The sequence below is a fragment of the Actinocorallia longicatena genome (assembly GCF_039534125.1).
In the GTDB taxonomy this organism is placed as follows: Bacteria; Actinomycetota; Actinomycetes; order Streptosporangiales; family Streptosporangiaceae; genus Actinocorallia; species Actinocorallia longicatena.
Map to the genome: position 1 here is coordinate 1 of NZ_BAAAUV010000018.1, position 113,606 is coordinate 113,606.

Annotated in this window: 101 protein-coding genes (1 of these 101 running past the window's edge); 45 read left to right on the top strand and 56 right to left on the bottom strand. The window is 72.8% G+C overall.

All coding sequences use genetic code 11. From position 1 onward, the window contains the following. On the bottom strand, positions 1-848 hold an 848-nt coding region (locus tag ABD785_RS28485; protein WP_344834347.1), incomplete at its 3' end, for an AAA family ATPase. Next, positions 845-2,020, bottom strand: coding sequence for an exonuclease SbcCD subunit D (locus ABD785_RS28490; protein ID WP_344834351.1), 1,176 nt, complete (start codon positions 2,018-2,020; stop codon positions 845-847). The genes ABD785_RS28485 and ABD785_RS28490, both read right to left, overlap by 4 nt. Positions 2,021-2,223: 203 nt before the next feature. Here ABD785_RS28490 and ABD785_RS28495 point away from each other — a divergent pair, with 203 nt between their 5' ends. The 5 genes from ABD785_RS28495 to ABD785_RS28515 all read left to right on the top strand — a co-directional run bounded on the left by ABD785_RS28495 (position 2,224) and on the right by ABD785_RS28515 (position 8,239). Beyond that, a complete protein-coding gene (locus tag ABD785_RS28495; RefSeq protein WP_344834353.1) occupies positions 2,224-4,755 on the top strand; it encodes a LuxR C-terminal-related transcriptional regulator in 2,532 nt (843 codons plus the stop codon). Between the two features lie 113 nt (positions 4,756-4,868). Next, complete coding sequence (locus ABD785_RS28500; protein ID WP_344834355.1) at positions 4,869-5,537, top strand: esterase/lipase family protein; 669 nt, start codon at positions 4,869-4,871, stop codon at positions 5,535-5,537. Positions 5,538-5,592: 55 nt separating this feature from the next. Then, complete coding sequence (locus ABD785_RS28505) at positions 5,593-6,279, top strand: RibD family protein (protein ID WP_344834358.1); 687 nt, start codon at positions 5,593-5,595, stop codon at positions 6,277-6,279. Further along, positions 6,272-6,715 (top strand): cytidine/deoxycytidylate deaminase family protein, encoded by a 444-nt coding sequence (locus ABD785_RS28510; RefSeq protein WP_344834361.1) that lies wholly within the window; start codon positions 6,272-6,274, stop codon positions 6,713-6,715. The genes ABD785_RS28505 and ABD785_RS28510 overlap by 8 nt, the downstream gene beginning before the upstream one ends. 87 nt (positions 6,716-6,802) lie before the next feature. Further along, positions 6,803-8,239, top strand: coding sequence for an aldehyde dehydrogenase (locus tag ABD785_RS28515; RefSeq protein ID WP_344834364.1), 1,437 nt, complete (start codon positions 6,803-6,805; stop codon positions 8,237-8,239). Between the two features lie 3 nt (positions 8,240-8,242). Here the strand turns inward: ABD785_RS28515 and ABD785_RS28520 are convergent, their stop codons facing one another. The 13 genes from ABD785_RS28520 to pcaH all read right to left on the bottom strand — a co-directional run bounded on the left by ABD785_RS28520 (position 8,243) and on the right by pcaH (position 22,488). Next, positions 8,243-9,124, bottom strand: coding sequence for an AMP-binding protein (locus tag ABD785_RS28520; RefSeq protein ID WP_344834367.1), 882 nt, complete (start codon positions 9,122-9,124; stop codon positions 8,243-8,245). A gap of 68 nt (positions 9,125-9,192) precedes the next feature. Then, positions 9,193-10,656, bottom strand: coding sequence for a class I adenylate-forming enzyme family protein (locus ABD785_RS28525; protein WP_344834369.1), 1,464 nt, complete (start codon positions 10,654-10,656; stop codon positions 9,193-9,195). 122 nt (positions 10,657-10,778) lie between these two features. Beyond that, positions 10,779-12,047, bottom strand: coding sequence for an ABC transporter substrate-binding protein (locus ABD785_RS28530; protein WP_344834372.1), 1,269 nt, complete (start codon positions 12,045-12,047; stop codon positions 10,779-10,781). A 51-nt stretch (positions 12,048-12,098) separates the two neighbouring features. Next, positions 12,099-13,193 (bottom strand): branched-chain amino acid ABC transporter permease, encoded by a 1,095-nt coding sequence (locus ABD785_RS28535; protein ID WP_344834375.1) that lies wholly within the window; start codon positions 13,191-13,193, stop codon positions 12,099-12,101. Further along, positions 13,190-14,077, bottom strand: coding sequence for a branched-chain amino acid ABC transporter permease (locus tag ABD785_RS28540; protein ID WP_344834680.1), 888 nt, complete (start codon positions 14,075-14,077; stop codon positions 13,190-13,192). The genes ABD785_RS28535 and ABD785_RS28540 overlap by 4 nt, the downstream gene beginning before the upstream one ends. Next, positions 14,074-15,903: an AMP-dependent synthetase/ligase gene (locus ABD785_RS28545; protein ID WP_344834378.1), complete on the bottom strand. Its 1,830-nt coding sequence runs from the start codon at positions 15,901-15,903 to the stop codon at positions 14,074-14,076. The genes ABD785_RS28540 and ABD785_RS28545 overlap by 4 nt, the downstream gene beginning before the upstream one ends. Next, on the bottom strand, positions 15,900-16,664 hold the full coding sequence (locus tag ABD785_RS28550; protein ID WP_344834381.1) for an ABC transporter ATP-binding protein: 765 nt from the start codon (positions 16,662-16,664) through the stop codon (positions 15,900-15,902). The genes ABD785_RS28545 and ABD785_RS28550 overlap by 4 nt, the downstream gene beginning before the upstream one ends. Beyond that, the gene (locus tag ABD785_RS28555; protein ID WP_344834383.1) at positions 16,661-17,446 is read right to left on the bottom strand and encodes an ABC transporter ATP-binding protein; all 786 of its coding nucleotides are present in this window, start codon (positions 17,444-17,446) and stop codon (positions 16,661-16,663) included. Before ABD785_RS28555 ends, ABD785_RS28550 begins: the two co-directional genes overlap by 4 nt. Before the next feature lie 95 nt (positions 17,447-17,541). Then, the gene (locus ABD785_RS28560) at positions 17,542-18,723 is read right to left on the bottom strand and encodes a 4-hydroxybenzoate 3-monooxygenase (RefSeq protein WP_344834385.1); all 1,182 of its coding nucleotides are present in this window, start codon (positions 18,721-18,723) and stop codon (positions 17,542-17,544) included. Beyond that, a complete protein-coding gene (gene pcaDC / locus ABD785_RS28565) occupies positions 18,723-19,856 on the bottom strand; it encodes a bifunctional 3-oxoadipate enol-lactonase/4-carboxymuconolactone decarboxylase PcaDC (RefSeq protein WP_344834387.1) in 1,134 nt (377 codons plus the stop codon). The genes ABD785_RS28560 and pcaDC overlap by 1 nt, the downstream gene beginning before the upstream one ends. Then, on the bottom strand, positions 19,853-21,214 hold the full coding sequence (gene pcaB, locus ABD785_RS28570) for a 3-carboxy-cis,cis-muconate cycloisomerase (RefSeq protein WP_344834390.1): 1,362 nt from the start codon (positions 21,212-21,214) through the stop codon (positions 19,853-19,855). Before pcaB ends, pcaDC begins: the two co-directional genes overlap by 4 nt. Then, on the bottom strand, positions 21,201-21,752 hold the full coding sequence (gene pcaG / locus ABD785_RS28575; protein WP_344834392.1) for a protocatechuate 3,4-dioxygenase subunit alpha: 552 nt from the start codon (positions 21,750-21,752) through the stop codon (positions 21,201-21,203). The genes pcaB and pcaG overlap by 14 nt, the downstream gene beginning before the upstream one ends. A gap of 1 nt (position 21,753) precedes the next feature. After that, entirely contained in the window at positions 21,754-22,488 is a 735-nt protein-coding gene (gene pcaH, locus ABD785_RS28580) for a protocatechuate 3,4-dioxygenase subunit beta (RefSeq protein ID WP_344834394.1), read from the bottom strand. A 95-nt stretch (positions 22,489-22,583) separates the two neighbouring features. Between pcaH and ABD785_RS28585 the strand changes: the two genes are divergently transcribed. Then, complete coding sequence (locus ABD785_RS28585) at positions 22,584-24,113, top strand: IclR family transcriptional regulator domain-containing protein (RefSeq protein WP_344834397.1); 1,530 nt, start codon at positions 22,584-22,586, stop codon at positions 24,111-24,113. Between the two features lie 26 nt (positions 24,114-24,139). On the opposite strand, the gene ABD785_RS28590 is transcribed toward ABD785_RS28585, so the two are convergent. The 8 genes from ABD785_RS28590 to ABD785_RS28625 all read right to left on the bottom strand — a co-directional run bounded on the left by ABD785_RS28590 (position 24,140) and on the right by ABD785_RS28625 (position 32,374). Beyond that, positions 24,140-24,601 (bottom strand): DUF3237 domain-containing protein, encoded by a 462-nt coding sequence (locus ABD785_RS28590; RefSeq protein WP_344834400.1) that lies wholly within the window; start codon positions 24,599-24,601, stop codon positions 24,140-24,142. Then, positions 24,598-26,265, bottom strand: coding sequence for a CocE/NonD family hydrolase (locus ABD785_RS28595; RefSeq protein ID WP_344834402.1), 1,668 nt, complete (start codon positions 26,263-26,265; stop codon positions 24,598-24,600). The genes ABD785_RS28590 and ABD785_RS28595 overlap by 4 nt, the downstream gene beginning before the upstream one ends. Before the next feature lie 30 nt (positions 26,266-26,295). Continuing rightward, complete coding sequence (locus ABD785_RS28600) at positions 26,296-27,099, bottom strand: ABC transporter ATP-binding protein (protein ID WP_344834405.1); 804 nt, start codon at positions 27,097-27,099, stop codon at positions 26,296-26,298. Further along, the gene (locus tag ABD785_RS28605; protein WP_344834407.1) at positions 27,096-28,079 is read right to left on the bottom strand and encodes an ABC transporter ATP-binding protein; all 984 of its coding nucleotides are present in this window, start codon (positions 28,077-28,079) and stop codon (positions 27,096-27,098) included. Before ABD785_RS28605 ends, ABD785_RS28600 begins: the two co-directional genes overlap by 4 nt. Beyond that, positions 28,076-28,939 (bottom strand): ABC transporter permease, encoded by an 864-nt coding sequence (locus ABD785_RS28610; protein ID WP_344834409.1) that lies wholly within the window; start codon positions 28,937-28,939, stop codon positions 28,076-28,078. The genes ABD785_RS28605 and ABD785_RS28610 overlap by 4 nt, the downstream gene beginning before the upstream one ends. Beyond that, a complete protein-coding gene (locus ABD785_RS28615; RefSeq protein ID WP_344834412.1) occupies positions 28,936-29,922 on the bottom strand; it encodes an ABC transporter permease in 987 nt (328 codons plus the stop codon). The genes ABD785_RS28610 and ABD785_RS28615 overlap by 4 nt, the downstream gene beginning before the upstream one ends. A gap of 3 nt (positions 29,923-29,925) precedes the next feature. Further along, positions 29,926-31,554 carry an ABC transporter substrate-binding protein gene (locus ABD785_RS28620; protein ID WP_344834415.1) on the bottom strand — a complete coding sequence of 543 codons (1,629 nt, stop codon included), beginning with the start codon at positions 31,552-31,554 and terminating at the stop codon, positions 29,926-29,928. Between the two features lie 235 nt (positions 31,555-31,789). After that, positions 31,790-32,374 carry a TetR/AcrR family transcriptional regulator gene (locus tag ABD785_RS28625; RefSeq protein WP_344834418.1) on the bottom strand — a complete coding sequence of 195 codons (585 nt, stop codon included), beginning with the start codon at positions 32,372-32,374 and terminating at the stop codon, positions 31,790-31,792. Positions 32,375-32,477: 103 nt separating this feature from the next. Between ABD785_RS28625 and ABD785_RS28630 the strand changes: the two genes are divergently transcribed. Next, on the top strand, positions 32,478-33,896 hold the full coding sequence (locus tag ABD785_RS28630; protein WP_344834420.1) for an amidase: 1,419 nt from the start codon (positions 32,478-32,480) through the stop codon (positions 33,894-33,896). A 3-nt stretch (positions 33,897-33,899) separates the two neighbouring features. Here ABD785_RS28630 and ABD785_RS28635 read toward each other — a convergent pair whose 3' ends face one another. Beyond that, positions 33,900-35,273, bottom strand: coding sequence for an NADP-dependent succinic semialdehyde dehydrogenase (locus tag ABD785_RS28635; protein WP_344834422.1), 1,374 nt, complete (start codon positions 35,271-35,273; stop codon positions 33,900-33,902). A gap of 143 nt (positions 35,274-35,416) precedes the next feature. On the opposite strand from ABD785_RS28635, the gene ABD785_RS28640 reads away from it, so the two are divergent. Then, positions 35,417-35,857: an SRPBCC family protein gene (locus ABD785_RS28640; protein WP_344834424.1), complete on the top strand. Its 441-nt coding sequence runs from the start codon at positions 35,417-35,419 to the stop codon at positions 35,855-35,857. A 3-nt stretch (positions 35,858-35,860) separates the two neighbouring features. Here the strand turns inward: ABD785_RS28640 and ABD785_RS28645 are convergent, their stop codons facing one another. Next, positions 35,861-36,886 carry a 1-acyl-sn-glycerol-3-phosphate acyltransferase gene (locus ABD785_RS28645; protein WP_344834681.1) on the bottom strand — a complete coding sequence of 342 codons (1,026 nt, stop codon included), beginning with the start codon at positions 36,884-36,886 and terminating at the stop codon, positions 35,861-35,863. Then, complete coding sequence (locus tag ABD785_RS28650) at positions 36,886-37,713, bottom strand: patatin-like phospholipase family protein (protein ID WP_344834427.1); 828 nt, start codon at positions 37,711-37,713, stop codon at positions 36,886-36,888. Before ABD785_RS28650 ends, ABD785_RS28645 begins: the two co-directional genes overlap by 1 nt. A 91-nt stretch (positions 37,714-37,804) precedes the next feature. Between ABD785_RS28650 and ABD785_RS28655 the strand changes: the two genes are divergently transcribed. Then, entirely contained in the window at positions 37,805-38,518 is a 714-nt protein-coding gene (locus ABD785_RS28655; RefSeq protein ID WP_344834429.1) for a hypothetical protein, read from the top strand. Here the strand turns inward: ABD785_RS28655 and ABD785_RS28660 are convergent. Continuing rightward, positions 38,500-39,039: an RICIN domain-containing protein gene (locus tag ABD785_RS28660; protein WP_344834432.1), complete on the bottom strand. Its 540-nt coding sequence runs from the start codon at positions 39,037-39,039 to the stop codon at positions 38,500-38,502. The genes ABD785_RS28655 and ABD785_RS28660 overlap by 19 nt on opposite strands. A 163-nt stretch (positions 39,040-39,202) precedes the next feature. On the opposite strand from ABD785_RS28660, the gene ABD785_RS28665 reads away from it, so the two are divergent. From ABD785_RS28665 to ABD785_RS28680, 4 genes are all read left to right on the top strand, one after another. Beyond that, the gene (locus tag ABD785_RS28665; RefSeq protein ID WP_344834434.1) at positions 39,203-41,896 is read left to right on the top strand and encodes an ATP-binding protein; all 2,694 of its coding nucleotides are present in this window, start codon (positions 39,203-39,205) and stop codon (positions 41,894-41,896) included. 38 nt (positions 41,897-41,934) lie between these two features. Next, positions 41,935-44,454: an ATP-binding protein gene (locus tag ABD785_RS28670; RefSeq protein ID WP_344834436.1), complete on the top strand. Its 2,520-nt coding sequence runs from the start codon at positions 41,935-41,937 to the stop codon at positions 44,452-44,454. Positions 44,455-44,456: 2 nt separating this feature from the next. Beyond that, the gene (locus tag ABD785_RS28675) at positions 44,457-47,243 is read left to right on the top strand and encodes an ATP-binding protein (protein ID WP_344834438.1); all 2,787 of its coding nucleotides are present in this window, start codon (positions 44,457-44,459) and stop codon (positions 47,241-47,243) included. Between the two features lie 184 nt (positions 47,244-47,427). Then, positions 47,428-48,204: an SDR family oxidoreductase gene (locus ABD785_RS28680; RefSeq protein WP_344834440.1), complete on the top strand. Its 777-nt coding sequence runs from the start codon at positions 47,428-47,430 to the stop codon at positions 48,202-48,204. Between the two features lie 61 nt (positions 48,205-48,265). Here ABD785_RS28680 and ABD785_RS28685 read toward each other — a convergent pair whose 3' ends face one another. The 3 genes from ABD785_RS28685 to ABD785_RS28695 all read right to left on the bottom strand — a co-directional run bounded on the left by ABD785_RS28685 (position 48,266) and on the right by ABD785_RS28695 (position 51,563). Then, the gene (locus ABD785_RS28685) at positions 48,266-49,060 is read right to left on the bottom strand and encodes an alpha/beta hydrolase (RefSeq protein ID WP_344834443.1); all 795 of its coding nucleotides are present in this window, start codon (positions 49,058-49,060) and stop codon (positions 48,266-48,268) included. A gap of 143 nt (positions 49,061-49,203) precedes the next feature. After that, the gene (locus ABD785_RS28690) at positions 49,204-50,538 is read right to left on the bottom strand and encodes a lipase family protein (protein ID WP_344834448.1); all 1,335 of its coding nucleotides are present in this window, start codon (positions 50,536-50,538) and stop codon (positions 49,204-49,206) included. 131 nt (positions 50,539-50,669) lie between these two features. After that, the gene (locus ABD785_RS28695) at positions 50,670-51,563 is read right to left on the bottom strand and encodes a DUF4437 domain-containing protein (protein ID WP_344834449.1); all 894 of its coding nucleotides are present in this window, start codon (positions 51,561-51,563) and stop codon (positions 50,670-50,672) included. Between the two features lie 78 nt (positions 51,564-51,641). Between ABD785_RS28695 and ABD785_RS28700 the strand changes: the two genes are divergently transcribed. The 4 genes from ABD785_RS28700 (at position 51,642) to ABD785_RS28715 (ending at position 53,917) form a co-directional block, all read left to right on the top strand. Then, complete coding sequence (locus tag ABD785_RS28700) at positions 51,642-52,202, top strand: TetR family transcriptional regulator (RefSeq protein WP_344834452.1); 561 nt, start codon at positions 51,642-51,644, stop codon at positions 52,200-52,202. Then, positions 52,199-52,942, top strand: a complete 744-nt coding sequence (locus tag ABD785_RS28705) for a maleate cis-trans isomerase family protein (protein ID WP_344834455.1) — start codon at positions 52,199-52,201, stop codon at positions 52,940-52,942. Before ABD785_RS28700 ends, ABD785_RS28705 begins: the two co-directional genes overlap by 4 nt. Before the next feature lie 99 nt (positions 52,943-53,041). Then, positions 53,042-53,602 (top strand): dihydrofolate reductase family protein, encoded by a 561-nt coding sequence (locus tag ABD785_RS28710; protein ID WP_344834458.1) that lies wholly within the window; start codon positions 53,042-53,044, stop codon positions 53,600-53,602. Between the two features lie 63 nt (positions 53,603-53,665). Next, positions 53,666-53,917, top strand: a complete 252-nt coding sequence (locus ABD785_RS28715) for a hypothetical protein (protein WP_344834460.1) — start codon at positions 53,666-53,668, stop codon at positions 53,915-53,917. A gap of 34 nt (positions 53,918-53,951) precedes the next feature. Here the strand turns inward: ABD785_RS28715 and ABD785_RS28720 are convergent, their stop codons facing one another. Next, positions 53,952-54,878, bottom strand: coding sequence for a GNAT family N-acetyltransferase (locus ABD785_RS28720; RefSeq protein ID WP_344834463.1), 927 nt, complete (start codon positions 54,876-54,878; stop codon positions 53,952-53,954). After that, the gene (locus tag ABD785_RS28725; protein ID WP_344834466.1) at positions 54,875-56,653 is read right to left on the bottom strand and encodes an ATP-binding protein; all 1,779 of its coding nucleotides are present in this window, start codon (positions 56,651-56,653) and stop codon (positions 54,875-54,877) included. The genes ABD785_RS28720 and ABD785_RS28725 overlap by 4 nt, the downstream gene beginning before the upstream one ends. Positions 56,654-56,815: 162 nt before the next feature. On the opposite strand from ABD785_RS28725, the gene ABD785_RS28730 reads away from it, so the two are divergent. After that, on the top strand, positions 56,816-57,223 hold the full coding sequence (locus ABD785_RS28730; protein WP_344834468.1) for a hypothetical protein: 408 nt from the start codon (positions 56,816-56,818) through the stop codon (positions 57,221-57,223). A 52-nt stretch (positions 57,224-57,275) separates the two neighbouring features. Here the strand turns inward: ABD785_RS28730 and ABD785_RS28735 are convergent, their stop codons facing one another. From ABD785_RS28735 to ABD785_RS28775, 9 genes are all read right to left on the bottom strand, one after another. Then, complete coding sequence (locus tag ABD785_RS28735; RefSeq protein WP_344834470.1) at positions 57,276-57,887, bottom strand: hypothetical protein; 612 nt, start codon at positions 57,885-57,887, stop codon at positions 57,276-57,278. Beyond that, on the bottom strand, positions 57,884-61,315 hold the full coding sequence (locus ABD785_RS28740) for an ATP-binding protein (RefSeq protein WP_344834472.1): 3,432 nt from the start codon (positions 61,313-61,315) through the stop codon (positions 57,884-57,886). The genes ABD785_RS28735 and ABD785_RS28740 overlap by 4 nt, the downstream gene beginning before the upstream one ends. Before the next feature lie 89 nt (positions 61,316-61,404). Continuing rightward, positions 61,405-61,638: a hypothetical protein gene (locus ABD785_RS28745; RefSeq protein ID WP_344834474.1), complete on the bottom strand. Its 234-nt coding sequence runs from the start codon at positions 61,636-61,638 to the stop codon at positions 61,405-61,407. Then, a complete protein-coding gene (locus ABD785_RS28750) occupies positions 61,638-61,886 on the bottom strand; it encodes a DUF4242 domain-containing protein (RefSeq protein WP_344834477.1) in 249 nt (82 codons plus the stop codon). The genes ABD785_RS28745 and ABD785_RS28750 overlap by 1 nt, the downstream gene beginning before the upstream one ends. Before the next feature lie 161 nt (positions 61,887-62,047). Beyond that, on the bottom strand, positions 62,048-62,365 hold the full coding sequence (locus ABD785_RS28755) for a GroES family chaperonin (protein WP_344834479.1): 318 nt from the start codon (positions 62,363-62,365) through the stop codon (positions 62,048-62,050). A 23-nt stretch (positions 62,366-62,388) separates the two neighbouring features. After that, positions 62,389-63,213, bottom strand: a complete 825-nt coding sequence (locus tag ABD785_RS28760) for a serine protease (protein WP_344834482.1) — start codon at positions 63,211-63,213, stop codon at positions 62,389-62,391. Positions 63,214-63,217: 4 nt separating this feature from the next. Beyond that, positions 63,218-63,976, bottom strand: a complete 759-nt coding sequence (locus ABD785_RS28765) for an SDR family NAD(P)-dependent oxidoreductase (RefSeq protein ID WP_344834485.1) — start codon at positions 63,974-63,976, stop codon at positions 63,218-63,220. 5 nt (positions 63,977-63,981) lie between these two features. Continuing rightward, the gene (locus tag ABD785_RS28770; RefSeq protein WP_344834486.1) at positions 63,982-65,466 is read right to left on the bottom strand and encodes a flavin-containing monooxygenase; all 1,485 of its coding nucleotides are present in this window, start codon (positions 65,464-65,466) and stop codon (positions 63,982-63,984) included. Positions 65,467-65,531: 65 nt separating this feature from the next. After that, a complete protein-coding gene (locus ABD785_RS28775) occupies positions 65,532-66,479 on the bottom strand; it encodes a diacylglycerol/lipid kinase family protein (RefSeq protein ID WP_344834488.1) in 948 nt (315 codons plus the stop codon). 92 nt (positions 66,480-66,571) lie between these two features. On the opposite strand from ABD785_RS28775, the gene ABD785_RS28780 reads away from it, so the two are divergent. Further along, entirely contained in the window at positions 66,572-67,567 is a 996-nt protein-coding gene (locus tag ABD785_RS28780) for an alpha/beta hydrolase (RefSeq protein ID WP_344834491.1), read from the top strand. Positions 67,568-67,724: 157 nt separating this feature from the next. Here ABD785_RS28780 and ABD785_RS28785 read toward each other — a convergent pair whose 3' ends face one another. The 5 genes from ABD785_RS28785 to ABD785_RS28805 all read right to left on the bottom strand — a co-directional run bounded on the left by ABD785_RS28785 (position 67,725) and on the right by ABD785_RS28805 (position 74,973). Next, positions 67,725-68,876 (bottom strand): VWA domain-containing protein, encoded by a 1,152-nt coding sequence (locus ABD785_RS28785; RefSeq protein ID WP_344834493.1) that lies wholly within the window; start codon positions 68,874-68,876, stop codon positions 67,725-67,727. Further along, complete coding sequence (locus ABD785_RS28790; RefSeq protein ID WP_344834496.1) at positions 68,873-71,200, bottom strand: DUF5682 family protein; 2,328 nt, start codon at positions 71,198-71,200, stop codon at positions 68,873-68,875. Before ABD785_RS28790 ends, ABD785_RS28785 begins: the two co-directional genes overlap by 4 nt. A gap of 28 nt (positions 71,201-71,228) precedes the next feature. After that, positions 71,229-72,308: an ATP-binding protein gene (locus ABD785_RS28795; protein WP_344834500.1), complete on the bottom strand. Its 1,080-nt coding sequence runs from the start codon at positions 72,306-72,308 to the stop codon at positions 71,229-71,231. A gap of 81 nt (positions 72,309-72,389) precedes the next feature. Then, positions 72,390-73,907 (bottom strand): DUF5691 domain-containing protein, encoded by a 1,518-nt coding sequence (locus tag ABD785_RS28800; RefSeq protein WP_344834503.1) that lies wholly within the window; start codon positions 73,905-73,907, stop codon positions 72,390-72,392. Positions 73,908-74,040: 133 nt separating this feature from the next. Further along, the gene (locus ABD785_RS28805; RefSeq protein ID WP_344834505.1) at positions 74,041-74,973 is read right to left on the bottom strand and encodes an SWIM zinc finger family protein; all 933 of its coding nucleotides are present in this window, start codon (positions 74,971-74,973) and stop codon (positions 74,041-74,043) included. Positions 74,974-75,041: 68 nt separating this feature from the next. Between ABD785_RS28805 and ABD785_RS28810 the strand changes: the two genes are divergently transcribed. Next, the gene (locus ABD785_RS28810) at positions 75,042-76,010 is read left to right on the top strand and encodes a cation diffusion facilitator family transporter (protein ID WP_344834508.1); all 969 of its coding nucleotides are present in this window, start codon (positions 75,042-75,044) and stop codon (positions 76,008-76,010) included. A gap of 35 nt (positions 76,011-76,045) precedes the next feature. Here ABD785_RS28810 and ABD785_RS28815 read toward each other — a convergent pair whose 3' ends face one another. Continuing rightward, entirely contained in the window at positions 76,046-77,743 is a 1,698-nt protein-coding gene (locus tag ABD785_RS28815) for a serine/threonine-protein kinase (protein ID WP_344834510.1), read from the bottom strand. A 183-nt stretch (positions 77,744-77,926) separates the two neighbouring features. Here ABD785_RS28815 and ABD785_RS28820 point away from each other — a divergent pair, with 183 nt between their 5' ends. Beyond that, positions 77,927-78,964, top strand: coding sequence for a DUF6777 domain-containing protein (locus ABD785_RS28820; RefSeq protein WP_344834683.1), 1,038 nt, complete (start codon positions 77,927-77,929; stop codon positions 78,962-78,964). 290 nt (positions 78,965-79,254) lie between these two features. Beyond that, on the top strand, positions 79,255-79,869 hold the full coding sequence (locus tag ABD785_RS28825) for an FMN-binding negative transcriptional regulator (RefSeq protein ID WP_344834513.1): 615 nt from the start codon (positions 79,255-79,257) through the stop codon (positions 79,867-79,869). A 13-nt stretch (positions 79,870-79,882) separates the two neighbouring features. Here ABD785_RS28825 and ABD785_RS28830 read toward each other — a convergent pair whose 3' ends face one another. From ABD785_RS28830 to ABD785_RS28845, 4 genes are all read right to left on the bottom strand, one after another. Further along, positions 79,883-80,605 carry a M50 family metallopeptidase gene (locus tag ABD785_RS28830; RefSeq protein WP_344834516.1) on the bottom strand — a complete coding sequence of 241 codons (723 nt, stop codon included), beginning with the start codon at positions 80,603-80,605 and terminating at the stop codon, positions 79,883-79,885. A 70-nt stretch (positions 80,606-80,675) separates the two neighbouring features. Continuing rightward, on the bottom strand, positions 80,676-81,581 hold the full coding sequence (locus tag ABD785_RS28835) for a phosphorothioated DNA-binding restriction endonuclease (RefSeq protein ID WP_344834519.1): 906 nt from the start codon (positions 81,579-81,581) through the stop codon (positions 80,676-80,678). A gap of 72 nt (positions 81,582-81,653) precedes the next feature. Beyond that, positions 81,654-83,159: an alpha/beta hydrolase gene (locus ABD785_RS28840; RefSeq protein ID WP_344834522.1), complete on the bottom strand. Its 1,506-nt coding sequence runs from the start codon at positions 83,157-83,159 to the stop codon at positions 81,654-81,656. A gap of 16 nt (positions 83,160-83,175) precedes the next feature. After that, positions 83,176-83,826: a response regulator gene (locus ABD785_RS28845; protein WP_344834525.1), complete on the bottom strand. Its 651-nt coding sequence runs from the start codon at positions 83,824-83,826 to the stop codon at positions 83,176-83,178. A 314-nt stretch (positions 83,827-84,140) separates the two neighbouring features. Between ABD785_RS28845 and ABD785_RS28850 the strand changes: the two genes are divergently transcribed. The 11 genes from ABD785_RS28850 to ABD785_RS28900 are packed head-to-tail and all read left to right on the top strand — an operon-like array spanning position 84,141 to position 94,021. Further along, a complete protein-coding gene (locus ABD785_RS28850) occupies positions 84,141-84,359 on the top strand; it encodes a Flp family type IVb pilin (RefSeq protein ID WP_344834528.1) in 219 nt (72 codons plus the stop codon). Between the two features lie 3 nt (positions 84,360-84,362). After that, on the top strand, positions 84,363-84,551 hold the full coding sequence (locus tag ABD785_RS28855) for a Flp family type IVb pilin (protein ID WP_344834531.1): 189 nt from the start codon (positions 84,363-84,365) through the stop codon (positions 84,549-84,551). Beyond that, positions 84,548-84,988, top strand: a complete 441-nt coding sequence (locus ABD785_RS28860) for a TadE/TadG family type IV pilus assembly protein (RefSeq protein ID WP_344834534.1) — start codon at positions 84,548-84,550, stop codon at positions 84,986-84,988. Before ABD785_RS28855 ends, ABD785_RS28860 begins: the two co-directional genes overlap by 4 nt. Further along, positions 84,976-86,151: a pilus assembly protein TadG-related protein gene (locus ABD785_RS28865; protein WP_344834536.1), complete on the top strand. Its 1,176-nt coding sequence runs from the start codon at positions 84,976-84,978 to the stop codon at positions 86,149-86,151. Before ABD785_RS28860 ends, ABD785_RS28865 begins: the two co-directional genes overlap by 13 nt. A 24-nt stretch (positions 86,152-86,175) precedes the next feature. Continuing rightward, positions 86,176-86,919, top strand: coding sequence for a Flp pilus assembly protein CpaB (gene cpaB, locus ABD785_RS28870; RefSeq protein ID WP_344834540.1), 744 nt, complete (start codon positions 86,176-86,178; stop codon positions 86,917-86,919). Positions 86,920-86,933: 14 nt separating this feature from the next. Beyond that, on the top strand, positions 86,934-88,109 hold the full coding sequence (locus ABD785_RS28875) for a CpaE/TadZ family protein (RefSeq protein ID WP_344834542.1): 1,176 nt from the start codon (positions 86,934-86,936) through the stop codon (positions 88,107-88,109). Further along, entirely contained in the window at positions 88,106-89,500 is a 1,395-nt protein-coding gene (locus tag ABD785_RS28880; RefSeq protein WP_344834544.1) for a TadA family conjugal transfer-associated ATPase, read from the top strand. Before ABD785_RS28875 ends, ABD785_RS28880 begins: the two co-directional genes overlap by 4 nt. Further along, positions 89,494-90,456, top strand: a complete 963-nt coding sequence (locus ABD785_RS28885) for a type II secretion system F family protein (protein WP_344834548.1) — start codon at positions 89,494-89,496, stop codon at positions 90,454-90,456. Before ABD785_RS28880 ends, ABD785_RS28885 begins: the two co-directional genes overlap by 7 nt. Position 90,457: 1 nt before the next feature. Next, a complete protein-coding gene (locus ABD785_RS28890) occupies positions 90,458-91,372 on the top strand; it encodes a type II secretion system F family protein (protein ID WP_344834550.1) in 915 nt (304 codons plus the stop codon). A 13-nt stretch (positions 91,373-91,385) separates the two neighbouring features. Next, the gene (locus ABD785_RS28895; RefSeq protein ID WP_344834552.1) at positions 91,386-92,768 is read left to right on the top strand and encodes a hypothetical protein; all 1,383 of its coding nucleotides are present in this window, start codon (positions 91,386-91,388) and stop codon (positions 92,766-92,768) included. Next, entirely contained in the window at positions 92,765-94,021 is a 1,257-nt protein-coding gene (locus ABD785_RS28900; RefSeq protein WP_344834555.1) for a hypothetical protein, read from the top strand. Before ABD785_RS28895 ends, ABD785_RS28900 begins: the two co-directional genes overlap by 4 nt. 22 nt (positions 94,022-94,043) lie before the next feature. On the opposite strand, the gene ABD785_RS28905 is transcribed toward ABD785_RS28900, so the two are convergent. After that, positions 94,044-94,400 (bottom strand): ACT domain-containing protein, encoded by a 357-nt coding sequence (locus ABD785_RS28905; RefSeq protein WP_344834558.1) that lies wholly within the window; start codon positions 94,398-94,400, stop codon positions 94,044-94,046. 23 nt (positions 94,401-94,423) lie between these two features. Then, positions 94,424-96,442, bottom strand: coding sequence for a spermine/spermidine synthase domain-containing protein (locus ABD785_RS28910; protein WP_344834561.1), 2,019 nt, complete (start codon positions 96,440-96,442; stop codon positions 94,424-94,426). 195 nt (positions 96,443-96,637) lie between these two features. Between ABD785_RS28910 and ABD785_RS28915 the strand changes: the two genes are divergently transcribed. The 5 genes from ABD785_RS28915 to ABD785_RS28935 all read left to right on the top strand — a co-directional run bounded on the left by ABD785_RS28915 (position 96,638) and on the right by ABD785_RS28935 (position 102,858). Then, the gene (locus tag ABD785_RS28915; protein WP_344834564.1) at positions 96,638-97,609 is read left to right on the top strand and encodes a hypothetical protein; all 972 of its coding nucleotides are present in this window, start codon (positions 96,638-96,640) and stop codon (positions 97,607-97,609) included. Positions 97,610-97,687: 78 nt separating this feature from the next. Continuing rightward, positions 97,688-98,824, top strand: coding sequence for a CaiB/BaiF CoA transferase family protein (locus tag ABD785_RS28920; protein ID WP_344834566.1), 1,137 nt, complete (start codon positions 97,688-97,690; stop codon positions 98,822-98,824). A 20-nt stretch (positions 98,825-98,844) separates the two neighbouring features. After that, entirely contained in the window at positions 98,845-99,993 is a 1,149-nt protein-coding gene (locus tag ABD785_RS28925) for a CoA transferase (RefSeq protein ID WP_344834568.1), read from the top strand. A gap of 90 nt (positions 99,994-100,083) precedes the next feature. Beyond that, positions 100,084-101,910, top strand: coding sequence for a substrate-binding and VWA domain-containing protein (locus tag ABD785_RS28930; protein WP_344834572.1), 1,827 nt, complete (start codon positions 100,084-100,086; stop codon positions 101,908-101,910). 81 nt (positions 101,911-101,991) lie between these two features. Further along, on the top strand, positions 101,992-102,858 hold the full coding sequence (locus ABD785_RS28935) for an expansin EXLX1 family cellulose-binding protein (RefSeq protein ID WP_344834574.1): 867 nt from the start codon (positions 101,992-101,994) through the stop codon (positions 102,856-102,858). 81 nt (positions 102,859-102,939) lie between these two features. Here the strand turns inward: ABD785_RS28935 and ABD785_RS28940 are convergent, their stop codons facing one another. After that, a complete protein-coding gene (locus ABD785_RS28940; RefSeq protein WP_344834577.1) occupies positions 102,940-103,449 on the bottom strand; it encodes a hypothetical protein in 510 nt (169 codons plus the stop codon). A 141-nt stretch (positions 103,450-103,590) separates the two neighbouring features. Between ABD785_RS28940 and ABD785_RS28945 the strand changes: the two genes are divergently transcribed. Then, positions 103,591-104,382, top strand: a complete 792-nt coding sequence (locus tag ABD785_RS28945) for a hypothetical protein (protein ID WP_344834579.1) — start codon at positions 103,591-103,593, stop codon at positions 104,380-104,382. A 64-nt stretch (positions 104,383-104,446) separates the two neighbouring features. On the opposite strand, the gene ABD785_RS28950 is transcribed toward ABD785_RS28945, so the two are convergent. Next, on the bottom strand, positions 104,447-106,270 hold the full coding sequence (locus ABD785_RS28950; protein ID WP_344834581.1) for a phosphoenolpyruvate carboxykinase (GTP): 1,824 nt from the start codon (positions 106,268-106,270) through the stop codon (positions 104,447-104,449). A 122-nt stretch (positions 106,271-106,392) separates the two neighbouring features. Then, on the bottom strand, positions 106,393-107,307 hold the full coding sequence (locus ABD785_RS28955) for a TIGR03621 family F420-dependent LLM class oxidoreductase (protein WP_344834583.1): 915 nt from the start codon (positions 107,305-107,307) through the stop codon (positions 106,393-106,395). A 70-nt stretch (positions 107,308-107,377) separates the two neighbouring features. Here ABD785_RS28955 and ABD785_RS28960 point away from each other — a divergent pair, with 70 nt between their 5' ends. From ABD785_RS28960 to ABD785_RS28985, 6 genes are all read left to right on the top strand, one after another. Continuing rightward, positions 107,378-108,148 carry a phytanoyl-CoA dioxygenase family protein gene (locus ABD785_RS28960; RefSeq protein WP_344834586.1) on the top strand — a complete coding sequence of 257 codons (771 nt, stop codon included), beginning with the start codon at positions 107,378-107,380 and terminating at the stop codon, positions 108,146-108,148. After that, on the top strand, positions 108,145-109,113 hold the full coding sequence (locus tag ABD785_RS28965) for a phosphotriesterase family protein (protein WP_344834588.1): 969 nt from the start codon (positions 108,145-108,147) through the stop codon (positions 109,111-109,113). The genes ABD785_RS28960 and ABD785_RS28965 overlap by 4 nt, the downstream gene beginning before the upstream one ends. An 8-nt stretch (positions 109,114-109,121) precedes the next feature. After that, on the top strand, positions 109,122-110,339 hold the full coding sequence (locus tag ABD785_RS28970; protein ID WP_344834591.1) for a cytochrome P450: 1,218 nt from the start codon (positions 109,122-109,124) through the stop codon (positions 110,337-110,339). Beyond that, positions 110,336-111,118: an SDR family NAD(P)-dependent oxidoreductase gene (locus ABD785_RS28975; RefSeq protein WP_344834593.1), complete on the top strand. Its 783-nt coding sequence runs from the start codon at positions 110,336-110,338 to the stop codon at positions 111,116-111,118. The genes ABD785_RS28970 and ABD785_RS28975 overlap by 4 nt, the downstream gene beginning before the upstream one ends. Positions 111,119-111,250: 132 nt before the next feature. Next, positions 111,251-113,410, top strand: coding sequence for a glycoside hydrolase family 3 protein (locus ABD785_RS28980; RefSeq protein WP_344834595.1), 2,160 nt, complete (start codon positions 111,251-111,253; stop codon positions 113,408-113,410). Between the two features lie 95 nt (positions 113,411-113,505). Then, positions 113,506-113,606 carry the beginning of an ROK family protein gene (locus ABD785_RS28985; RefSeq protein WP_344834597.1) on the top strand. Its footprint extends 1,108 nt past the window's final position, so the window shows 101 of its 1,209 coding nt (coding positions 1-101); it begins with the start codon at positions 113,506-113,508; the stop codon falls past the right edge of the window.

Below are 113,606 nucleotides of genomic sequence, written 5' to 3' on the forward strand. Positions count from 1 at the left end.
GCGAGTTCCCTGCCCTCGGCCCAGGCGGTCCGCACGGCCGCGAACGCCCGCTCGCTCTCGCCGAGCAGATCGGCGGCGACGGCCAGCACCGCGTCGAGGTCGCCGCGCAGCTCCTTGGCCCACGGCAGCAGCGCCCCGGCCGGCCGGACGGCCCCCGTCGCCTCGGAGATCTTGTCGGCGGTGCGCTCGACCAGCCCTTCGAGCTGCTCGGCGGCCAGCCGGGTCGCGGCGCGCCGGTCGGCCAGCCACTTCTCGACCGCGGCGTAGATCTCGGTGGCGAACAGCTTCTCCAGCACCCGGCGGCGCTCCTCGGCGGAGGCCCGCAGGAACGCCGCGAAGTCGCCCTGCGGCAGCATCGCGACCTGGCAGAACTGGGCGGCGTTCATGCCGAGCAGCCGGAGCACGAGGTCGCCCGCCTCGTCGAGCCGGTTGGTCAGGAAGGTCCACTCCCCACCGCTCCCGTCCCCGCCGGTCGGTTCCCCGCCGGTCAGTTCCTCGACGAGAACATGGGCCTGCTCCAGCTTGGTGCCGGACCCGCGCAGCTTGGGCCGCTCCCACTGCGGCGAGCGGGTGACGCGGAACCGGCGGCCCCTGATCGAGGTCTCCAGCTCGACCGAAGGGCCCTGGCCGGCCGCGGCGTGGTCGCTGCGCAGCTGCTTGGCGTTGTTGCGCGCCCCCGGCACCTGGCCGTAGAGGGCGAAGCAGACCGCGTCGAGGACGCTGGTCTTGCCCGCGCCCGTCGGCCCGTTGATGAGGAAGAGACCGGCCTCGCCGAGCGCGGTGAAGTCGATCTCCTCGCTGCCGGAGAAGGGACCGAAGGCGGTGACCTTCAGCCGGTGCAGTCTCACTTCACGGCCTCCGTGCGGGGGGCGGGAACCCGGACGGGCTCCTCCTGGCGGCAGTCGGTGAAGGCGTCCTCGAGCAGGCCGAGTTCGGCCGCGCTCGGTTCGGCGCCGGTCATGTCGTGGACGAAGTCGGTGGCCAGGGCGAGCCCGGACCGCTCCCGGATTCGCGAGGCGACCTCCCGTTCGGGACGGGCCGCGCCCTCCGGCTCGAATCCGAGCACCAGGGTGTGGGGGAACCGGGCCCGCAGCCGTTCCATGGCCCCGGCCGGACGCTGGAAGTCCGTCAGCGTGACCTGGAGCCAGTGCTCCCGGTGCTTCTCGAACGCCGCGTCGGTCAGCAGGGTGTCCAGCGTGCCCCGCAGCCGGGCGACGGGCCGCGGCACCGGCGCCTCGACGAACTCGGCCGCGAGGGATCCGGCCCCGGGGGATCCGGAGTCGAGGTCGACCAGCCACGACCCCTTGAGCTGGTGTTCCTCGGAGAAGGAGTAGGCGAGCGGCGATCCGGAGTAGCGGACCCGCTCGGTCAGGACGCGGCGGCCGTGCAGATGGCCGAGCGCGGTGTAGCCGATCCCGTCGAAGACGCTCGCCGGGACGAGCGACACCCCGCCGACCGAGATGTCCCGCTCCGACTCGCTCTCCTCCGCCGGGACGTCGCCGGAGGTGACGAAGGCGTGGGCCAGCACGACCCGCGGCCCGGGGTGCCCGCTTCCGGAGATCCGCCGCATCGCCTCGGTGAGGGCCGCGGCGTGGGAGCGTTCCGGCAGCGACCAGGCGGTGCGGACCACGTCGGGTTCGAGGTAGGGGATCGGGAAGATGGCGACGTCGTCGACCAGGACCGGGGTGCCGACCGTCGCGGGGGAGGTGCGGATGTGCACGCCCGCGACGTCCAGCAGCTCGGCGTTCACGCCGAGACGGATCGCGGAGTCGTGGTTGCCGGAGACGAGCACGACCCGGGTGCGGGAGGCGAGCCTGCGGACGGTGTCGTCGTAGAGGCGGACCGCGTCGACGGCGGGTAGGGCCCTGTCGTAGACGTCGCCGGAGACGAGGACGCAGTCGACCCCGGCGGAGTCGACGGTCTCGACCAGGTGGTCGGCGAACGCGGCCTGGGCGCCGAGGAGGTCCTCGCGGTGGAAGGAGCGGCCCAGATGCCAGTCGGAGGTGTGCAGCATTCTCATCGCTGACGACCCTAGGCACCCCCTCTGACACTTCCGGCGCAGAAACGCCGCACGGCCACAAAGTGACCTCTTCGGTATAGATCGTTTGGTCGTCCGCCCAAGGGCGGCCGGGCCCGGATGGGCGGGCTCCCCGGCTTCTGGCCCGCGGCTGGACCGCCCGGCCGTGCCGTGATGCCGTGACGGCGACTCGCGGGAGGTGCGGTGTGGCCATCCATGGGCGCGATCGTGAGATGGGCGTCCTGGACGACCTGATCGTCCGGGCGCGGACAGGCCGTGGCGGGGCGCTCGCCCTGCGTGCCGGTCCCGGGCTGGGCCGCAGTGCCCTCCTGCACTGGACGGCCCGCAGGGCGACCGGGTTCCGGGTGCTGAGCGTCCGGGGGGTGGCCGCCGAGACGGCCCTGCCCTACGCGGCGCTCGGCCGGCTGCTCCCGGCGGTCCCGGCCAGCCTGACCGATCTGCACGACCAGCTCGCCGAGGCCGCCAGGACCCGGCCGGTGCTGTGCGTGATCGACGACACGTCGCAGCTCGACGCGCCCTCGCTGGCCGCGCTCGCCTACGCGGCCCGCAGGTCGGCGGGGCAGCGGCTGGTCGTGCTGTTCGGCGCACCCGATGAGCCGGACGCCCTCACCGAGCTCCCCGAGCTGCCGTTGGGCCCGCTCGACGCCCAGGCCAGCCACCGGGTCCTCGCCGGGATCGCCGACGGCATCCCCGACGACCTGTCGGCCGCGCTCGTCGACCTGGCCTGCGGGGTCCCGCGCGCCCTGGTCGACCTCGGCGGGGCGCTGACCCCCGGCCAGCTGTCGGGCCGGGAGCCGCCGCCCGTCACGCTGCCCGAGCACAGCCTGCTGCGCTCGTTCTACCGGGGCCGTCTGCGCCGCCTCACCCCCGATGCCCGGCTGCTGCTGCTCCTGGCCGTCGCGGAGCCCCGGCTCGACACCGCGACCCTCACCCGCGCCGCCGCCCGGCGGGGCCTCGACCTCGGAGCCCTCGAGCACGCCCGCGCCCTCGGCCTGGTCGCCCTCGACGGCCCCCGCGTGACGATCCCCACGCCGCTGATCCGCGCCATCCTGACCGCGGAGACCACCCTCGCCGACCGGACGGCCGCCCACACCCTGCTCGCCGACCTCCTCGACCGCGACGACCAGCACCTGCGACGGCTGCGGCACCGCGCCGCCGCCGAGGGCCCGCCGGTCGCGCCCGCCGAGGTCAGGACGGCCGCGGCCGCCGCGTCCGACCCGCTGGAGGCGGCCGACGCCTGGGAGTGGGCGGCCGCTCTGTCGGGGGCCACCGCCGACCTGCCCTCCGCCGCGGCGGCCGCCTGGTACGGCGGGGCCACGGACCGGGCCAGGTCCCTCGCCCAGCGGGGGCTCGCCGCGCAGCCTCCGCCCGGCGGGATCGAGCCCCCGCCGGGCGGGACCGAGCTGCTGCTGGGCGCCATCGAGCTGTGCGACGGCCTGCCGGGACGGGCCGCGGAGCTGTTCGGCCGGGCCGCGGCGGCGCTTCCCGAGGGGGAGCGGCTGCGCGCCCTCGCCCTGGCGGGGGAGGCCCGCTGCCTGGCCGGAGACGTCCGCGGCTATGTCGGGCTGGCCCGGCAGGCGGCCGGGCTGCCCGGACCCGAGCTGTACTCCCTGCACTTCAAGGGGCACGCCGCCGCCTACCGGAACCGCGAGTTCGGCGACGCGCTGCGCAGGGTGGTCGAGCTGTCGGAGTCCGATCCCTGGTGGGGATGCCTGGCGGCCTCCCTGCTCGGCGCGGACGGCGATCTGCACCGGCTGGCGTCCTCGGTCCGCGGCCGCATGGGACGCCCCGCGGCCCTGCTCCAGCTCGCGCTCGCCGAGCTGTGGACAGGCCGGTTCGCCGAGGCGGTCGCGGCCTGTACCGAGGGGGTGACCGCGGCACGGGCCGCGGGCCAGCGCAACGTCGAGGCCGAGCACCTGGCCGTGCTGGCCCTGATCGCGGCGCTGCGCGGCGACCGGGAGAACGCGCTGCACCGGGCCGGGCTGGCCGCCCCGGTCATCGCCGGGCACGGGCTGTCACGGCCCGAGGCCTACCTGTCCTGGGCGTACGCCGCCCTCGACCTGCTGGCCGACCGGCCCGCCGAGGCCGTCGCCCGGCTGGGGACCGTGACCGTCCATCCGGTGATCCTGGTGGCCTCGACGCCGCTGCTGGTCGAGGCGGCCGTCCAGAGCAAGGGGCAGCGGGCCGCGGGCCGGGCGCTGGGCGTCTTCGACACCTGGGCGCACACGACCGGCAACCCGCTGCGGCTCGCGCTGGCCCGGCGCTGCCACGCCCTGCTGGCCGAACGCGACGCGGAGAACCACTTCGAGGTCGCCCTGGAGCTGCACCGGGGCGGGTCCGCGTTCGAGCTGGCCAGAACCGAGTTCCTGTACGGCCGGTGGTTGCGCAGGGCGCGGCGCCCAGGGGACGCCAGGGACCATCTGCGGCACGCCCTCTACCTGTTCCAGCACTACGAGGCCGGACCCTGGGCGGACAAGGCCAGGGCCGAGCTGCGCGCCGCTGGCGAGGGCTGCGGGACGGCCGCGGCCCCCGCGACGTCCGCCGAGCTGACGGCGCAGCAGGCCCAGATCGCCAGGCTCGCGGCCGACGGCGCCACCAACCGGGAGATCGCCGCCCATCTGGTGCTCAGCCACCGGACGGTCGAGCACCACCTGCGCAACGTGTTCGCCCGCCTGGGAGTGCGGTCACGGGTGGAACTGGCACGGCACTTCCGCTGATGGGCGGCCGATGGAACGTCCCATTCCGGCGGCGGGCGGGACCGGTGGTTCGACCGATGTGCGGTGCGTCACAGGGCAGCAGACTTCGGACAAATCCCCCCGAGGAGGAAGAAATGCTCCGAAGAGCATCCGTCGCACTGGCCGCCCTGGTGGCCGTGCTCGGCGCCGTGTTCGCCCCCACGGCCGCCCACGCCGCCAAGACCCCGGTGGTGTTCGTCCACGGCTACACCGGCAACGCCTCCAACTGGGCCACCGCGATGTCGGTGTTCCGGTCCGCCGGCTACGCCAGCAGTGAGCTCTACGCCTACGAGTACAACTCCTACGGCGACAACCGGACGAACGCCGCGGGCCTGCGGACCTTCGTCGACAACGTCCTGTCCCGCACCGGCGCCTCCCAGGTCGACATCGTCAACCACTCCATGGGCGGCCTGGTCAGCCAGTGGTACCTGAAGCAGCTCGGCGGCGCGGCCAAGACCCGCCATCTGGCGTCGATCGCCGGTGCCAACCACGGCACCACCTCGGCCGGAGCCTGCCTGATCTTCATCACGTGCCAGCAGATGTACCCGGGCTCCTCCTACATCGCCACCATCTCCGCCGGTGACGAGACGCCCGCGCCCACCCGCTACGCCACCTGGTACTCGGCCTGCGACGGGGTCATCCTCCCCTACACCAGCACCCGGCTGAGCGGTGCGACCAACAACCTGGTCGCCTGCCAGACCCACATCGGCTTCCTGGCGGACGTCCTGGTCATCGGCCAGATCCGAAGCTTCCTGGCCACATAGAGACGCTCAGAGCCCCGGTCCCGGGTCAGGGGGGCCGGGGTCCTACTCTTGTACGGTGAGTGATCGTCCCTTTGTCCTGCTCAGCTGTGCCACGTCGGTCGACGGCTACATCGACGACATGTCGCACGAACGGCTGCGGCTGTCCAACACCGCGGACCTGGACCGGCTCGACGCCGCCCGGGCGGGCGTCGACGCGATCCTCGTGGGGGCGAACACCGTGCGCCGCGACGATCCGTCACTGCTGATCAAGTCGGCGGCGCGCAGGGCCCAGCGGGTGGCGAGGGGGCTGCCCGAGGACCTCACCAAGGTGACCATGACCGCCGGCGGCGACATCGACCCCGGATCCCGGTTCTTCACCACGGGGACCGCCCCGAAGATCGTCTACGCGGCCGAGGACGCGGCGCCGGTCCTGGCCGGGCGGCTGGGGGAGCTGGCGACGGTCGTGGACATGGGGACGTCGGTCGAGCTGCCGACCCTCCTGGCCGACCTGGCGGCGCGCGGCGTCCGGCGGCTGATGGTCGAGGGCGGCGGCAGCGTCCACACCCGCTTCCTCACCGCCGGGCTCGTCGACGAGATCCACCTGGTCATCGCGCCGTTCTTCGTCGGAGACCCCGGCGCGCCCCGTTTCACCCACCCCGGAGTCTTCCCCCAGAGCCCCGGGCGGCCGATGCGGCTGGAGGAGGCGCGCAGGATCGGCGAGGTGGCCTTCCTGCGCTACACGATGGGAAACCGCCGTGGCTGACCGGGAGGCGCTGGATCTCGGCTGGCTCGATCTCGCCTGCGATCTCGCCGCGCTCTGCCCGCCCTCGCGGACGGCCTTCTCGGTCGGGGCGGTGATCGTCCGGGACGGCGCCGAGCTGGCCCGCGGCTTCTCCCGCGAGCTCGACGAGAAGAACCACGCGGAGGAGGCGGCCCTGGCCAAGCTGGCGGGCGCGGACCTGGCCGGGGCGACGGTCTACAGCTCGCTGGAGCCGTGCGCGCAGCGGGCGTCGCGGCCGAAGCCGTGCGCCCGCCTGATCATGGAGGCGGGGATCCGGCGGGTGGTGTTCGCCTGGCGCGAGCCGGTGCTGTTCGTCCCCGGCGAGGGGTTCGAGGTGCTCAGCGAGCACGGCGTCGAGGTCGTTGAGCTGCCGGTACTCCGGGAGAAGGCCAAGAAGCCCAACCTGCATCTTCTCTGAGATGAGACTCCAGTCTAGGATGGCCGGAAACCAAGCAAGCATTCGGTTTTCTAGAACCTCCGGAAACACCCGGTTGGAGGAACCTTCATGCAGGAGCACAAGCACTTCTTCATCGGCGGTCAGTGGGTCGAGCCCGCGGGCACCGGCGTCATCGACGTCATCAGCCCCCACACCGAAGAAGTGATCGGCCGGGTTCCCGACGGCACGAACGCCGACATCGACCGGGCGGTCGCCGCCGCCCGTCAGGCCTTCGACTCCGGGCCGTGGCCCCGGATGACCCCGGCCGAGCGCGCCGCCGCCGTGGGACGTCTCTCGGCGATCTACGCCGAGCGGCAGCAGACGATGGCCGACCTGGTGACCGCCGAGATGGGCTCGCCCGCCCTGTTCTCGGTGTTCGCCCAGGCCGCGATCCCGCAGATGGTCCTGCAGTACTACGTGGACCTCGCCGGCACCTACACCTGGGAGGACGAGCGTCCCGGGATGCTCGGCCCGGTGACCGTCACCCGCGAGCCCGTCGGCGTGGTCGCGGCGATCGTGCCGTGGAACGTCCCGCAGTTCACGCTCATGCTGAAGCTGGCCCCCGCCCTGATCGCGGGCTGCACGATCGTGGCCAAGCCGTCCCCCGAGACGCCGCTGGACACCTACCTCCTCGCTGAGTGGATCAAGGAGGCGGGCATCCCCGACGGTGTGGTCAACATCGTCCCCGCCGGCCGCGAGGTCGGTGCCCACCTGGTCGCCCACGCCGGGGTCGACAAGGTCTCCTTCACCGGCTCCACCGCCGCCGGGCGCGCCATCGGCGCGGTCTGCGGCCAGCAGCTCAAGCGCGTCACCCTGGAGCTCGGCGGCAAGTCCGCCGCGATCATCCTCGAGGACGCCGACCTGGCCACCACCATCGAGGGCTTCAAGCTCGCCTCACTGATGAACAACGGCCAGGCCTGCGCCGCCCAGACCCGCATCCTCGCCCCGCGCTCCCGCTACGACGAGGTCGCCGACGCCCTGGCCGCCATGGTCGGCGGCCTCGCCGTCGGTGATCCCGCCGACTGGGGCACCGAGGTCGGCCCGCTGGTCGCCAAGCGCCAGCAGGAACGCGTCGAGGGCTACATCCGCATCGGCCAGGACGAGGGCGCCAAGCTCCTCGTCGGGGGTCTCGACCGGCGTGGCCAGGACCGCGGCTGGTACGTCGCCCCCACCGTCTTCGGCGACGTCACCAACGACATGCGCATCGCCCGCGAGGAGATCTTCGGTCCCGTCCTGGCCCTCATCGCCTACGACGACGAGGCCGACGCCGTCAAGATCGCCAACGACTCCGAGTACGGCCTCGGCGGCTCCGTCTGGACCGCCGACGTGAACCACGGCATCGAGGTCGCCCGCCAGATCCGCACCGGATCCTGCGGCGTCAACCTTTACAGCCTCGACCCCAACACGCCCTTCGGCGGCTACAAGAACTCCGGCCTCGGCCGCGAACTCGGCCCCGAGGGCCTGGCCGCCTACCTCGAGCACAAGTCCATCCCCCGTCCCGCCTGAGCCTCAGGTCAGGACGGTCACCGTCACGCCCCGCCGTCCGAGCAGGGCGACGGCGTCCTCGGGAGGGTCGCCGGTCACCACGACGTGACCGGCGACCCAGGACACCCCCTGGCGGGGGACGGCCGACAGCAGCACCGGCAGCTCCTCGGCGCCGACGACGGCGACCGTCGCACGGTGCTCCTCGGCGACGACGGGCAGGTCGGAGGCCGCGCTGCCGACCAGGACCGCCCCGCACGTCAGGGCCAGATCGGTCAGGCCGATCCGCAGCTCGGGACGGCACAGCGGCGAGCAGAACACGACCACGTCCGCGGTCCTGATGCCTGTCAGCAGGCCGAGTTCGGCGATGTGGGCGAGCCGCTGGGCGTGGGTCATGTCCCCGCGCGCCGAGCGGAAGGCCCGGTCGTGCACCGGCAGCGCCCCGCCGAGCTGCGCAGGGATCGCCGAGACGAGCTCGCCGAACGGCGTCGTGCCGGGGACCTCGCCGAAGGCGAAGATCTGGCGGACCCTGGAGTATCCGGCGGCCTCCATCGCCAGCGCCGCGTGCCGCTCGTCGACCAGCAGGACCCGGGCACCGGCCAGGGCCGCGCCGAGCTCGTCCGGCGGGTCCGGCCGCAGCGGCATCGGGACCGCGCCCGCCGCGGTGAGGGCGTGGACGGCGATCGCGTGCTCGATGACGCCCGGTGCGAGGACCCCGCCGACGTCGCCCGGACGCACCCCGCGCCGGACCAGGCCGGCCGCCGCGGAACGCACCGTCGCCGCGAACTGCGTGTGTCCCAGCGTCGCCTCGCCGTCGCTGAGCACCGCCCCGCGCAGGGCTCCGAGCACCACGGCCGTCACCGTCCGCGCCGCACCCACCGGCACCTGCTCTGGGACCCCGTTAAGCATGGCCCGAACGTACGCTGCAACTCCCACGGCCCACATCCGAAGAACGTCGTAGAACGATGTGTACATACTCAGCCGGAACCCTCGATGAGCGATCTGCGGCGCACCCGGCCGTCCGGGCCCCGGGGGATCTCCTCGACGATCCGCAGCGAGTGGACCCGCTGGAAGGCGGGCATCTCGGCGTTGACGTAGGCCAGCAGGTCGGGGGCGGGGCCGTGCACCACGACGAAGGCGACCGCGATCAGGCCCAGCTCGGGGTCGGGCACCGGGATGACCGCGGCGTCGGAGACGACCGGATGCTGCTGGAGCACCGAGGTCGGCCCCGTCTTGGGCGGCTCGGCCACCCCCGCCTCCATCCGTCCCATGATGTAGAGGCGGCCGTGCTCGTCGGCGAACCCCGCGTCGCCCGTCCGCGCCCACGGTTCCTCGCCCGCCACCATCGGCCCGTGCAGCCACAGCTCGCCGGGCTCGTAGGACTCCTCCCGCCCCGAGAAGGTCCTGACCTGCCACACCGCGTCGGACAGGCCGCGCCCGACGGAGTCGAGCGTTCCCTCCTCGGCCGCCCGCATGTTGATGTGGGTCAGCCCGCCCGCCTCGGCCAGCCCGTAGGCCTGGCGGACCGGGCAGCGCAGCCGCTGCGCCGCCGCGCGCGCCGCCTCGGGCCGCAGCGGCCCCCCGGTCGAGATGACCGAGCGCAGCGCCCGCAGGTTGTACCGGCCGACCTCGCGGTCGTAGGCGAGCACCTCGACGAGCTGCGGGGTCAGCAGCGCGACGCTCACCGCCCGCTCCTGCATCGCCCTCAGCAGGTCGTGACGGCCCGCCCCCGGCCGGGTCGCCACCACCGCGCCCGCCTGCAACGCCGGGTTGAGCACCGAGGAGAACCCGAGGACGTCGGTGAACGGCAGCGCCGACAGGACGGTGTCGCTCTCCCCGTACGCCCCGGCCATCTGCGTCATCGCCGCGACCAGGTTGCGGTGGGTCAGCCTGACCTGCTTGGCCGGTCCCGACGTCCCGCGCGTGAAGGCGATCATCGCCAGGTCGGTGGCGGGCTCCAGCCGCGGCCGCGGCATCACCGGACGCCCGCTGAACAGCCGGGAGAACGGTTCGACGTCCGGTTCGGCGCCGAAGCACAGCACCCGGGCGACCGGAGTGTTCTCCACCGCCGACAGCGCGATGTCGAGCAGGACGGGCCAGGTGATGAGGGCCCGCGCCCCGGTCTCCACGAGCTGCCGGTGCATCGCGGCGGCCGTCTCGGTGGGCCGGATCGGCACCGCGACCGCGCCCGCCGCGAGCACCGCGTGCAGGGCGACGGCCAGCTCGGGGCTGTCGGGCAGGTGCACCGCGATGACGGCGCCCTCGCAGAGCCCGTCCCGGCGCAGCCCGGCCGCGGCCGAGCCGACCAGGGAGATCAGCTCGGCATAGGTGATGGTGCGGCCGGACGCCGCGTCGGTGAGCGCGGTCCGGCCGCCTCGCGAACGCTCGCCGAACACCGCCTGGGTGACGGTCACGTCCGGCACCATGCCACTGGGGATCATAGGCCGAACGCTACGGACGGACGGCCTCCGGCACATGCTCCGGACTGTTCACATCGGGTCGTATTCGCCAGGGGGCCCAGGGGCGGGGACCATGTGTACACACGGTCCCCGCAGGGCCGTCTCTAGGCCTGGAAGCAGGGCTTGGAGAGGGCGTAGCCCTTGGCGGTCGGGCCGGTGAAGGCCTCCTTGATGATCTTGATCTTGGTGGGCGCCGTGTCGTCGGGGGCGCCGATGACCGTGGTGCGGACCGCGCCGGTGGTGGCGTCGCCCGCGTAGTTCCCGCCGGTCAGCATGCCCTCGTAGTCGACGGTCGTCAGCGACTTCACGGCCTTCAGCAGGCCGTCGCGGGTGAGGTCCTTGTCGGCGGCGGCCTTGGTCAGCGCGGCCTTCAGCGGGTAGGACCACACCCAGCCCGCGGTGTAGCCGTCGTTGGGGGCGCCGATCCCGGTGCCGAGGGCGTCGCGCATCGCCTTGTGCCCGGGGGTGTCGGTCTGGAACGGCATCCACGGGGCCGACTGCCAGTACAGGCCCTTGAGCGCGGGCGCCGCGGGCGAGGCGATGAGGCCGGGGTTCCAGGTCGGCCCGGTGCCGATGAAGCGGCCCTTGTAACCGCGCGCCGCCGCCTCGCCGACGATCACGGCGGTGTCGGTCGGGCCCGCGGTGAGGATGACCAGATCGGGCTTGTTCTTGACGATCGCCTCGATGGCGCGGCCCTGGTTCTCCTGGCCGGGCGGGGTCTCCACGTCGCTGAAGGTCAGCTTGTTCGTCTCGGCCGCGTACTTGGCCCCGGCGGCGGCGTCGCCTCCGTAGTCGCCCGGGTTGTGCACCGCCATGACGCTCTTCGGCTTGACGGTCTCGATCGCGTAGTCGACGGCGTTCATCGACTCGATGCAGTAGGGCGCGCCGGACTCGAGGATGACGTCCTCGAAGTTCCACAGGCTGGTCCAGGAGGCGGGCGTCGCGACGACCTTGTTGGTGCGCATGTCGTCGATGACCGCGGCGGTCGTGGGCGAGCCGAGGGTCTGGGCGATCGCGAGGACCTTGCCCTTGATCTCCTGGTAGACCTGGGTGTGGGTCTCGGGGGAGTACTTGTTGTCGCGCACGTACTTGGTGACGTCGATGTCGTAGCCGCCGATGCCGCCCTGGGTGTTGACCCGCTTCCAGAACATCTCCTGTGCCTTCGTGATGGGCACGGCCAGGGCCTTGAACGGGCCGACGGTCAGGTCGGAGATGGTGCCGAGGTAGATGCAGCCGTTGTCCTTGTTGACCGCGTTCGGGCAGGCCTCCTTCGTGACGCCCGGTGCGCCCGTTCCGCCGTCGCCGCCGTCGTCGCGGCCGCAGGCCGACAGCAGCAGGACGCTCGCGGCGAGGATCGCCATCGATCTCTTCATTCGTGCTCCTCCGGTGGTGGGGGTGGGGAGAAGTGCCTGGTCGGGGCAGGGCTAGTAGGAGAAGGGGTAGCCCTTCCAGTAGTTCCGCTGACGGACCCAGAGCCCGTACATCCCCCGGGGCTCGAAGATCAGGAAGGCGATGATGAGGGCCCCGTACAGGGCGCTGTCGAGCTGGTAGACGTTGGGGAACTCGTCCGACCTGGCGCTGACGAACGGCAGGACGGCGGGGAGCTCGCGGGTGAGGCGCGGCAGCAGGGTGAGGGCCAGCGCGCCCAGGATGGAGCCGGAGATCGTCCCGGCCCCGCCGATGAGGATCATGGCGATGTACTGGATGGACATGCCGAGCGTGAAGGAGCCGGGGTCCATGAAACCGGTGACGGTGTAGAGCAGCGAGCCGGCCACGCCCGCGTAGAAGGAGGAGATCGCGAAGGCCAGGAGCTTGGTGCGGGCGACGTCGACGCCGATCACGGAGGCGGCGATGTCCCGGTCGCGGACGGCCGTGAAGGCCCGGCCGATCCGCGAGCGGACCAGGTTGCGGGCGAGCACAGCGAAGATCACGAGCACGACGAGGGCGAGCCAGAACATCTTCTGCTCGCGTGTGTACACACCCGGCACGTCGAGCCGGATCCCGAACAGCGACGGCACGGCCGCCGGGCGCCCCACCCCGGGCCCGCCGCTGAGGTCGGCCCACTCCTTGAGCACGTGCTCGCCGAGGAAGACCAGCCCGAGCGTGACGATCGCCAGGTACAGACCGCGCAGCCGGGTGGCCAGCGGCGCGACGATCACCCCCGCGACGGCCGCGGCCAGCCCGGACAGCAGCATCCAGAACGGCAGGAAGTCGAGGCCGAGGCCGATCACCCGGCCGCCCTCGGCCCCGGAGACCGCGGCCCCGGTGTAGGCGCCGATGGCGATGAAGAAGGCGTGGCCCAGCGAGATCTGCCCGGCGTACCCGGTGACGATGTTCAGCCCGATCGCCCCGACGGCCGCGACCATCCCGATCGTCAGGAGCTGGAGCAGGTCGTCGGCGACCTGGAGCGGGGTGAAGGCGGCGACGGCCAGCAGCGCGAGGATCGCGACCCGCTTGGTGCGGGTGTCGAGCAGCGCCATGTCCTGGGCGTAGGAGGTGTGCAGCAGAGGCCTGCTCATACGCGCTCCACCTCGCGCGTGCCGAACAGCCCGTAGGGCCGCACCAGCAGGACGGCCAGCATGAGGGCGTAGGGCGTCACGGAGGCGAAGTTCTCGCCGAGCCAGGGCGCGTGGTCGGCCTGGTAGGTGCCCACCAGGGCCTCCGCCACGCCGATGGCCAGGCCGCCCACGACCGCGCCGCCGAGCGAGTCCAGGCCGCCGAGGATGATCGCGGGCAGCGCCTTCAGGGCGATGATCCAGATGTTCTGGTCGACGCTGGTGCCCGCGCCGACCAGGATCCCGGCGATGGCGGCCAGGGCCGTCCCCATCGCCCAGCTGATCGCGAAGACCCTGCCCACGTCCACGCCCTGGGCGAGCGCCGACTCCTGGTCGAAGGAGGCGGCCCGCATCGCCAGGCCGTACCGGGTGTAGCGGAAGAACAGGAACAGCACCAGCACGCACAGGACGGCGGCGCCGAGCATCGCCAGGTAGCGCTGCTGGACGTCGACGCCGAACAGGCCGACGGTGCCGAGCTTCCACGGGTCGCCGACCTGGCGGACGTCCAGGCCGATGAACCCGCCGACGACCACCCGGATGAGGATGTCGAGGCCGAGGGTGATGATGGCGACGACGAACACGGGCCGCCCGACCATCGGCCGGATCGCGACCCGCTCGACCCCGAGCCCGAGCACGGCGACGGCCGCGACGGCCAGCGCGGCGGCGGCCCAGAACCCGACGTCGTCGGACAGATAGGTGACGATGACGGCCCCGGCCAGCATGAACGCGGGCTGGGCGAAGCTGATGACGCGCATCGACTTGTAGATGATGACGAATCCGAGCGCGAGGAGCGCGTACACGGAGCCGTTGCCGAGCCCGCGGATGAGGGACTGCCAGAACTCGTTCAGCGCGGCCTCCTTGACCGGGGTTCGGTGCCGCCCGGGTAGAGCGTGGCGATCAGGTCGGCGAAGGCCTCTTCCAGGGCCCGCCGCTTGACCTTCTGGGTGGCGGTCAGCTCGCCGTCCTCGTGGTCGAGCTCCTTGGGCAGCAGCCGGAAGTCCTTGATCTGCTCGACCCTGGCCAGGCGCTCGTTGACGTCGCGGACGACGTCCTGGATGAGCTCGCGCACCTCGGGGCGTTCGCTGAGGTCGCGGTAGGTGGTGTAGGGCAGCCGCTTCCTGCGGGCCCAGTCGCCGACGGTGTCGGCCTCGATCCCGATCAGCGCGGTCAGGTAGGCGCGGCGGTCGCCGACGACCACGGCCTCGCGCACGTAGGGCGAGGCCTTCAGCGAGTTCTCGATCTCCGCGCCGGCGATGTTCTTGCCGCCGGCGGTGATGATGAGCTCCTTCTTGCGGCCGGTGATGCGGACGTACCCGTCCTCGACGGTCCCGACGTCGCCGGTCCGCAGCCAGCCGTCGCCGTCGAGGACCTCGGCCGTGGCGGCGGGGCGGTTCCAGTACCCGGTGAACACCCCGGGGTGCCGGGTGAGGATCTCCCCGTCCTCCTCGACCCGCAGCTCGACGCCCTCGCGTGCCTCGCCGACGGTACCGAGCCTGATCCGTCCGGGCACGTTGGCGGTCGCGACCCCGGTGTTCTCGGTCATCCCGTACACCTCGTGCATCGGCACGCCGATCCCCATGAAGAACTGGAGGACCTCCGGCGCGATCGGCGCCGCGCCCGACGCGGCGTAGCGCACGTACCGCATCCCGAGCCGCTCGCGCAGCGCCCGGTAGCAGAACAGCCAGCCCGCGGCGCACATCAGCCGGGTCCGCGGGGTGTGCCGCCCGCCGGTGGCGACCAGCCCGCGGCCGACCCGGTCGGCGACGCCCAGCCAGAACCGGGTCAGCCGCCGCTTGACCGGGGTGGCCTGCCCGACGCCGATCTCGACCTGGGCGAGGACCTTCTCCCAGATCCGCGGCACCCCGAACAGGATGGTCGGCTGGACCTCCCGCAGATTGGCCTGGACGGTCTCGATCGACTCGGCGAAGTTGACCTGGACGCCCGTCGCCGCGTTGAACCAGGTGGTGAAGATCCGCTCGGCGACATGGCAGAGCGGCAGGTAGGAGAGGATCAGGTCCTTCTCCGACGGCGGCGGGTCGATGAAGCCGTCCTGGAGGGTGGCGAGCGCGAACTCGACGTTGGCGGCGCTGAGCATCGCGCCCTTCGGAGGGCCGGTCGTCCCGGAGGTGTACACGAGGGTGACGAGGTCGTCCTCGGCGGCGTCCGCCATCCGCCCGGCGACGGCGCCGGGGTGCTCCTCGCGGTGCCTGTCGCCCAGTTCGAGGAAGGCCGTCCAGGACATGAGGCGGGGGTCGTCGTAGCCGTCGACGCCGCGCGGCTCCAGGTAGACGATGTGCCGCAGTTCGGGCGCCTCGACGAGGAGGGCCTTGTCGACCTGCTCCTGGTCCTCGGCGACGAGGATCGACGCGCCGCTGTCGGTCAGCAGATGGGCGACCTCGGACACCGGGTTCGTCGGGTAGAGGCCCATGGTGACGCCGCGGACGGCGACCGTCCCGAGGTCGGTGAAGAGCCATTCGCGCCGGTTGTCGGCGTGGACCGCCACCCGGTCGCCGCTCGCGTGGCCCAGGGCGAGCAGGGCGTGCGCGACGGTCTCCGCGGTCCGCCAGTAGGCCTCCCAGGTGACCTCCCGCCAGACGCCCCGGTCCTTCTCGCGCATCGCGATCCCGCCGGGGTTCACCGCCGCCCGGTCCCTGACCCTGTCCGCGATCGTCATGACGCCTCACCCAGGTAGGCCCGGATCACCTCGGGGTCGCGGCGGATCTCCTCGGGGGCGCCGGTCGCGAGCGGGACGCCGAAGTCGACGGCCAGGATGCGGTCGGCGAGATCCATCACCAGTCCCATGTCGTGCTCGACGAGGATCATCGGCAGCCCGAGTTCCTGCCGGATGTCGAGGATGTAGCGGGCGGTGTCCTCGGTCTCCTCCAGGTTCATCCCGGCGACCGGCTCGTCGAGCAGCAGCAGCTTCGGCTCCATCGCCAGGGCCCGGCCGAGCTCGACCCGCTTCTGCACCCCGTAGGGCAGCAGCCCGACGACCTGCTTGCGCCACTGCTCCAGTTCGAGGAAGTCGATGATCTCCTCGACGGCGGCCCGCGCGGCGAGCTCGGCCCGGCGCGCCCGGCCCAGCCAGGCCATCGCGGCCAGCGGTCCGTACCGGGTGTGCTGGTGGCGGCCCAGCATCAGGTTGTCCAGCACCGTGAGGCCCGCGAACAGCTCGACGTTCTGGAACGTCCTGGCCATGCCGCGGGCGGCGATCCGGTGCGGCTTCAGCCCGATCAGGTCCTCGCCGAGGAAGGTGACCGTCCCGCTCTGCGGGCGGTAGATGCCCGACAGGACGTTGAAGATGGAGGTCTTGCCCGCCCCGTTCGGGCCGATGATCGCGAACAGCTCGCCGACGCCGACGTCGAAGGAGACCCCGTCGATCGCCTTGACCCCGGCGAACGCGAGATGGACGTCCCGCACGCTCAGAACCGTCATGAGAGCCACCGCTTGCGCCGCTTGTAGTGCTTGACGTCGCGGAAGGAGCGGGCCGCGCCCTCCGCGCCGAGACCGAGGTAGAACTCGCGGATGTCATCGTCGGCGAGGAGCTCGGCGGCGGGCCTGTCCATGACGATCCGGCCGTTCTCCAGCACGTAGCCGTGGTCGGCGATGTCGAGGGCCATCGCGGCGTTCTGCTCGACCAGCAGCACCGTGGTGCCCTGGTCGTTGATCTCGACGATGATCTCCTTGATCTGCTGGACGAGCCGGGGGGCCAGGCCCAGGCTCGGCTCGTCCAGGAGGAGGAGCTCGGGGTCGGACATGAGCGCCCGGCCGACCGCCAGCATCTGCTGCTCACCGCCCGACAGGTAGCCGGCCGTCCCGGAGCGGCGGTCGCGCAGCACCGGGAACAGGTCGTAGACGCGGGTCAGGTTCGCGCCGATCGCCTTGGCGGCGGTGTGGCCGCCGAGCCTCAGGTTCTCCTCGACCGACAGCTCGGCGAAGATCCGGCGCCCCTCCATGACCTGCCGGACGCCGTTGCGGACGATCCGGGCGGGGGGCAGCCCGTCGATCCTGCGGTCGCCGAGCTCGACCCGGCCCTTCGTGATCTTTCCGTCGTGGACGTCCAGGAGCCCGGAGACCGCGCGCAGCAGCGTGGTCTTGCCCGCCCCGTTGGCGCCGAGCAGGGCGACGATCCGATGCCGCGGCACCTGGAGGCTGATGCCCCGCAGGACCAGCACGACATCGTGGTAGACGACCTCGAGGTTCCTTACCGCGAGCATGTGCGCACCGCCGAATCAGTGTCGTGCAGATCACAGTGATTCGCCGGGGCGTCGCCGACAAGACCCATCGGCTTACCGGTTCGGTAACGAGGCCCCTACGGAACGGTCCACAGCCCTTCGAAGGGGGCGCCGACGTAGTTCTCCGCCAGGACCGCGGACGCGGCGGGGGAGGTGACGGCCCTGCGGAGGCGCTCGCGGCGGACCCGGTCGTCGAAGGGGAGCGCGGACGGGTCGGTGTGGAGCATCGTGGTCATCTCGTAGGAGAAGGTCTCGGCCCGCCAGACGCGGGCTAGGGCCCGGCCGGAGTAGGCGTCGAGCGCGGACTCCTCGCCCTTCCGGTACCAGCGGAGGAGGGCGTCGGCCAGGAGGGTGACGTCGGCGACGGCGAGGTTGAGGCCCTTGGCCCCGGTCGGCGGGACGATGTGGGCGGCGTCACCGGCGAGGAACAGGCGGCCGTGCCGGAGCGGCTCGCTGACCAGGCTGCGCATCGGGGTGACGCCCTTGCTGGTGATGGGGCCCGTGGCGAGGCTCCAGCCGTCGACGGCCATGCGGGTGGCCAGCTCGTCCCAGATCCGGTCGTCGGACCACGCGGCGGGGTCGGTGTCGTTGGGGACCTGGAGGTAGAGGCGGCTCACCGTGGGGGTGCGCATGCTGTGCAGGGCGAAGCCGCGTTCGTGGCGGGCGTAGATGAGCTCCTCGCAGGACGGCGCGACGTCGGCCAGGACGCCCAGCCAGGAGTAGGGGTAGGTCCGCTCGTAGACGCGCGGTGAGGGGAGGGCGGTGCGGCCGATGCCGTGGAAGCCGTCGCAGGCCACGACGGCGTCGCTGACCAGGGTGTGCTCGACGCCCTCGTGCCGGTAGCGGACCTCGGGGGAGGTGCCGTCCAGGCCGGTGACGTCCAGGGCCTCGGCCTCGAAGAGGATCGGGGCCTCGCGCAGGGCGATGAGGTCCTTCACGACCTCGGTCTGGGCGTAGACCATGACGGAGCGTCCGCCGGTCAGCGCGGGGAAGTCGATCCGGTGGGACTCGCCGTCGAAGCGCAGCTCGATGCCGTCGTGGCGGATGCCCTCGGCGTCCATGCGGGCTCCGGCGCCGCTCGCCCGCAGGACGTCCACGGTGCCCTGCTCGAGGATCCCGGCGCGCTGCCGCTGCTCGACGTAGGCGCGGGAGCGGCTCTCGAGAATGACGGTGTCGATGCCCGCGCGCTGGAGCAGGTGGCCGAGCGTGAGCCCGGCGGGGCCCGCGCCGATGATGGTGATCTGGGTGCGCGAGGGCATCAGGGGGTCTCCTCGGAGGGGAGGTCGTCCAGCACCCGCTGGGCGACGGCGAAGGCGGAGTTGGCGGCGGGGACGCCGCAGTAGATCGCGGTCTGGAGCAGCACTTCTTTGATCTCGTCGGGGGTCAGGCCGTTGCGGAGCGCGGCCCTGACGTGCATCGCGAGCTCGTCGAGGTGCCCGCGGGCGACGAGCGCGGTGAGCGTGACGCAGCTGCGGGCGCGGCGGTCCAGTCCCGGCCGGGTCCAGATCTCGCCCCAGGCGTAGCGGGTGATGAGGTCCTGGAAGTCGGCGGTGAACGGCGTGGTCGCGGCCCGCGCCCGGTCGACGTGGGCGTCGCCGAGGAACGCGCGGCGCACGGCCGTGCCCGCGGCGTGCCGGTCGGCGGCGCCGAGATGGGCGAGCAGCGCCGCCGCGACCTCGCCCGGACGGCCGGCGGGGGCCAGGTGCGCCGCGCCGGGCAGTTCGATCAGGGTCGCGCCGGGGACGCCGTCGGCCAGCTCCCTGGCGTGGGCGGAGGGGGTGGCGGGGTCCTCTCTGCCGCCGATGACCAGGGTGGGCGCGGTGATCCGGCCGAGATCGGCGCGGATGTCGTGCCCGGCGAGGGCCTCGCAGGCCGCGGCGTAGCCGCCGGGGTCGGCGGCGGCGAGATCGTCCAGGAGGGCGCGGGCGTGCGGGCTCGCGGCCCGGCCGCCGGCGAACCAGCGGCTCGCGGCCCCGGCCAGCAGAGGGCTCGTCCCCTCGGCGCGGACGAGCCGGGCCCGCTCGGCCCAGCCGTCCGGTGCGCCGAACCGGGCGGAGGAGCAGACGAGCGCCAGCGTCCGGACGCGGCCGGGATGATCCAGCGCCAGCCGCGCCCCGATCGCCCCGCCGAGGGAGACCCCGGCGTAGTGGAAGTCCGGCCAGCCGGCCCGGTCGGCGAGGCCGGCGACGAGAGCGGCGAGGCCGGCGACGGAAGGGACGCCCGGCACGTGCGCGGAGCCGCCGTGCCCGGGGAGGTCGAACCGCAGGACCCGGTGGGTGCGGGTGAGGGCGGGCAGGACCTCGTCCCACAGCCGCGTGCTGGTGCCCAGGGACGGGCCCAGGATCAGCGGCGGCCCGTCGGCGGGCCCGTCGAGAACGGTGTGGAGCGTCATCCGGCGGCCTCCCTGCCGAGGGCGCGGTCGGCCAGCGCGGCCGCGGCGCCGAGATAGGTGGTGGGGTCGGGGTCGAAGGGATGCCCGGCCAGCGCCTGTTCGAGGGTGACGCCCTCGGCGGCGACCCGGCGCGACGCCTCGTCGAGGACGGCGCGGGCCCGGGGCCGTCCCAGATCGTCGGCGAGCTGGACCGCCGCCCGCTCCGAGAGGATCAGGCCGCGGGTGAGTCCGGTCGCGGCGAGCATCCGGTCCGGATGCACGACCAGGCCCTCGGCCAGATCGGCGGCGGTGGCGGCGGCGCCGCCGGTCAGCCGAAGGGCCTCGCGCAGCGGCTGCCACTCCGCGTGCCAGGGCCCCGGCGAGCGCTCGTCCTCGGCCGCGAGGGCGCCGACCAGGATCGAGGCGAGCGCCGGGACCTGACGGGCGGCCGACGCGACGAGCGTCGCGCCGACGGGATTGCTCTTGTGCGGCATCGCCGAGGACCCTCCGCCGCGGCCCTCGGAGACCTCGGCGACCTCGGTGCGGGCCAGTGAAAGGACATCCGCGGCGATCTTGCCGAGGGCCGCGGCGGTGAAGGCCAGCGCGGCGGCGAGGTCGGCGACGGGCGTGCGCAGGGTGTGCCAGGGCAGCAGCGGCTCGGCCAGCCCGGCCCGGCGGGCGAAGGCGGCGGCCAGCCGGAGCCCGAGATCGCCGGGGACGGGCGGCACGGCTCCGGCGTGGAAGGCCGCGAGGGTGCCGGCGGCCCCGCCGAGCTGGACGGGCAGCGTCCGCCGCACGGCGGAGAGCCGGTCGCGGGCGTCCAGGACCAGATGCCGCCAGCCGGCCGCCTTGAGCCCGAAGGTCGTCGGCACGGCGTGCTGGGTGAGGGTGCGCCCGGGCATGACGGTGCCGCGGTGGGCGGCGGCCAGGGCGGCGAGGGCGGCGGCCGTGCGGTCGAGATCGTCCAGCATCGGGGCGAGGGTCCGGTGGGCGACCAGCATGAGCGCGGTGTCCAGGATGTCCTGGCTGGTGGCGCCCCGGTGCACATGAGCGGCGTGCTCGGCCGGGACCGCGGCGGTGAGGGCGGCGACCAGCGGGATCACCGGGTTGCCGCCCGCCCGGGCCCGGACGGCGAGATCGGCCGGGTCGAACCGGGCGGCGTCGGAGGCCGCGGCGATCGCCTCGGCCGCCTCCCGCGGTGCCAGGCTCAGGTCGGCCAGCGCCCCGGCCAGCGCGGTCTCCGCGTCCAGGAGGGACTGGAGGACGGCGGGGTCGCCGGTGGCCGTCTCGGCGGCGGTCCCGGCCCGGACGGGCGACAGCAGCCCGAGATCCACGCCGGGGGGGACCGCTTCAGGAGCCTGCGCGTCAGGAGAACTCAAGGAACACCGTCTCCTCCCCGGCTCCGCCCTGGAGCCGGATGTCGAACCGGTACACGCCCGGACGCTCCTCTGCGGCCAGCAGTGTCGCCCGCCGCTCCTCCGGCAGGGCCGACAGCACGGGATCGGCCGCGAGCGCCGCCGCGTCCTGCGGCAGGTAGGCCCGGGTGAACAGGTGGTGGAGCAGCCCGCGGGCGAACACGCACACCGCCAGGTAGGGCGCGGTGCGCGCCCGGTGGGGGCCGGGGCGCAGGGTGCGGACCGACCAGTGGCCGTCGGCGCTCGTGGCGACCCGGGCGAAGCCGGTGAAGTCGCGGCCCGCCCGGTCGAGGGAGCCCGGGACGCCGCTCAGCGAGCCCTCGGCGGAGGCCTGCCAGATCTCGACGAGCGCGTCGGGCACGGGGGAGCCTGTGCCGTCGAGGACGAGGCCCCGCAGGGTCACCGCGCCGGGGGTCCCGGCCTCGACGAGGTCGCCGCCGCCGGGGAAGGGGAGGGCGTGGCCGTAGAACGGGCCGACGGTCTGCGAGGGGGTCGGTTCCATCTCAGGCCTCCTCGAACAGGGTGGCGGCCGGGCCGTCCAGGACGATGTCCCAGCGGTAGCCGAGCGACCACTCCGGCACCGAGAGATCGTGGTCGTAGGCGGACACGAGCCGTTCGCGGGCGGCCTGCTCGGTCACCGACTGGAGGATCGGGTCGTAGGCGAACAGGGGGTCGCCGGGGAAGTACATCTGGGTGACGAGCCGCTGGGCGAAGGCCGTCCCGAAGAGGGAGAAGTGGATGTGGGCGGGGCGCCAGGCGTTGCGGTGGTTGCGCCAGGGGTAGGCGCCGGGCTTGATCGTCGTGAAGGCGTACCGGCCGTCGTCGCCGGTCAGGCAGCGGCCGACGCCGGTGAAGTTCGGGTCGTGCGGCGCGGGGTGGTCGTCGCGCTCGTGGGCGTAGCGGCCCGCGGCGTTGGCCTGCCAGATCTCGACGAGCTGGCCGCGGACGGGCCGTCCCGCCCGGTCGAGGATCCGGCCGGTGACGGTGATGCGCTCGCCGAGGGGCTGGCCGGGGTGGTGCACGGTCAGGTCGTGGTCGAACGGGGTCACGTCGCCGGTGCCGAAGACGGGGCCCGACAGTTCCACGGCGTCCGGGTCCTTCACCGCGACCGGGGGGTGCGCGGGATGGCGGAGGGCGGTGCTGCGGTAGGGGGCGTAGTCGCGGGGCGGGTGCGTCCGTCCGGGCCGGGAGCCGCGCCGGTCGGTGATCTCCTGGTCGATCGTCGCCTGGTCGGTCATCACTGCCTCTCATGTTCGCCCAGCGAACTTTTGTTCGCTAGTGTGTCCGGCAGTATTGGCCTTGGGGCGCGGGACTGTCAATGGGAGGGCTTCGCATGGGTGAAGGAGGGGAAGCGGGGGCCGCCGGGCCGCTGGAGCGCGGCCTGGAGGTCCTCGGGACCATCAGCCGGGCCAGGGCGCCGATGCGCCCCGCCGACCTGGCCCGCGCCACGGGCCTGGCCCGCTCGACGGTCGACCGGATCATCGCCACGCTCGCCGCGGCGGGCCATCTCCGGGTGCGGGAGCGGGACGTGGTGCTCGCCCCGCAGGCCATGGAGCCGGGCAACGCCTACCTGGCCGGGACGGGCCTGTGCGAGGAGCTCGCCGCCCAGGCCGTGGCCCTCGCCGACGAGCTCGACGAGTCGGTCTCGCTGGCGGTCCCCGACCGCGACGGCGTCCGCTTCGTCGCCCAGTCGCCCCGCCGCCGCACCATGTCGGTGGCGTTCCGGGTCGGTGACCTCCTGCCCGCCGAGCGCTGCGCTCCCGGCCCGCTGTTCGCCGCCGACTGGGACGAGGAGACCCGGCGGGGCCGGCGGGACCGTCCCGACCCCGGCCGGTTCTCCATCCCGCCGCTGCCCTCGGACTCCTTCGACGGCCGGATCACCGCCGCCGTCGCCGACGGCTACTCCGTCGACGACCAGCTGATCGAACCGGGGCTGATCGCGGTGGCCGTGCCGCTGCGCGACACCGCCGGGACGGCCGTCTGCGCGGTGAGCGTGGTCAGCCACACCAGCAGGCACACCGCGGCGTCGCTCCTCGAGCACGCGGGCCCGGTCCTGGCCCGCCGCGCCGCCGGGATGGAGACGGCCCTCGCCGCCCCCGCCGAACCGGGCTACGTCCCGGCCGTCCCGCCCGAGCTGGGACCCGACCTGCTGTCCTCACTCGGCCGTGGCCTGTCGGTGCTGACCGCGCTCGGAACCCCGGGCGGGCTGACCCTGTCGGAGGTCGCCGGGCGCACCGGGCTGCCGCGGGCGACGGCCCGGCGCGCACTGCTCGGCCTCGCCCACCTCGGGCACGTCCGAGCGGACGGCCGCAGGTTCGTGCTGCTGCCGTCGGTGCTCGACCTCGGCTACCGGTCGCTGACGGCCCTGTCGTTCGGCGACCTGGCCCGCCCGCATCTCGCCGCCCTCGTCGCCAGGGTCGACGACTCGGCCTCGCTCGCCGTCCTGGACGGCGCCGAAGCCCGCTACGTGGCCCGCGCCCCGGCCGGCCGGCTGATGCGCGCGACGATCGAGGTCGGCACCCGTCTCCCCGCCCGGGTGACGGCCCTGGGCCGGGTCCTGCTCGCCGACCTCGATCCCGCCGACGCCCGCGCCGAGCCGGACGCCGCACCCCTCGCGGCGGTCCGCCGCGACGGCCACAGCCTGGTCGACCACGAGCTCGAGGACGGCCTGCGCTCGCTGGCCGTCCCCGTCCGCGACCGGTCGGGACGGGCCGTGGCGGCCCTCGGCGTCTCCTGCCCCACCGGACGGGAGACGCCTGACCAGACCCTCGCCCGGCTGCTCGGCCCGCTGGAGGAGACGGCGGCGGCGGTCGAGGCCGACCTGTCGGTGGTCACCGCCTTCCACGACCTCCCCATCGTCTGAGTCCCGATCGTCTGATCCGTCGCTCCTCAGGCCACGGCGTACATGCGGATGGCGACGGCGTCCTCGGCCGCCTCGCGGGCCAGCCCGACGAAGACCGTCTCGGCGAGCCAGCGGTGGGCGGGGGCGTCGGTCCGGAAGACCGGTGACGTCCGGTAGTAAACGCCCTCACTGGACACCTGGAGGCCGCCGTCGAACTGGCCGGGGCAGGCCGATCCCTCGTGGTAGAAGCCCCGGTTGACGATGTCGATGATCGCGCCGTCCTCGGCCCGGAGCAGGTAGCGGGCGTCGAGCTCGCAGATCCCGCCGCGCAGGCTCGACCAGTCACCGCCGCCGGGCAGGACGGTACCGCGCAGCATCGGCCCCTCGACGGTGCCGCCGACGATGGGCGTGAACTCGGTCTTCTCGCCGTCCCCGTGCCCGATGTGGAGGCTGGGGGACAGATAGGCCCTGATCTCGAACGCGAAGGTGAGCTGAGGGGCGAAGGTCATGCTCGGCTCCTGAGGTCGTGAGGCTGGGGCCCGCCGATCAGCAGGCGTGAGGCGGGGGATCCGCCGAGGACGACACCTCGCGCGGACGGCCCGGCGTGCGGGCTCGTCCAGGGGTCGGCCCCGACGGTGGCTTCGGGCACGAAGTCGGGGAAGTCGCCGCTCATGAGGTCGAGCACCAGCCGGTGCCCGGCCCGCAGCCGGTAGGCGACGTCCAGCAGGTCGAGGACGGTCTCGCGCTCCGGCGGGCGCCCGTCGCAGCGCACCTGGCCGCGGGCGATGAGATGCGCGGCCCCGCCGGGGGAGGCGTCGAGCAGCCGGGCGTGGACATGGGTCCCGGCGGGCGCGGCCATGCGGAGCAGCAGGACCGCGCCGCCGAGCAGATCGGTGTCGGCGTCCACGGCGGGCCCGGTGAAGCGGACCACGTCGGGACGGTCCCCGGCGGCGCTCAGGTCGGCGCGGTCGAAGAGAGCGGCGAACGGGTTCGCACCCGGGGAGGGGACGGGATCGGCGGGATCGTGCACCCACTCCAGCAGCCGCTCCCGATCCGGCGGGGCGGTGCCGAGCCGGCCGCCGGATCCCAGCGTAAGGCTCAGCTCCGCGGCGTGCGGAGGAGGCCAGGCGTCGCCGTCGTGCCACGCGCCGTGGCAGACCTCGTAGCGGACCCGGGGGAACGCGGCGAGGTCGCAGGAGCGGCCGAGGACCGCGTCGAAGAAGGCGAGCGCGGGATCGAGGTAGCGGGGGAGCATCCGCGCCAGCGCCGCCGGGTCCGCGGTGTGGTCGTCCCCGGGTGCGACGGGCGCGTCGGCCAGCCGGTAGTTCTCATGGTCGGTGGCCTCCAGCCGCAGCCGGAGCCCCTCGGACCAGGCGGGGTCGGCCGCCAGGGCCCGGACGTCGTGCCAGGACCAGACGGCGCAGTTGTCGAACCAGCCGATCGTGTAGAGCGCGGGCACCGGCGGGCTCGCCAGCAGCGCCTTCACCGGCGGCGGGACGAAGGGGGTCGCGCCCTCGAACTCGGCGTCGAAGCAGGCCGACCGCTCGCCGATCCCGGTGAAGAACCGCTCGAACTCCTCCCTCAGCGGCCGGACGCTCCAGTCGGGCTCCCACTCGTACCGGCCGGAGTTCACGTAGTGGGAGGCGAAGTACATCTTTCGGGCCGTCTGCTCGACGTCCCCGGTGCCGTCGCCGTGGTCGAGGACCATCGACAGCTGGGAGCCGGTGAGGCGGGGCGCGATCGCCTTCAGCGCCGGATGGCCGGCGGAGGCGGCGGCGATGGCCGTGTAGCCGTAGTAGGAGTCGCCCCACATGACGACGTCGCCGTCGGACCAGGGCTGACGGGAGATCCACTCCAGGGTGTCGTGGCCGTCGCCGGGCTCGTGGAGCGCGAACTCCGTCCGGCCCTGCGAACGGTACTTGCCCCGGACGTCCTGGACGACCACGGTGTAGCCGCCGGCCAGGAGGTAACGGGCGATCTCGGGCATGAAGCAGTAGGGGCCGTCCTTGTCATAGGGCAGGCGGACCAGCACGACGGCGTTGGGGAGTCCGGGATCGGCGACATAGAGGTCGGCGGCCAGCGTCACCCCGTCTCGCATGGGGATCGTCAGGGGGACGGCGTCGGGGGGCGGCGCGGCCGGGCCCGTCTTCTGGGGATGGGTCGGATGAGGCAAGTGAGGGCTCCGTGGTGAGGTGGGGGCGGCTCAGGCGTCGAGCGCGCGGCGGTCCCCGGCCACCCGGCCGGGGTCCCAGCCGGGCGAGGGGATCGAGTCGAGCAGCAGGCGGGTGTAGGGGTGCCGGGGGTGGCGCAGGATCCGCTCGGTCTCGCCGCGCTCGACGACGCGGCCGTGCCGCATGACGATCGCGGTGTCGGTGATGTAGCGCACCACCGCCAGGTCGTGGCTGACGAAGACGTAGGAGATGCCCGAGGCCCTGCGCAGCTCGTCGAGGAGGGTGAGGATCTGCGCCTGGATCGAGACGTCCAAGGCGGCGACCGACTCGTCGAGCACGAGGACGCGCGGCCGGATGCCGAGCGCCCGGGCGATCGCGGCGCGCTGCCGCTGCCCGCCCGACAGGTCGCGGGGCAGGGAGTCCCCGGCCCGGGCGCTGAGCCCGACCTGGTCGAGGAGCTCGGCGACCCTGGCCGCGCGGTCGCGCGCCGAGCCGCCGGAGTGCAGCCGCAGCGGCTCCTCGACGGACTGCGCGACGGTCCGCCGCGGATCGAAGGACCCGTACGGATCCTGGAAGATCATCTGAAGCAGGCCCGCCTGCCGGAGCCGGGCGCGGCGCCCCCGGCTCGCGGCGGGACGGCCGTCGAGCGTCACGGTCCCCGACGTCGGGCGTTCCAGCCCGGCCAGGATCCGGGCCGTCGTGGTCTTGCCCGATCCGGACTCCCCGACGATCCCGAGGGAGGCCCCCGGCATCAGGTCGAAGCTCACGTCGTCGACCGCGGTGACGGATCCGAACGTCTTCACCAGCGATTTCACGCTGAGGACGGGCTCGCTCACGAGGCGGCTCCTTCCGGATGGAGGCAGGCGACGAGCGACGGCCCGTGCGAGCCGAGTCCCGGGACGGTCTCGGCGCAGTCGCCGGCGGCCTGCGGGCAGCGGTCCCGGAAGGCGCAGCCCGCGGGGGCGTCGGCGAGCGACCGCGGATGACCGGCGATCGCCCTGATCACCGCCCTGTCGCCGTGCACCGACGGGCTCGCCTCGAGCAGGGCCCGTGTGTAGGGGTGGGCAGGGGAGCCGAACAGCGCCGCCCCCGCCGACTCCTCGACGATGCGGCCCGCGTACATGACGTACACCCGGTCGCAGATCGCCGCGGCGAGATCGAGGTCGTGGGTCACGAAGAGCATCCCGGTGCCGTGAGCCCGCTGGAGGTCCTTCAGCAGCGCGACCACCTCGGCCTGGGTCGTGACGTCGAGAGCCGTGGTCGGCTCGTCGGCGAGCAGCAGCTCGGGTTCGGTGGACAGCGCTCCCGCGATCACGACCCGCTGGAGCATGCCGCCGGAGAACTCGTGCGGGAACCGCCGCACGGCCGCTCGCGGATCCCGGATCCCGACCTGTTCGAGCAGGTCGAGCGCGCGTTCCCCGGCGGCCCGCGGCCGTTCGCCGCGGGCCCGCAGCCCCTCGGTGAGGTAGTCGCCGATCCGGCGGACCGGATTGAGCGACGCCCGCGGATCCTGAAAGATCATGGACGCCCGGGTGCGGCGCAGGTCGCGCAGCTCCCCGCGCCCGGCGGAGAGCACGTCCACGCCCGCCACCGTCACCCTGCCCTCGGTGCGCGCCCCCGCGGGCAGCATCCCGAGCGCGGAACGCGCGGTCAGCGACTTGCCCGAGCCCGACTCGCCGACGAGGCCGACGGTCTCGCCCCGCCCGACCCTGACCGAGACGCCGGACAGCAGCGGGACGGCGTTCTCCCCCGAGCCGACGGCCAGGCCGAGCCCGGCGATGTCGAGGGCGTTCTCATGTCCGGAGCGCGAGGTCATCCGCGCTCACCCCGCTTCCTTCCGGCGCCGAAGTGCTCGCCGACGACGGTGACGCTGACGACCGTCAGCAGGACCGCGGCTCCGGGCAGCAGGCCGCTCCACGGCTCGCCCTGGAGGATCGCCCCCCGGGCCTGGCTGATCATCGAGCCCCAGTCGGCGTCCGGGGGCCTCACCCCGAGCCCCAGATAGGACAGCGAGGCCAGGTCGACCATCGCGTAGCCGAACGACAGAGCGCTCTGCGCGACGAGCATCGGCGTCACGTTGGGCAGCAGATGGCGGAGGGTCAGCGCGAGCTCGCCGAAGCCCATGACCCGGTAGGCCTCCAGATAGGGCCGTGCCCCCTCCTGGATCGCCACGTTGCGGACGACCCGGCCGACGAACGGGGTGTAGCCGACGGCCAGCGCGCAGATCGGAGCGGTCAGCCCGGGACCGCACACCGCGACGACGAGCATCGCCAGCAGCAGGCTGGGGAAGGCGAACACGATGTCCATGGCGCGGGACAGCAGGGCGTCGGTCCAGCCGCCCGCGCGCGCCGCCAGCAGGCCGATCGCGGTTCCGAGCAGTGCCGACAGCAGGACGACGCCGAGCGGAGCGAGCAGGGACAGCCGGGCCCCGTACATCAGCCGCGACAGCACGTCCCGGCCGGTGGAGTCGGTGCCCAGCCAGTGCCCGGCCGTCCCGGGCGGGGCCAGGGCGTCCAGGAGGCTCGTGGCCTGCGGCGAGTGAGGGGCGAGGACGGGCGCGAGGACCGCCGTCACCACGACGAGGGACAGGAACGCGAGCGCGAGGGTCAGCGTGAGCGGGCGCCGCCTGCCGCGGGCCGCGCGTCCGGCGCGCAGGGCGGGGATCGTGAGGGTCATCGGCGGGGCCCTCCGCTGGTGACGCGCGGGTCGACGAACGGCAGCGCCAGGTCGACCAGGGTGTTGACCGTGACGAACAGGACGACGGCGATCAGGGCGATCCCCTGGACGACCGGGAAGTCCCGCCGCGCCACCGAGCCGACGAGCAGGGAGCCGACGCCGTCCAGGCCGAACGCGCTCTCCACCACGGCGGTGCCGACGAACAGGCTCGCCACCAGCAGCCCGATGATCGTGAGCAGCGGCGCCAGCGCGTTGCGCACCACGTGCCTGCGGATCAGGGCGGCGCCGCCGACGCCGCGGCTGCGCGCGACCTCGACGTGCTCACGCCCCGCCTCCTCGCGGAAGGCGGCGTGGCCGACCCTGGCGAGGACGCCGAAGGCCGCCAGGGCCATCGCGATCGCCGGCAGGGTCAGGTGCCACAGCCGGTCGGCGAGGCCGGTGCCCGCGCCGGTGGAGGGAAACCAGCCGAGGCCGACGGCGAAGACCGACAGCAGCCCGATGGCCGCGACGAACGTGGGCGTGGCCGTGGTGACGGCCGCCGCGACGCCCGCGATCCGGTCGGCGAGGCCGCCGCGGACGGCGGAGACCAGGGCCGTCGCGGTGCCGAGGACGATCGCCAGCGTCGCCGAGTACAGGACGAGCAGCCCGGACACGCCGAGCCTGCCGCCGATCAGTGACCGGACGCCGTCCTGGTAGGTCAGCGACGTGCCGAGGTCCAGCCGCAGCACCCCGCCGAGCCAGTCCAGGTATCCCCGGACGAAGCCCTGGTCGAGATGGTGCTCGTGGCGCAGCGCCTCGATCTGGGCCGGGGTCAGGCGGCGGCCGGCGGTCAGTGCCGCGACCGGATCGCCGGGGACCAGCCGGAGCGCCCCGTAGATGACGATCGAGGCGATCAGGACGGTGAGCAGCGCGCCCGCGGCCCGCCGTCCCGCCCACAGGGCGGCGCCCGTCCAGGGAGCGGGGGCCTTCTTCGGCACTCGCATCGGTCACTCGCCGCCGAGGGAAGCGGCCCACGGCGTGTTGACGTAGGTCTGCCGGGGGACGAGGCCGGTCAGGTGCCGGGCGTAGTAGACGTTCAGGGACTGCGTCACGATCGGGATGTTGACCAGGTCCGTCGCCATGATGGTCTGGGCCTTGGCCACCTCGCGGGCGCGCGCGGCCGGGTCCTCCGCGGCGATCGCGGCGGTGATGGCGGCGTCGTAGGCCTTGTTGGAGTAGCCGCCGAAGTTGTAGAAGCTGCCGGTCGTGAAGAACTGGTAGTAGGCGAGCGGCTCGGGGAAGTCGAGGTAGCCCGACGACAGGAACAGGTCGATGCCCGCGCGTGCGGGCGGTGAGGTGAACACCGCGCCGTACTGCTCGGCCGTGAGCGGCTTCAGCTCGACGTTCAGCCCCGCCCGGGTGGCGGAGTCGGCGATGGCCGTCGCGGTCTGGTTCTCCTCGTCGATGGCGGTCGTGTAGGCCAGGACGATCTTCTCCTTGGCCTTGGCGGAGCCGCCGAGCAGCTTCGCGGCCCTGGCGAGGTCCTGGGCGGGTTCGGGAAGCCTGTCGTACTCGGCCTGGTAGAGATCTTTCGCGTAACCCCAGGCCTCCGGCGGGACCAGGGCCCGCAGCGGCTGGGCGGTGCCCTTGTAGACCGCGCCGAGGATGCCCTTGTAGTCGATGACGGCCTGGAAGGCCTGCCGGATCGCGGGGTCGCCGAGCGGGCCCTGGGGATTGAGGACCGACAGGAAGGTCGGGGACATGCTCGGCCCGAACAGCAGGTGCCCCTTCTCCTCCAGCCGCCCGTAGGCGGAGGGCGGGACGATGAACTGGCCGTCGACCTCGCCGCCGGCCAGCGCCGCGGCCTGCGCCGAGGGGTCGGTGATGAAGGTGAAGCGGACGTTCTCGACCTTGGGCCTGGCCGCGGTGTTCCACCAGCCGTCGTTGCGGGTGAGGGTGAGGTGCTGCGCCTGGGTCCAGTTCGCCACCTTGTAGGGGCCGGTGCACATCAGGCCGCCCTCGGCGGAGCCGAAGTCACGGCCCGCGGCCTCGGCGAAGTCCTTCTGCACGACGTAGAAGGCGGGCATGGCGAAGAAGTTCGGGACGAGGGCGTCCGGCTTCGCGAGCCTGATCGTGACCTCGGAGCGGCCGGTGACGTCGATCGACCGCAGGTTCGTGGCCCAGCTGATCCAGGAGGAGCCCAGCTTGGGATCGAGGACGCGCCGGACGCTGTAGACGACGTCCTCGGGGGTGACGGCCTTTCCGTCCCAGAACTTCACGCCCTCCCGCAGGGCGATTTTGTAGGTGAGCGGGTCGGGGTGCTCGACCGAGGTGGCCAGGGCGGGCTCGGGCTCGTAACCGGGGCCGAGGGTGAACAGGCCCTCGCACACGTTGGACACGACGGTGCTGACCGAAAGGATCGCGGACTGGGCCGGGTCCAGGGTGGGCGGCTCGCCCGCGGGGATGTTCCAGGTGACGGTGCCGACCTCCTTCACCGGGGCGGGGACCGCGGTGGTGAAGGTCCGCGTGGACGGCGTGCCGCCGGACGGCCCGCCGTTCCCGGCGCACCCGGTGAGGGCGCCTGCGCCGACGAGGACGGCCGTGAGAGAGGCTGAGGCTGAAAAGAAGGAAGGCATGGCGAAGAGACCCTTCGAGCTGGGGCGGGCCGGTGGAGGGGTGGCGCTGGCGCGCGGGTGATCGGACGTCGTGGTCGCCACGGGCGGCGGCCCGTTTCAGGGCATGGCTCGGCCCGGGTGGTCGATCACTGGGGAGACGTGCCGATCGCGGGGTGGGAAGGGGAGGCGATCGCTCAAGGAGAGGTTCGGTGCCGGGGGAGGCCCGGCGGGGCGCGGAGCCTGTGCTCGCCGGCCGTCACGGGGCCCGCCTCCCGGCCGTCAGGAGGCTGACGAGCCGGTCGACGAGGCCGGGCATCCGGCCGTCCTCCCAGCGTTCGGGATCCTCGAGGCTGGAGACGTAGAAGCCGCGCAGAACGAGGTGCAGGACGTCGGCGGTGAAGGCGGCGTCACCGGCCCCGGCGTCGCGGGCCGCCTCGCCCAGCAGGTCGAGGCTGCGCCGGGAATCCTCCCTGAGCACCCCCAGTGCCTCGGAGTCGGGCCCGCTGCGGCCCAGGATCTCCATGAAGAGCCTGCGCAGCACCTGGTCGTCCCCGGTGGTCGTGACCGACCACCGGGCGACGGCGCCGAGGCGGTCCGCGGCCTCCTCTCCCGCCACGACCTGGTCGATCTCGCCACCCCACGACTGGAACGCGTGTTCGATCGCATTGCGCAGCAGGGCCTCGCGGGTGGGCAGGTAGTTGGTGACGAGCGTGGTGGAGCCGCCGATCCGCTTGGCCACGGACCTGATGCTCACGCCGTCGAGCCCGCCCGTCGCCACGATCTCGAGGGTGGCCTCGGCGATCGTGGCGAGTCGCTGGGTGACGTCAATCTCCATCGGCATGGTCCGTACGGTAACGACACGCGACCCGAAATACAACACCGTTGTACATCAGCGTTGCATCACGTACTCTCCTCGCGATCCCACGATCGACCTAGGAGCGGACATGGAACTCTGGCAGCTATCGGCGACCGAGCTCGCGGCGGGCATCGCGACCGGCGACTTCTCCTCGGAGGAGACCGTCCGGTCCTGCCTGGGCCGGATCGAGGAGACCAACCCGGTGCTGAACGCCCTGGTCGACGTGCGTCCCGAGGACGCGCTGGCCGCCGCCCGCCTGGCCGACGCCGCGGTGGCCGCGGGCGCGGAGCTCGGCCCGCTGCACGGAGTCCCGGTCTCGACCAAGCTGAACACCGCCGAGCGCGGGGCCCTGACGAGCCACGGCCTCTCGGTCGCCGCGCGGGCCAGGGCCGTGGAGGACGACGCGTGCGTCGCCGCCCTGCGGGAGGCCGGTTCGGTGTTCCTCGGCCGCAGCAACGTGCCGGCCTTCTCGATGCGCTGGTTCTCCGCGAACGACCCGCACGGGCGGACCCTCAACCCCTTCGACGCCGCGCGCACGCCCGGCGGCTCCAGCGGGGGCGCGGCGAGCGGGGTGGCGGCGGGCATGACCCCGATCGGTCAGGGCAACGACATCGCCGGGTCGATCCGGTACCCCGCCGCCTGCTGCGGGCTGGTGGGCCTCCGCCCGTCCACGGGGCTGGTCTCCGGCTGGGCGGCGCCGGACCCCTCGGCGCCGGAGTTCCCGCTGAGCTTCCAGGCGTGGGCCGTCCAGGGGGCGATCACCCGGACCGTCGCCGACGCCCGGCTGGCGCTGACCGCGATGGCACGTCCCGACCTGCGCGACCCGTTCGGCGTCCCTGCGCTGCCCGCGCCGGCGCGCCCGGCCGGGACGGTCCGCGTCCTGGTCGTCAGGGACGCGGGCCTGGCCGCACCGCACCCGAGCGCGGACGCCGCCGTGGACGCCGCGGCGAGATGGCTGGCCGAGGCCGGATACGCCGTCGAGGAGACCGCCCTCCCGCTGCTGGGCGAGGCGGCGCGGCTGTGGTCGCTGCTGCTGATGGAGGACCTGAAGACCATGGCGTCCGGCATGCGCGAGCTGGGAGACGAGGCCACCCGGATCAACCTGGCGCTCGGCTTCGAGGCCGCCGCCGAACTGTGGGGCGCCGAGCCCGGCCTGCCGGCCTACATCCAGGGCTGGGCCCGCCGGGCGACGCTGATCACCCGCCTTCAGGAACTGCTCGGCGACGGCACGATCGTGCTGACCCCGGCCTCCGCCGAGCCCCCCTTCGAGCAGGACGCCGACATCCTCGACGCCGAGCGCGGCAAGAGCCTCTTCGCGGCCCAGTGGCCGATGACCTCCGTCCCGGTCCTGGGCTTCCCCGCCGTCACGGTCCCCACCGGCCTGGCGGACGGCCTGCCGGCGAGCGTCCAGCTCCTCGGCTCCCGATTCGCCGAACACCACCTCCTGGACGCCGCCCAGGCCGTCGAGGACCGCGCCCCCCGCCTCACCCCGGTGGCGTTCCCGTAGAGGTCAGGCGATCCAGATCGTCTTGGTGTTGCAGAAGGCGTGGATGCCCTCGGCGGAGAGCTCGCGGCCGTAGCCGGAGTTCTTGACGCCGCCGAAGGGGAGGTGGGGGTAGGAGGTGGTCATGCCGTTGATGAAGACCTGCCCCGCCTCGAGTTCGTCCACGAGGCGGTCGCGTTCGGCGGCGTCGGTGGTCCAGGCGTTGGAGCCGAGGCCGAAGTCGGTGGCGTTGGCCAGGGTGATCGCCTCGTCGAGGGAGGCGACCGTGAACAGGGACGCGACCGGGGCGAAGACCTCCTCGGCGAACATGCGCATGTCCTCGGTGACGCCGCCGACGACCGTGGGCGGGTAGTACCAGCCGTCGCCGGGCGGGCGCTCGCCGCCGCAGAGGATCGTCGCGCCCTTGCCGACGGCGTCGGCGACGAACGCCTCGACCTCCTCGCGGGACTTCTCGTCCACGAGCGGGCCCACGTCGGTGGACTCGTCCATCGGGTCACCGACCCTCAGGGCGCTCATCTCCTGGACGAACAGCCGCCCGAACTCCTGCGCGACGTCCTCGTGGACGATGAAGCGCTTGGCCGAGATGCAGCTCTGCCCGTTGTTCAGGCAGCGCGACGTCGCGGCGGCCTTGGCGGCGGCGGGCAGGTCGGCCGAGGGCATCACCACGAACGGGTCGCTGCCGCCCAGTTCCAGGACCGACGGCTTGACCTCCGCCCCGGCCACGGCCCCCACGGCGCGTCCCGCGGGCTCGCTGCCGGTGAGCGTCACGGCCCGGACGCGTGGGTCGCGCAGGACCGCCTCCACCTGGCCCGACCCGATCAGCAGGGTCTGGAACGCCCCCTCGGGGAAACCCGCCCGCAGGAACAGCGACTCGAGGTACAGCGCCGTCTGCGGGACGTTCGAGGAGTGCTTCAGCAGCCCGGTGTTCCCGGCCATCAGCGCCGGGGCGGCGAACCTGATCACCTGCCACAGCGGGAAGTTCCACGGCATGACGGCGAGCACGGGACCGAGCGGAAGATACCGGACGAAGGCCTGTGAAGCACCGACGGCACCGGAGTCGGCGGGCCGGTCGGCCAGGTACTCCGGGGCGTGCTCGGCGTAGAACCGGCACGCCGTGGCGCACTTCCTGGCCTCGGCCCGGGCCGCGGTGATGGTCTTGCCCATCTCCGTGGTCATGACCTTCGCGATCTCGTCCGCCTCGGCGTCCAGGAGGTCGGCCGCGGCGTTCATCCACTCCGCCCTGCGTTCCAGCGGCACGCCGCGCAGGACGCCGAACGCCGTGACGGCTCTGCCGATCCGCTCGTCGACCTCCGGCCCGCTCAGCGCGTCGAAGGTCTTCTCCACCTTGCCGGTCGCGGGATTCGTCGTGGCGATCGCCATTGCTGCCTCCTTATTCCTTCAGTCCCTCCGCGCCCTACCCCTTTCTCTGCTCGCGTAGGCCTCGAGGGCCGAGAGAGCCGTGCCGCGGGCCGGCCGGATGTGATCCCGAAATTTGTCACTATTCGTGCCGGTATGCTCCGTCAATGCCCGAGAAGATCCTCCGCACCGCCTTCACGGTGCCCGCGCCGCCGCGGGACGTCTACGACCATCTGATGAGGGCCGAGAACTACATCGGGCTCTCCCCGCTCGTGGTGGCCGTCCATGACGTCGCCGCGGGCTCCTACGTGGCCGTCGAGCGCTTCAGGTTCCTCGGGTTCCTCACCCACGACAACCACATCCGGGTCAGCCTGCTCGGCACCCCCGGCGAGGCGGTGTGGGGCGAGGTGAGAAGCCCGGGCGGCGTCGCCCTCGGCTACCGGTTCGCGCTGAGCGCCGTCCCGGAGGGGACGCTGATCGAGGACACCCTCACCCTCAGGACCCCGCCCGGGCTGCTCCGGTACGCCGCCCGGCAGGCGGGGGCCGTCCAGCGCAGCCGGGCGGTCATCCTCGCCGAACGCGCCCGGACCTTCGCCTCGGCACCCTGAGGCTCAGCCGGGCTCCCCGCGCGGGGCGACGGCGGAGGAGTTCTCGGCGATCCAGGCGTCGATGCGCTCCCACTGGGTGAACAGCCAGTCGGTCCGCTCCCGGCGGCCGGCGGGGATCGCTTCGGCGGGCACCCGCCACCACCGGGCGCGGACCACGAAGGTCAGCGGCAGTCCCTGCCAGACCGCCTTGAGCGAGTTGAGCCGCTCCAGGCCGGTGTGCGCGACGAACACCACGTCGGCCCCGGGTGCGGCCTCGACGGCGGCCAGCGCGCCGCCCGGACGCGGCGGCATGACGTTCCGCATCCGTGTCGCCCGCAGGGCCTGGTCGCGGCGGTTCAGCCGCAGCAGCCTGCGGATGGCGCGGCGGCGGCGCGGCGCGGTGAAGTTGCCCCCCTCGGGGAAGATCACCAGCGCGTCGGCGGGGCCCAGGCGGTCGGCCAGGCCGCCGATCTCCCCGGTCATGCCCGATCCGGCGCTCCGGACGAACACGTTGGGCAGCCGGCCCGCGGCGATGTCGATGCACGGGTCGAGCTGCAGGAAGTCCTTCATCACCAGCCGGGGGCGCCTGTGGTGATGGGTGAGCAGGTGGTGGACGAGGATCAGCGAGTCGCCGGGGCCCGCGTGCCGGCTCAGGACGATCAGCGGCGCGGGGTCCCGCTCCGGACCGGGCGCCTCCCACTCGCCCTCCACCTCGACCCTGAGGTTCAGATACCGCTCGCCCGCCCCGTACAGCCCGGCGATGTACCGGCGGATGATCGAGTAGTGCCGCTCCCAGAGCCGCTCGGTGCGCACCCGGCCGCCCAGCGGGCTGCCCAGCCAGACCAGCGTGCACGCCGCGACCGCCCAGGTCTCGAAGAACACCCAGGCCAGGGCGAACCGCAGCAGCCGGATCGACCGGTACCTGCCGTCGCCCAGCAGCGACACCAGCCCGGCGAGCACCACGACGGGCAGGAACAGGCAGGCGAGCACGACCGCCAGGATGGGCAGCACCGGCACGAACAGCACCCGCCGGACGGCCACCGGAGGCATCACCGCGCTCGCCCTCCTTCGTCGAGGTAGGCGAGGCTGGCCCGGTAGGCGCGCTCGGTGTAGGCGTCCAGGGCCGACAGCGGACCCCGCCGCACCCCCTCCGGCCTGGCCCTCTCCGCCCCGGCGGGCAGCACATGGACCGTGACGCCCTCGGGCAGCGAGGCCATCTCCTCGAAGAACCGGTGCCGCCGCGCGATCTCGAAGGCCACGACCCCGACCTCCCAGGGCCGGCGCGGCGGCGTCAGCGGCCGTTCGATCCGGCCGACGTGCAGCACGTAGACCGTGGTGGCACCCAGTTCGACCGCGCGGCCGACCGGGATGCTGTGCACCAGCCCGCCGTCGAAGTAGTGGCGGCCGCCGATGCGTACCGGCGGCAGCAGCCCCGGGACGGCGCAGGAGGCGAGGACCGCGGGCACCAGCGGACCTTCGGAGAACCAGCGGGCCATGGCGGTCTCGACCCCGGCGGCCACGCACTGGAACGGGACGGCGAGCCCGCCGAAGTCCGTCACCGGAAGGACCTCCTCCAGCGCCTGCCAGAGCGGTTCCACCGGATGGAGATGGGTGCCGGACGCCGCCAGGGTCCTGATCCGCTTCCACGGCGACGCCGAGAACGCCCGCCGCGCCGCCGCCCCGGCCCACAGCTCGCGGAGCCGGTCCACGGCCTTGGCGGGATCGGCCGCCACGAACACCCCGTTGATCGCCCCGATCGATGTCCCGACCACCAGGTCGGGCCGGACGCCCCGCTCGTCCAGGGCGCGCAGCATCCCCAGCTCATGGGCGCCGAGCGCGCCCCCGCCGCCGAGCACGAACCCCACTCGCTCCGCCATGCCCGTCCCTCCGGCCCGCTCCAGTCCGCGAAACATCAGCCTCTATGCCCGGAACGCCCCGGTCCGAACGCCGGGCCGCTACCGTGGCCGCATGATCGACGGAGTGCGGAGCCTGCAACGCGGACAGGTCACCGAGACGGAGCTGCGCGAGGCCGCGGAGCTGTTCCGCGAGGCCCACAAGACCGAGCGGATGATCGGCGCGCTGGACGAGATCGCGGACTACGTGACCGACGTCCTGTTCGCCGACGGAGGACTGGACGTCCCCGGCGACCTGGACCTCACCGGAGAGGGCGTCCATCTCCTCGTCGTCCGCGGCGACCTCACGGTCGGCGGCTGCTACGGCGACGGCGACGATCCCGAGTCCTTCCTTCTCGTCACCGGCGACATGCGGGCCAAGGACGTCGTCACCGCGGGCTGGCTGGAGGTGCACGGAGACCTGCGCACCGGCCGCCTCATCGGCGACTACAACGACTGCTCGGCCCTGGTCGGCGGCGACGTGCACGCCACCCTCTTCTACGGCGAGGAGCACTGGTTCGACATCGGCGGCCGGGTGCACGCGGACGTCGTCGTGGGCCGTCCGAGGATGCCGTCCGGCGCGCCGCGGGGGATCGAACTCGACGACGTCCGGCTCCTGGAGCACTTCGACCGCGACCTCCTGCGCGTCCACGAGTCCACCGGCGACGACGGCGCCACGGAACTGGAGGTCGACGGCTTCGCCGACTTCCACGCCCTCAAACGCCTGGTGAGAGCGGGGAAGCCGACGAGGTCGGAGAACGTCCCGGCGGATCAGGTGCCGGGGACGTAGACCAGGCGGAACTGCTGGTTGGGGCCGCCGTGGCAGGGATACTGGATGATGAGCGTGTCGTCGGCGGTGCCGGCTTCGAGGGCGTCCATGCACTGGTCGCTGAAGTCCGACCTCCAGGTGACCGGGAGGCCGGCCCACATGGCGTCGTGGTTCGACGAGCGCCAGATGGGGCGCCGGCCGGTCAGGTCGCCGGTGGTGTCGTTGCAGTACTGCTGGCGCAGGACGCTGTCGCCGCCGATCGGCGCCAGCAGGCACAGGTGCGAGTTGCGGTTGTACAGGACGCGGTGGGTGCCGGAGCCTTCGATCTTCCAGTGCTGGGCGCCGAGGTTCCCCGACGTCCGCTGGACCATGGCGGCGCCCGTCGCCTTCGACTCGTTGTAGGGCATGACGGCCTTGCCGCTGTCGACGTTGATCAGCCAGTAGAACGGACCGGGCCCGGCGTGGGCGGGCGTCGCCGCCACGGCCGGGACCACGGCGCCGATCGCGACCGCGGCCATCAGGGTGCTGAGGGACCTGCGCATTTCTTCTCCTCGGATGTCGGTGCTGACGTCCACGAGCCTCGCCGGGAGGGGCGTCCCGGCGGATCGGCGGTACCTACCGAGTTAGCGTCCTACGTAGGAACGGGGCGAAATGCCCGTGGTGGCACCGATGCCGGAGCGGTGCGGCGGTGCCGATACTGGGCGCATGTCTTACCTCGTGGGGAGGGCCGGGGAGATCGCCCTCGTCCGCGGCCTGGTCGCCGATGTGCGCGAGGGCCGCGGCAGGGCGCTGCTCGTCGCGGGGGAGGCCGGGGTCGGCAAGTCCCGGCTGCTGTCGGAGGCCGTCCGGCTCGCCGGGGGAGCGGGCCTGGCAGTCCTCAGGGGACGGGCCGTCGCCGGAGCCGGGGCCTACCGGCCACTCGCCGAGGCCCTGGGCGGGGTGCTGCGGGACGAACCCGCCGTCGGCGGTGAGGAGCTGCGCGCCTATCGTCCGGCGTTCGGGCGGATGCTGCCCTGCTGGACCGGGGAGAGCGGGGAGAGCGGGCCGTTCGGCGGACTCGACCAGGTCGTCGTGCTGGCCGAGGGGCTGCTGCGGCTGCTGCGGGCGCTCAACGACGGGCGCGGCTGCCTGCTCGTCCTGGAGGATCTGCACTGGGCCGACGCGGACACGATGGCCGTCCTCGACTACCTGGCGGCGACCGTCCGGGACTGCCCGGTGCTGCTGGCCGGGTCCGTCCGGGACGAGGAGCGTCCGCCGCCGCGGTGGGCGCACACCGTGCGCCTCGACCGGCTGGACGAGGCCGGCACGCTGGAGCTCGCCCGCCGCCGTGCGGGCGGTGTCCTGGCACCCGAGCTGCGGCGGCTGGTGCTGGACCAGTCCGACGGGCTGCCGTTCCTGGTCGAGGAGCTGGTCGCGGGCGGTCCGGGGGTGCCGCCGACCCTGGCCGGCATGGTCGCGGAGCTTCTCGGCGGGCTGCCGGACGGATGGCGCGGCGTGCTCCAGACGGCCGCGGTGCTCGGCGGCGATCCCGACTGGACCCTGCTGGACGCCGTCACCGGGGCGGGCGAGGACACCGTTCTGGCCGCGCTGCGGGCGGCCCAGCCCCGCCTCGTCGTGCCGGAGGGGGAGGCGCTGCGGTGGCGGCACGCGCTGACCAGGGACGCGGTCCTGGAGACGCTGACCCCGCCGGAACGGGCCGTGCTCGCCCGCCGCTCCGCTGAGGCCCTGCTCGCCCGGCCGGGCAGGGGGGTGCGCGCCGCCGAGCTGCTCACCGCCTCCGGAGAGGGGGACCGCGCCGCCGCCGTCTACCTGCGGCTCGCCCGCGAGAACCGGGAGCGCGGCGCGCTGCGCGACGCCTGGACGCTGCTGGAGCGCGCGGGCGACGGCGTCGCCGTGACGGTGGAGCGCGTCCGGCTGCTGACCCTGCTCGGCCGGGCCGCCGAGGCGCTGGCGGAGGGCTCGGCGGCCCTGGACGAGGCCACCGGCGACGACCATGCCCGGCTGTGCGTCAGCCTGGCCGAGGCGGCGATCGTGATGCGCGCCTGGGATGACGGCGCGGCCTTCCTGCGCAGGTCGGGGCGTCCCGACGACCCGCACGCCCTGGTCCTCGCCGCGGACATGGCGTTCGGCCCGGGCGATCTGGCCCGCGCGGCCGACCTGGCCAGGGCCGCCATCGACCGGTCGGAGGGGGATCCGGAGGTGCGCTGCCGCGCGCTGGTGGTCCTCGGCCGGTGCCTCCTGCGGCAGGACGTGGCGGCGGCGCGGGCCGTCCACGAGAAGGCGGTGCAGCTCGCCGCCGAACACGGGCTGCGGCCCTGGCGGGTCACCGCGCTGATCAATCTGGCCACCGTGGACCTGACCGAGGGCCCCGTGGTGCCGCTGCTGGCGGAGGCCAGGGAGCTGGCCGTCAGGACCGGACGGCTCGCCGAGGTGATCGTCACCGAGCTGCTGCGGATGGAGGGCGTCCTGCTGACCGAGGGGCCGCGCGCGGCCGAACCGGCGGCGCTGGAGGCGGCCGAGCAGGCCGGACGCCTGCGGCTGCCGACGCTCCAGGCGGTGGCCGAGACGATCGTCGCGCAGGCCCGCGCCGACGACGGCGACGCCGAGGGCATGCGGGCGGCGCTGGTGGCGGCCGCGGGCCGTCCCGGCGGACCCGTGGAGATCGCCGCGGCCGTTCCGCTGGTCGAAGGGCATCTCCGGCTGGTGAGCGGGGATCTCGACGCTGCGGCCGCCCTTTTCGACGAGGGGGTGGCGCTGCTGCGCGGGCACCGGCAGGCGGCGCCGGTCTGGCACTGGGGCCTGTGGGCGCTGCTGCGCACCGTGACCGGCACCGGGGGCGAGGAGGCCCGCGCCGAGCTCCGCGGCTCCTATCCGGCGCTGCGGCGGGCGAACCTCGGCGTCCTGCACTACGCCGACGCGGTCGCGGCGGGCCGGGCGGGCGGCAAGGCGGAAGCGGCCGCGCTGATGGCCTCCGGCGACGCGCTGCTGGCCGAGCACCACTGGTGGCGCCGCCTGTGCCGGACGCTCGCGATGCGCTCGGCCCTCGACGACGGCTGGTACGACCCGGTCCCCGTCCTCCGCGCCGATCTGGCCGCCTTCGAGGACGCCGGTGACGTCCGTCCGGCCCGCCTGGCCCGCGACCTCCTGCGCCGCGCGGGCGTACCGGCCCGCCGGGCCCGCGGCAGGACGCCCGTCCCGGCCGCCCTCCGCACGGCGGGCGTCACGAGCCGTGAGACCGAGGTCCTGGCCCTGGTCGCCGAGGGCCTGACCAACCGGCAGATCGCCGAGCGCCTGTTCCTGTCCCCCCGGACGGTCGACACCCACGTGGCCAGCCTCCTCGCCAAGACCGGCACCACCGCCCGCGCCGAGCTCCGCGCCCTCGCACGTACAGTCGTTTGACCTAATCATCCTCCGGAGAGGGCGACTACCTTGCCCTGATGAGCAGTGCGTTGTTCGGACGGGACACCGAGGTCCTGGCCCTGAGGAAGACGATCGAACAGGTCTCCGACGGAGGCCGGTGCCTCGTCCTCCTCGGAGATCCCGGCATCGGCAAGACGGCCCTGCTGCACGCCGCCAGGGAGATCGTCCGTGCGGAGGGCTTCCGGCTGCTGACGGCCGTCGGCGTGCAGTCGGAGGCGCAGCTCCCGTTCGCGGGACTGCACCAGGTGCTGAGCCCGCTGCTGCGGCAGGGGGCGGGACCGCAGGGCCGGCGCCCGCGGGCGCTGCTGACGGCGTTCGGCCTGGCGGAGGGGGAGCGGCCGGACATCTTCGGCGTCGCCGTGGCGGCGGTGGACCTGCTCGGCGAGGCCGCCGCCGAGCGGCCCGTCGCCGTCCTGGTCGACGACGTGCAGTGGCTGGACGCCCAGAGCCAGGAGGTCCTCACCTTCATCGCGCACCGCCGCGCACCGCTGAGGATCGTCGTCATCGGGACCGTCAGGACCGGGTACCCGGGTCCCTTCGTCTCCGCGGACCTGCCCGAGCTGGTGGTCTCCGGCGTCGGCGTCGACGCCGCCGAGGAGATCCTGCGCGGTCCGGCCGGGGTCGCCGGTGTGGACGACCGGCGCCGCATCAGGGAGCAGGCCCAGGGGAATCCGCTGGCCCTGCTCGAGCTTCCCGAGACCCTCGCGGGGGCGGGGTTCCCGGAGGCTCAGGACTGGCAGCCGCTCACGGCCCGGCTGGAGCGGGCGTTCGGCGGCCGGGTCGCCGAGCTGGACCCGGCCGCCCGCGACGCGCTGCTGATCGCGGCCGTCGACACCGGCGACGACGTCGCGGAGATCCTCTCCGCCACGGAGGTGCTGCGCGGATCCCCGGTCACCGCAGGGGTCCTCCGCACCGCCGTGGAGGCGGGACTGGTCGGGATCGAGGGCGATCGCCTGGAGCTGCGCCACCCGCTGGTGCGCTCGGGGGTGCTCCAGGCCGAGTCGCTGGAGCGCAGGCAGGCCGCCCACGCGGCCGTCGCCGCGGTGCTGGGCGCCGACCCGTACCGGCGCGCCTGGCACCGGGGACAGTCGATCGTCGGTCCTGACGACGAGATCGCCGACGAGCTGGAGACGAGCGCGGTGCTGGCCGCCGGCCGGGGCGCGGTCATGTCCGCGATCGGCCTGCTGCAGCGGTCGGCACAGTTGACCGGCGCCTCGGCCCGGCGCGGGCACCGGCTGCTGGTGGCGGCGGAGCACGCCTTCAGCGTGGGCCGGCAGGACCAGGTGGGCCTCCTGGTGACGGCCGCGGAGCGATGCGACCTGTCCGAACTCGACTGGGCACGGGCGCAGTGGCTGCGGGAGATCTTCCACGACGGGGTGCCGGGCGACGCCGCACGGGTGCACCAGCTCTGCGGCGTGGCACGGCAGGCCGGGGCGGCGGGCGACGGCGACCTGACCCTGAACCTGCTGCTCGGGGCGGCGCTGCGGTGCTGGTGGGCCGATACGGGGCCGGCCGCGCGGGCCGACGTCGCCGCCACCGCGAAGGCGACGTCCGGCGGCACCCGCGATCCCCGGTACGTCGCGACGCTCGCGCTCGCCGAGCCCGTGGCCGAATGCGAAGCCGTCGTGGGCCTGCTCTCCGAGGTCCGCCCGGCGGAGATCACCGACGGTGACGCGCTCCGCGTCCTCGGCATCGCCGCCACCGCGATCGGAGACCCGGTCCGCAGCCTGTCCTTCCTCGAACGGGCGGAGGCGCTGCTGCGGAGACAGGGACGGCTGGCGCTGCTGTCCCAGGTGCTCTCGCTCTGCGTCGTCAACCGGCTGGAGACCGGCGACTGGGAGGGCGCGCAGGCCGCCGCGGGGGAGGGGGAACGGCTGGCGAAGGAGACGGGGCAGCCGATCTGGCGGGCGGGAGCCCTCGCCTGCGACGCCCTGAGCAGCGCGTTGCGGGGCGAAACCGACCAGGCGCTCAGCTACGCGGCCGAGGTCGAGGCGGCGGCGAGTCGTCAGCGGCTGACCCATCTGCTGTCGATGACGCAACTGGCGAAGGGGATCGCGCTGTCCGCCGCCGGGCGGCACGTCCAGGCCTACCGGGAGCTGGCGAGGGCGTTCGACGCCGGCGATCCGAGCTTCCATCCGCGGGAGCGGTTCGGCGCGGTGATGTTCCTCGCGGAGGCGGCGATCGAGGCGGGCCGTGAGGCCGACGCGCGAGCCGTCGTGGCCGACCTGTCGCGGCTGACAACGAGCACCCATTCGCCCCTTTTGGCCGTTTATCTCCGTTATGCTCGTGCAGTGCTCAGCGATGACGCCACCGCCGATCCGCTCTACGCGGAGATGATGAACCAGGATTTCACCGGGTGGCCCTGGGCCCGGGCCTGCGCGCTGCTGGCGCACGGCGGCCGCCTGCGCCGGCTCGGGCGGCACACGGAGGCGGTCGCCGCGCTGAGACCGGCCGTCGCCGAGCTCGACCGCATCGGCGCCGGACCATGGGCCGGCCGGGCGCGGGCCGAACTCCGGGCCGCCGCGGGCGGACTCTGAGAATGTCGAAGGCATCGGGGCTGATCGGCAGGGACAGGGAATCGCGGATCCTCACCGACATGATCGACGCGGTCGGGGACGAGGGCTCGGCGATCGTCGTCATGGGCGATCCCGGCATCGGGAAGACCTCGCTGCTGCGGGCGGCGGCGGCCCACGGCAGGAGCGCGGGGGCCACGGTCCTGTCGGCCGTCGGCGTCGAGGCGGAGGCGCATCTCCCGTTCGCGGGGCTGCACCAGCTGCTGCGGCCGGTGCTGCCGGAGACCGGCCGGCTGCCCGCGCCCCAGCGCGACGCCCTGCACGCCGCGTTCGGCATGCATCCCTCCGGCGGCGCCGACGGAGGGTCGCCGGAACTCTTCATGATCGCCCTGGCGACGCTGAACGCGCTGACGGACGTGGCGTCGCGGCGGCCGCTCCTCATCGTCGTGGACGACGTGCAGTGGCTCGACCAGCCCACCCAGGACGTCCTCGGCTTCGTCGCACGCCGGATCGGCAGCGATCCCTGCGTCCTGATCGGGGTGGTCCGCACCGGGCACGACATCGCGTTCGCCGCCACCGATCTGCCGCAACTCCTGCTGGGCCGCCTCACCGAGCAGAACGCCCGCGAACTGCTCGACAGGCACGCCGCCGACGTGAGCTACGCCGACCGGGAACGCATCCTGCGGGAGGCGGCCGGGAACCCGCTGGCCCTCGCCGAGCTCCCGCTGGCCCTGCGCTCGGCGGCCCGGATCGCGGCGGAGTACGGAGAGCAGCCGCCGCAGGCGCTCCAGCTCACGGCACGGCTCGAACGCGCCTTCGCCGCCCGGCTGGACGACCTGCCGCGGCCGTGCCAGGACGCGCTGCTCGTCGCGGCGGTGAACGACGCCGATGACCTGCGGGAGATCGTCGCGGGCGCCGCGATCCTCGCCGGGCACGAGGTGCACGTCGCGGTGCTGGAGCCGGCCGTGGCGGTCGGGCTGGTCCGCTTCGACGACGTCCACGCCCGCTTCCGGCATCCGCTGGTCCGCGCGGCGATCATCAACAAGGAGTCCGTCGCCCGTAAGCAGGCGGCCCACGCGGCGCTGGCCGAGGTGCTCACCGGCGAGCCGTACCGCCGGATCTGGCACCGGGCCCAGTCCGTCGGAGGCCAGGACGACCAGGTGGCCGACGAGATGGAGCGGGCGCACATCATCCCGCTGCGCAGAGGCTCGGTCGCCGAGGTGATCTGGGCTTTGGAGCGGTCCGCCGAGCTCTCCACCGAGCCGGCCACGCGGGGCAGGCGGCTGATGCTCGCCGCCGAGCACGCCTTCAGCCTCGGCCGCGCCGACCTGGTCGACCAGCTGCTGGAGCGGGCCGGCCGCACCCCGCTGTCCCGGCTCGACCAGGTGCGGATGCAGTGGCTCCGCGAGATCTTCCACGACGGCGTGCCCGGCGACGCCGACCACGTCCACACCCTTTGCGACGCCGCGCTGGAGGCGATCGAGGCGGGGGATCCGGCCCTCGCCCTGAACCTGCTCCAGGCGGCCGGGCTCCGCTGCTGGTGGGCCGACACCGGCCCGGCGGCCCGGGTACGGGTCTGCGAGGTCGCCCGCCGGATCGACGCCCCGCCCGACGACGCCCAGCTCACGGCGATCTTCAGCATCGCCGACCCGCTGGCGGAGTACCGGACGGTGGCCGACCGTCTCGCCGGGGTGCGACTGGAGGGCATCACCGACCCGGCCGCGCTGTGGCTCTACGGCATGGCCGCCGCCGCGAGCGCCGACCCGGTGCTCTCCGTCGACTTCCTGGGCCGCGCCGAGATCGTGCTGCGCCAGCAGGGCAGGCTCGGCCTGTTGTCCCAGGTGCTGACGATGAGCGTGATCGACAGCATGGAGATCGGCGACTGGGAGCACGCCTGGGCCGCCAGCGAGGAGGGCCGCAGGCTCGCCGTGGACACCCGCCAGGTGATCTGGGACGCCGGGTCGCAGGCGCTGTACGCCATGCTGCTCGCGCTGCGCGATGACCACGAGCGGGCGCTGGGGATCGCCGCCGAGGTGGAGAGTTCGGCGGCGGGCAGGAGGCTCAGCAATCTGCTGGACCTCGGGCAGCTCGTCCGCGGGTTCGCCCACCTGAGCGCGGGCCGGCCCGCGGACGCCTATCGCGAGCTGCGGCGCCTGTTCGACCCGGACGATCCCGCCTTCCATGTGCACGAGCGGTTCCACGGCGTCAGCTTCCTCGCCGAGGCGGCGGCGCACGCGGGCCTGACCGGGGAGGCCCGCGAGGTGATCGCGGACCTGGAGAAGGAGGCCGTCACCGTCCGCGCACCGATCCTGATCAGGCAGCTCACCTACGCGAGGGCGGTGCTGGCCCCCGATGACGCCGCCGAGGAGGCCTTCCTGGCCGCCCTCGACGCGGACCTCACCCGCTGGCCGTGGCTGCGGGCGAGGCTCGAGCTGGCGTTCGGGCAGTGGCTGCGCCGCCGGCGACGGATCGCCGAGGCCCGCAGATCCCTGCACTCCGCCCAGCTCACCTTCGACCTGATCGGCGCGCGGAGCTGGGCCGAGGCGTCCAGGATCGAGCTTCGCGCCGCCGGAGGGCGGGCCCCGTCCGCCGCCGGGCAGGCCACCGGCCTGGCCTCCCTGACGGCTCAGGAACTGCAGATCGCCCGCCTCGCCGGCGAGGGCCTGTCCAACAAGGAGATCGGCGAACGCCTGTACCTGTCGCACCGCACGATCGGCTCGCATCTCTACCGGATCTTCCCCAAGCTGGACGTCAGCACCAGGGCCCAGCTCGCCGCCCTGCTCAGCGCCCAGGACACCCGGGACGGCGCCTGAGGATCAGGAGGCCGCCCCCGCAGGGCGCTCGAGTCGACCGGCTGTCCAGCCGACTGGCCTTTCCGGCCTTCCGCGGGCCCGGCGCAGTGAAGGGTTCAGTCGTCCGACTCATGAGCGGGCTGTGCCGCCGACCTAACGTCGGTTCGGCGGCGCCCGTCCGGGGACGCCGGTGAGGAGGACGGACATGGACCAGGAACTCCAGGGCAGGACCGCGGTGGTGACCGGGGCCAGCAGGGGCATCGGGCTGGCCGTCGTGGCGGCGCTGACCGGCGCGGGCGCGACGGTCGTGGCGGGCTCCCGCTCGACCTCGCCCGAGCTCGACGCCCTGACCGGGACGGGACGCGTGACCTGGGTGCGGGGGGACCTCACCGAGGCCGGGGCCGCCGACCACCTGGTCGACGGGTTGGACCGGGTCGACATCCTGGTGAACAACGTGGGCGCGGCGCCCGTCAGGCTCGGCGGGTTCGCCTCGATCGGCGACGCGGACTGGTCGCGGTCGTTCGAGCTGAACGTGCTCACGGCGGTCCGGGCGACGCGGGCGGTCTTCCCGCTGATGCTCGCGGCGGGACGCGGCTCTGTGGTGACGGTCGGCTCCATCAACGCCCGGCTGCCCGACCCCGTGGTACTCGACTACAGCGTCGGCAAGGCGGCCCTGGTCGCCTTCTCCAAGGGGCTGTCGAAGGAGCTCGGGCCGCACGGGGTGCGGGTCAACACCGTCAGCCCCGGCCCGGTGGAGACCGATCTGTGGCTCGGCGGAGGAGGCGTCGCGGAGACGCTGTCTGCGGGGTCGGGCCTGGAGCCCGCGGACGTCGTCGCGCAGGCCCGGGCCGAGGCGGCGACCGGCCGCTTCTCCACCCCGGAGGAGGTCGCCGACGCCGTCCTGTTCCTCGTGAGCGACCGCGCTGCGAACATCACCGGCTCCGATCTGGTCCTCGACGGCGGATACCTGCCCACCTGGTGACGGCGGGGACGCCCCGGGAACGACGAAGGTCCCGCCCGATCGGGCGGGACCTTCGCCCGGTTCAGAAGCCCTGTTCGGTCAGCCACGCCAGGCAGCGTTCGGCGACGTCGCGCCAGCCGCCGTCGATCGTCAGGGAGTGGCCGCGGTCGGGGAACTCGAGCAGCTCGGTGACGGCCGACGAGTGCCGGTACTGCTTGGCGGTCGCCTTGACCACGGCCTCGGGAACCGTGTGGTCGCGCCCGCCCGCGATGAGCAGAAGCGGCCCGCGCTTGTCGTTGCCGGTGGCGACCTCGGCGGGCGAGTGCGGGGACAGGTTGGCGGCCGCGGCCTCGAACAGCGGACGGCCGGGCGCGGGGATCGTCCACCGCTCGAACAGGGCGTCGGACTCCTCGGCGCTGACGGCGTTGCCGAAGCCGTACCGGAACTGCTCGGCGGTGAGCGACAGGGCCCGGTGCCGGTTGGCGGGGTTGCGCAGGACGGGGAACGCCGAGCGCAGCGCCGAGAGGGGGAGCGGGAGCACCCCCTTGATCTGGGCGGCGTCGATCGCGATGGCCGCGGCGGCCTTGTCCTCGCCCAGCAGCCGCTCGGCGATCATCCCCCCGAAGGAGTGCCCGATGAGGACGGGCCGCTCGGGAAGCCCGGCGATGATCGCGGAGTAGTGGTCGACCACGGCGTCGATGCCGTGGTCGGCGATGCCGTCAGGGTCGAGCCTGGCGAGCTCGACGGTCGGTGCGACACCGGGCCAGCCGGGCGCGACGGGCTCGTAGCCGCGCTGGGCGAACAGGTCGGTCCACGGGGTCCACGAGTCGGGGTGCAGCCAGAGCCCGTGGATGAAGACGACGGGTCGTCGGGTCATGAGAGTCATCCTTCGCCGGAGAGGGTCGATTCCTCCAGCATCCGGATCCGTCCCCGTCCCGGCTTGAGCCGAACGACTGCACCGGTGACCGTATCCGCCCCCGTGAAGGGGGCGGACGTGCGGTCGTCCGGCGCGCGAGGCCGTCAGGGCTGGGCGGGCATGGTCCAGCAGTTGGAGATGACGCCCTTTCCGGAGAGGCGGTCGGTGAGCCAGGTGATGGCGTCGCCCTGGTCGGTGAGGAGCGGGGCGACGTGGTTGAGGAGGGTGCCGTCGCCGAGGTCGGGAAGCTTGACCGGCACGTAGGTCACGTTGGCGAGGCGCAGGCACCAGTCGATGGCGAGCTGGCGGGCCTGGGCGTGCGGCACGATGTCGTCCTCGACGCCGGTGGCCAGCCGGACGGGCGTGGTGGGCCGGAGCTTGCCGATGCGCTGCTTGTCCAGGACGGCCTTCGCCTTCGGGTCGGCCGCGATGATGTCCGACAGCGGCTTGCCGTTGCTCGTCCAGTCCTTGCTCGAGGCGAAGGCGTAGTTGAAGACCGCGTCGCCGACGCACATCGTGGACAGGTCCGTCAGCGCGGCCTTGCCCTTGGCGTTGGTGTTGGCGTCGATGACGTCGCGCAGGTCGGGGTCGGACTGGGCGAAGCCGTTGATCGACCAGCCCAGCGCCCCGGCCAGCGCGCTGCCGTCGATGCCCTTGGTGACGGCCGCCAGATCGGCGGGCGGGGCACCGGAGTAGGCCCCGGCCAGGCTCACGTCCGGCGCGTAGGACGGCTGGAGCTCGGCGGCCGCGGCACTGGCGCCGCCCCCCTGGCTGTAGCCGTACAGGGCGACCTTGGAAGCGGAGGTCAGCGAGGTGCCGGGCAGGGTCCGCGCGGCCCGGACGGCGTCCAGCAGCGCGTGCGCCCCGTCGAGGCGGTTCACATAGGTGTGCAGCCGGTCGGTGGCGCCGAGCCCGACGTAGTCGGTGACGACCACCGCGGCCCCCGCCGACAGGATCCGGTAGATCGCCAGATCCTCGTACCCGACCGACACGGTGTCCCCGGTCAGGGTCGCCGGATACTGCAGGGCGAACGACGGCGAGCACTGGTCGCCCTGCCCCATGGTCCCCGAGGCCACCGCGACCAGCGGTCGCGCCCCGCCGCCCTTCCACTGCGCGGACGGCTCGATGTAGGCACCGGTCACCGCCACGGGCAGCCCGTTGGAGTCCGTGGACTTGTACATCAGCCGGGTGGCCGTTCCGGGCAGCGGCTTCCCGTCCAGCCCCGGCAGGCTCAGCCCGAGCGGCAGCGCCTCGCTCCGCACCAGCGTCCCGTTGGCCGTCGGCAGCGTCGCGGGCGGGTTGTAGAACACGGGAATGGTCACGCCCCGCGACACCACCGGCTCCGAGGCGGGCGCGGCGGCGGCGACGGCTCCGGACACCAGGCAGGTCGAGACGGCGGCGGCCAGCACCAGCCGCTTACGGAAGGGGGAGAATCTCATCTTCACTCCAGGGGAGGGGTCTGCCCCACACAGTGCCTCCCGCCCCACCCCCGACATATGCACATGACGCGCGTCTCACCCCCTGCGGCTATTCCGCCGTGACAACCGGATTTCCGCGCCCGGGCCGGGGATCACTGATGAGCGGGGTCCGCCCATCGGCCGACGCTGCGGGAGCGGACGGGTTCGATGTGGCGGGGGGACGCGCTGTGGGGGTGGCCGGGGCCCCAGTTCAGGGGGGTGCCGGTCATGGTGACGCGGGCGTCGTCGGTGTACCAGTCGACGAGGTCGGCGTCGGAGCGGACGATCCAGGTGCAGCCGAGGTCGGCGTCGGCGGTGAAGTCGCCGTGCCGGATGAGGGCGGGCCGCCAGAAGTAGGTGCCGGGCCACATCCTGCCGAAGTTGTAGTCGAAGGCGCCCTCCAGGCAGTAGGCCTCCTCGCTGCACGGGTGGTGGGCGAGGGGCTCCTCGCGCCAGCCGGGCTTGGCCTTGATCAGGCGGGTGTAGAAGCCGGTCTCGGCGTCGCGGTGCAGGAGCTTGATGTACAGGCCGGGGACGGGGGTGCCGCCGAGGTCGAAGCGCATGGGGCTGCCGTCCCTGACGTCGATCCACGGCATGGCGGAGGTGTCCAGGACGGTGAGCCGCTGGTCCTCGCGGACACCGGGAAGATCCTGTGAGGCGGGGGTGAAGCCCCAGTCGCCGTATTCGCGGAACAGCAGGATCTCGGTGCCCTCCGCGGCGGTCAGCGGCGGGGTCAGCACCCCCTTGGGCGCGCTCCAGTAGCCGCCGGGACCGAGCTCGGTGCCGCCGACGGTGACCTCGCCCTCCAGGACGAACCACTCGGTGTCGGCGAGGTGGACCCCCGCGGGACGGGACCAGGCCGAGGTGAAACGGATCTTGAGGGACGCCGATCCGTCCTCCTCGTCGTAGCTGAGGTTGCGCTGCTCGGCGGTCCCGGCTCCCTGCGGGAGCTCGGCGGGATGCCGGATCAGGTCGCGTTCGTCGACGATCTCGACATGGGGTCGCATGGGGTCTCCTCGGCCTCGAATTAACGGTACGGAATGTACTGGTTATTAATTTCCGGTACAAGATGTACTGTTAACTTCGTGAACCGACCCGGACGCCCCGCGGGGCCCGCCGACGACACCGCGGCCGTCGTCCTGACCGCGGCCCTGGAACTCCTGCTGACCGAGGGCGCCGCGGCCCTGACCCCCCAGCGCCTGCACACGGTGACGGGCGTCTCCCGCACCACGGTCTACCGGCACTGGCCCAGCCCGTACGCGTTCGTGTCCGCTCTGGTCGACGTCGCTCCGGTCCGTCCGGGCGAGCCGGCGGGCGACCCCGCGAACGACCTGCACGCCGAGATCGACCTGCTCTGCGACCGGCTGCGCGACCGTCCCGTGGGCGGTTTCCTGCACGCCCTGGTCGCCGCGGTGGCCGTGGACCCGGCCGTGGCCGAGCTCCGCCGCCGCTACGTCGCCGACCTGCTGCACCCGTTCCGGACGATCCTGCGCGCGGCGGGGGCGTCCGAGCCCGAGGCGGCCGACGGGGCCGCCGTGATCGCGTCACCGCTGCTGGTCGAGGCCCTGCTCCTGGACACGGACGCGGACCGGGGCCGTGCCCACCGCTCCGCCGACCTGATCCTCACCGGGCTGGTGCCGGCATGACCGACGCCGTGGGCCCCCGCGCCGTGTTCGGCGTCATCGTTCCCAGCACCAACACCGTCGTCGAGCACGACTACTGGACGGCCCGCGTCCCCGGCGTCGCCTACCGGGCCGGCTCGATGCACATCCCCGACCCCGTGATGGGCGACGATCGGGCCTTCCAGGCGCTCCTCGGCCAGATCAGGGCCTCGATCGACGTCGCCGTCCGGGACGTGCTCACCGCCGAACCCGACCGGCTCGTGATGGGCATGTCGGCGGAGACGTTCTGGGGAGGCGTCGAGGGCAACGCGGCCTTCGAGGACCGCCTGCGCCGGCGCACCGGCCTGCCCGTGACGACCGGGGCGAGCGCGTGCCGGGCGGCGCTGCGGGAGCTCGGCGTCCGGCGGATCGCGGTCTTCTCGCCCTACCAGCCCGTCGCGGACGTCGAGGTCGGTCGTTTCTTCACCGAGGCGGGCTTCACCGTGACCGCGATCACCGGCCTGCGCTGCCCGACCGCGACGGACATCGCCCGCGTCCCGGACGAGGCCCTCCGCGAGGTCGTCGCCCGGATCGACTCCCCGGACGCCGAGGCGATCGTCCAGGTCGGCACCAACCTGTCCTTCGTCGCCCTCGCCGCCGCCCTGGAGGCCGAGCTCGGCAAACCGGTGATCCCCATCAACACCGCCACCCTCTGGCACGCCCTGCGCTCCCACGGCATCCACGACGCCCTCCCCGGCGGCGGCCGCCTCCTCCGCGACCACTGATCCGGCCCGCGCGTCTTCTGAAGAATCTTCGCCGGCGGTGTAGAGGACGGGGGAACGGCTCCGACCTCGGAGCGAAGGCAACCACAGGGAGAGATTCAGATGCGCAAGCTCATTTACTTCGTGAACAGCTCGGTCGACGGCTACATCGACGCGGCGGACGGCGTCTTCGACTGGACCGAGGTCGGCCCGGAGATGTCGGCCTACTCCAAGATGCTCAACGACCGCTGCGACAGCATCCTCTACGGCCGCCGCGTCTGGGAGATGATGTCGAGCTTCTGGCCGAACGCCGAATCGATCAGCGACCACCCGCACGACCTGGAGTACGCCCCCGTCTGGCGGGAGATGCCGAAGATCGTCTTCTCCCGCACCCTGGAGAAGGCCGACTGGAACACCACGGTGATCGGCGGCGACCTCCCCGAGAAGGTCACGGCCCTGAAGAACGAACCCGGCCGCGATCTTCTCCTCATGGGCGGCTCCGAACTCGCCGGCGCCCTCACCGCCTGCGGCCTCATCGACGAGTACCACATCGCCTACCACCGCATCTCCCTGGGCGGCGGCAAGAAGCTCTTCCTCGACCACCGCGTCGAACTCGATCTGACCTCTACCCGGCTCTGCGACGGCACCGTCGTCATCACCACCTACACCCGCCGCCGGCCCTGACCGCCGCCGGTGGGCGTCAGGTGCCGGAACGGGTCTGTCGCCGCGGGCCTGATGTGCGGCGCCATGGGGAGCCTGGTGGGTGCGGCCCTGGCGCCGCGGATCGCCCGCCGGTTCGGGACGGCCCGCGGCCGGCGGCTGACGCTGCTCGCGGCGCTGCCGTTCGCGCTGGTGATGCCGCTGGCCGGTGCCGGCTGGATGCCGGGCTGCCGGCCGGGGGCGGTCTGCTGGTGTCCCTGGGCGCGACGGTCGGCCTGCGGCCGACGCTCTGGGTGGTGGCCGCGGCCCATGCCGTCGCGCCCCTGGTTCTGCTCCTGAGCCCAGGCGCGAGCGCGACCTTGCCGGTCCGCGATCAGACGGGCCTGCGGTAGACGGCGATGCGGTGACCGATCGCGAAACCCGCGTTCGCGTAGAGACTCGACGCTCCGGCCGGACCGGCGGCGTCGGTCTCCAGGGCGGCCTCGGCGTATCCGGACCGGCCGGCCGCCGGCAGGAAGGCGGCGAGCAGGGCCCTGCCCACGCCGCGCCGCCGCCAGGCCGGGACGGTGCCGAGTTCGCCGAGGTAGACCGTCCGGGGGGCGTCGGAGTAGGGCAGGAGATGGCCGACGACCTCGTCGCCGGCGAGGGCCAGCCGGGCGAGGCCGGGGAGGAAGGTCCCGGCGCGGACGGTCATCGCGGCCCAGGCTTCGAAGGAGCGTGGCTGGTGGCCCCAGGAGTCGTGGAAGGCCGCCAGATGGGCGGCGTGGACGGCGCGTTCCCGGTCCGGGGCGTAGGGGACGACGCGCAGGTCCTCGACGGGTCGCGGTACCGCCGGGGACGCCGTGGGGGCGGTCATCTCGAAGAAGAACCGTTCGACGGTGAAGCCCAGGCGCTCGTACAGCCGCCTCGCGGAGGCGTCGTCGGCTCCCGCGTCGACCTCGGCCGTCCAGGGGAGGTTCGGGGCGATTTCGGCGTGGCGGGCGGCGGCCCGGCCGAGTTGCCAGGTGAGCAGCTCGCGGCCGAGGCCCGCGCCACGCAGGCCGGGACGCACTCCACCGGTCAGCCGGGCGCGGAATCCGCCCGCCGGCGGAAGACGGACCAGGGCGACGGCGAGCAGCCGTCCCCCCGCGTCGGTGATCAGCCGGGTGTCGGCGCCGGGGTCGGCGATCTCGGCGCGCACGACGTTCCCGATGGCCTCGGCGGGCAGTTCGAGACCCGCGCCACCGGCCCGGGCGACGGTGTTGAGCAGGCCGGCGACGGCCGCCGCGTCTTCGGGACGGTAGGGACGGTCAAGGGTCATCTCGGGGCTCCATCGGGTGAGTGGTCTCGGGCGTAGCGGCGGACGAGGTCGGGCAGTTCGTAGCGGGGGCCGCCGGGGCCGGGGACGACCCGCAGGAGGGAGGCGTCGACCAGCCGGGACAGGGTGTCCAGCGGTGGCGCCTCCCGCAGGGTGAACGTTCCGGTGCGGGCGCTGAGGCGGCGCAGGGCATCCCGCTCGGGCGGGGCGAGCAGGGCGAAGCTCCGGGCGAGGGTGGCGCGCATCGTCCTGTGCTCGGGACGCGTCCCGAGCGGGCCGTCGCACAGGAGGGAGAGCGGGTCCTCCAGCCGTCGCGCGATCTCGGGCAGGGAGAGCACCCGGGTGCGGGCCGCGGCCAGTTCGAGCGCGAGGGGCAGGCCGTGGCAGCGGGCGCAGATCGTCGCGACGGCGCGCGCGTCGTCGGCTGGGAGCTCTTCGAGGGGGCCGAGCCCGGCGCTCTCGGCGAACAGGCGAGGGGCGTCATGGGAGGCCAGGTCGGTCCCGGACCGGGCGCGGGAGGGGAAGGCGAGCGGCGCGACGCTCCGCACGGTCTCGCCCGTGACACGGAGCGGCAGGCGGCCGGTGGCCAGGATCCGCAGGTGCGGGCAGCGGCTCAGGAGCGTCTGGACGATCGGGGCGCAGGCGGCGGCGAGATGCTCGAAGTTGTCGATGACGATCAGGGCGGGGTCATAGGCGAGATGGCGCGCGATCCGGTCCACGAGGGGGACGTCTCCGTACGGGCGGACGCCGAGGGCTTCCCCGATGGCGGGCGCGATCTCTCCGGCGTCGTCGAGCGGGGCCAGATCGGCGAGGACGGTCTCGGAGTGGCAGGGCGCGCAGGCGCGGGCCGTCGCGATCGCCATGCGCGACTTTCCCACCCCGCCGGGACCGGTGAGCGTGACCAGCCGGGAGCGGCGCAGGGCCTCCCGCGTCGCGGCGATGTCGTCCGCGCGGCCGACCAGCGCCGTCACCTGCCGGGGCAGGGTCAGCGGGCCGGCGGCCGGGGCGGCGGGCGGCAGCCGCAGCAGGACGCCGGGGTCCGCGACGCCCCGCAGGACGCCCGCCTCCACCCGCCGCAGCCCCTCTCCCGGGTCGAGGCCGAGTTCGTCGTCCAGCAGGCGGCGGACCCGGTGGTAGGCGGCCAGGGCGTCGGCCGTCCTGCCGCCGAGCTGCAGCGCGGCGATCAGAAGCTCCCACAGCCGTTCCCGCAGCGGATGCGCGGCGACGAGGCGTTCGATCGCGGCGACGTCGCGGCCCGCCGATCCGGTGGCCATATGGGCGGTGAACAGCCCCTCGTGGGCCTGGAGCCGCAGGTCGTCGAGGTAGTCCAGCTCCGCGAGGGCCCAGCCGAAAACCCGGCAGCCCGAGATCGCCTCGCCGCGCCAGAGCGCCAGCGCCCGGCGATGGGCCCGCGCCGCCTCGGGGAAGCGGCCTCGCGCCGACAGGCGCTCGGCGTCGGCGGCGAGATCCTCGAAGGCGGTCCGGTCGACGCGGACGTCCGGCCGCAGCAGATAGCCCGGATCGCGCCGCTCGATCATCCGGACGCCGTCTCCCGGGGAGAGCGCGGACACCAGCTTCGCGACATGGCTGTGCAGGGTGCGCGGCGCCGACGGCGGGGCGTCCCCGCCCCAGAGCCCCGCCGCCAGGTCATCGGCGGTGATCATGGTGCCGGTCCTGAGAGCGAGGAGCGCCAGCAGGCTCCGGCGGCGGGGCGGCAGGGGCAGGGGACCGTGGGGGTCCCGGACCTCGAGCGGGCCGAGCAGATCGATCGTCCACATGGCGGCATCGTCGCGGGCGCCGCTGAAACCTCCCTGAGCCGCGGCTGAAGCCCCTCCCACCAGGGCGGCAACCGGACGGCAACGGGGCCGCCGAACCGGGCCGGAGCGGGCCGGCGTCACACCGGCCGTACAGATGAACACCGAACAGTGAGGAACACGCTCATGAAGACCATCTCGATCCTGGCCAAGGGGACGGCCGCCCTCGTCGCGGCGACCGCGCTCACCGCGGCGACCGCCGGTTCGGCCCACGCGGCCGCCGGCTGCAGGCTCTACGTCGAACCCCACCAGATCAACCAGACCAACGTGCTGGTCGAGAACTCCTGCCAGCCCCGGTCCGCCACCGACACCCTGTACCGGACCACCTACTACGGCGCGGACTGGCCGGACGCCGACGACCTGCTGTTCAGCAGGTACTACTCGCCGCTGCCGCTCGACAGTTTCTCCAAGTACTTCCGGGTCTTCAACGAGGACACCAGCTCCGGCGACGAGATCTACTCGCTCAGCCTCTTCGTCACCGCGACCGGAAGCACCTACACCCTCAAGTCCAACGAGGTCGACGGGGCCTGGTGACCCCGCCGGGAGCGGCGCCGATCGCGGATCGGCGCCGCTCCCGGTTCACAGTTCACCGCTGGAGGTGGCCGTGGGCGTGGGCCCAGGTGAGGAGGCGGGTGGTCTTGCGGCGGGAGCGGTGGCCTCGGCGGGTGGGGAGGCCGGGCAGGAAGGCGGCCGGGGGGATGCCGGGGTGGACGAGGGCGCAGGCCAGAGCGTCGTGGGCGTGATAGGGGCGGGAGGGGGCGTAGGCGGAGAGGGCCGCGGCCAGGACGGCGGCGGCGGGATGGAGGGCGTGCCGGGAGAGGAGGAGGCGGGCCAGTTTGGTGACGCGGCTGGGGAACAGCCCATGGGCGACCGGTGTACCGGGCAGGCCCTGGGAGAGGTCGTGGACGGGGCCGAGGAGGGCGGGGGGAAGGGGCGGGAACGGGGTGGTGGGAGGAAAGGCGTCGCGGAGATAGGCGGCGGTGCGGAGCACGTCGGAGGCCGCGGTCGATTCCAGGACGGAGAGCAGGACGGGCGCGGCGGCGGTCTGGGCGAGGAGGTGCTGGGTGGGGGTCAGCGTCAGCGGGTGCGGTTCGGCGAGCTCGAAGACGGCGTGGTCGCAGAGCCGGGGGTCGAGGGCGCTCAGCCGGGACTCGGCTTCGGAGCGGGAGGCCAGAAGGACGAGGCGGCGGCCGTTCACCGAGGCCGGACCGTTCGTTTGCGGTGGACGGAGGAGAGGGAGGCGCGGACGGAGCTGAGGGTGAGGTGGAGGGTCTCGGCGATCTCGCGGTCGGTGGCGCCGGCGGAGGCGAGGGCGCTGATCTCGGTCTCGGCGGGGGTGAGGGCGGTGACGACCGGGGGGACGAACGCCGAGCCCGCGGTGGTGCGCAGGGTCCGGGCCACGGAGTCCCTCAGCGGGACGGCGCCGCAGAGGGTGGCGAGCTCGAGTGCCCGGTAGAGCGCGTGGTTGGCGTCCTCGGTGCGGTTCGCGCGGTGGAGGGCCTCGCCGAGGGCGGCGAGGGAGCGGGCCAGTTCCAGCTTCGCCGGGGTCGAATGCAGCAGGTGTACCGACTCCTCCAGCAGCTCCACCTCCTCGCCCGGACGAAGGGAGGCGACGGTCCGCAGGGCGGTGCCGATCGCGCGCGGAGCGCCCCACTCCTCGGCGGCGCGCAGCAGATCGCTCGCCGTGGCGTCCGCCTCTCCGGGACGTCCGAGCAGGAGCAGGCACCGGACCAGCGGGACGTGCCAGCCGCCGAGGACCGGGTTGGTGATCGGCCGGGTCAGGCAGTCGTCGCGGGCGGCGAGCACGCTCTCGTAGGCGCGTTGGACGTCGCCGTTGGCGAGGTGCACCGCCGCCGCGTCGCCCTCGTACATGACCGAGGTGAGGCCGGGCGGACGGGTGAAGCCGGCCAGGACGGACGTCGCCTCCTCGACCCGTCCGAGGGCGACGAGGGTTCTGAGCCGGACGCCGAGGAGGTAGCTGTGGCCGAGGCTCAGCCCGCTGAGCGCGGTGGCCTCCAGGGACCGGTGCACGTCGGCGAGCGCGTCGGTGAGGTAGCCCTGGTCGTACAGTGCCACGGCGCGGTAGTAGCTGAGCGGCGCGATGCCGCGCAGGGACCCGGCCCGGCGGTAGTGGGCGAGCGCGGTGTCGATGGAGGCGAGGGCGCGCGGGGAGTCGCAGGGGGCCAGCGCGTACCAGGCCATGCTCGCGCCCTGCTCGCCGACCGGATCGCTGATCGCCCGATGGAGGTTGTGGTCACCGAGGACCTCGAGCGCGTACCGTTCGGCGGTCTCGCGCCGGTTGCGGTGCGCCTCGTGGGCGGCCATGCAGCCGAGGAACCCCAGCCCGCCGGCCGACGGGTCGGCGGTGAGCGTCCGGTAGCCCTCGGCGAGCTCCATGAGGTCGGAGGCGTGCCTGGCGTTGTAGGCCATCAGGATGATCAACGCCTGGAGCGATTGGCGTGCTCCGGGCGAGGCCCCGGTTTCGCGGTCGAGAGCCGTCCGGCAGATCTGCGCGGCGTCGCGGGGACGGCAGCCGAACCACAGGGCGGTGGCCAGCACGTGGGTGAGGCGGACGCGTTCCTCCGCGCCGGAGGAGAGCGCGAGCGCCTCGGTGAGGCTGTCGATCGCGGCGTTGTTGTCGACGTGGACCTCGGCCATCCCCAGCCGGGTGACCGCCGCCGCCCGGTGCTCGCCGAGATCCTCCTCCAGCACGCGGCGCAGGAACGTGACCGCGGCGTCGACCGAGCCGCGCGCCAGGCTGAGATCGGCGGCGGCGTCCAGGACGGGCACGGGATCTCCGATGCCCGGGGGCACGTGCAGCAGGTGGGTGGCGGCCAGGGTGACGTCGTTCCCGGCGGACGCCGCCGCGCGCAGGTGGAGCTTGGTGCGCAGGCCCGCGGGCAGCGCGTCGTAGACGGCCCGGCGGATCAGCGGGTGGGCGAAGGAGAAGCGTGCGGGAACGCCTGAGGAGACCACGAGGCCGGCGTTGATCGCGGGCGTGAGGGCGTCGAGGACCTCGGCGGGGTCCATCCCGGCGGCTCCGCCGAGCCGGTCGCCGCCCGTCCGCTCGCCGGAGACCGCGAGGCGATGCACTATCTCGACCGACGCGGCGGGCAGGTGGCGCAGTTGGCCGGCGACGAAGCGGGCGAGGGTCGGCCGGACGATCTCGCCGGGTTCGATCGGTCCGGTTCCCGCGCCGGCCAGGCTGCGGGCCAGCTCGCGCAGCAGGAACGGGTTGCCGCCGCACAGTTCGTGGCACTGCTCGACCAGGTCCCTCGGGACGGTCTGGGCGAGCAGGTCCGCGGAGCCGTCCAGGGACAGCGGTTCGAGCCGGCGGCTCGTGGCGTGGGGGAGGCCCGCAATGACCGCGACATATCCGGTCAGATGCTCGGGAACCGGGCGGGTCCCGATCGCAAGGACGACGGGCAGGGTGTCGAGGCGGGCGGCGAGGTAGGCGAGGAAGCGGACGGACGCCGGGTCGGCCCAGTGCAGGTCGTCGACGACCAGCAGGACGGGACCGTGCGAGGCCAGGTCGCTCACCCGCCAGTAGAGCGCGTTGATGATCGCGTACTCGCCGGCGTCGTCCGGGCGCGGCCCGCCCGCCTGCGGCTGGTGGCGGAACAGCTGGTCGGCGCAGCCCCAGGGGTAATCGGTCTCCAGCTCCGTGCCGCGCGCCGTCACGACCGTGAAGCCGCGGGACGGCGCGAGGGCGCCCGCGTGACCCAGCACGCTGGTCTTGCCGAGTCCGGCGTGGCCCTCGAAGACGAGGACGGAACCCGTCCGGGACTGCACGGCCCGGTCGAGGGCGGCGTCGATGACACCGGTCTCCGCACCGCGCTCGACCAGCGGCGGGACGGCCGGGGCCGCGGCGGTGACGGGGATATGGCGGGTCAGGTCGAGGCCGGGGTCCTGGCGCAGGACCGCGCCCTCCAGGTCGCGCAGCGGCGGGCTCAGGTCGATGCCGAGCTCGTCGCGCAGGCGGGTGCGGAGCCGGGAGACCAGGGCGAGCGCGTCGGCCTGGCGTCCGCTGCGGTACAGGGCGATCACCAGCTGGGCCTGGAGGTCCTCATCGAACGGGTGGAGCTCGGCCAGCTCCTCGAGCTCCGGCACGAGGTCGGCGTGCAGCCCCAGCTCCAGGCGGCACCGCACCGCGGTCTGCCGGGCCTCGCGGCGGATCCGGTCGAGCCGGTCGGCCTCCTGTGCGAACCACGGCAGGCCGACGACGTCGGTGAGGGGGTCCCCGCGCCACAACGCGAGCGCCCGGTCGACGCGGGCGAGGCGCTCGGCGGGCCCGGTCTCTGCCCGCGACTCCTCGATCAGCCGCTCCGCCTGGAGGAGGTCGGTGGCCGCGTTGGTCAGGGCGTAACCGGGAGCGCGCGCGGTGATCACGTCCGGGACGGCCAGGATCCGGCGCAGATAGGACACGTTGCTCTGCAGCGTGTTCTGCGCCGTCGCCGGGAAACGGTCACCCCACACGGCGTCGATGAGCTGGTCGACGCTCACGACCTCGCCCGGTCTCAGCGCGAGGCGCGCCAGCACCGCCTTGCGCCGCAGCCCCGGCGTCGGACGGACCACCCCGCCGACGGTGACGTCGACCGTGCCGAGCAGGCGCACGACGACGCTCATGGGCTCCCCTTCCCGTCGACCTTCAGTCGCATTATCCGCGAACATGACAAGCCGGGCGGACCTTCGCGGGCCGCCCGGCTTCGGATGGATCAGCAGTTTCCGCGAATGTAGATCCGCTCGTAGTTCGTGGCCGCGGCCGCGTAGTACACCTGCTGGGTGGAGCCCGGCGCCGAGTTCTCCCACAGGAAGTAGGAGCTGTCGATCAGGCTCGCGATGCGCGCACAGTCGATCTTGGCGGCGTGGGCCGGAGCGGTGGCCATCGCCGTGGTCCCCGCGAACACGGCGGCCACGGCGATCGGCTTGAGAAGGGACGCGATCTTCATCACTCGTGCTCCGTGACCTGGAAGATCTCGTCGGCGACGAGGCCGTGGGCCTCGCGGTGGACGGCGTGGGCGGCCTCGGCGTCCGGTGCCTCGACCAGGCAGAAGACCCTGCCCGCCGTCTCGTCGACCCAGTAGCGCCGGTAGGTCACCCCGAACCCCTCCTGGATCGCCAGGTCCTTCTCGTGGGCTCCCGCCACGGCCTCGGCCGTGACTCCCTCGATGTCGTGCATGTCCATGAACAAAGGCATGAGCACCCCTTGAACTCGCCGGCCCCTGATGGCCCGGCCTCACCCCTGAACCTAGAAACGCACCCTGACCCGCCCCTGAAACCGCCCTGAAACGACGTCGGGTGTGCGGCTCGGTCGCGGGGAAGGTCGTGGGTCGGGCACGATGCGACCGTTCGGGCTCGTCAGAGGTAGAGGCCGGTGCCGTGTTCGGGACGTTCGTTGGCGACGGCGTGGAGGTCGCGTTCGCGCATGACGAGGTAGGTGGCGCCCTGGAGTTCGACCTCCAGCTGGTCTGCGGGGTGGAAGAGGACGCGGTCGCCCGTCTTGACCATGCGGACGGTGTGGCCGGTGCCGCAGACCTCGCCCCAGGCGAGGCGGTTGGACTGGTCGGCGGTGACGGGGATGACGATGCCGGAGCTGGACGTGCGCTCCCCGTCCTTGTCGGCTTTGATCATGACGCGGTCGTGCAGCATCTGCACTTCGAACTTGGGCTCCGGCACGTCGCTGATTCTATCGGGACTTGCTAGAGCTGCTTCTTGATCAGGTCGAGGAAGGAGGAGACGCGGGCGTAGACGCCGGGGTAGCCGGGCTGGGCGCAGCCCTTGGCCCAGCTGGTCAGGCCGACGACGCGCGGTTCCCAGCGGTCCTCGAGCTGGCCCTGGATGCGGACCTTCTTCTTGACCTGGACGACCAGAGGGCCGCCGCTGTCGAACCGGCAGGTGTCGGCCTTGGGGGAGCCGGCGCAGGTCATGTTCGGTTCCAGGGCGCGGCCGTAGGCGCGGGCGCAGTCGCCCTGGCTCACCAGCGGGACGGTCGCCTTACGCAGCCTGACGTCGCCGACCCTGAGCCGCTTGGTCTCGCCCCAGCCCAGCACGTAGCCGCTCTTGCCGGTGACGGAGCCGAGCTTCACCGGCTTGATCTTCACCTTCTTGGCCAGGGTGAGGACGGCGACGTCGTTGCGTTCGGTCTCGAGGCCGTTCAGGTCGCCCTCGCGGAAGGCCGGGTTGATCCAGATCTTCTTGACCTTGACCGTGGTGCCGCCCTTCTTCCTGCCGAGGTCGGACCTGCCGAACGTCACCCGGAGGGAGCCGATCAGGAAGCGGACCTGCTTGGCGCAGTGCGCGGCGGTGAGGACCTTGTCGGCCTTGATGAGGACGCCGCCGCAGAAGTGCCCGGACGGCCGGACGAAGACGACCGGGGAGGTCAGCGCCGCCATCCACGGGTAGCTCTTGGCGCTGACGGCATGGCCGCCGATGATCGCCTGCGCGGGGGAGGGGGCCAGGACCGCGGCACCGAGGAGGACGGCGCCCGCGGCCGAGCTGAGGATCTTGTGGGGGGTGGGTCGCATTCGCTTAGTCGTACCGTCTGCCGGTGCGCGAGGACAACCGCCCGGAGAGATTCTTCGGGATGAACTTCGCCACCCCGACGAGCGCCTTGTAACGGACGTCGGGGACGGAGACCCGGACGCCCCGCTTCAGATCCCTGAGAGCGGTCGCGACGACGTCGTCGGCGTTCAGCCAGAAGGCGTCGGGGACCTTGGAGGTCTCCATGCGGGCCCGCTCGTGGAACTCGGTGCGCACGAAGCCGGGGCACAGCGCCAGGACGGAGATGTCCGGCTCGCCGAGATCCTGGGCGATGCCCTCGGTGAAGGAGACCACCCAGGCCTTGGACGCCGAGTAGGTGCCGCGGGCGAAGAACGCGGCCACGGAGGCGACGTTGATGATCGCGCCCTTCCCGCGCTCGCGCATTCCGGGCAGGACCGCCGAGGTCAGGCGCAATACGGCCTCGCAGTGCACCTTCAGCATCCGCAGCTCGTCCTCGACGGGCACGTCGAGGTAGGTGCCCCGGTTGCCGAAGCCGGCGTTGTTCACCAGCAGGTCGACCCCCGCCCGCAGCCGGTCCTCGACCAGGGCGATCCCGGCGTCCTCGGCGAGGTCGGCCCGCAGGACCTCGACCTCCACGCCGAACTGCTTGCCGAGCGTCTCGGCCGTCTCGGCGAGGCGCTGCTCGTCGCGGGCGACGAGGACGAGGTCGAGACCGTCCTTGGCGAGACGGCGCGCGAAGGCGGCACCGATGCCCGCCGTGGCTCCTGTGATCAGTGCGGTCGGCATGGTGCCTACCCTACGGAAAAGTCCCTCGGATCGGGTCGCCGGGTCGCCCGGCGGTAGGCGAAGGTGTAGCCCGGCCAGTTGTTGACGTGCTTGCCGTCGGCGGTCTGGTACCAGCTCGTGCAGCCGGTGTTCCAGACCGTGGTGCGCATGCGCCGCCGGACCTCGTCGTTGAAGGCGTTCTGGACGTCCTTCCTGACCTCGAGCGTGTGCCCGGACCGGATGCACGCCATGACATAGCTGAACTGGCTCTCGAGCATGTAGATGATCGAGTTGTGGCCGAGGTTGGTGTTGGGGCCGTAGAGCAGGTACAGGTTCGGGAAGCCGTGGACGGTGATGCCGAGGTGGGCCTGGGCGCCGTCGCGCCACTCCTCGGACAGCTCGCGCCCGTTCCTGCCGTGCACGGCCATCGGTGCGAGGAACTCCGTCGACCGGAAACCGGTGCCGAGGATCAGGGTGTCGGCCGTCCTGACCCGGCCGTCCTCGGTGACGACCGCGTTCTGTCGTACCTCTTTGATGGGATCGGTGACGAGGGCGACGTTCGGGCGCTGGAGCGCCGGATAGTAGTCATCGGAGATCAGGACGCGTTTGCAGCCGAGAGGGTGGTCGGGATGGAGCTTCGCGCGCAGGGCGCGGTCGGGCACCGCCTGCTTCAGGGTGCGGCGGAAGGAGGCCTCCATCGTCTTCAGGGCGGGCGGATAGGTGACGAAGCCGAGAGCCCTTGACTCGAAGAACAGATAGGTGCGCAGCCGGTCGAGGTCGTGCAGGGCGGGGACCCTCCCCAGCAGGCGCCGGGTGACCGCGCCGTAGACCCGGTCGGGCTTGGGGATCACGTACGGGGCGGTGCGCTGGTAGACGGTCAGCTCGGCGGCCTGCTCGGCGACGTGCGGCACGAACTGGATCGCGCTCGCTCCGGTGCCGATGACCGCGACCCTCCGGCCCGTCAGATCGTGGGAGTGGTCCCAGCGGGCGCTGTGGAAGACGGTGCCGCCGAAGGTCTCCAGGCCCGGGATCGAGGGGATCGACGGGCGGTTGAGCTGGCCGCACGCCGAGACCAGGACGTCGGCCTCGATGATCTCGTCCCCGTCCCTGTTCTCCCGGCCCCCGTTCTCCTCAGCCCCGTTCTCCCGGTCCTCTTTCGCGGTGACGCTCAGCCGCCAGCGGCCGTCGAGGAAACGGGCCTCGGTCACCTCGGTGTCCAGGCGAAGGTGCGGGGCGAGGCCGTAGGCGTCCACGCAGTGCTCGAGGTAGGCGAGGATCTCGGGCTGTTCGGCGAAGCGCCGCGTCCAGTCGGTCTTGCGCTCGAAGGAGAAGGAGTACAGATGAGACGGCACGTCGCAGGCGGCGCCGGGATAGACGTTGTCCCGCCAGGTGCCGCCGATCCCGCCGGCCTTCTCCAGGACGACGAACGGGATGCCCGCCTGCTTCAGCAGGATTCCCAGGCCGATCCCGCCGAAGCCCGCTCCGATGATCGCCACGCGAAAAGTGCTCACTTACGCATCTTGTGACGTTCGTGCGGTCGCGTCCAGGGCCCGGTGTCCCGGAAGGTACGGCCGGTTCAGGTGTCGGTGAAGTGGCGGGGGACCATGACGCGCAGGGCGTTCGGGAGTAGCCGGACCCGGAACGGGGTGCTGGTGCGCAGTTCACCGTCCACGTCGACGGGCATCGGCGGGTCGGTGGCGACCTCGACCTCGTCGGTGGTGAGGAAGGAGGGCTCGGCGAGGGTGCGCCGGTGGCCGGTGAGAACGTGGCGGGCGGTGGCCGAAAGCAGCCGGATCCGGGCGGGGCCGCCGAGCCGGTAGATCGCGAGAAGGCGGTCGTCGGGGCTGGCGTCGCGGGCGATCGGGCGGCCGCTGTGGTGGCTGCCGTTGGCCACGTTCAGCTGGTGGGTCACCATGGCGTGGCGTTCGCCGCCGATCGTCACGGTCGCGGAGAAGGGGTCGTGCCGCGGCAGCCGCCGCAGGGCGGTGAGGAAGTAGGCGGCGCGGCCGAGATGGCGCTTCAGCCGGTGCGGGACCGTCCCGGCGACCCGGACCGACAGGCCGAGGCTGACCATGTTGGCGAAGATCTCGGCCGGCCCGCCGTCCTCGGGGTCGAGCTCGCCCAGGTCGACGTCCGCGACCTTGCCCTCGGCGATCACGGAGACGGCCCCGGCGAGGTCGAGCGGAAGGAGCAGCCCCCGGGCGAAGTTGTTGGTGGTGCCGAGCGGGAGGAGGCCGAGCACGACGTCGCGGTGGACGAGGTGACGGACGGCCTCCTTGAGGGTGCCGTCACCGCCGCCGACGATCACGAGGTCGGGTTCTGCGGCCAGAACCTCCGTGAAGACCCGCGGCAGCGTGTGCGGATCGTCGACCGGATGCAGCGAGGAGAAGGTGAACCCGGCGTCCCCGAGAAGCCTCAGCGCCTCGGGATAGCGTCTGCGTCCACGCCGTGACCTGGTGTTGACGATCAGGACCGCGCGACGTTCCCGGCGGATCGCGGCGTCGACGTCTGCCTTGCTCCGCACGGTTTACATCCTATATGTGCTGCTCGATGGGTGCGTCCGCATCGCCGGTGGGAACAATCCGTAATCCAGGCGCGAGAACTGAAGAGGCGGCGATGCGGCGAGCTGCGTGGCTCGGGGTGGGGGCGGCGACGGTCCTCGTCTCGGCGCTCGCGGTCACCATCGCCCCGGGCGGTCCCGCCCGCGCGCAGGCCCCGGCGGCCGACGACGGCGCGCACGTGGTGGGGGAGCGGCGGCTCGGCGCCAGGATGCTCGACCTCACGATCTCCTCGCCGGCCCTCGACCACGAGCAGCGCGTGCGGCTGCTGCTCCCGGCCGGCTGGAAGCGCGACGCGGACCGCACCTGGCCGACCCTGTGGCTGCTGCACGGGGCGTTCGGCGACCACGCCACCTGGACGGCCGAAACGGAGATCGAGAAGCTGACCGAGAAGCTGGGCGTCATCGTCGTCATGCCCGACGGAGGGGCCTGCGCGTCCTACTCCGACTGGTGGAACGGGGGGACCGGCGGCAGGCCGCGCTGGGAGACCTTCCACCTCACCGAGCTGCTCCAGATCCTGGAGCGCGGCTACCGGGCCGGCGGGGAGAGGTCGGTCGCGGGCGTCGCGGGCGGCGGGTTCGGCGCGCTGTCCTACGCGGCCAGGCACCGCGGCCTGTTCCGCGCCGCCGCGTCCTTCAGCGGGACCGCGCACATCCTCCACGAGATCCCCGGCGCCCTCGACGCCCTCGACCTGCGGCAGCTCACGATGGCCGTGGCGTGCCCGGGGGTCGACTGGCGGGTCGTGTGGGGCCATCCGCACGCCCAGCGGCCGATCTGGCGCCAGCACAATCCGTACGACCTGGTCACCCAGCTGACCGGTGTCCGCCTCTACGTGTCGGCGGGCACCGGCGAGCCCGGCCCGCTCGACCCCCCGCGCACCGCGCCGAGCGCCTCCGAGCGCGTCGTCCACCAGACCAACGCGATGTACGTGGAGAAGCTGCGGAAGCTCGCGGTCCCGGCGGCCAGCCACTTCTATGACGGCACCCCGGCATGGCCGTACTGGCGCCGCGAACTGTCAGCCGCCCTCCCCGTCCTCCTGGCCGACCTGCTCTGACCCGTCCCCGCTCCGATCCGGCCTGTCCTGACCCGCCTCGCCCCGCCCCGATCCGGCCTGCTCTGCCCCGCCTCGCCCCGCCACGCGCCGATCCGGCCCGTCCTGGTCCGGCCCGCCCTGATCGGGCCTGCGCTGATCCGTGCGGACGGGCCGCGGCTCAGCCGGGGATGAAGGGGGCGAGGTCGCGGCGTTCCAGTGCGGCCGCCATGAGATCGGGGAACGCGGCGGGGGTGCAGGCGAAGGCCGGGATTCCGAGTGCGGCCAGAGCCGCGGCGTTCTCGTGGTCGTAGGCGGGCGCGCCGTCGTCCGACAGCGCCAGCAGCACGATGACCAGCACTCCGGATCGGGCCAGCGCGGCGGCCCTGCGCAGCATGTCCTCCCGGTCCCCGCCCTCGAACAGATCGCTGACCAGCACGAGCACGGTCTCGGACGGCCGGGTGATCAGTCCCTGGGCGTAGGCGAGGGCCCGGTTGACGTCCGTGCCGCCGCCGAGCTGGGTGCCGAAGAGCACCTCGACCGGGTCGTGCAGGAGCCCCGTCAGATCGGCGACCTCGGTGTCGAACGCCACGAAGGAGGTCCGCAGCGAGGCCATCGAGCCGAGCACGGCCCCGAAGACCCCGGCGTAGACCACGGACGCGGCCATCGACCCGCTCTGGTCGACGCAGAGCACCACGTCGCGGCGCACCCCCCGCTGCTTCCGCCCGAATCCCGCGAGCCGCTCCGGCACGACGGTCCGCTGCTCGGGCAGATAGTGCCTGAGGTTGCCGCGGACGGTCCGGTCCCAGTCGACCTCGGCGGGCCGCCGGGGCCGTCCCGCCCGGGCCGTCCGGTCCAGCGCTCCCCGCACCATCGACCGGGTCCGCTCCTCCAGCCGCGCCTCGATCTCCGCGACGACCTCGCGCACGACGGCCCGCGCCGACTCCCTGGCCCGGTCCGGCAGCACCGCGTTGAGGGACAGCAGGGTCGCGACGAGATGGACGTCGGGTTCCACGGCGTCGAGGAGCTCGGGTTCGGCCAGCAGCCGTCCGAGATCCAGGCGCTCCACGGCGTCCCGCTGCATCACCGCGACCACCGGCGAGGGGAAGAACGCCCGCACGTCGCCGAGCCACCGCGCCACCTGGGGCGCCGAGGCCTGCAGGCCACCGCGCCGCCCCCTGCCTCCGCCGCCGTAGAGCGCCTCGAGGACCCCGTCGATCTGGCCGTCGCGTCCCGCGGGCCCGCCGCGCTCACCGGCGTCGGCCTCGGCGCCGAGCACCAGCCGCCACCGCCGGTCGTTCTCCGCGCGTCCCGCTCCGCTCTCCTCGGTCATCGCTGGTCTCCCTCGGTCCGGATCGGGGACGGATCGGGTGTGGTGAGGATGGTGAGCGCCGCCGTGGCCGCGAGCCCGGACCGCGCCGGGTCGGGGGCGTCGTCGAGGACGGCCGGCGCGGAACCGAGACGGCGGAGCCGCTCGGCGAGGGTGCGGCGTTCGGGTCCGCTGTGCCGGCCGAACGTGCGCCGCAGCAGGGGGAGGACGTCGATGAAGGCCGGTTCGGGCAGCTCCGCCAGCCAGGTGTCGACCAGGCGCAGCAGCGGGGTGTCGTGGATGAGGACCAGCGCGCTGCCCGACAGGAACCCCTCCAGCCAGGCCGCGGTCCGTGACGGCGGATGGCCGGGTGAGACGGCCCGCTCCATGCGGACCTGGAAGTCGGGCAGCCGGGACAGGTCGTGCAGGAGCCGGGTGATCCGCCCGTCGAGCAGGCCGTGCAGCCCCGGACGGTCGGGGAGCGCGGCCAGGGCGGCCGTCCAGCGCGTGGTCAGCGGCTCCTCGTCGAGCAGGGTGAAGGCCTCGTTGACGCCGTTGATCTGGTCGAGGAACGCACGGGCGGCGTCGTCGTCGAGCGAGGCCGCGGCGCGGGAGAGGCCGAGGCAGATCCGGACGGCCAGTCCCTCGATGACGCTCAGCAGCCCCTCCGCCGGCGTCTCCCTGACATCGCCGTAACGCAGCGCCCGCACCAGCGGAGGGAACGCGGCCATCAGATGGGCGGTGTCGCCGTCGGTGGCGGCGCGGTCGGCCAGCGCCCGCATGACGGCGGGCAGGGCACCGGGAAGATCGGCGAGCAGGCACTCCTCCACGAGCGCGGTCAGCTCGGGCAGGCCGTCCGCCGCCCGCGCGGCCGCCCGGACCTTCGCGGTGCAGGCCGCCACGACGGTCGTGCCCCAGAACCCGGCCTCGATGAGATCGACGTCGAACTCCGGATGCCAGACCAGGGTCCAGTTCTCCCGGAAGGTCCCCTTGGTCCGTCCGAGGGAGGCGGGCTTCCCCCAGGTGACGCCCAGAGTCCGCAGCCGGTGCAGGAGCACGCTGCGCCCCAGGTCGAGGGGCTTGCGCAGGTCGAGCTCGCGGTCGGCCGGCTCAGGCGACGGCTTGAGCCGCAGCCGGCGCTGCTCGGCCTGGAGATCCCCGCGCAGCGGGACCATCGGCGTGGACTCCGGCACGGAACCGAGCCGCTCCCCGACGACCAGGCGCCGCCACACCAGCTCGACGGGCTCCTCCCGCCCCTCGCACAGGACGGCCCGCGTGGCCTCGATGATCTCCTCGAGCCCGGGGAGGGGACGCCCCCGCAGCCCGGCCAGCGTCTCGGCCAGCCGCACTCCCTCGATGACATGGGCGGGCGAGACCGCCAGCCCCTCCGCCCGCAGCAGCCGCGCGGTGGCCGCCATCCACCGCTCCACCACCCGGTCCTGAGCCTCGTACAGGTGCTGGTACCAGCCGGGGGACCGCACGCCCGCCCCGTATCCTGAGTCCGCGGCCAGCCGTCCGTGCGTCCACGGCACCCAGGTCATCGCGACCCTGACCTTCGGGATGCCGCGCAGCACCGCGGCGTCCCGCGCCGCCGGAACCCGTTCCCTCAGCGCGGGCACGTGCCACGCCCCGCAGACGACCGCGATCCGCTCGAAGCCCTCGCGCACACCCCGCCGGACGCACTGCCGCATGTGGGCCTCGCGCTGCTCCTCCCGCGCCGAATGCGGCGCGCGTCCCTCCCGCAGGACCCCCATCGCCTCGGCCACCACCGCGAACGGATCCTCGCCCGCACGGTGCTCGACCACGTCCTCCCACCAGCGTTCCGCGTCGCCCTGCCCGCCGACCTCGGCCAGCACCCCCAGCGGATCCCGCCAGGCGCGCTCCAGCAGCCGCTCCACGTCCGGGCCCGCCGCGGTGCCGGAGACGGCGGCCCCGGCCGCCACCTCGGCAGGCTCGGGAGACTCGGCAGGCTCGGGAGACTCGGCAGGCTCGGGAGACTCGGCAGGTTCGAGGGGCTCGGCAGGCTCGGGAGCGAGCGTGCAGGCGGCGGGCAGATCGCAGAAGCGGGCCGGGACCGCGGTCGCGCAGGCGTGCCGCAGAGCGGTCCATTCGGGGCTGAAGGCGGCGAAGGGCCAGAAGGCGGCCCGCCGGGAAGGGTCGTCCGGGGCGTAGGCCAGCAGCGCGACCGGCGGACGCATCGCGGGGTCGGCCGCGAGCGGGACGAGCGGATCGGCCTCGGGCGGCCCCTCGATGAGGACGAGATCGGGCTTGAAGTCCGCAAGGGCACGGCGGAGCGCCCGGGCGGAGCCGGGGCCGTGGTGCCGGATGCCGAAGTACTCGACGGTCAACGGGTCTCCCGCGGGAAGATGACGGCGGTCAGGAGACGTCCCGGCAGGCGCGGTAGAGCTCGCGCCAGTCCTGCCGGTCGCGGACGACGGTCTCCAGGTACTCCCGCCAGACGAGCCCGTCGGTGGCCGGATCCCGGACGACCGCGCCCTGGAGCCCCGCGGCGAGGTCCGCGGGATGCAGCGCGCCGTCGCCGAAGTGGGCCGACAGGGTGAGGCCCTGGGTGACGACGGAGATCGCCTCGGCCGGGCTCAGCGTGGAGGTCGGCGACTTCACCTTGGTGCGGCCGTCCTCGGTCCGCCCGGACCGCAGCTCACGGAAGATCGTGACGACCCGCCGGATCTCGTCGAGGCCGGCCGGAAGGGCGGGCAGGTCGAGGGCGCGGCCGAGCTGGGCGACCCGGCGGGACACGATCTCGACCTCCTCCTCGGCCGTCGCCGGGACCGGCAGCACCACGGTGTTGAAGCGGCGGCGCAGCGCGCTCGACAGCTCGTTGACTCCGCGGTCCCTGTCATTGGCCGTGGCGATCACGGTGAACCCGCGCAGCGCCTGGACCTCGGTGTTCAGCTCGGGCACGGGGAGGGTCTTCTCCGACAGGATCGTGATCAGCGCGTCCTGGACGTCCGAGGGCGCCCGGGTCAGCTCCTCGACCCGGGCGACCGACCCCAGCCGCATCGCCCGCATCACCGGGCTCGGCACGAGGGCCTCCTCGGACGGCCCCTCCGCGATCAGCCGCGCGTAGTTCCACCCGTACCGGATCGCCTCCTCGGCGGTCCCGGCAGTGCCCTGCACCAGCAGCGTGGAGTCGCCGCTGACGGCCGCGGCCAGGTGCTCCGACACCCAGGTCTTGGCGGTGCCGGGCATCCCGAGCAGCAGCAGCGCCCGATCGGTGGCCAGCGTCGCCACCGCGACCTCCATCAGCCGTCGCGACCCGACGTACTTGGGCGTGACGACGGTCCCGTCCGGCAGCTCACCGCCCATCAGGTAGGTCGTGACCGCCCAGGGCGACAGCCGCCATCCGGCCGGCCGCCCCCGGTCGTCGAACTCGGCCAGCCGCTCCAGCTCGTGTGCGTACTCCTGCTCCGCGTGCGGCCGCAGCACCCGCTCCATGCCCACCCCTCCCGACAAGTTCAGCTCCACCCCATCCCACCCACCCGGAGAAGGACAAGCCCGACTCTCGCACCGAATCGGTCAGGTGTCCTCCCGGTCCGCCGCGGGAGCGGCCAGCTCCAGGAGCATCTCGTGCCGGAAACGCAGGGTGGCGGCCAGCTCCGAGAGCGGCCAGGTGTCGTGGCGGGCGGCCAGCTCGGTGAGGCGCGGCGCCGCCGCGGGGGTGAGGCGCTCGTCGGCGAGCCGGCAGAGCTGGGCGAGATGGCGGGAGGCGCCGGGACCCTCGAGAACCGCCGCGAGGGCGCTCAGCACGGCGTCCGCCAGGCGCCCCTCCCAGGGTCCGGGGATGCGCGACAGGACACCGAGGAGATCGGGCTGCCGGTCGTTCCAGCGGATCAGGTCGGCCGCGACGCTCTCCCGCTCGTCGGCCGGGAGAATCCGCAGCAGATCACCGAGCAGGTCGGTCTCCTCGACCACGATGCCGCCCGACAGCAGCGCCCGCGCCCAGGCCACGTCGCGCTGGAGCAGCGCCGCCCGCGCCCAGCCGAGATGCAGGTCCCGGGCGAGGTCGCCGGTGACGGGCAGCGCCACGATCCCGCCAGGAGGCAGCCCGAACGTCTCGGTCCAGGTAGCGAGCGGGGCACGGGCCAGGATCTCGCGCAGCCAGGCGGCACGCGCCCCCACCCGTCCCGCCGACGGCGCGAAGGAGCCCGCGGGGTGGAACGGGATCCCGTCGCGGGCCATGGCGTCGTCGTGGTCGGCGGGCAGCACGACCGTGATCCACGGCTCGGACCGGCTGCGGACGGTGCGCCGGCCGAGGCTCAGCAGCCCGCGCGCCCGGCCGGCCATCCGCCGGGCGTACTCCGATCCGGGCAGCCGGGCCAGCAGGTCGGCGGCGTTCTGCCGGACGTCCTTGCCCCGGTCGTCGAGGCAGCGTTCGAGGAACTCCTCGTCCTCGGCCGACAGGGAGTGCTCGAACGTCGCCAGGAAGGCGGCGCGGTCCGGGGCGGCCTCCGTGGTCCAGGTCTCGAGCAGCCGCGCCCGCGCCGCACCGGGATCGGCCCGCCGCAGCGCCGTCAGCGCGGCCACCCGCTGCCCGCGGGTGCCCGACTCCCAGTCGGCGACGCCCTCGGCGGAGGCCCCCGACTCGGTCAGCAGATACGCCCAGTCCGGATTCTGCAACGCCAGCCACGCCCCGCGCCGCCCCGCCGCCCGCGCGATGTAGGGCCGGATCGCCCGGTCGCTGCGCCCCTTGTCGAGCAGCTCCGGCAGATTGCGGGCGGGCACCCGGTACCCGCCGCGCGCGGCGGCGCCGAGCCATTCGGGCAGCATCCGCCCGCGCTCGCCGCCCAGGATCATCTCCAGCCGCAGGGCGGCGGGCCCCGGCACGGCGGGCGCCTCCTCGGCGGGCGCCGGAGCGACCGCCTCGGCCGCCCCCGGCTTCATCCCCGCCCGCCGCTGCACGGCCAGCAGCCCCGCGTGGTCGAGCAGGCGGGCCGCCGCGTCGGCCTCGGGCAGCAGCGCCTCCTGGAGATCGGGCACGCCCCGCCGCCGCGTTCCCAGCAGCGCGACCGTCACATGCTCGGCCCAGACGCTCACCGCCCCCACCCCCGGCGGACCCCGGCGCCGGGAACGGGACGGCGGCACGCGCTGTCGAGCACGGAGGCGGGGGGACCGGCGGGACGGGTACGGAGACCGGGCGGGCGGGGGAGGGGGGAGGGCATGGGGCTCCTTAGCGGAGGGGGACGTGGCCTTCGACGGGATGCCAGGCCGTGAGGGGGGTCAGGCCGGTGGGGGTCCACTCGGCGGCGATGGTGACGGGGGCGCCCCCGGAGACCGCCAGCAGCCGCCACGGGTCGGCGGTGGTGAGCGGAAGGGCGGCGCCGGAGGAGTCGGTGAGATGCAGGGAACCCTCGGCACGGGCCAGCCGCACCCCGGCCAGCAGCGCCGGCCAGCGGTCGAGCCACGGATCACGGGACAGGGCGGTGGCGTAGGAGTCGAGGAGCTCGGCGATGGAGGTGCCGGGCGGCTCGGCGGGCTCAGGGGCGGCGTGCCGCTCCGCGACCAGGGCCCGCAGCGGCTGCGCGCCGGGGTAGAAGGCCAGATCGGCGTCGAAGGCGGTGCCGACGGTGAACGACCCGTCGAGCGGGCGCCCGGCGGCGGCGAAGGACAGCACCAGCGCCGGACGCCCCGTGCCGAGCCCCCGCAGCCATACCCTGCGCGCCGTCAGCCCGTCCTGCGGCTCGTCGTGGACGGCCGCCACGTACCAGCGGTCACGGATCCGGGCACGCGCCAGCACCTCGTCCTTGGCGACGGTGAACCCGACCCGGGACCGGATCGTGGCGCGCAGCGGCTCGGGCAGGGCCGACCTGCGCTGGTGCGCCCGGACGAGCAGATGGAGCAGCCCGTACTCCTCCAGCAGCCGCGCCGGCCAGCGCTCGCCGCTGCGCGGCACCGCGGCCAGCGACCTTACCTGCCCGGCCAGGGCGGGCGCCTGGGCGTTGACGAGCCGCCGCGACGCCTCGTCCCAGACCGAGACGGGCGCACGCTCGGCCGCCGCCAGCCCCTGCGCCACCTGGTCCCTGAGCCACCGCGCCAGTTCCTCCACGCCGTCGTCGACGCGGCGCTCCCTGACCGGTCCCTTGGAGTCCCGTGGTTCGCTCACATACTCGAATCTAGCCAGGGGCACCGACAAAATCGCGCCCGATATCCTTGCCGGAAAGGAGGTGCGGCATGGGCACAGGTCATGGGCACGGGCACGGGCACGGGGTCTCGGCCGGTTCGGACCGGCGTTACCTGCTGGGCGCGCTGGGCCTGATCGCCGCCTTCATGCTGGGCGAGGTCGTCGTCGGCGTGATCGCGGGATCGCTCGCCCTGCTGAGCGACGCCGCCCACATGCTGACCGACGCGTTCGCGATCGTCCTGGCGCTGCTGGCGATGCGGATCGCCGCCCGCCCGCCGCGCGGCGGGTTCACCTACGGGCTCAAGCGCGCCGAGATCCTCTCCGCCCAGCTCAACGGGCTGACCCTGCTGCTCCTCGCGGCCTACTTCCTCTACGAGGGCGTCCGGCGCTTCCTCGACCCCGGCCCGGTCGAGGGGGGCCTCGTGCTGATCACGGCGCTCGTCGGGATCGTGGTCAACGTCGCCGCGACCTGGCTGATCGGCCGCGCCGACCGGACCAGCCTCAACGTCGAGGGCGCCTACCAGCACATCCTCAACGACGCCGTGGCGTTCGCCGCGACGGCCGTCTCCGGCCTCGTCGTGCTGCTCACCGGCTGGACCCGCGCCGACGCCCTGGCCTCCCTGTTCGTCGCCGCACTGATGATCAAGGCCGGGTACGCGCTGATCAGGGACGCGGGCAGGGTCCTGATGGAGGCCGCCCCCGCGGGCATGGACCCGGCGGAGATCGGCAAGATGATGGCCGACCGTCCCTGCGTGGTGGAGGTCCACGACCTGCACGTCTGGGAGATCACCTCGGGCTCGCCCGCGCTGTCGGCGCACGTCCTGGTCGAGCCCAAGGGCGACTGCCACGCCGTCCGCCGTGACCTCCAGTCGTTGCTGCACGACCGCTACGAGATCACTCACACGACCCTCGAGGTCGACCACGCCTCCGAGGACGATCTGCACTGCGGTGAGTCCCACGGCCCCCGGCACGTCCCGCTCGAGGTCCCGGCGCACGACCACGGCGACGGCTGCCACTGAGTCGCTGCCACCGACCCGCTGTCACCGACCCGCTTTCACTGACCCGCCGTCACCGGCGCGCTCCGCCGCAGCGCCGTCAGCAGCAGCACGATGATCAGCAGCGGCGCCCCCGCCTGGACGACGATCGTCCCGGCGACCGGTGCGACGTGGCCCATGAACCCGGCCCAGATGCCCGCCCGCACCACCCGCGCGGCGATCACGGTCCACACCCCCGACCGGTACCTCCGCCAGGCCGCGACCACCCCGAACAGGGTGATCACCCCGAGAGAGGCGTACACGAGCGCCAGCACCAGCACCCACTGGGCCGGCGCGCTCACGGCGGGCTGTGCCGCCGCCACCGACAGCACGGCCATGTCGAGCCCGGCCGCGAGCACCGCCAGCCCGAGCCCGAGCGCGAGCGGGAGGCTCCGCCGCACCCCCTGCACCGGCAGCGCGGGATCGGTCTCGCGGGATCTCAGGCCCTGAGCCCCCGCGAGGAGCGCCGGGTTTCCGTAATCCCGGGTGACGTCCGACGCCCCGTCCGCTACCGGCCACGCCGCCCCGCTCCCACCGGGCGGCCCCGCCCCGCCGAACGCCCTCCCCACGGGCCGCTGGACGCCCGGATCCCCGTCCCAGGGAAGCGTCCCGGAACCGACAGGCCTCGACCCCGGCCGGTCCCGCTCGGTGGCGAGGGCCGCGGCCTCGGTCAGGATGGCGTCCTCACCGTCGGCGGGCGCCTCCCGCGGCGGTGGCACGGCCGACGGCCCCGCCTCGCCCGCGGGGACGGTCGGCGGCGTCCGCAACTCGGCGTCCTGGACCTCGTCCCCCCGCTCACCGGGGAGCAGGACGAAGGTGGCCGGGGTGCGCAGCGACCAGGGGCCCCGCCGGGTGGGCGCCGGATCCGCGGACGGCGGTGCGACGGCGCCGGGCGGACGGGCGGCGGTCTCCGGCGGAAGCTGCCCCAGAAGCTGCCAGAGCAGCTCGTTGGCGCTGGGCCGCACCAGCGGATCCTTGGACAGGCAGGTGGCGAGGACGTCCCGGAGCTCACCGGGCACCCCCGACAGATCGGGAGCCTCGAAGCGGATGCGGTGCATGAGGGCGTAGACGGGCCCGCCGCCGAACGGGTGGTGGCCGGTGGAGGCGAACACCATCGTGGAGGCCCAGGAGAACAGGTCGGCGGCGGGCCCCACGACGGACTCGGAGAACTGCTCGGGGGCCATGTAGGCGGGGGTCCCGACGAGCTGGCTGGTGACCGTGCGGCCCGCGTTGTCGAGGGCGCGGGCGATCCCGAAGTCGATCACCCGGGGGCCGTCGGGGCCCATCAGGACGTTCGGCGGCTTGAAGTCGCGGTGGACCACGCCCGCGCGGTGGATGGCCGTCAGCGCTGTGGCCGTCCCCACGGCCAAGCGCATCAGCGCGCCCTCCGACCGGGGCCCGTCGGCGCGGACCAGCTCCTGCAGGGACGGCCCCCGCACGTACTCGCTGACGATGTAGGGCTGGTCGCCGGAGACGTCGGCGGCGAACACGCGGGCGGTGCAGAAACCGGCGATGCGCTCGATGGTGGCCAGCTCGCGGGTGAAGCGGGAGCGGGCGATCGGGTCCGAGGTGAGCTGGGCGTGCAGCAGTTTGACGGCGACCTTGCCGTGGGCGGCGTCCTCACCGAGGAAGACGATGCCCTGGCCGCCCTCGCCGATCCGGCCGAGCAGCTCGTAGCCGCCGAGCCGGGCGGGGTCTCCTGGCTGTAGCGGGAGCACGGGGTCAGTCCCTCCAGCGAATGAATCTCGGTGGGTGACAAGAACCGGTCAAAAAATCATCTGCGAGAATGTGCACTTTCTCATCGCGTCGGACATCCAAGTCTATAGGCAGTGCCAATCCCGGACGGGGGTTCTCTCGTGGGTGCGCGAATTCGGGCGGCGATAACGGTACTTGTGGTCGTTATGGGCGCCCTGGCCGGCTGCGGGGGCGCCGGCGCGACCATCACCAGGCTGGCGGTCGGCGATCCCGGCCCCGACGCCTACACGCTCGTCTCCGGAGTCGACGACGCGGCCGTGACCCGCCGTGTGGAGGCGGGCGGTCAGATGGGCGGTGACCAGCCCGGCCTGTACGGCGGCACCCGCAAGACCGCGAGCTGCGACAAGGACGCACTGGTCGCGTTCCTGCAGGGGAACCCGGACAAGGCGAAAGCCTGGGCGGACGTCCACGGCATCGCCGCCGACACGATCAAGGGGTTCGTGGACGGCCTGACCCCCGCGGTCCTGCGCGTCGACACCTTCGTGACCAACCACGGCTTCCGCAGCGGGAAGGCGACCGCCATGCAGGCCGTCCTCCAGGCGGGGATCGGGGTCCTCGTCGACGGTCACGGCCTGCCGGTCGTGAAATGCAACTGCGGCAATCCCCTGACCGCTCCTGACAAAAACATCAAAATGGACGAGAGTAGCTTCAAGGGGGCCGAGTGGCCAGGGTTCGACAAGGACAAAGTGACGGTTATCGAGTCTCCTGGGAAGGATGTGAAATCGCTTCAGCTGGTCGACTCCAAGGCGGGAACGATCTTCGACCGTCCGACCGGTAGCGCGGGCGGCGCCGACGGCAAGCCCCAGCCGATCCCGCCCCCTGCCCAGCCCGCTCCTGCCCCGCAGTACAGCCTCCCGCCCGGCACGACCGCCCCGGGCGAGGACCGGCCCGGCACCACGGCACCGAGCAGCGGCCCGCCCGGCGGCACCGCCGACCCCGGTCCGGGCACGGCGCCGCCGCCCACGGCCGAACCGCCCGCGAGCCAGGAGCCCCCGCCGACGAACCCGCCCGACGCTCCCCCCGTCACTCAGGACCCGCCCGGCGCCGAGGTCCCGCCCAAGGTCCAGGACCCGCCTCAGGAGGACCCCCCTCAACAGGACCCGCCCCAGGAGGATCCGCCCAAGGCGACCACCCCGGAACCCTCCGCGCAGGTCCCGGCGGAGGATCCGCCTCCGACGGCGTAGCCGCTCGCCCTAACCGCGGCGCCCGGACCTGCCCCGGGTGCCGCGGGTCCGGGCGCGGTGGCGGCGCAGGCGGGCCTGGCGTTTGCGGCGGTAGTCGGCGCGCTTGAGCTTCTTGTCGGCCATGCCGTTCATCGTTCGCCCGGATCCCGTGGCCGCACAGGCCCCTGTCCGTAACCGGACGTCAGGCCGTGTCTCACGGATCTTCGTCCTACCGCGCGCGACGCCCGGGCACGCACCTGGACGCCGCTCGTCACGGACGAGACCCGTGAGACACGGCCTAGGATCTCGTCATGCTCCTTCATCCCTGGGACGTCGCGGACGACGGCGAATGGCGCGACTGGCTGCTGGAGGGCCGCGCCTTCGGGCAGCTCGTGGCCGGCGGCAGGGACAGGGACCTGCCCGTGGTCGTCCCCACGCACTTCCTGTTCGACGGAGCGGAGATCGTCAGGCTGCATCTGGCCCGGCCGAACCCGGTCTGGCCGCTGCTGGAGGAGCACCCCAGGGCCCTGCTGACGGTCGTCGACGACTACGTCTACGCCGAGTCGGAGTGGATGCGCGACGAGGGGCAGGCCGTCGAGGACGCCGTTCCGACCTCGTTCTACGCGACCGTCCACCTCGCGTGCGATGTCCGGATCATCGACGATCCCGAGGAGAAGGCCGAGATCCTCAACCGGCAGCTCGTCCACTTCGAGCCGCCCGAGTCCGAGCGGCTGCCCGTCCCCCCTGACGACCGGAACCTCAAGGGCATCCGGGGCCTGGAGCTGACCGTCACCGAGGCCAGGGCCAAGTTCAAGTACGCGGGCAACAAGACCGGCGAGGTCAGGGACCGCGTCTCCCGGCGCCTGGCAGAGCGACGGGCCCCCCGCGACCGGGCCGCCAGGGCTCTCCTGGACCGAAGGCGCTGACTTGGGAACGACCCTAGATCGGCAGCAGGTCGAAGGCCCAGCGCTCGGGGATGAGCAGGGCCGCGCCGACGTAGAGGGAGGCCAGCGCGACCACCCCGAAGACCAGCACCCACATCAGGCCGGGCACGCCGGTGAGCTTCGCGAGCTGGTCGGCGTCGGAGGTCGGCGCCTGCCTGCGGGACCGCATCCGCTGGAGCTCGATCACCGGCCGCGCGCCCGCCAGGAGCAGGAACGACGCCCCGAAGTAGGCGAAGGCCGCCTGGATCTGGTCGCTCGCGAACCAGGACACGGCGAAGATCACCGCCCCGGTCGTGACGACCGACACCACGCCGAACATGTTCCTGATCATGATCAGGATCCCGGCGAGGAGGGCCAGCGCCGCCCAGAGCATCAGGGTCGTGCGCCCCATCCCGATCAGCCAGGCGAACAGCAGCCCGAGCAGCGGCGGCGCGGTGTACCCGGCCAGGGCGGTGAAGACCATCCCGGCCCCGTCGGGACGGCCCCGCGACACCGTGACGCCCGAGGTGTCGGAGTGCAGCCGGATCCCGTCGAGTTTCCGGCCGAACAGCAGCGCGACCAGTGCGTGCCCGCCCTCGTGGGCGATCGTCACGATGTTCCGTGACAGCCGCCAGGCGGGTGGATAGGCCACCAGCCCGAGGGCCAGGACGGCCGCGGCCACCACGATCCACGGCTTCGGATCGTCGTTAACCTGCCAGAGAGCACTGATACTCGCCATTGTCCGCCCTTCAGAGTGCGCGCCAAGAATATGACGCCGTGGGCGGTCTGCGCGTTCGGACGGTGGTCTTTCAGCCGGATCTGCGCGGCGGGCCCCTGAAGACCTGCCGGGTGTGCCAGTCGATGTTCCTGACGTCCGGTTTCGCGAAGCCCGGCTGCGGCGGCCGCACCGTCCGGCCGGAGAGGTCGAGCACGTAGTCGCGGGAGGCGTCGGTGGTCCCGACGAAGTGGCGCGAGACGATGATCTTGCCGGAGCCGACGATCCCCAGGACGCCCTTGTCGAAGAGCCGGTGGTGCAGGGTGCACAGGCACAGGCAGTTGCTCATGTCGTCGCGCCCCTCGAAGGCCCACCAGCGCAGCCGGGCGACCTCGAGGCCGATCACGCTGTTGCCGATCCAGCCCTCGTAGCCGCAGAAGGCGCACCGGCAGTCGTAGGCCACGAGGATCTTCTGGCGGATCATGGGGTCGCGCGCCGAGCGGGGAAGGCCGCCCTCGACGTACTTGGCGACCGTCGCGGTCTGCGCCACCTCGGGCATGACGCCCGCGGCGGCGCACAGGTCCATGTGCAGGCTCGGCTCGAAGTTGGTGTCCAGCAGCACCCGGACGATCTGCGCCATCAGCACGGGATCGGCCAGCATCTCCTTGGCGAACGCCGGGGCCAGCCGCCCGTGGACGTCCCCGGCGATCAGGAGTTCCCGGTCGGCGCCGGGGCAGGGTCCGCCGACTCCGGTCGCGACCTCCCAAAGCCCGTCGGAGGCCAGATGATGGAACGGCAGAGCGGGCCCGACGAGTTTCGGCGGCCCGAACTCGGCGAACAGCAGGTCGAGGGCCTGCTCCGTCTCACGGAAACGGATCGGCTTGTAGCCCGTCCGTTGCAGCTGCCCGATCGCGTACAGGAGCAACAAGGCCTTGTGCGGATCACGCTCGCCCCCGCGAGTCCACCGTCGCAGCCTGGTGACTCGTTCCAGCCACTCCATCCAGGAAGGATATTCCCTTCTATCTCTTATGTCTCCCTTCTGTCACGGCTAGACATACGGGAGATTGCGCACCTAGGAATAAGGGCCGGCGTCATGGCAGCGGAGGGACCCGTCCGGAAGCCGCCCCGTGAGGAGGTAGCCCTCGACGGCCCGGTCCACGCAGGCCCCGCGCCCGTAGACGATGTGACCGCTCGCCTCGTTCGTGACGAGCACCGCGCCGGGGAAGCGGGCCGCGACGCTCCTCGCCCACGGCAACGGGGTCCGGAAGTCCTTCGTGTTGCCGAGCAGGAGCACCGGCCCGATGCCCTTCGGCGTGATCGCCTGCTGGGACAGGCCCGGGGCCTTCCAGTAGGAGCAGGCGAGCTGGAGGTTGGACTCGGCGAACAGCGGCGAGCGCCTGGCCATCGCCGCGATGTGCTCGTCGGTGGCCTCCTTCTCGCGCACGTCCTGGGGCGTCTCCAGGCAGGTGACCGCGACGTTCGCGGCGACCGTCGAGTCGTATCTTCCGTCCCCGCCGCGCCCCCTGGCCAGGTCGGCGAGGGCCAGGACGTCCCGGCCGTCGCCCTGGAGAACCTTCGCGAACGCCCGCACCCCGAGCGGCCAGAGCTCCTCCGTCATGGACAGGGCGATCGTCGCGGTGTGGAGGTCGGAGTCGGTGACCGGGCGTCCGCCGTCTCCGCGCAGCGGCTCGCGGTCGGCCTGGCCGAACAGCCGCCACAGCCGGTCGTTCGCCGCCTTCGTGGTCGCGCCGAGCGGGCAGCCGCGCCGGACGCAGTAGCCGAGGAACAGGTCGAACTGGCCGTCGAGGGAGGTCAGCTGGCTCTCGGTGATCGCCCCGGCCCACAGGCCCGAGTCGACGACCGAGTCCAGCACCATCCGCCGGACCCTGCCGGGGAACAGGCCCGCGTAGACCTGGCCGAGCTGGGTGCCGTAGGAGAAGCCGAGGTAGTTCAGGTTCCGGTCGCCGACGACGGCGCGGATCACGTCCATGTCGCGGGCGACGCTGTCGGTGCCGAGATGGGGCAGGATCCAGCCCGACTTCTCCTGGCACTCCTCGGCGTACCGGCGCGACATGGTCCGCAGGCGCTGGCGCTCCCAGCCGGTGTCGGGGGTGGAGTCGGTGCGGTAGAAGCGGTCGAGCTCGTCGTCGTCCAGGCAGCGGATGCCGTTGCTGCGCCCGACTCCGCGGGGGTCGAACCCCACGATGTCGTAGCGCCGCCGCACCTTCGCCCCGACCACCTCGCGGGCGCCGAAGGCCAGGTCGAGGCCGGAGGCGCCGGGGCCGCCCGGATTGACCAGCAGCGACCCCTGCCGCGCCCCCGTGGCGGGCAGGCGGGTGACGGCGATCGCCAGCGGCCGGCCGTCCGGGTCGCGGTAGTCCAGGGGCACCTTGACGTCGGCGCACGCGAAGCCCCGGTGCCCGGGGCAGGCGTGCCAGCGCGGCCGCTGGTCGTAGAAGCGCTCGAGCCGGGCGGTGTCGATGGACGGGACGGGCGGGGCGACCGGCGGGGCGGCGGCGGGCGCTGCGGTGCAGCCCGCCACGAGGGCCAGGCAGGCGAGCAGAAGAGTCGGTCTCACGCTGTTTCTCGGGATTTCAGGAGGCGTGCAGCCGTTCGGGCGGCTCGTGGCTGATCAGCCCGAGCCGCAGGGCCTTCATCAGCGCCTGCGTCCGGTTGCCCGCGCCGAGCTTGTCGTACAGCCGGGCGGTGTAGGTCTTGGTGGTGTTGTGGCTGAGGTTCATGGCCCGCGCGATGGCCGCGATCGGGAGCCCCTCCTGGAGCAGCCGCAGCGTCTCCTGCTCGCGCGGCGTCAGCAGGACCGCCTCGGTCCGCCGCCGCCGCAGGGCCGCGGCGAGCTCGGCCGCCGTGAACGACTGAGGGGCAACGGCCGCGTGCCGGATCGCCGACAGGAACTCCGGGACGGCCGCGGACTTGGCGACATAGGCGCTGGCTCCGGCCTCCATGGCGCGGAACAGCGGGCTGTCGCTGGACCCGGTGCCGAGCACGACGACGCCGAGGTCCGGATAGAGCTGACGCAGTTCGGCCGTCAGGGTGAGGCCGTCGGTGTCGGGGAGCTGCTGCGCGACCACGGCCACCTCGGGCCTGAGCATCCCGATCTGGGTCCTGCCGCCCGCGGCGTCGACGGCCGTGGCGGCGATGACCAGATCCTTCTGCTCGGTGACGACCTGGGCGAGACCGTGCCTCGACAACGTGTTCCCGTCGATGACGACTATGCGGACTGACATTTCGGACCTCCCCGGGGTTGAACCGGGCTCCTAGCTCGGCTGGAAGGGTGTCAGAAGGAAACCACAAGTAAAAGACCGGTCACTTGACGTGAACAGAGTGTCTTGTCAGAGGATGTTCTGTCCGCCGACTCTGGAGGTCGTAGCCGTTCTGTGATAGCTGTCCCCCGTTTGGGGGACAGGCCCCTCTTTCGGGTGACTTGAGATGTCGCATCGGGGGATTTCCCCCCGGGCGGTTCCTCTCCAGGCTGGGCTCTCGTCAGCGGCCCCGGCGATCACCGGAAACCGGCGGCCATGCCGAAAGGACCCCCGTACTCATGAACAGCACCCTCGCACGCCGTTTTGTCACACGTCTGCGCCGGCTGGCCGCGGAAACGCGTGACGCCGGCGCCTCGGCCGTCGAATACGCGCTGCTCGTCGGCCTGATCGCGATCGTGATCATCGTCGGGGCGACCGCGCTCGGCACCCAGATCAACCAGAAGCTGAACAACGCCGCCAGCTCGGTTCAGGGCGCGGGCGGCGGCGCGACCAACTAGCGCGTGGACGACGGGGGCGGCAAGCCGCGGACGGGACTCGATCGCGGGGCGACCGCGGTCGAGTACACCCTGCTCACCGTGCTGATCGCGATCATCGCCATCGCCGGGAGCAGGGCGCTCGGCACGGCCCTTTCCAGCAGGGTCACCTCACAGACGGGACAGGTCAGCGCAGTGGTGACGCCGAGCCCATGACAGGCGAGCGTACGAAGAGGACCCGGGCCGCGGGCGCGCGGCGCGACGGCGGGGCCGCGGCGGTGGAGTTCGCTCTTCTGCTGCCGCTGATCGTGGCGCTGCTGTTCGGCATGATCGATCTCGGGGTGCTCCTCAACACGAAGATCACCGTCACGGAGGCCGCCCGCCAGGCGATCCGCACCTACGTCCTCACCAGGGACGACGACCCCGACACCCGCGAGACGACGAAGCGGGAGAGCGGCCTGGCCGTGCTGACCGCGCTCGCCGGCCCCCCTACGACCATCGACTGGACCACGTGCACCGAGCTGAGCAGCACCTCGACCCTCAGGACCGCGACAGTGAAGGTCACCTACGAGCGCAGCGCCGTGATCGGGCTGATCCCCGGCCTCCGGCGCGCGACCCTCTCCTCCACGGCGGTCATGCCATGCCCGGACTGATGCGCCGGCTGGCCGGAGACCGCGGCTCGATGGCGCCCTTGTTCGCCGTGCTGCTCGCGGGGGGAGTCCTGCTGGGCGCGGCCGCCGTGGTCGTCGACGTCGGCCGGGTCTACGCCGAACGCGAGGAGCTCCAGACCGGAGCAGACGGAGCGGCGATGGCCCTGGCCCAGTACTGCGCCGCCAGGCCGAGCGGGAACCCCTGCGCCCCGGGCGGGCTCGCGGCCGCCCTCACCGACGCGCGGCTCGTGGCCGGGCGGAACGCCTCCGACGGGCGCGCCGACGTGACCTTCGTCTGTGGCATGGCGGGCACGACCTCGCTGCGCGCCGACGCCTGCCCGGCCCGTCCGGCCAACGCCACCGGCTGCGTCCGGCAGCGCCCGGCCGCGGGCAACTACGTCGAGGTGCAGGCGAGCTCGCGGGGCACCGACGACCGCCGCCTTCTGCCCTACTCCTTCACCCAGGCCGTCACGGGGTCGCCGGGCGTCACGGTCGCCACCTGCGCACGGGCGGGATGGGGGGCGTCCCAGCGGGTGCCCTACGCCTTCCCGTTCATGATCTCCGAGTGCTCCTGGAAGCGCGCCACCGCCGACGGCACCGAGATCGGCCCCCATCCGGAGAACCCCTTCCGGCCCGGCCGGGACCAGAACGAGGAGACGGTCGGGCGGGAGGCCGGCGGCTGCGACGGCGACCAGAACATCGCCGGCCTGATCGCCACCAACGAGGCGACCTGCCAGAAGAACGTCAAGGTCGGCGACACCGTGATCGGCTACGACGCGGGAACGGTCCTCGGCGCGATCCAGGGCCAGATCGACAACATCGTCTGCGGGTTCAACGTGCTCATCCCGTGGCTCCTGGACTTCATCGGCAACATCTTCGGGCAGGCCACCGCGCGGATCGTCCATGTGCCGATCTTCAAGGACGGCCCGACCGGCGGCGGCTCGGTGAAGAACTACCAGATCCTCGGTTTCGCGCCCTTCGTCCTGACCGGCGGGAACATCGGGCTGATCACCACGCCGAGCTACCGCAACCTCCTGAACTGGTGCGCGTTCCCGCTCGACGTCACTCACCCGTGCCTGATCGGCTACTTCGTCCACGACTCCCTTGACGGCCCCTACGGGGGCTCCGCGAACTACGGGCTGACCAGCGTCGGCCTGGCCGGCTGACGGCCTGAGAACGATCGAGGAACCATGAACCGTCGGCTGTTGACCATCGTCGTCGCCCTCGTGCTCGCCGCGGTGGGCACCCTCGCGGTGCTCACCTACGTGCGGAGCGCGGACGACCGGGCCGTGGCGGGGAACAAGGCGGTGAGCGTGCTGGTGGCGGCGCGGGCCATCGCCCCCGGGACGCCCGTGGCCGCCCTCCAGCAGCAGGGCTACCTGAGGACCAGGAACTACCCGGCGAGCAGCGTCCCCGACGACGCGATCTCGCAGCTCACCGACGACCAGCTCCGCCTGGTGGTCGCCTCCTCGGTGCGGCAGGGCGGGCTGATCACCGCCTCGGTGATGGCGGAGCCGGGCTCCAGCCAGGCGTTCGTCATCCCCGAGGGGAAGATCGCGGTGACCGTCGCGCTGGACGAGGCGCAGCGGGTCGCCAACTTCGCCAAGCCGGGCACCAAGGTCGTGGTCTTCGTCGGGTTCAGCCGGGTCGTCACCAAGGGCACGGGAGACAGCAAGATCAGCAAGACCGAGGACATCGTCAAGATCATGATGGCGGACGTGCCGGTCCTGGCAGTGGGGGAGTCCGCCGCCAAGTCGGCCGACGCCGACAACACGGCCAACCGGAAACTGATCACGCTCGGGGTCACGCAGGAGCAGGGGGAGCGCCTGATCCTCGGGGCGACCGCCAACGCGCTCTACATGGGCCTGCAGACCGACTCGTCCGAGCTCAACGTGAAGAGCCCGGGCATCAGCAGCATCAAAGTCATCAACTGAGGTCGGAGGGCCAGATGCCGATCATCTGTGAACCGGACGAGAACGCCGCCCGCAGGCTGTCGGCCGGGTTCCGCGAGCACGGACGCGTCCTGCCCGATCTGCGGGCCGTCGCCGAGGCGCTCGCCGCGGACCCGGCGGAGGCCGTCGTGGTCGTCGGTCCCGGCGTGGACCTGCGGGCGGTGCTGGCGTTCGCCGCCGCGCGCCGCGGCGACCGGCCGGACCTCGGCATCGTGCTCGTCCGGGAGCGGCTCGACGTGGGCGTGATGGGCGAGGCGATGCGGGCCGGGATCCGGGAGGTGATAGCCGACCGGGACTTCCCCGCGCTCATGGACGCCTGCCGCCGCTGCTGGGAGGTCTCCCAGGAGGTGCAGGCCGGCCGCAGGGCCGCCGCTCCGGTCGCCGCGGGCAAGGACGGCCAGGTCGTCGTGGTCTTCGCGGCCAAGGGCGGCTGCGGCAAGTCGACGATCTCGACCAACCTGGCGGTCGCGCTCGCCGCCGACGGCAGGCACCAGGTCTGCCTGGTCGACCTCGACCTGGCCTTCGGCGACGTCGCGATCCTGCTGAGGCTGACCCCGCAGCGGACCATCGTCGACGCGATCCCGATGGTGGGCCGGATGGACGAGGTCGGCGTCCACTCCATGCTGGTCAAGCACGACTCCGGCCTGGCGACCGTGCTCGCACCCGTGTCGCCCGGAGAGGCGGAGAAGGTGTCGGGGGCGCTGGTCACCGAGCTGCTCGGCGTGCTCAAGAAGATGTTCGACGTCGTCATCGTCGACACCCCGTCGCAGCTCAGCGAGCACGTGCTCGCCGCCATGGACGTCGCCGACCGGCATCTGCTGCTGGCCGCGCCGGAGGTGACGGCGCTCAAGGGCCTCCGGGTCACCCTCGACATGCTGGAGCTGCTCGGCTACCCCGCCTCCGCGCGCACCTTCCTGATCAACCGCGCCGACATCCGGGCGGGCCTGTCGATGGCCGACATGGAACGGGTGATCGGGGCGCGGGTCGCCGTCCACGTCCCGCACAGCCAGGACGTCTCCGGCTCGATCAACCGGGGCGTCCCGATGGTCCTGGAGAGCCCCGGTCACCCGGTCAGCCAGGCCGTCCGCCAGGCCGCGGGCGTGATCGTCGACGGGGCCGCCGCCGTCGAGCAGCGCGGCAGGTTCCGGCGCGGCAGGGCGGCCAGGCGATGAGCAGCCTCGGCGAGCGCCTGGCCCGCCTCAACGCCCCCGAGATCGATCCCGGTCCCGAGGCCCCGGCCGCCGCCCTGGTCCCGGCGCAGAACCGGCGTTCCAGCCGTCCGGGCGACCCGTTCGCCGGCCTCAAGCGCCGGGTCCACCAGGCGCTCGTGGACACGCTCGGGCCCAAGCTGCACGACGCGAACCTGACGCCCGGCGAGCTGGAGCAGGCCGTCCGGTCGACGCTCCAGATGGTCCTCGACCAGGACGAGACCCCGCTGACGGTCATGGACAGGGCGCGGGTGGCCCAGGACGTCGCCGACGAGATCCTCGGCTTCGGCCCGCTGGAGCCCTACCTCAGCGACGCCGAGGTCACCGAGATCATGGTCAACGGTCCCGGCCAGATCTACGTGGAACGCGGCGGCCGGATCTACCTGGCCGAGGGCGCCTTCGCGGGCGAGGCCAGCCTGCGGCGCGTCATCGAGAAGATCGTCTCCAAGGTCGGCCGCCGGATCGACGAGTCCAGCCCGATGGTCGACGCCCGCCTCCCCGACGGCAGCCGCGTCAACGCCGTCGTCCCCCCGGTCGCCATCGACGGCTCCCTGCTGACGATCCGGAAGTTCTCGGCGGAGCCGCTGACCGTCCACGACATGGTCGGCTTCGGCACCGTCACCCCGCAGGTCGCCGAGCTGGTCGCCGCGTGCGTGCGGGCCCGGCTGAACATCGTCATCAGCGGCGGCACCGGCTCGGGCAAGACGACGACCCTGAACGTCCTGTCGTCGTTCATCCCGCCCGACGAGCGGATCGTCACCATCGAGGACGCCGCCGAGCTCCAGCTCCGCCAGGAGCACGTGCTGCGGATGGAGTCCCGGCCGCCCAACATCGAGGGCAAGGGCCAGGTCACCATCCGCGACCTGGTCCGCAACAGCCTCCGCATGCGCCCCGACCGGATCGTGGTCGGCGAGGTCCGCGACGGCGCCGCCCTCGACATGCTCCAGGCCATGAACACCGGCCACGACGGCTCCCTGACCACGGTCCACGCCAACAGCCCCCGCGACGTGCTGTCGCGGCTGGAGACGATGGTCCTGATGTCGGGCATGGAACTGCCGATCAAGGCCGTCAGGGAGCAGATGGCCTCGGCCATCGACCTGATCATCCACCAGGCACGGTTCAAGGACGGCGGCCGTCGCGTCACCCACGTGACCGAGGTCTCCGGAATGGAGGGCGACATCGTCACCCTGCAGGACATCTTCCTGTTCGACACCCGCGCGGGGGTGGACCAGAACGGCCGCTCCCTCGGCACGATGCGCTCGACCGGGCTGCGCCCCCGTTTCATGGCCAAGCTCGCCGACGTCGGCATCTCCCTCCCGCAGGAGATCTTCGGCTTCGAGAAGTCGCCGTGGTGACCCGCCACGTGGTGCTCGGCCTCGTCTTCGCCGGCATCTTCCTGCTGGTCGTCGGGTTCGGGATGCGCCGCCCCGCCGAGGAGCCCGACCTCGCCCAGCGCATCGACCTCTACCGGCCGGGGCTGCTGAGCCGCCGGGGCGTGGACGGCGAGGGCTCGGTCTCGACCGCCCTGCTGAGCCTCACCCAGCGGCTCATCGGGATGGCGGGCAAGGCCGAGCAGATCGCCGCCGACCTCGCCCGCGCGGGCTGGAAGCTCCAGCCGCACGAGTGGACCCTGATCCGCGGCATCGCCTGCCTGACGACGTCGATCGGGCTGTACTCCCTCACCGGCCGGATCCTCATCAGCGTCGTGCTCGGCGTCGCGGGGCCGTGGCTGGCCGCCAGGATCGTCCTCGCCGGTGCCCGCAACCGCAGGGTGACGGCCTTCTCCGACCAGCTCCCCGACGCCCTGTCGATGATCGCGGGCAGTCTCCGGGCCGGCTTCACCGTCTCCCAGGCGCTGGAGCGGATCGCCGACTCCGAGAGCCGGCCCCTGGGCACGGAGATGCTGCGCGCCCACGCCCAGACCAGGATCGGCGTCACCATCGAGGACGCCCTCGACCAGGTCGCCGCCCGGATGGAGTGCACCGACCTGACCTGGGTCGTGATGAGCATCCGGATCCAGCGCGAGGTCGGCGGCAACCTCGCCGACGTCATCGAGACGACCATGGACACGATGCGCGAGCGCAGCCGCCTGCGCCGCCACGTGCGGGCGCTGTCGGCCGAGGGACGCCTGTCGGCCTATGTCCTGATCGCGCTGCCGATCCTGCTGACCCTGGCGCTGATGGTGCTCAAGCCGGACTACATGGCGCCCATGTACACCACCGGGACGGGCCTGACGATGCTGCTCGCCGGAGCGGTGTCCATGGGCATCGGCTGGCTGTGGATCAGCCGAATGATCAAGATTGATCTCTGACATGAACGCACTGCTGCTCTACGGCGGCCTCGCTGCCATCGCGCTGGCCCTGGTCCTGCTGGTCGTCGCCGTCATCGGCGGCCGCCGCGCGCCCACCCCGATCGAGGCGGGCCTGTCGGCCATCGAACGCGACTACGCGGGCAAGCGGCCGCGGTCGCTGCTCGGCGGCCCTGCCGGCGAGCCGATCCTGATGGTCAGGTTCCGGGCGCTCGCCCTGCGGCTCTCCCCGCAGGGGGTGATCGAGAAGATGCAGGAGCGGCTCGACACCGCGGGCAACCCCGGCGGCTGGACGCCCGAGCGCATCCTGTCCTTCAAGGGGCTCGGTCTCGTCGGCGGGATCCTCCTGGCCGGGCTGATGGCGGCGGGCCGTCCCGGCTACGGTCCGCTCATGGCCGTGGCGTTCGCCGCCGCCGGGTTCTTCGGCCCCGACGTCCTGCTCTACAACGCCGGGCTGCGGCGCCAGGAGCTCATCAGGAAGACCCTGCCCGACGTCCTGGACCTGCTGTGCGTCAGCGTCGAGAGCGGTCTCGGCTTCGACGCCGCCCTCGCCCGCGTCGCCACCAACACGCGCGGGCCGCTGTCGCAGGAGCTCGTCCGGGTGATGCAGGAGATCCAGCTCGGCCAGTCCCGCGAGGACTCGCTCAAGGCCCTGGCCCTGCGCAACCGGGTGCAGGAGCTCAGGACCTTCGTCAACGCGATGGTGCAGGCGGCCGACCTCGGCATCCCGGTCGGGAAGGTCCTGCGCGAGCAGGCCAACGAGATGCGGGTCAAGCGGCGGCAGAACGCCGAGGAGAAGGCGCAGAAGCTCGCGGTGAAGATCACCGTCCCGGTCATCTTCTTCCTCTTCCCCGCCATGTTCCTGGTGCTGCTCGGGCCCGGGGTCATCAACTACCTCAACGGCGGGGTGCTGAAGTGACGGGGCCCGGCTGATGGGCTACGCGTTCGCGGCCGTGTTCGCGCTGGTCGGCTGGTGGCGCGGGCTGCGGCCGCTCGGCGACAACTCCTTCCTCACCCATCTGGCGACCGGCCGGTGGATCCTGGACCACGGCCTGCCGCGCGCCGACCCGTTCTCCTTCACCGCCCCCGGCGACCCGTGGGTGCTCCAGTCCTGGCTGGTCGAGCTCCTGTACGCCGGGCTCGACCGGTCCTTCGGCGGGTCGGCGATCCAGCTCCTCAACGCGGCGGCCGGAGCGGGCATCGGCTGGTCGGCCTACCGGCTGGCGCTGCGGCTGTCGGGAGACCGGGTGCGGGCGGCGCTGCTGACGGCCTCGGCGCTGTCGGCGTCGGTCTGGTTCTGGTGGGAGCGCCCGCTGCTGTTCGGGATCGCGTTCCTGCTGGCCCTGGTCTGGGCGGTCGAGTGCCCCGGCTCCCCGCTCGGCCGCAGGCCCCTGGTGACCCTGCCGATCCTGTTCTGGCTGTGGACGAGCAGCCACGGCACCTTCGCGCTCGGCTACGTCTACCTCGGCCTCCATCTGGCCGGGCGCTGGGCGGAGGGCGAACGCCCCTCGCTCCGGCACGGGCTGCTCCCCGCCGCGCTCCTCGCCTTCGCCGCGGGCTTCGCCAACCCCTACGGCTGGCGGCTCGTCGCCTTCCCCGCGAAGCTGATGGCCAGGGGGAGCGTCCTGGAGAACATCTCCGAATGGCAGTCGCCGAGCTTCCGCGTCCCGCTGGGCATGCTGCTCGCGCTCTTCCTCGGCCTGACCGTCGTGATCCTCGCGCGGACCCGGCCGGGCCGGCGGGACCTGCTGGTCGTGCTGCCGTTCCTGTTCCTCGCGCTGTGGGCGCAGCGCAACATCGCGCTCGCCCCGCTGGTGGTCCTGCCGGTGCTGGCCCGGCTCGTCGAGCGCGCGGAGACCCCGGAGCGCCGGGCCGGACGGCCGTTCGCGGTCACCGCGTCGGCCGCGGTCCTGGCGATCGCGGCCTCCTTCCTCGTGCAGTCGGCCTCCGCGCCCGCCTACGGGCTGGGCAGAAGCCCCGTGGCGGCGGTGCGGGCGGTCGAGCGGGAGGGCCTGATCGGGCGGCGGATCCTGACCGTCGACGCCTGGGGCTGCTATCTCATCTACGCCTACGCGGGACGTCAGCCGGTCTTCGTCGACGACCGGTTCGACCTGTACCCCGAGCGCGTCACCGGCGACTACCTGAAGCTGCTCGACGGCGACCGGGACTGGCGGGCGATCCTCGGCCGGTACGCCTTCGACGTGGTCGTGTGGCCGGAGGAGAAACCGCTGAGCGAGTACCTGGCCGCCGATCCCGGCTGGCGGCAGGTCTTCCGTGACGCCATGGCCGCCGTGTACGTGCGCACCCCGCCGTGACGGAGCTGTTCGCCGGGTCGTGGGCGGTCGCGGCGCTCCTGCACGTCTGGGCGCACCCCGCCTCGGCCGGGTTCACCGCCGCGCCGACCTGGACGGGCCTCGTGCACGTCCTGCTGGCGTTCGCCGCGCTCGCGGTCCTGCTGAGTCCCGGCCGGCGCGACCGGCTGGTCGTCCTGTGCGGGCTCCAGGTGCTCTCGGCCGCGATGGAGCTGCCCCGCCTCGGCAACCACTGGCTGCTCGCCGCGCTGGTCTCGGCAGCCGTCGTGACCACCCGCGACTTCGCGGCGCCCGCCCGGCTGGTCCTGCTCACCGCCTACTCCTTCATGGCCTTCTCCAAGCTGAACACCGGCTTCCTCGACCCGGCGGTGAGCTGCGGCCGGTTCTTCGCCGACGAGCTGGGCTCGTCCTACGGGCTGCCGACCCCGGGCACCGGGGCCGTGCCGTACCTGACGGCCGCCGTCGAGTGCGCGATCCCCGTGCTGCTGCTCGTGCGGCGCACCCGCGCCGCCGGGGTGCTCCTGGGGCTGGCCTTCCACGGGCTGATCTCGCTGGACCGCACCCATCTGTTCACCGACTTCAGCGCCGTGCTGTACGCGCTGTTCCCGCTGTTCCTGGCCGGCGTCCCCGACCGCCGTCCGCGCACCCTCCTGGCCGCGGCGGGGCTCCTCGTCGGCTTCGGGCTGTGGACCTTCCCCGGGGAGTGGGCGCGCAGCGCGGGACTGCTGTGGTGGCTGGTGGCCGCGGTCCCGGTGGCGGCGGCCGCAGTCCGGCACCGGGCACCGGCCGCCCTCGGGAGGCCGCACCGCGGGCTCATGGTCCTGCCGGTGCTCGCGCTGCTGAACGGCCTCACGCCCTACCTGGAGGTCAAGACGGCCTTCGGCTGGAACATGTACGCCAACCTCCGCACGGTCGCGGGCCGCTCCAACCATCTGCTCGTGCCCGCGACCCTGCCGCTGTCGGGAGCGCAGCGCCATCTGGTGGAGGTGATCTCCTCCGGCGATCCCGCGCTCGGGGAGTACGCCGCCACCGGGTACCTGCTGGCGGTGCCCCAGCTCCGCGCCTACGCCCGGATCCGTCCCGGCTCCGACCTCACCTACCGGCTCGACGGCGCCGAGCACCACGCGTCCCGGCTGGCAGGCGATCCCGTCCTCGGCCGTCCGCTCCCGTGGTGGCGGGAGAGGCTGCTGCCGCTGCGCGCCGTCGACCCCGGCCCGGGACCACGCTGCCAGTCCGGCTGGGGAGCCGCGGGCTGACGGCGCCGGGACGGCGGCTGGATCAGGACGGCCGCTGGATCCGGTAGCCCGCGGACTCCAGGGCCTTGACGGCGTCGTCCTGGAGACGTTCGGGCACGAGGACGAGGTCGGCGTGGAAGGTGGAGGCCACGAAGACCTCGATGCCCGCCGCGGCCAGGGGGGTGAGCAGCCCGGACAGGACGCCGGGGACGTCCAGGCCGTGGGCCTCGCCGTAGAAGCCCGTCCAGCGGTCGGCCGCGGTCCACGGGTCGGCCTCCCGGACGACCGTCAGCCCCTCGGGCGCGCGGACCAGGGCGATCCACTCGTCGTCCTCGGGGAACGCGGTGGCCGGGAGGTGGCCGATGGTGAAGGTGGACGGCACGATGCCCAGGGTCAGCATTCGAACACCCTATCCAATCGGCGTCAGGCGAGGGCGGTGCGCCGCATCACCGCGAACGCGGCCAGGTAGAGGACGGCGGCGACGATCAGCAGGAAGTGGTAGCCGGTGGCCAGCCCGATGTACTCCAGGCAGCCGCCGACCATCGCGCCCAGCAGGTTCGCCCCGAACGCGGTGGAGGCGTCGGCGGTCTCGGTGAAGCGCCGGGCGAAGATGATGTTCGCGGCGAAGATCGGCAGGAATGCGATCGTCACGGCGGCCACCGCCCGCACCGGGAGCGGGAGCTCCAGCAGCCAGGAGTTGGGGACCACCCAGGCCAGCACGAGGCCCGCGAGCAGGATCCCGAACATCACCGGGAGCGGTGGCGTCCGGAACCTGCGGGTCACCTCCACGGCCGCCAGCACCGCCACCAGGACGCCGCCGAAGACGATCGCGTTCACCACCCAGGTCGTGCCGAACAGCAGCGCGAACCCCGTGACGCTCTTCGTCTCCAGCAGCATGAACGCCGCACCGAGCAGGACCAGGTCGCCGTAGGGCCGCATCTTGCGGAACGGCCCGCCGAACAGCCGCACCACGATGACCGAGGCGGCCAGGATCAGGGCGAGCACGATCAGGTGCAGCGACGGGATCGAGGCGTCCTTGAGGTAGAGGAACGGCCGGTCGTCGGTGGTCGGCTCGACGAACGACTCGTCCGTCCAGACCGACTGGCACGCCTGGTCGGCCTGGGTGAGCCCGGCGGTCATGACGGCGAGCTGGCCGGCGGCCGAGGGGACGTCCAGGCAGGGGGCGTGGCCGAAGACCTTGTCGGCCGTCCCGGCGAGCCGGTCGACCAGCCAGCGCTCCCGGTAGAAGTTGTACATGGAGAACGCGCCGCCCGGCTTGAGGTGGTCGCGGGCGGAGGCGAAGGCCTCCCTGGTGAACAGGTAGGACTCCAGCCGCAGCGCGCCCTGGCCCGGCACGAGCGTCAGGGAGTCGGGCAGCGCGAAGATGATCAGGTCGTACTTGCGGTCGGTCGAGGACAGGAACGCCCTGCCGTCGTTGATGTGGGCGTGGACCCTCGGGTCGCCGTAGGGCTTGTCGGGGTTGCGCTGGACGCCGATGCCCTTGAGCCGCGGGTCGATCTCGACCGCGTCGACCCGGGTCGCGCCGTTGCGCAACGCGATGGCGGCGTCGGTGCCGCTGCCCGCGCCGACGATCAGGACGTCCTTGTGCGGGTTGGCGGGCGTGCGGGCGTAGGGGTAGCCGTAGAAGGGCGACTCCTGGAGCCGGTAGTTCGCGTCCGAGACGCTCTGGTGCGGCACGCCGTTCGCGGTGATCTGGGTGCCGGGGTGGCCGTCCCACATCCCGCTCGTCCAGGTGATCTTGCTGTAGGGCGACCAGAGGGTCTGGGCGGCGATCGACTCGCCCGCCAGCAGCGCGACCAGCGCGAGCGCGGGGGTGATGACGAGCAGCCGCTCGATCAGGTTGTCCGGCGCGAGCAGCCACAGGTAGAGCCCTGCGGCGATGACGCCCCACACGACCGGCGGCGCGTACAGGAACGACAGCGCGGTGAAGGCGCCGATGCCCAGCAGGCTGCCGACAAGGTCCCAGCGGTAGGCGTCCAGGCGGGACAGCCGCTCGAAGCACTCCCCGACGATCTGCGCCGGTCCCATGAGGATCGTCGCGACGGCCAGGAAGATGACCGGCAGGACCGTCCAGGCGGGCGGCCCCTCGATCGAGACGGCCGTGAAGTAGATGAGGTCGCTGCCCGACCGGTTGATCGTCACCGGGTACTTCAGCACCAGCCCGACGAGCAGGGCGAGGATCATCAGCGACAGGATCGGCTTGCCCGGGTTCCTGGACGCCCGCAGGAATCCGACCCCGATCCCGAGGAACGACCCCAGCAGGACGAAGTTGCTGAAGTAGGCGAGGTGGACCACGTTCGACCCGGTCCACCGGATCAGGGCCAGCTCGAGGAAGAGCATCAGCGCGCTGCTGCCCACCAGTCGGCGCTTGACCGAGTTCGAGTTCTCCACGGTCACGGTCGGCTCGTCGGTGAGCGACATATACGGTCCTCGCTGGGGGAGTCGGGGGCCTGCTACCAGGGAAAGAAACGTACCGTTACCGGCCGGAACTTCGGTAGTGCGTACACGCGCGCGGGTAAACGAACTCTCAATTCGGCTGCGTCATCACTCTCTGTGTTCCTAACCTTCGGATGTCTTGACAGTCCCAGGTCAGAGAGGTTCCCCCACATGCCGGACATGGCGGCAGAGAAGCGGTATCGGGAGTTGGTCAGGCTGTCGTACCTGATCCTGCCCGGAGACGGGTCGCGGGAGGTCCGGCTGGCCCTCGCGCGGCGGATCGTCGACCGGAACCTGCCGCGCAGGCCGGTGAGCGGCCGGACCTACTTCGAGGCGCGTCAGCGGGTCCTGCGCCAGTCGCTCCATCCCTCGCGGCGGCTGCGGATCCGGCTCGTCCCGTGGCAGCGCGGGCTGCCCGCGGCGGTCCCCGGCAATCCGGCGCTGGCCGCCCTCGAACCGGGCGAGCGCGTCACCTACGTGCTGCGCAGGGTCGCCAAGCTGCGCCGGTACATCGTCCGCGACCTGCTCGTCGACCTCGGGGTCGGTGATCCGCAGACGCTGCTGACCCGGGTCGAGGAGATGCCCGACCTCGACGTGCTGGCCCCCGTCAACGTCGGCAAGCGCCGCAGGTTCCGGCGCTCCCGCGTCCCGCTGCTGGTCGCCACGGCGCTGACCTGCGCGCTCGTGGCGGCCGTCGAGGTCGAGGAGCACAGCCACTCGGTCGCGGCCGCGCGGGCCACCCACCACCCGACGCCCGCCCCGGTGCGGCCGACGAAGGCACCCCTGCCCGTCCCGCCGGCCGAGACCGTCTACTGGAAGGGCACGCTGCCCGCCAAGGGCGGCGCGGCCGAGCTGCGCTGCCGCAGGGAGACCCTGCCGGACGGCACCGTGCGCCAGGCCGGGATCCTCATCGTGAGGAAGGTCAGGTTCGTGGCGAGCGAGTGCGCGGACGGCGCCACCGGCCTGTGGTGGAAGGCCCCGTCGCAGCGCTGGTACTACCTGGCCGCCGCCCGGCCCGGACTCCAGGTGAAGCTCGCCGGGGTCAAGCGCAAGGGCGCGCTGGCCTACGTGAAGGGGACCAAGGCGAAGAAGACGCCCCTGCGGAAGCCGGTGCTCACCACGGTGGCGGTGAAGGCAGGCGGCACGACCTGAGCCCAGTCAGTCGGCACTTACTCGGGGATGGCACACTGTCCTCGTAAAAGCCGGATGAACGCGAAGGGGTGTGGGGTCATGGGTCCGCTTTCAGGGGTCCGGGTGATCGAGCTGGCCGGGATCGGTCCCGGCCCGTTCGCCGCGATGGTGCTGGCCGACCTCGGCGCCGAGGTCATCCGGGTCGACCGGCCGGGCCGGGGCGGAGCGGGCCCGGCGGCCAACGCCGACCTGTCCAACCGGGGCAAGCGCTCGGTGGCCGTCGACCTCAAGAGCGACGCGGGCCGCGAGGTGGTGCTCCGCCTGATCGACCAGGCCGACGTGCTGATCGAGGGATTCCGCCCCGGCGTCACCGAGCGGCTCGGCCTCGGCCCCGACGAGTGCCTCAAGCGCAACCCCAAGCTCGTCTACGGCCGGATGACGGGCTGGGGCCAGGAGGGCCCGCTCAGCCAGCTCGCCGGGCACGACATCGGCTACATCGCGATCACGGGCGTCCTGCACGCGATCGGCCGCAGGGGCGGCCCGCCCCAGGTGCCGCTGAACCTGCTCGGCGACTTCGCCGGCGGCAGCATGTACCTCGTCGTCGGGATCCTGGCGGCCCTGCTGGAGTCGACGCGCAGCCGCCAGGGCCAGGTCGTCGACGCCGCGATCGTCGACGGCGCCGCCCACCTGTCGACCTTCATCCACGCCTTCATGGCCTCCGGCACCTGGACGACCGAGCGCGGCACCAACCTGCTCGACACCGGAGCGCCCTTCTACGACGTCTACGAGACCTCCGACGGCGAGTACATGGCCGTCGGCGCGATCGAGTCGCAGTTCTACGCCGAGTTCCTGCGCCTGCTCGAGGTCGACCCCGCCGAGGCCGGTCAGTTCGACTTCGCGAACTGGGAGAACAACCGGGCCCTGTTCGCCTCGCGGTTCAAGGCGAAGACCCGCGACGAGTGGGCCCAGGTCTTCCTCCCCTCCGACGCCTGCGTCGCCCCGGTCCTCAGCCTCGAAGAGGCCAAGACCCACCCCTACAACGCCGCCCGCGACGTGTTCGTCACCGGCCCCGACGAGCGCCTCCAGCCGGCCCCCGCCCCCCGCTTCTCCCGGACGCCCGGAGAGATCACCCGGCCGCCGTCCATCGGCGGCGCGCACTCCCGCGAGATCCTGACCGAGCTCGGTTTCGCGGACGTCGACGAACTGATCGCCTCGGGCGCTGTCGCCGAGGGCTGAGGATCCGGTTGACTCAGGACATGTCATTGCTGCGCGGCCTGCGGGTGCTCGAGGTGTCCTCCTTCGTGGCCGCGCCGCTGGGCGGGATGACCCTGGCCCAGCTCGGCGCCGAGGTCGTCAGGGTCGACCCGATCGGCGGCGCCGCGGACACCCACCGGTGGCCCCTGGACGAGCACGGCGCCTCGCTCTACTGGGCGGGCCTGAACAAGGGGAAGCGCTCGATCGCGGTCGACCTGCGCTCGTCCCCCGGCCGTGAGCTGGTCACCCGGCTGGCGGCCCAGGCCGGGGTGGTCCTCACCAACGCGCCCTGGCCGTCGTACGAGGACCTGCGGGCCCGCCGTCCCGGGCTGATCCACGTCGCGATCGAGGGGCATCCGGGAGGGCGTCCCGCGGTCGACTACACCGTGAACGCCGAGACCGGTTTCCCCATGGTCACCGGGCTCGGCGGCGAGCCCGTCAACCACGTGCTGCCCGCCTGGGACGTGGCCTGCGGGCTGTACGCGGCGGTCGCGATCCTCGCCGCCGACCACCACCGCCTGCGCACCGGGAACGGCCGCGCCATCAGGATCGCCCTGTCCGACGTCGCCCTCGCGACGGCCGGCAACCTCGGCTTCCTGGGCGAGGCCGAGCTGAACGGGGTCGACCGGCCGCGCATCGGCAACCACCTGTACGGCGGGTTCGCCCGCGACTTCACCTGCTCCGACGGGCGCCTGATGCTCGTCACCCTCACCCGCCGCCACTTCGACGCGCTGATGAAGGCGACGGGCGCCACCGAACGCGCCGCCGAGCTGGAACGCCTGGTCGGCGCCGACTTCGGCGAGGACGGCGACCGCTACCGGCATCGCGAGCCGCTCGCGGCGCTGGTCGAGCCGTGGTTCGCGGCCCGCACCCTGGCCGAGGCGGGGGAGGCCCTCGACCGCACACCGGTCCTGTGGTCGCCCTACCGGACCTTCCGCGAGGTCCTCGAGCACGACCACGACCTGCTGACCGAGATCGACCAGCCGGGCATCGGCCGCCACCGGGTGCCGGGCTCGCCGATCGACTCCGGCGGCGACCGCGGCGCCCTCCCCGCACCGCTCCTCGGTCAGGACGCCGACCTCGTCCTGACCAGGCTCGGTCTCGCTCCCGCAGACATAGAACGCCTCAAAAAGGACGGCACGGTCGGGTGACTTGCCCAGGTTCCCGGCGAATGGAAGGGAACCGGCCTGTATAACTGAGCCGTCTGACCGGGAAACCCCCGCCCGCAGCAGGAGGACTCGTTGTACCAGCCGCCGTCGACCCCGCCGCCTCCCGGGTACTACCAGTACCCGGCGCAGCCTCCGCGCCGCAGCAGGCTCCCGCTCGTGCTCGGGATCGTCGCCGGGTTCGTCCTGCTGGCCGTGCTGGGCGGCGTGGGCTTCTACGTCCTGAAGAAGGGCTCCTCCTCCTGCGGCAAGGACGGGGTCACCCTCAACGTCGCCTCCTCGCCCGAGAAGTTCGGGATCATGAAGGACCTCGCCAAGGCTTACAGCGGGCGGAAGGTCGGCGGGACCTGTGTGACCGTCTCGGTCGTCACGAAGTCCTCGGGGGAGGCGATGGCGGCGCTGGCGCGGGGCTGGAACGTGACCACCGACGGCCCCCAGCCCGACGTGTGGTCGCCCGCCAGCTCCGGCTGGGTGAGCCTGCTGCGCCACCGGATCGAGAAGAACGGCACCATCGACATGGTCCCGCAGGACGCGCCGGGGATCGCGGTCGCACCGCTGGTCATCGCGATGCCGCGGCCGATGGCGCAGGCCATGGGGTGGCCGAGCAAGGCCATCGGCTGGCGCGACGTGCTGAACCTCGCGACCGACACCCGCGGCTGGGGCGCCTACGGGCACCAGGACTGGGGCCGGTTCCGGCTCGGCAAGACCAACCCGAACTTCTCCACCTCGGGCCTGAACGCCACCATCGGCGCCTACTTCGCCGCGACCGGCAAGTCCGACGACCTGTCCGCCGCCGATCTCCAGCGCGGCGACGTCAAGGGCTTCGTCCGGGGCGTCGAGTCCTCGGTCGTCCACTACGGCGACACCACCTTGACCTTCCTCCAGGGCCTCCAGCGCGCCGACGACGCGGGCCAGGGCCTCAGCTACGTGTCGGCCGTGGCCGTCGAGGAGATGTCGGTCTACTACTACAACCAGGGCAACCCGACGGGCGACCCGGCGTCGGCGGGCAAGCACGCCAAGCCGAAGGTCCCGCTCGTCGCGGTCTATCCCAAGGAGGGGACGCTGGTCTCCGACCACCCGTACGTGGCGCTGAAGTCGATGGACCCCGGCAAGCAGCCGCTGGCCGCCGACTTCCTCACCTACCTGCGCGGCGAGAAGGCGCAGGCCAGGTTCGCCGAGGACGGTTTCCGCGGTTACGACAACAAGGTCACTCCGGTCACGACCGAGTCCAACGGCCTGCTGCCCAACCAGCCGGCCAAGATGATCGCCCCGCCCGCTCCGGCCGTCATGGACGAGGCCCTCGCGAGCTGGGAGTCGCTGCGCAAGCGCTCCAACGTCCTGTGGGTCGTGGACGTGTCCGGCTCGATGAAGGAGCAGGTCCCCGGCACCGGCAAGTCGCGGATGGAACTGGCGAAGGTCTCGCTCGCCAAGGCCATGGACCAGTTCATCGGCGCCGACAAGGTCGGGCTGTGGGAGTTCGCGACCAGGCTCGACGGCTCGCGCGACTACCGGCCGCTCGTCCCGGTCGGGCCGATCGCCTCGAACAAGGACGCGCTGAAGGCGAAGATCTCCGGGCTGACCCCGAAGACCGACACCGGCCTGTTCGACACCTCCCTGGCGGCGTTCCAGTCCATCCGCGACGCCAAGGACCCCGGCGCGATCAACTCGGTCGTCCTGCTCACCGACGGCATGAACGACGACCCCGGCTCGGTCTCCCTGAACGACCTGCTGTCCAAGCTCGACGGCGAGAGCGGAGTCCGGCTGTTCACCATCGGGTTCTCCGCGGGCGCCGACCAGGCGGGCCTCAAGAAGATCGCGGAGGCGACGGACGCGAAGGCCTACGACGCCAGCGACGCCGCGACCATCGACAAGGTCATGTCCAACGTGACGTCCAACTTTTAGCATTCCCCTGCAACGCGGTGTGCTCGTCTGATTACCTAAGGGAGTCAGGCGGGCACGCCTTTGCGATCAGGGGGAGGGCCATTGCACGCGTCACCACGACGCCCGCTCCGGCCCTCGCGGCTCGGATGGGCGTTCGGGCTGTGCGCGGCGATCGCCACCGCCGGAGTCCTGCTGAGGCTCGAGGGCGACGCCTGCGCCTTCGCCGTGAAGCGGCCCGCCGCCGCCGTCAAGGCCGTCACGGTGAAGGACAACAGCGGCCGGGCGATCTACTACGTGGCCGTTGACGGCTCCATGCGCTGCTCGTTCGGCAGTGTCCCCGCGGACGGGCTCTACGCCTCGCTGTCGGCGCACGACTACGGCACCGCCGACGTCTGCGGCGCCTACCTCGACGTCTTCGGTCCCGGCGGCACCAAGGTCCGGGTCCAGGTCATCGACCGCTGCCAGGGCTGCTCACCCGGCACCCTCGACATCGGCAGGACGGCCTTCGGGCGGCTCGCGCCGATCGGCAGGGGCCGGATCGACGTGCGGTGGCGCCAGGTGCGCGACCCGTTCGCCAGCGCGCCGAGGCTGGCCTTCCGGATGAAGGCGGGCTCCGACCCCGACTGGCTGGGCCTGCTGGTCCTGAACCACGCCAACGGGCTGAGGAGCGTCGAGGTGCGGTCGGGCGACGGCTGGCGTCCGCTGCGGCGCGGGCTGGACAACCACTGGGCGCTGTCGCGGCCGGGCGCGGGGCCCTTCACCGTCCGGGTCACCGACGTCTACGGCAACCGCCGCGAGATCACATCGGTGCGGCTGGCGCCGGGCGAGACCCAGCGCAGCAAGGTCCAGATGTACGACGGCCCGGCCAGACCGATGGCCACCACCCAGACGAGCATTCCCTCCCCGCCGCCCTCGGCCGTCGAGCCGAGCCCCTCGCCGCCGCAACGGGAGTCCCCCCGCTGCGGCTGAGTGAAGGGCACTCGGCCCGGGGGGAGGTGGAGGAGTCGTGCGCGGTGACTCCTCCACCTCCCCTCGGGCCGAGCGTCGTTCTCAGGTGCCGAACGGGACCGAGGTGCACAGGGCGCGGCCGCCCGCGGTTCCCGTGCCCGGGTCGGTGGCCTCGGCGTGGACGACGACCGACCCCGCGGCCCCGGCCGGGATCGTCCAGGGCCGGAAGGTCTTCGACCGGGCCCTGCCGCGGGCGTCGACGGTGAAGTCGAGCCAGATCTCCTTCTCCTCCAGGGTCGTGCCCGCCGGGTTCTGATAGTGCGGACCGGCGGCCGCCGGATCGTCCGTGCAGGGCTTGACGTGGACGTGCGCGCCGAACGACCTGCCGCGGGCGGACTCGGGCAGGTTCCACAGGCGCATGCGGATAGCGGTGCCGTCCCGGCCGGACCTGACGGTGATCGTGAGCCGGGTGCCGTCGAAGACGTGGTCGTAGACGTGCCCGGGGCCCTCGACGGTGCGGCCGCAGGCCTGCGCGGACGTGCCGGCGGTGAGGACCGCGGCGCCCGCGAGGGCGGTCGTGGCCAGAGCACGCCCGGTGATCTTGCTGAACATGACTCCTCCTGTACGCGAAAATGGGTGACCCTAAGAACCTAGAGCGTCACGCTCGGTGATGTGCGGGGTTCGCGCTCGCGGCCTCGATCGCCGGGCCGCTAAGCTGCACACCGAGCAATCGCTTGGTTGATGGGAGGCGCCGTGCCGCGCGGGATCTACCTGCTCGAAGAGGTCGAGTTCCATCCGATGAACTCGCGCAAGCCGCTGGAGTACCTGCAGTGGCTGACCCGGTACAAGCAGGAGGACGAGGCGCTCTATGGGTCGGGGGAGTCGGAGCTCACCGCGGGCAAGTCGGTGCGCTCCAGCGACATCGACCTCGTCGGGGCCTTCTACGCCGTCGGGATCACCGGGCATCCGCAGTTCAAGGTCGTCACGCTCTGGGACTGCCGCGGCGGGTGGGACGGCGGCTGGCGCCAGATGATGGACATCTACGCCGGGGTGAACGAGCGGCTGTTCCTGTCCGACATCGACGACCTCCGGCACACCGCCTACTCCCGGCCGCTCGGCGCCGCCCCGCACAGCCCGGCGCTGGCGGACGTCGTCGCCGAGGGCTACGGGACGCCCTTCTACGTCTTCGAGAGCGCGACCGTCCGGCCGGGCGCGGCCCTGGACTACCTGGCGGCCGTCCGGGAGGAGCGGGCCCCGGTGCTGGCCGAGCACGGGCAGCGGCTCATCGGCGCCTACGAGGTCCAGTTCTGCGACACCGAGGTCGTCACCTTCTGGGGCACCTCGCTGGACGACCATCTCGCGCTCCAGCGCTCCCGCGACGCCGCGCTCGGCCTCGACGACGAGGCGGAGGCCGACGAGCGGCTGGTGACCTGGCGGACCAGGGCCCGTGACTTCCTCGACGGCGGCTGGCGCGAGAACCTCCTCGCACCCTTCCCCGGCTGCAAGCTCGCCCCGCGCCCGGAAGCGGGAGCCGGCGGAACCTGAGCGGACGGCGGAAAGGGCCCTCCCGGCGCCGTTGCCGGAAGAGCCCTTCCCGTCTTGTCCGTGACTAGAACTCGTCGTTGAGCCTGGCCACCAGCGCGTTGTACTCGTCCCAGAGTTCCTGGGGCAGGTGCTCGCCGAACGACTCCAGGTGCGCGGGCATCAGCGACGCCTCCCGCTTCCAGGTGTCGCGGTCGGCGGACAGGAGCAGGTCGAGTTCACGGCCGTCGATCTTGAGGCCCTCGAGGTCGAGCGCGGCCGCGGTCGGGGTGACGCCGATGGCGGTCTTGGTGCCGTCGGCGGTGCCCTCGAGCCGCTCGATGATCCACTTCAGGACGCGGCTGTTCTCGCCGTAGCCCGGCCAGAGCCACTTGCCGCCCTCGTCCTTGCGGAACCAGTTGACGTAGTAGATCCGGGGGAGCTTCTCCTGGTCGGCCGAGGCGCCCATCTTCAGCCAGTGCTTGAAGTAGTCGCCCATGTTGTACCCGCAGAACGGGAGCATCGCGAACGGGTCGTAGCGCAGCGACCCGACGGTGCCCTCGGCGGCGGCGGTCTGCTCGGAGGCGATGTTCGCCCCCAGGAAGACGCCGTGCTGCCAGTCGAACGACTCCGTGACCAGGGGTACGGAGGTCGCCCGGCGGCCGCCGAACAGGATCGCCGAGATCGGGACGCCGTTGGGGTCCTCCCACTCGGGCGCGATGATCGGGCACTGTCCGGCCGGCGTGGTGAACCGGGCGTTGGGGTGCGCGGCGGGCGTGCCGGACTCCGGCGTCCAGTCGTTGCCCTTCCAGTCGGTCAGGTGCGCGGGGGGCTCGTCGGTGAGGCCCTCCCACCACACGTCACCATCGTCGGTGAGGGCGACGTTGGTGAAGATCGAGTTGCCCCAGAGGGTCTTGATCGCGTTGGCGTTGGTGGTCTCACCGGTGCCCGGCGCGACACCGAAGAAACCGGCCTCGGGGTTGATCGCGTAGAGACGGCCGTCCTCGCCGAAGCGCATCCAGGCGATGTCGTCGCCGATGGTCTCGACCTTCCAGCCCGGGATCGTGGGCTGGAGCATCGCCAGGTTGGTCTTGCCGCACGCCGACGGGAACGCGGCCGTGACGTACTTGACCTCGCCGGACGGCGGGGTGAGCTTCAGGATGAGCATGTGCTCGGCGAACCAGCCCTCGTCGCGGGCCATCGTCGAGCCGATGCGCAGGGCGAAGCACTTCTTGCCCAGCAGGGCGTTGCCGCCGTAGCCGGAGCCGAAGGACCAGATCTCGCGCGTCTCGGGGAAGTGGGAGATGTACTTCTCCTCGTTGCACGGCCACGCGACGTCCGCCTGGCCGGGCTCGAGGGGCGCGCCCACGGTGTGGACGGCCTTGACGAAGGAACCGCGCTCCTCGATCATCCGCAGCGCCGGGTCGCCCATGCGGGTCATGACCCGCATCGAGACCGCGACGTAGGGGGAGTCGGTGAGCTCGACGCCGACCTGGGAGATGGTGCCGCCCAGGGGGCCCATGCAGAACGGCACCACGTAGAGGGTGCGGCCCTTCATGACGCCGTCGAAGATCTCACCGAAGGTCGCCCGCATCTCCGCGGGGGCCTTCCAGTTGTTGGTGGGGCCCGCGTCGGCCTCCTGCTCGGAGCAGATGAAGGTGCGGGACTCGACCCGGGCGACGTCGCGCGGGTCGGATGCGGCATAGAAGCTGTTGGGGCGCTTCTCGGCGTTGAGGCGCTTGAAGGTTCCCTGCTCGACCAGCAGATCGGTCAGGCGGGTCCACTCCTCGTCCGAGCCGTCGCACCACACGACGTTCTCGGGCTTCGTGAGCGAAGCGATCTCGCCCACCCAGTCGATGAGTTCCTGGTTGGTGGTCGGGGCCGGTTTGAGACCGGGGACCTGCTCGGACAACGCCTTACTCCTCACACGCGCTTCGTGGTTCTACGCATCGTGAACGACAACCACAGGGTTTGGCTAATTGGCACAGACCAATGCGTTACTTTCTGGAAACATCCTCTCACGCAGAAAAATCTTCAGAGTTCTGCCAGACGAGCGACAACCGGCCGGAAGGCCTGCAGGTCTTCCTCGTTGTGCAGGACGAAGTACGAGATTCCCAGTTCTTCGCGCCATCCACGCACTGTGTCGCAGATCTCATCAAGGGAGCCCACGAGGACCTGAGGGGTTCCCACCTGCGCGGACGGGTTGGCGGCGCTCCATTGGGCGGGGTCGGAGCCGAGCCCGATCTGCAGCACGGAGGTGCCGAGTTCGATGTCGGGGAAGCGTTCTCCGGCGGCCTCACGCATTATGTCAATCTTCTTAAAAAAGGCCGCTCGACCGCTGTCTGTGAGATCCGGACCGGCCCCATCGGCACGGACGCGCATCGTAAGGTTGACGATATCGGCCTCTCGCGCGGCCAAGGCCAGCATCTTCGGTCCGCCGCCGCCCAGCATGATTCGGGGACCGCCTTCCGAAATTGGTATAGGCATTTGGTCTAGACCATTGATGGCGTAATGCTCACCTTGGAATGTGAAGGGACCGCCGCGCCAGAGCCCTTTCATCACACGGAGGGACTCGGCGAGCCGGGCGATCCTGACGCCGGGGGGATCGAGGATCAGGCCCGCCCGCTCGTAGTCGTGGGCCATCCAGCCGGTTCCCAGGCCGAGTTCGAGCCGTCCTCCGGACAGGATGTCGATCGTCGCGGCCTCCTTGGCCAGGACGGCCGGATGGCGGAAGTCGTTGGCGAAGACCAGGGTGCCGACCTTGAGCGTGGTGGTGGCGCATGCGGCGGCCGTCATGGCGGCGACGGGGGAGAAGCGGGGGCCGACCAGGTGGTCGGGGACCAGCAGGGTGCTGAAACCGTCGTCCTCCAGCCGCCGGGCCTTGTCGGCCCACTCCCTGCCGCTGCCGGCCATGCGCAGGACGGCGCCGAATCTGAACGTGCGGGGCATGGCCCCTCCTTGCTCGAGTCTGGTGGAACAAGCGCTTGCTTTACCATGCCCGTGGTCCGAGACTGGGGCAATGCCTCTCGCCGTACGTTCCGTCACCGAGGACGAGGTCGCGTTCTTCCAGGAGAACGGGTGGGTCCACCTGCCCGGGCTGCTCCCCGCCGGCGACGCCGCCCGGCTGCGGGAGATCGCGACCGTGCGGCTGGACTCACGGGAGAGGGAGCGGCGGTCGGCGGTCGACCGGGCCTTCGGCCAGTCGCGGGACATCGCCGAGTCCGATCCGCTCTTCCGCGAGCTGGCGCTGTCGCCCGTCCTGGGCCGGTCGGCCGCGCGGCTCCTGCACGGGGTCGCCGAGGTGCGCGTCCAGGTGACGAACCTGCTGGTCAAGGAGCCGGACGGCGGCCACGGCCCGACCGTCTTCCACCAGGACTTCCCGTGGATGCCCATGGACCGCTCGGCGATGCTGACCTTCTGGCTGGCCCTGGCCGACGTCCCCGCCGCGATGGGGTCGCTGCGCTTCCGCACCGGCTCGCACCGGCACGGGCTGCTCGGCCGCAGCTTCGTCCGGGACGGGGACGACCAGCCGAGCCAGCACCCGTGGCTGACGGACCTGCCGTTGTCGGACCCTCTGGACCTGGCCGCGGGTGACGCGACGGTCCACCACGCGCTGACCGTCCACGGGTCGGGGGAGAACCGCCGCGACACCCGCAGGCTGTCGTTCACCGCCACCTACTTCGACGCGGACGCCCTCTACACCGGAGCGCCCTACGGCCAGACCGACGGTCTCGGCCTCACGGTGAACCGGCCGTTCGACCACCCCAAATTCCCCAAGGTAGGCACATGATCGAGACCGTGCGGGGCCCCGTCGAGGAACCGGGCGCCGTGCTCATGCACGAGCACGTCTTCGGGCTGAGCCCGGAGATCCTCTGGAACTGGCCGGACGTCCCCGAGGGCTGGGACCTGGAGACCTGCGCGCGCGACGCCGCCGCCAAGCTCGACGCGGTGAAGGCCCTCGGCATCGACACCATCGTCGACCTGACGGTCATCGGCCTCGGCCGCTACGTCCCGGCCGTCCAGCGGGTCGCCGAGCTGACCGCGGTGAACATCGTCGCCGCGACGGGCCTCTACACCTACGACGAGCTGCCGCAGTACTTCGGCAACCGCGGCCCCGGCACCCTGTTCGGCGGGGACGACCGGATGGCGGAGTTCTTCGTCCGCGACATCACCGAGGGCATCGGCCGGACGGGCGTCAAGGCGGGCATGCTGAAGTGCGCGACCGGCAAGCAGGGCATCGTGCCGGGCGTCGAGCGGGTGATGCGGGCCTGCGCCCGGGCGCACCGCGAGACCGGGATCCCGATCACCACGCACAGCGAGTCGTCGGTCCGCAACGGGCTCGACCAGCAGAAGCTGCTGCGCGAGGAGGGCGTGGACCTGCGCCGGGTCGTCATCGGGCACGCGGGCGACTCCACCGACCTGTCCTATCTGCGCGAGCTCGCAGACAACGGCTCCTACCTCGGCATGGACCGGTTCGGCATCGAGTTCACCTCCTTCGCCGACAGGGTCGCGACCGTCGCCGAGCTGTGCCGTCTCGGCTACGCCTCCTCGATGGTCCTCGGCCACGACTCCTACTGCTTCAACGACCGCTTCGAGTGGGACGTCATCCGCGAGCGCCATCCGAACTACCACCTCGGGCACATCTCGAACGACGCCGTCCCCGCCCTGCTGGAGCTGGGCGTGACCCGCGAGCAGCTCGACCTGATGTTCGTGGGGAACCCGCGCCGCGTCCTCACCCCCGTAGCGCCCTACTAGGAGCACCGATGCGAGCCAGCGACTTCGACGTCACCGCCGACTGGCATGTCCAGAACCCCTATCCCTTCCTGGCGGAGCTGCGCAGGGACCGTCCGGTGTTCTGGAGCGAGCACCTGCGGATGTGGGTGCTGACCAGGTACGAGGACGTGCGCGCGGCCTACCGCGACCATGCCGTCTTCTCCTCCAGGGGGTCGCTGACGATCTCCCGCACCCTCACCGAGGAGGTACGGCGGGAGCTCGGCGACCACCAGTCCTTCCTCGACAACTTCTCCGCCAACGTCGACCCGCCGCAGCACACGAGGATGCGCGGGGCCATCTCCAGGGCGTTCACCCCGCGGGCGGTCGCCCGGCTCGGTGACCACTTCCGCGCCCAGGTCGACGCCGTCCTGGACGAGGTGGTCCCGCTGGGGACCACCGACCTGGCCGCGACGATCGGCCATCTGCCCTCGGCCCGTCTCGCGGCGGTCTTCATCGGGGTGCCGCCGGAGGACGAGGAGCACGTCAAGCACTCGGTGACGTCCTGGTTCCAGCTGTTCCTGTCGCGGCAGCCGCCGGAACGCCAGCTGGAGCTGGCCAAGGACTTCCTCGGCTACCTCGGGTACGTGGACCGTCTCGTCACCGCCCGCACCGCGGAGCCGCGTGAGGACTTCGCCTCGCTGATGGCCGCGATGATCCCGCACGAGCTGTCGCACCGCGAGGTCGTGGAGACCATCAGCGCGCTCCTGCTCGGCGGCAACGACACCGTCCCCAACCAGATCGGCAACACGATCCTGCGGCTCATGCGCGAACGCGACGTCTGGGACGAGCTGTGCGCCGACCCGTCCCTGATCCCCGGGATGATCGAGGAGTCGTTCCGGATCGACGGGGCCAGCCTCGGCAGCTTCCGCATCCCCACCCGCCCCGTCACCCTGCACGGCGTGACGATCCCCGCCGGGGTCGAGGTGATGCTCAGCACCGACTCGGCCGCCCACGACGAGACCGTCTTCCCCGATCCCGAGCGCTTCGACGTCCGCCGCGCCAACGCCCGCGACCACATGGTGTTCGGGTACGGCGTCCACCACTGCGTGGGCGCCGCGCTGAGCCGCCTCAAGATGGAGATCGCCTTCCAGCAGTTCACGACCCGGCTGCCCTCGATGCGGCTCGTGCCCGGTAGCTCTCCCGTCTTCAAGAAGTCCCTTGTGGGCAGGGGGCTCACCACCCTCCAGGTCGAATGGGATGAAAGATGAGACTCCAGAACAAGGTCGCGATCGTCACGGGCGCGGGCAGCGGCATCGGCAGGGCCGCCGCCCTCCGGCTGGCGAAGGAGGGGGCGAGCGTCGTCGTGGCCGACCTCCATCCCCGCAACACCGCCGATCTGATCGTCAAGGACGGGGGAGCGGCCGTCGCGACCGTCACGGACGTCTCCGACGAGGACGCCGTCCGCGCGATGGTCGCCACCGCGCTCGAGCGGTTCGGCCGGCTCGACGTCCTGCACAACAACGCCGCCGCCCTCGGCCGCGAGACCTATGGCCGCGACCTCGACCTGGAGAACCTCGACCTGGAGGTCTGGGACCGCACTCTGTCGGTCTCCCTGCGCGGCGCCATGCTCGGCTGCAAGCACGCCGCCCCGCACCTGGGCGAGGGCGCCTCGATCATCAACACCACGTCGGTGAGCGCGCTCCTCGGCGACACCGACCACTTCGCCTACGGCAGTGCGAAGGGCGCGCTGATCACCTTCACCAAGTACGTCGCGACGCTCTACGGCGAGCGGGGGATCCGCTGCAACGCCATCGCCCCCGGCCTCGTGCTGACCGACGTGGCCGTCCGCGTGATGACGCCCGAACGCCTGGCCGAGAAGGCCGCCGAACGCGTCCTGCCGTGGGCCGCCCGCCCCGAGGACGTCGCGGACCTCGTCGCCTTCCTCGCCTCAGACGAGTCGCGCTGCATCACCGGCCAGACGATCGTCATCGACAGCGGCACCACCGCCCACCGCCCCGAACACGCCCTGCGCCGTCACCGGGCATAACGCGGGTCCCCGCGGGCGCAGGCCACCTGAGGCCACCGTGTCACGGGGATATTTCCGAGACTTATCTTGACTCTCGTAAATACTCGATCTTCACTGGGGTCGACTTCTTCCTGACGGAGTAGGAGACCCTTGATGGGCGCACGAAGAACGAGATTCGCCGCCGTCGGCGCGGCGGCCGCCATGGTCGCGGCGCTGGTCCCGGCCCTCTCGCCGGCCGCCTCGGCCGCCCCCCTGCCCTACCAGGATCCGTCCGAGCCGACGGCGGCCAGGGTCGCCGACCTGCTCGGGCGGATGACCCTGGTCGAGAAGATCGGCCAGATGACCCAGGCCGAACGGGCCGCCATCGACGCGGATCCCGCCCAGATCGCCACGCTGAACCTCGGTTCGGTGCTGTCGGGCGGCGGCTCGACCCCGGCGGAGAACACCCCCGCCGCCTGGGTGGCCATGGTGAACCGCTACCAGGCCGAGGCGCTCAAGACCCGGTTGAAGATCCCGCTGATCTACGGCATCGACGCCGTGCACGGCCACGGCAACGTCCTCGGGGCGACGATCTTCCCGCAGAACATCGGCCTCGGCAGCAGCCGCGACGCCGCCCTGTCGGAGAAGGTCGGCAGGGTCGTCGCGGGTGAGGTTCGCGCCACCGGCATCCCCTGGGACTTCGCCCCGTGCGTCTGCGTCACCCGGGACGAGCGCTGGGGCCGCAGCTACGAGTCGTTCGGCGAGGACCCCGCCCTGGCCTCCCGGATGGCCTCGATGATCCGCGGACTCGAGGGTCGCCAGCCCCGCGACCTCGACGACGACGACCATGTGCTCGCCACCGCCAAGCACTTCGCGGGCGACGGGTTCACCCGGTACGACGACGCCATCGCCGCCGCCAACCAGGGACAGCCCTGGTACAACAAGAAGTACCCGATCGACCAGGGCGTCACGGTGACGAGCCGGGCCGACTTCGAGCGTCTCGCCCTCGCCCCCTACGTGACCGCGATCGACACCTACGGCGTCGGCAGCGTCATGCCGTCGTTCTCCAGCGTCGACTGGACCGAGAACGGCGTCGGCGACCCGCTCAAGATGCACGCCCACACCGAGCTGCTGACCGGATGGCTGAAGGGCACCAAGGGCTACGACGGATTCCTCATCTCCGACTGGGAGGGCATCCACCAGATCCCCGACCCGGCCGAACCGGCCAACACGGGCCTGACCGCCTACAAGGTGACGACCAGCGTCAACGCCGGCATCGACATGTTCATGGAGCCCAACTCCGCGCCGCAGTTCGAGCAACTCCTGCTCGCCGAGGCGAACGCGGGACGCGTCCAGGTGTCCCGGATCGACGACGCCGTGCGCCGCATCCTGACCAAGAAGTTCCAGCTCGGCCTGTTCGAGAAGCCCTACGCGACGCTCGACGACATCGGCAGGATCGGCAGCACGGAGAACCGCGAGCTCGCCCGCAAGTCCGTCGCCAGGTCGCAGGTGCTGCTGAAGAACGACGGCGCCGCGCTCCCGCTGGCGACCAACGCCAAGGTCTACGTCGCGGGCCGCAACGCCGACGACATCGGCAACCAGGCGGGCGGCTGGACCATCACCTGGCAGGGCCAGTCGGGCGACGTGATCCCCGGCACCACGGTCCTCGAGGGGATCAAGGAGGTCGCGCCGAAGGCGAAGGTCACCTTCAGCGCCGACGCCTCCGCCCCGACCACGGGCTCCGACGTGGGCGTGGTCGTCGTCGGCGAGACGCCCTACGCCGAGGGCTACGGCGACGTCGGCGGACCCGAGTGCGGCTGGTGCACGGTCCCGCAGCAGGAGTCGAAGTCCCTGACGCTCCAGCCCGGCGACCAGGCCGTGGTCGACAAGGTCTGCTCGGCGCTGCCCAAGTGCGTCGTCCTGGTCGTGTCCGGCCGCACGCAGGTGGTCCCGCCCGCTCTGCTGCCGAAGATCGACGCTCTGGTGGCCTCCTGGCTGCCGGGAACGGAGGGCGGCGGCGTCGCGGACGTCCTGTTCGGCAAGCAGCCGTTCTCCGGCCAGCTCTCGGTGACCTGGCCCGCCTCCGAGGCCCAGGTGCCGATCAATGTCGGTGACGCCTCCTACCAGCCGCTCTACCCGTTCGGCTGGGGGCTGCGCACCCAGGTCCACGGTGGCGGTGACGCCTACGCCAAGGCACTGGACAAGGCGCAGGCGAAGGTCGTCACGGGCGGGGCGCCGGCGAACTGGGCGAAGCTCATCGCCGACGCCTCCCACGCCGACCTGACCGGTGACCGGGCGGCCGCCCTGTCCCTGCTGGCCCAGGTCAGCGGCTGAGGTGACGGGGCCCGCGCCCGCGGGGAAGGCGCGGGTCCCGTCCCTTCTGCTACTTTGAGTAGGGCTCAGAAAACTTGCTCTGGGAGAACGGGCAGATGGGGCGGCCGACCCGAAACACCACCCGGGACCTGCGCAGGGGCAACCGGGAGTCGCTGTTGCGCGCCCTGGCCTACCGCGGGCCGACCAGCCGCCAGAA

Excerpts from the sequence above, each read along its gene's own strand:
- ABD785_RS28685 (WP_344834443.1), bottom strand. The coding sequence starts at position 49,060 with ATGACCCGACGACCCGTCGTCTTCATCCACGGGCTCTGGCTGCACCCC.
- ABD785_RS28970 (WP_344834591.1), top strand. The coding sequence starts at position 109,122 with ATGCGAGCCAGCGACTTCGACGTCACCGCCGACTGGCATGTCCAGAAC.
- ABD785_RS28875 (WP_344834542.1), top strand. The coding sequence starts at position 86,934 with ATGCCGATCATCTGTGAACCGGACGAGAACGCCGCCCGCAGGCTGTCG.
- pcaH (WP_344834394.1), bottom strand. The coding sequence starts at position 22,488 with ATGACCGACCAGGCGACGATCGACCAGGAGATCACCGACCGGCGCGGC.
- ABD785_RS28665 (WP_344834434.1), top strand. The coding sequence starts at position 39,203 with ATGTCTTACCTCGTGGGGAGGGCCGGGGAGATCGCCCTCGTCCGCGGC.
- ABD785_RS28955 (WP_344834583.1), bottom strand. The coding sequence starts at position 107,307 with ATGCCCCGCACGTTCAGATTCGGCGCCGTCCTGCGCATGGCCGGCAGC.
- ABD785_RS28740 (WP_344834472.1), bottom strand. The coding sequence starts at position 61,315 with ATGAGCGTCGTCGTGCGCCTGCTCGGCACGGTCGACGTCACCGTCGGC.
- ABD785_RS28785 (WP_344834493.1), bottom strand. The coding sequence starts at position 68,876 with ATGACCGAGGAGAGCGGAGCGGGACGCGCGGAGAACGACCGGCGGTGG.
- ABD785_RS28845 (WP_344834525.1), bottom strand. The coding sequence starts at position 83,826 with ATGTCAGTCCGCATAGTCGTCATCGACGGGAACACGTTGTCGAGGCAC.
- ABD785_RS28710 (WP_344834458.1), top strand. The coding sequence starts at position 53,042 with ATGCGCAAGCTCATTTACTTCGTGAACAGCTCGGTCGACGGCTACATC.
- ABD785_RS28895 (WP_344834552.1), top strand. The coding sequence starts at position 91,386 with ATGGGCTACGCGTTCGCGGCCGTGTTCGCGCTGGTCGGCTGGTGGCGC.
- ABD785_RS28660 (WP_344834432.1), bottom strand. The coding sequence starts at position 39,039 with ATGCGCAGGTCCCTCAGCACCCTGATGGCCGCGGTCGCGATCGGCGCC.
- ABD785_RS28975 (WP_344834593.1), top strand. The coding sequence starts at position 110,336 with ATGAGACTCCAGAACAAGGTCGCGATCGTCACGGGCGCGGGCAGCGGC.
- ABD785_RS28890 (WP_344834550.1), top strand. The coding sequence starts at position 90,458 with ATGAACGCACTGCTGCTCTACGGCGGCCTCGCTGCCATCGCGCTGGCC.
- ABD785_RS28865 (WP_344834536.1), top strand. The coding sequence starts at position 84,976 with ATGCCCGGACTGATGCGCCGGCTGGCCGGAGACCGCGGCTCGATGGCG.
- ABD785_RS28610 (WP_344834409.1), bottom strand. The coding sequence starts at position 28,939 with ATGACCCTCACGATCCCCGCCCTGCGCGCCGGACGCGCGGCCCGCGGC.
- ABD785_RS28585 (WP_344834397.1), top strand. The coding sequence starts at position 22,584 with ATGGGTGAAGGAGGGGAAGCGGGGGCCGCCGGGCCGCTGGAGCGCGGC.
- ABD785_RS28615 (WP_344834412.1), bottom strand. The coding sequence starts at position 29,922 with ATGCGAGTGCCGAAGAAGGCCCCCGCTCCCTGGACGGGCGCCGCCCTG.
- ABD785_RS28555 (WP_344834383.1), bottom strand. The coding sequence starts at position 17,446 with ATGCTCGCGGTAAGGAACCTCGAGGTCGTCTACCACGATGTCGTGCTG.
- ABD785_RS28750 (WP_344834477.1), bottom strand. The coding sequence starts at position 61,886 with ATGCCTTTGTTCATGGACATGCACGACATCGAGGGAGTCACGGCCGAG.
- ABD785_RS28545 (WP_344834378.1), bottom strand. The coding sequence starts at position 15,903 with ATGACGATCGCGGACAGGGTCAGGGACCGGGCGGCGGTGAACCCCGGC.
- ABD785_RS28630 (WP_344834420.1), top strand. The coding sequence starts at position 32,478 with ATGGAACTCTGGCAGCTATCGGCGACCGAGCTCGCGGCGGGCATCGCG.
- ABD785_RS28625 (WP_344834418.1), bottom strand. The coding sequence starts at position 32,374 with ATGCCGATGGAGATTGACGTCACCCAGCGACTCGCCACGATCGCCGAG.
- ABD785_RS28650 (WP_344834427.1), bottom strand. The coding sequence starts at position 37,713 with ATGGCGGAGCGAGTGGGGTTCGTGCTCGGCGGCGGGGGCGCGCTCGGC.
- ABD785_RS28795 (WP_344834500.1), bottom strand. The coding sequence starts at position 72,308 with ATGGAGCGGGTGCTGCGGCCGCACGCGGAGCAGGAGTACGCACACGAG.
- ABD785_RS28725 (WP_344834466.1), bottom strand. The coding sequence starts at position 56,653 with ATGTGGACGATCGATCTGCTCGGCCCGCTCGAGGTCCGGGACCCCCAC.
- ABD785_RS28550 (WP_344834381.1), bottom strand. The coding sequence starts at position 16,664 with ATGACGGTTCTGAGCGTGCGGGACGTCCATCTCGCGTTCGCCGGGGTC.
- pcaG (WP_344834392.1), bottom strand. The coding sequence starts at position 21,752 with ATGGAACCGACCCCCTCGCAGACCGTCGGCCCGTTCTACGGCCACGCC.
- pcaDC (WP_344834387.1), bottom strand. The coding sequence starts at position 19,856 with ATGACGCTCCACACCGTTCTCGACGGGCCCGCCGACGGGCCGCCGCTG.
- ABD785_RS28745 (WP_344834474.1), bottom strand. The coding sequence starts at position 61,638 with ATGAAGATCGCGTCCCTTCTCAAGCCGATCGCCGTGGCCGCCGTGTTC.
- ABD785_RS28880 (WP_344834544.1), top strand. The coding sequence starts at position 88,106 with ATGAGCAGCCTCGGCGAGCGCCTGGCCCGCCTCAACGCCCCCGAGATC.
- ABD785_RS28605 (WP_344834407.1), bottom strand. The coding sequence starts at position 28,079 with ATGACCTCGCGCTCCGGACATGAGAACGCCCTCGACATCGCCGGGCTC.
- ABD785_RS28530 (WP_344834372.1), bottom strand. The coding sequence starts at position 12,047 with ATGAAGAGATCGATGGCGATCCTCGCCGCGAGCGTCCTGCTGCTGTCG.
- ABD785_RS28535 (WP_344834375.1), bottom strand. The coding sequence starts at position 13,193 with ATGAGCAGGCCTCTGCTGCACACCTCCTACGCCCAGGACATGGCGCTG.
- ABD785_RS28620 (WP_344834415.1), bottom strand. The coding sequence starts at position 31,554 with ATGCCTTCCTTCTTTTCAGCCTCAGCCTCTCTCACGGCCGTCCTCGTC.
- cpaB (WP_344834540.1), top strand. The coding sequence starts at position 86,176 with ATGAACCGTCGGCTGTTGACCATCGTCGTCGCCCTCGTGCTCGCCGCG.
- ABD785_RS28655 (WP_344834429.1), top strand. The coding sequence starts at position 37,805 with ATGATCGACGGAGTGCGGAGCCTGCAACGCGGACAGGTCACCGAGACG.
- ABD785_RS28640 (WP_344834424.1), top strand. The coding sequence starts at position 35,417 with ATGCCCGAGAAGATCCTCCGCACCGCCTTCACGGTGCCCGCGCCGCCG.
- ABD785_RS28680 (WP_344834440.1), top strand. The coding sequence starts at position 47,428 with ATGGACCAGGAACTCCAGGGCAGGACCGCGGTGGTGACCGGGGCCAGC.
- ABD785_RS28980 (WP_344834595.1), top strand. The coding sequence starts at position 111,251 with ATGGGCGCACGAAGAACGAGATTCGCCGCCGTCGGCGCGGCGGCCGCC.
- ABD785_RS28835 (WP_344834519.1), bottom strand. The coding sequence starts at position 81,581 with ATGGAGTGGCTGGAACGAGTCACCAGGCTGCGACGGTGGACTCGCGGG.
- ABD785_RS28810 (WP_344834508.1), top strand. The coding sequence starts at position 75,042 with ATGGGCACAGGTCATGGGCACGGGCACGGGCACGGGGTCTCGGCCGGT.
- ABD785_RS28780 (WP_344834491.1), top strand. The coding sequence starts at position 66,572 with ATGCGGCGAGCTGCGTGGCTCGGGGTGGGGGCGGCGACGGTCCTCGTC.
- ABD785_RS28830 (WP_344834516.1), bottom strand. The coding sequence starts at position 80,605 with ATGGCGAGTATCAGTGCTCTCTGGCAGGTTAACGACGATCCGAAGCCG.
- ABD785_RS28910 (WP_344834561.1), bottom strand. The coding sequence starts at position 96,442 with ATGTCGCTCACCGACGAGCCGACCGTGACCGTGGAGAACTCGAACTCG.
- ABD785_RS28695 (WP_344834449.1), bottom strand. The coding sequence starts at position 51,563 with ATGCGACCCCATGTCGAGATCGTCGACGAACGCGACCTGATCCGGCAT.
- ABD785_RS28670 (WP_344834436.1), top strand. The coding sequence starts at position 41,935 with ATGAGCAGTGCGTTGTTCGGACGGGACACCGAGGTCCTGGCCCTGAGG.
- ABD785_RS28760 (WP_344834482.1), bottom strand. The coding sequence starts at position 63,213 with ATGCGACCCACCCCCCACAAGATCCTCAGCTCGGCCGCGGGCGCCGTC.
- ABD785_RS28690 (WP_344834448.1), bottom strand. The coding sequence starts at position 50,538 with ATGAGATTCTCCCCCTTCCGTAAGCGGCTGGTGCTGGCCGCCGCCGTC.
- ABD785_RS28500 (WP_344834355.1), top strand. The coding sequence starts at position 4,869 with ATGCTCCGAAGAGCATCCGTCGCACTGGCCGCCCTGGTGGCCGTGCTC.
- ABD785_RS28560 (WP_344834385.1), bottom strand. The coding sequence starts at position 18,723 with ATGCCCTCGCGCACCCAGATCACCATCATCGGCGCGGGCCCCGCCGGG.
- ABD785_RS28645 (WP_344834681.1), bottom strand. The coding sequence starts at position 36,886 with ATGCCTCCGGTGGCCGTCCGGCGGGTGCTGTTCGTGCCGGTGCTGCCC.
- ABD785_RS28960 (WP_344834586.1), top strand. The coding sequence starts at position 107,378 with ATGCCTCTCGCCGTACGTTCCGTCACCGAGGACGAGGTCGCGTTCTTC.
- ABD785_RS28915 (WP_344834564.1), top strand. The coding sequence starts at position 96,638 with ATGGCGGCAGAGAAGCGGTATCGGGAGTTGGTCAGGCTGTCGTACCTG.
- ABD785_RS28525 (WP_344834369.1), bottom strand. The coding sequence starts at position 10,656 with ATGATCCCCAGTGGCATGGTGCCGGACGTGACCGTCACCCAGGCGGTG.
- ABD785_RS28720 (WP_344834463.1), bottom strand. The coding sequence starts at position 54,878 with ATGACCCTTGACCGTCCCTACCGTCCCGAAGACGCGGCGGCCGTCGCC.
- ABD785_RS28860 (WP_344834534.1), top strand. The coding sequence starts at position 84,548 with ATGACAGGCGAGCGTACGAAGAGGACCCGGGCCGCGGGCGCGCGGCGC.
- ABD785_RS28965 (WP_344834588.1), top strand. The coding sequence starts at position 108,145 with ATGATCGAGACCGTGCGGGGCCCCGTCGAGGAACCGGGCGCCGTGCTC.
- ABD785_RS28850 (WP_344834528.1), top strand. The coding sequence starts at position 84,141 with ATGAACAGCACCCTCGCACGCCGTTTTGTCACACGTCTGCGCCGGCTG.
- ABD785_RS28820 (WP_344834683.1), top strand. The coding sequence starts at position 77,927 with ATGGGCGCCCTGGCCGGCTGCGGGGGCGCCGGCGCGACCATCACCAGG.
- ABD785_RS28825 (WP_344834513.1), top strand. The coding sequence starts at position 79,255 with ATGCTCCTTCATCCCTGGGACGTCGCGGACGACGGCGAATGGCGCGAC.
- ABD785_RS28730 (WP_344834468.1), top strand. The coding sequence starts at position 56,816 with ATGAAGACCATCTCGATCCTGGCCAAGGGGACGGCCGCCCTCGTCGCG.
- ABD785_RS28515 (WP_344834364.1), top strand. The coding sequence starts at position 6,803 with ATGCAGGAGCACAAGCACTTCTTCATCGGCGGTCAGTGGGTCGAGCCC.
- ABD785_RS28920 (WP_344834566.1), top strand. The coding sequence starts at position 97,688 with ATGGGTCCGCTTTCAGGGGTCCGGGTGATCGAGCTGGCCGGGATCGGT.
- ABD785_RS28940 (WP_344834577.1), bottom strand. The coding sequence starts at position 103,449 with ATGTTCAGCAAGATCACCGGGCGTGCTCTGGCCACGACCGCCCTCGCG.
- ABD785_RS28925 (WP_344834568.1), top strand. The coding sequence starts at position 98,845 with ATGTCATTGCTGCGCGGCCTGCGGGTGCTCGAGGTGTCCTCCTTCGTG.
- ABD785_RS28490 (WP_344834351.1), bottom strand. The coding sequence starts at position 2,020 with ATGAGAATGCTGCACACCTCCGACTGGCATCTGGGCCGCTCCTTCCAC.
- ABD785_RS28675 (WP_344834438.1), top strand. The coding sequence starts at position 44,457 with ATGTCGAAGGCATCGGGGCTGATCGGCAGGGACAGGGAATCGCGGATC.
- ABD785_RS28635 (WP_344834422.1), bottom strand. The coding sequence starts at position 35,273 with ATGGCGATCGCCACGACGAATCCCGCGACCGGCAAGGTGGAGAAGACC.
- ABD785_RS28705 (WP_344834455.1), top strand. The coding sequence starts at position 52,199 with ATGACCGACGCCGTGGGCCCCCGCGCCGTGTTCGGCGTCATCGTTCCC.
- ABD785_RS28905 (WP_344834558.1), bottom strand. The coding sequence starts at position 94,400 with ATGCTGACCCTGGGCATCGTGCCGTCCACCTTCACCATCGGCCACCTC.
- ABD785_RS28765 (WP_344834485.1), bottom strand. The coding sequence starts at position 63,976 with ATGCCGACCGCACTGATCACAGGAGCCACGGCGGGCATCGGTGCCGCC.
- ABD785_RS28590 (WP_344834400.1), bottom strand. The coding sequence starts at position 24,601 with ATGACCTTCGCCCCTCAGCTCACCTTCGCGTTCGAGATCAGGGCCTAT.
- ABD785_RS28715 (WP_344834460.1), top strand. The coding sequence starts at position 53,666 with ATGGGGAGCCTGGTGGGTGCGGCCCTGGCGCCGCGGATCGCCCGCCGG.
- ABD785_RS28520 (WP_344834367.1), bottom strand. The coding sequence starts at position 9,124 with ATGCTTAACGGGGTCCCAGAGCAGGTGCCGGTGGGTGCGGCGCGGACG.